We start from the raw sequence: 115,343 nt of genomic DNA, 5'->3' as shown, positions 1-115,343 counted from the left end.
TTGGTTTTCGCTGTCAAGTATTTTGATTTTCGTATCCGGAATTTTATCAACCAGAACACCATCTCTCAAAACACTGATTCGGTGTATAACGTACGTTTCGTTTTCTTCCAAAACAACATCTACAACAGATGCTCTTTCTAGATTTGCAGGTTCATTTAGCGTATATGCCAGACAAGCATATTCACTATTTTCATGATCACTTGTGTAGTATATTTTATCTAAAAAATAGCAATAATCGCGTCCTTCATCTGCTTGTTTTTGAGAGAATTCAGATTCTTTGATATATTCAATAAGTTGCGCGTCGTTAATATTGCCAGCCCAATGTTCTGGCTTTTGAATTTTATAAATTTCTGATTGAAGAGCTTGTTCCATAAGTAAGGCTTTTATTTGAAGTAGGTAAAATCTTTCGTATAAAACAAAAATATAGAATTTTGCAAATATCTAATAGCAGCAAAATCATTATTGAGATAAGTTTGGTTTTCTTACAATAAAGAATTTATTATCTGATTTTATAGAAGTTTAATCTTAGATAATTTAATAAAATTCTGAAAGAATTGAGAAAGTTGTAAAAAGGAATAGAAGTAAAAATGCCAATGATTACTCAAAAGAGATTGCAATTGGCAGAAAAGAAAAGAGATTAAAATGTAGAAGTAAGATATGAAATAAGAATTATTTCAAAACAGTATTTATAAAATCCATAGCGCCAATACCTTTATAAGATGCATACAAGGCTTTGTCAAAAGCTTCTCGTTTTGCTTTTTTGTCCTTCGCTTCAGTTTCAACAATCATCTGATTGAAAATTCTCTCCTGTTCTTCACTATATTTTATGGAAGCCTCCAAAAGATCATTTTTGGATACTAATCCAAAAGAAGAATATATTTTTTTCATAAACTTCTTGTTCAGTTTTTCTAGGTTTGGAATGCTCATATTTAAACCAATTTATATTACGCTATATAAGAGACGTTGTATTTTAACTTATGTTACAGAATTGTAGTGTTAATAACAATCAATTATATATTTCTACTTGTAATTACTTTTTTTAATGTCTTTTTGTTGTAAAATCAACAAGTTAAGCGCTTAATGTGTTATTATGACGCAATGTACTTATTTTTTCAATTTGTTGTTTGTTTTTAAGTAAAAATTGTGATTTAAACACTTGTAATTTGGGCTGATTCAAAAGAATAATTTGGTTTGAATTTCGAAAAAATGTCCCGGTTTTATAAAAATGAATTAAATTGCAGTACCAATCAAAAACTGGAAAGTTGTATTTAATAAAAAACAGATGTTAAAAGACATTATAGAAAATAATCAAAATTACCAACCTGGACTTTCGATAGATTGTGTAATTTTTGGTTTTCATGACAATCAACTTAAGGTTTTATTGATTAAGATTCCGCATCAGAATACTTGGTCATTACCTGGCGGATTTATTCCAATAGATCAGGACATTGATACTGCAGCAGTTACAGTTTTGAATGAAAGAACAGGAGTTGAAGGCGTATTTTTGAGACAATTTGCCACTTTTGGAAAAGTAAAACGCAACGATCAGCACTTTGGAAAAGAAGTTCTGGAATATTTGAAAATCGAAGAAGAAAAAGGAAAATGGTTAATGCAGCGTTTTGTTACCATTGGATATTATGCCTTAGTCGACTTTTTAAAAACAATCCCAAAATCTGCTGATAAAGATCAAGTTATAGAATGGATTGATCACAAAGAAGTGCCTGAACTTATTTTAGATCACAAAGAAATTCTGGATAAAGCATTAGACACCTTGCGAACCGAATTGAATTTAATGCCTGTTGGATACAATTTATTACCCGAAAAATTCACAATTCCGGAGCTTCAAAAATTATATGAAACCATACTAGACAGAAAGTTAGACCGAAGAAATTTTCTTAGAAAAATAACCAATATCGGAATCCTGACGAAACTCGACGAAAAGAAAAGTAATGTCGCACACAAAGCACCAAATTTATATTCGTTTGATAAAGATAAATATGAAGAAGTCCTTAAAAATGGATTAACTCAGGGGTGGTAATTTAGAAACGAGACCTAACAGTCCCGAAACCTCGGGATAAAACCTGTTAGGTCTGACAAACTTATTAAGTCTGAAAAATAAACGTTATGATAACTATTGAAACATTCAGAACTTTAGCATTGTCATTTCCAAATGCAACAGAAGAACCGCATTTTGAGAAAACGTCATTCCGAATCAACAAAAAAATATTCGCGAGTTTTGATGCAAAGAATAATCGGGCAGTTTTGAAATTAAATGAAATTGACCAATCTGTTTTTTCCGCTTCAAGCGAAATGATTTTTTATCCAATACCTAATAAATGGGGAAAACAAGGCTGGACCATTGTTGAACTTTCAAAAGTAAGACCCGAAATGTTTGAAGATGCATTGATACGTTCGTATGAAAATGTTGCACGTAAAAAGAAGTGATTCAAACTCGCTGGGTGTAATTATAAAAAACTATTAAATACATAGAAGCATAGATTTTAGATCAGAAAAAAGATGACTAAAAAGAAACACATTTCTTTCACATAGCTATGTGTATTTTAAATAAGTGAAACGCCTCTTTTAAGTAAACAAAGCTATGTTTCTATGTGTTAAAATATTACACTTAAAGAATTATTTAAATTATTAGAATAATACTTTAAATACCACACAAAATCATGAAAGAAAAAGAAATCGTATCAAAAACATTGTATGATTTATATAATGATTTAGGACTTCCGGTAGATTTAATTCATCAGGATTCGGGATTTACGATTCATAATCTGAAAGATATTCCGTTTGAATTACCATATCAATCGCCGGTTTTTCGACCAAATTATTTTTCTTTTGTTTTTGTGAAAAATGGTTCAGGAGAATATACAATCGATGGAAATACATTTGAAATTCTTCCGGGTTCAATATATTTTACAAACCCAAGTAATTATCGAACTTTTAGATGGAATACAATCGAAGAAATCTATTTAATCACATTTGATGAAACTTTCCTGAAAGAGAATTTGCATCACGATATCTTCAACGAGTTTTCTTTTTTATTGACAGAAACCATTCAGCCCAAAAAAATGGAAATGGAGGCTTTCTCCGAAATGGAGCGGCTGTATCTCCAGATTCATAAAGAATATCATGAAAACTCGATTTACAAATATAGAATCATTGGAAACTTGTTTATTGTAATTCTGCTAAAAATAAAAGAACATTTCTGGACCGATTATGATCCTATATATGAGGGAAACCGAAGCTCTCAAATCGTAAAGACCTTCAAACAAAATATAGAAAACCATTATCGCGATTTAGTAAATCATAAAACTGAAAAAATCTTTCGTGTAAATGATTATGCAGAACTTCAAAGTCTGCATCCTAATTATTTGAGTAATGTCATAAAAACCAAAACCGGAAAAACCATAATGACATGGTTATCCGAAAAAACAATTGCAGAAGCAAAATCACTTCTTCAGAATTCGGAAATGAGTATTAAGGAAATTGCCTTTCTCTTAGGCTTTACCGAATCGGCTCATTTTAGTAATTATTTCAAAAAAAATACCCAAACTACACCTGCAAATTATAAAAAAGAGCATAAAAAAGGCTAATCTTAGAAATTTGCATCTTTTGCTTTAAAACGCGTACTTTTTCAGAAGCATCGCCATCGCACCTTTGTACTATAATTTTTAAACAAAGAAAAAATGGAAACTTTAAACGGAAAAGTAGTATTAGTTACAGGAGCTTCAAGAGGAATTGGAGCCACAATCGCCAATCAAATTTCAGAGGCTGGAGCCAAAGTTATTATCAATTATTCAGGTAGTAAAGAGGCTGCTGACAAAGTAGTTGCCCAAATTATTGCAAAAGGTGGAGAAGCAATCGCAATTCAGGCAGATGTTAGTAAAACTGCTGAGGTTAAAAACTTATTTGATGTTGCAATTGCGCACTTTGGTAAAATCGATGTACTGGTAAACAATGCCGGAATCATGATTACCAAATTAATCAAAGACACCACCGACGAAGATTTTACAAGACAATTTGATATCAATGTAAAAGGAACTTTCAACACGATGCGTGAAGCCGCAACTCGTTTAGAAAACAACGGAAGTATCATTAATTTCTCCACTTCTGTAAACAGAATCATGTTGCCTTCTTACGCAACATATGTAGCTACTAAAGCCGCTGTAGAGCAATTGACAAGAGTGTTTTCTAAAGAAATAGGAAGCAAAGGAATTAACGTAAACTCTGTTTCTCCGGGACCAACAAACACCGAATTATTCACAACCGGAAAACCACAAGAAGTAATCGATCGTTTGGCTTCACTTTCTGCCTTTAATCGTTTGGGAGAACCGGATGATATTGCAAAAGTTGTTGTGTTTTTGGCAAGCGATTCAGCAAAATGGATTACAGCACAAAATATTGGCGTAAACGGTGGAATGGCTTAATAAATGTCAATGTCAATTTCAAAAATCAATGACAATTTCAATGGGAAAATCAATGATAAAAAGTCAATTTCTATTACAATAAAATATCAGAATTGAATTTCAACTAAAAATCTAAAATCTAAAATCTAAAATCTAAAATCTAAAATCTAAAATCTAAAATCTAAAATCTAAAATTAAAAACATTATGAAAAATTTAAAAAATAAAGTAGCTCTTATTACAGGATCAGCAAGAGGATTGGGAAAAGCAATCGCAGAACGTTATGCAGCCTTAGGTGCAGATATTGTTATTAATTATTCAAGAGATAAGGCTTCCGCCGATGAAGTTTTGAGCAATATTCTGGCGATGGGAGTAAAAGCAATCGCCGTAAAAGCCGATATCAGCAAAGTAGCCGATTTAGAATATTTATTTGACGAAGCTAAAAAAGCATTCGGAAAAATAGATATTGTCGTGGCAAATGCCGGAATCGAAATGGTTGAAGTTCCCGTAACGGAATTCACCGAAGAACAATTCGACAAAGTATTTTCGATCAATACTAAAGGAACCTATTTCACTTTGCAACAAGCCGCAAAACATGTTGAAAATAACGGTAGAATTATTTATATCGCTTCAAGTACAACTTCTTTTCCAGTTCCGGGAATGGCGATTTATGGCGGAAGCAAAACAACTCCACGATATTTGGTAGACATTTTGTCTAAAGAAATAGGTCATAAAGGAATCACCGTAAATTCTATTATTCCGTTTGCCGTAGATCATTCCGGAATTTTTGCAGAAGCAAATAGTTATCCTGAATTAAGAAAACAATTATTAGATAGTTGTCCAATGCAGCGTTTGGCAGAAGTTGAAGATGTGGCAAATGTGGCCGAATTTTTTGCCAGCGATTTATCTTCTTTCGTTAACGGTCAGCATTTACTGGTAAATGGAGGAGCAACAAACTAAAAATATAAATCCAAAAGCAGTAAAATGTCGAGATGTTTTGCTGCTTTTCTAAATTTTAAAAATGATACTAAAAATAATACATTCAGGATTATTTCTATTTGTAGTTTGTATGGGAATAAAACAAGGTTACGCTATCATAAATGGCGAAACGGAAATGATGAAAATGTTCGAAGATTTTAGTTTTAATAAAACTGAAATTCTGCTATTTGGAATAATCACTCTGTTGAGCAGTATTTTGATTTTTTATCCAAAGACATTTTTGACGGGAAATATTTTAATGGCGACAACGATTTTGCTTCTAATCTTCTTCCAACTTCACAATCTAAATATAAAAGGAGCATTTATCGAGATACCATTTTTATTGATGAATATCGTTTTGGTATATTGGAAACAGAAACATCCTTTTTCTAAAGTTTTTTTAAATTGACAAACCTAACAGGTTTCTAAAACCTGTTAGGTTTACCCGTGTATTTACTCAACAATAGTTCTAAAAGTCAAATTTACTCTAGGTTTTGATGTTGTTTTTGTTGGTGGTAAGCGATGTAGCCAATGCGTTTGAGTAGTATCTTTCATTACCAATAAACTGCCATGTTCTAAGATTAATGAAACCGTTTCTTTGGTTTCTTTATGTTTAAAAGCAAATTTACGTTCAGCACCAAAACTTACTGAACCAATTGCCCCATTTTTCTTTAAATCCTTTTCGGCATCACTATGCCAAGCCATTCCTTCATCGCCGGAATGATATAAATTGAGTAAACAAGAATTGAATGTTTCCCCTGTTTCTTGTTCAATAACAGCTTTTAATTCGAGTAATTCCTTCGTCCACGGAAGTGCTTTTTTGGTAGTATTTGAGTACGTATATTCAAAACCCGAATCGCCATACCAAGCCACTTTTCGTTTGGTAAGAATTAATTTTCCGAAGATAATTGCTTCATCATTTTTCCATTCAATGGTATTTAAAAGTAACTCCAAATAATGATTGGATTCTTCTCTGGAAAATAATTTGCCATAATAATTTACGGTTCCATCTTTAGGAAGCAAATTGGTTGTTTCGTTTATTTCGGGATTAAATAAGTCCATTTTTCCAATTTTGATATTCGGTTTTCATGCAATGTCCACAAGGTCTGAAACCGTTTTGTCTGGCTTCATTTTCAGATAAAAAGAAAACCCGATTTTCACGTTTCATTCTTTTTCCTGACGAACATTTTAGTGTTCCGTAAATTTTTAATTTTTGGTTTCCACCAAAGCAAATTTCCGCATTTTTAATTTTATTTCGAAGATTTGAATCGGAAATTTCAGTATGATAGATCATAATGTTGTTATGTTTTTTGCCACAGATTACAGGATTAAAATGATTTAAACATGCGCGAAATGATCACATTGAATCATCTTTTTTATCGAATTTCTGTTGTAGAGATGCACAGCAGTGCATCTAACGTTTGGTTGTCAATCTTTGCGGGAGACGCACTGCTGTACGTCTCTACAGATACACGACCCGTTGAAATATTCTTACGACGACGTCTCTGTACCTTTGCAACTTTGTACCTCTGAACCTTAATTTAACGCATCATGAAAAATAATTCCTAATGTATGTCGTTCGCCCGAATGAATTTCACTCACGCCATGTTTCATATTCACGCGGTAATATCCTTTTGTGCCTTTCACGGGTCTGAAATTGGTGGTAAAAATCAATATATCACCTTTTTTAGGTTTTAGGACAATTGCTTTCGATTGCGCTCTTGGCGTTTGTTGTGTAAGAACAAATTCTCCTCCGGTAAAATCTTCATCAGGTTCGTTGAGAAAAATTACTATTTGAATAGGAAAATAAATATCTCCATATAAATCCTGATGCAAAGTATTAAAACCACTTTTACCATATTTTAAAATTAAAACAGTTGCTTTCAATTGATTATTGGCGTGACATTCTTCTAACAGTTTCTCGTGAGTTTCAGGAAAAACAGTATTGATATTTAAAACTTTCATCCAGGAGTTTGCAATTGGCGCCAATTTTGGATAAATAGCAGAACGGATGTTTTGAATTAAATCAGGCAATGGATAATTGAAATATTTGTATTCGCCCAGACCAAAACGATAACGTTCCATAACGACTGTTTTTCGGTATAAACTGGGATTATCATAATCGAATTTTAGATCTTCACATTGTTCGTTATTAAGCACATTTGGAATGATTGCAAATCCATTTTCGTGCATAGATTCAGTAATGCTTTCCCAATTAAGAGAAGCAATTTTTGATTGTATATTTTGCATAAGTTTAAATTTGATGGATTATAATATCTGCGTATTTTTTATTGTAGAGACGCACAGCAGTGCGTCTACGCAAAGATTGTCGTCATAAATTGTAAATGGAAATTTTAGATTATTGGGTTTACCTGCGCGCCTTCCCAGCCAATTATAGCCGTTTTTCGGGTATTTCCCCACATATAACCACCAAAGGTTCCAGTAGATTGAATTACGCGGTGACAAGGAATTAAAAAGGCTACAGGATTGCTGCCAATCGCCGTTCCGACAGCTCGAGATGCATTTGGTTTATGGATTTGATGCGCAATAGAACCATAAGTAGACAATTGCCCCATTGGAATTTTGAGTAACGTTTCCCAAACTTTTAATTGGAAATCAGTTCCTTTTAAATGCAGTTTTATTTCCGATAATTTACTCCAGTCATTTTGGAAAATAAATAAAGCATTTTGCTGTACTAAATCTAGTTTTCTGGAAAATTTTGCATTTGGAAATTTATGTTTTAAATCTTCAAATCCAATTTCTTCGTTTTCGGCGAAAGCCATAAAGCAAATGCCTTTTTGGGTAGAAGCAACAATAATATTCCCAAACGGACTTTCGGCAAAGCTGAAATTAATATCTAAATTTTTTCCGCCATTTTTATATTCGGCAGGAGTCATTCCTTCGATGTTTACAAACAAATCATGAAGACGGCTTGTTCCCGAAAGTCCAGTGTCAAAAGCGGCGTCAAATAATGTCGCCTGATTGTCTTCTTTCAGAATTTTTTTGGCATGTTCTACACTAATATATTGCAAAAATTTCTTCGGACTTGTTCCTGCCCATTCGGTAAACAAACGCTGAAAGTGAAATGGGCTTAAATGCACTTTTTCGGCAACTTCATCAAGATTGGGCTGCGCTCTAAAATTGGCTTTGATATAATCAATCGCTTCTGCAATTCGATTATAATTGATGTTTTCCTGTGTGTTCATTTTTTGTTCAATTTTATAATGCAAATATCGATTGGTTTTTGCGGGTATAAAATCCGAAACTTGCGCTGTTTTTTGTTGTTATTGTTTCAAGTTGTTGCAGAACTTGAAACCTGAAACCTGAAACAATTTATTTAATGCGCCGTAGTTTTAGAAAAAACATTAATAACTACAACACCAATCATAATTAAAGCCAATCCAATAATAGCGGGTAAATCAGGTATTTGTTTGAAGAAAACAGCTCCAATAATAGTAATTAAAACGATTCCGACTCCAGACCAAATCGCATAAGCAATCCCAATAGGAATGGTTCTAATAGCAAAACTCAAAAAGTAGAATGCGGCAAAATAACCCACAATCGTTACAATACTTGGAATTAGTTGCGTAAACTGTTCTGATTTCTTTAATGCCGAAGTTGCGATGATTTCGAATATAATGGCAATTCCTAAAAAGAAGAAGTTTTTCATGTTTTCAGTTTTTACAAAGTTAGGCTTTCTAATAGAAGAAAATCATGATGGTTTTTAAACATGATGAAAGTATTAAGTTATTTTTTTAGGGATTGAATGAGAATCCGACGCTAAAAAATAATCTCACTTTGTCGATATTATTTATCCAGGAAGTATCAAAATGGATCGGACCTAAAATGGATTGGTAAGAGATGGCGGCCCCTCCAGATATTACAAGACTAGTTTCAGTATTATAATCCCAGTTTCCTTTTGGATTAAATGCATGCTTAATATATTCATCAAAAGTTTCAAAACCAACAGTCGCAATATTAAAGTGAGGAGTTAGGTAAAATTTTCCAATAATATTTATTTGAGAGGCAAGTTTTAAACCCAGATATTGTGTGACATTGAGTTCGTCTTCATGTAGACCGGGAAAGGGAAAACGATTACTGCCGGAACTTGGTATAATTCCTCCTAAGAAATACCTTGAAGCATAACCAAATTCTGAAAATGAGATTTGATTGTCTTTAACTTTATCCTGAAAAATAAAATAAGAATCAAATCCCACGATTCCGGTAATTTTCTTTTTTAAGAGTGCTCTCTTTTCAAAACTGAAACCAAATTTTGTATACCCATTAGTTGCGCCAGATACACTTGTTAGAGCGGGGTCGTTAAAAGAGGTATAGACATCAGATAATAATGATCGGGTTACATTTGCTTTTATAATTGTTCCGTTTTCAGCAAAGAAAACTTTATCCATATCATTATACGAATAATGCATGTTTACTTCTATACTGTTTAGAGAGTAATCGTTGATGTTGATTGAGTTAGGATTGTATTCTCTGTCGTATTTTGGTTGTAAATTGGTGTAGTGATAATTTAAACCATAGCCAAAATAGCTTTTTAGTGAATTTAAGTTTCTATTAATCTCATTATTGAATTCAAAAGAATTATAAAGTATGTTATCTGAGGCTTTACCATTAATGTAAATTTCTTGCCTTAAAAAGGCTCCGTAAAGTTCAGATCCCCACCACCAGTCTCTGTTTTTTCCGAAATTTTTCTGAAAATTGATCCTTGCTTTTGGCTGCTCTGCAATATCTATTGTTACAAGAAGTCGTGATGCTTCAGCAAGAACATTTCTGGCGGTATAATTAAAAATGATTCCAACGCCTCTGTAAGTGTCGTAATGTAATGATGTATTGAGTTGGTTTTTGGCGCGTTCATATCCAGTTATCGCAAGTCCTAGTTTGTCGCCATTTTTGATGAAATAGCTTTGCGTGATCTCATCAAAAAGATTGGTACCCATGGCTCTGTTAATACCCGCTATTATATCTTTGGTGCTATATTTTACATTTGTTTTAAGATTTATTCTACCTAATACCAGCGGAAGATTTTCCGGACTGATTCTTTTGTAAACAATAGTGTCAAGAATAAATTCTGTGGGTATTTTTGGCAATTCGTGAGTTCGCTGTTTATATCCTTTTAATTTTTCGGATAATGCGATTAAGGCTGGAAGGTTTTCTTCTGTTGCAATTTTACCATCTTTGTAGATTTCGTCGCTATCTGCAAAATCAGCAGTAGAAAAACGCAAGTTTGGTAGATGATCAACCAAGATCGTGCAGAGTTTTCGGTTTTCAGGATTTTTAATATTACTGGGGAACATACTGGTTTGTGTCAAAATAGTCACAAGATTGTTCAATTTGTCTATGGGTTCCAATCCGCCGCCTACATCACTACCAATAATTATGTCGGCGCCCATTTGTTTGGCAACATCTGTGGGGAAATTATTCATTACACCACCATCAACTAATACTGTTTTTTCATAGGCCATGGGCTTGAAAATAGCAGGCAGCGACATGCTGGCCCTCATGGCATAAGCAAGACTGCCTTTGCTTAGAATAACCTCTTTCCCTTCGGACAAATCGGTGGCCATGGCTCTAAACGGTATTGGCAGGCTATCGAAATCTCTAATATTGTAAACAGGATAAGTTAATTCAGCAAGGAGTTCTCTTAAATTTTGATCATTTAAAAGGGAGCCAACACTGTTTAGTTTTTTATCCTTAACTCCTATTCCAACTAAATATCTCTGAAATTCTCTTTTTTCCTCTACACTAACAGATTTTAACGACTGACCTCCGCCAAGTAATTTATCCCAAATAATATTTTTGGTTAATTTTTCGATACTATCTCCAGAATATCCCATGGCATACAAACCTCCTATGATACTTCCCATACTATTTCCAACAATAAGATCAGGAACGATGTGCAATGAATCTAGTTTTTGCAAAAGTGGGATATGTGCAATTCCTTTTGCTCCGCCGCCGCTTAAGACTAAAACGACTTTGGGTTTCTTTTCCTGAGAAAAAATAATTTGTGGGAGAATTAATAAAAATAAGAAAACGAAGAAATAAGTTGTTTTTTTCAAGCTTGTACTATTTAAGTATATGAGAAATAGATCCTTATTTTAATTATTAAAAGTAAGTAGATATTTATAAACGTGCAATTTTTTGAGAGAAATGTTTTTTTTTGTTGAGGTACAAAAAAACAAAACCTCGCATTTCTACAAGGTTTTGTTTGTAATAATATTTAGTTTTAGTCGTGTCTCGTATATTTAGCGTCGTCTATGGCATTTTCGAGATCTTCAACTTTTTTTGATTCTAATTCTATCTCTTTTTTTGCTTCATTGACTTTTTCCTGAGATTTAGCGATTTGCTTTTTTAATGTTTCAATCTTTTTTTGATGATTGGGATCATTGCTATTTTGTGAGGCATTTTCAAGAGTTTTTAATTGTTCTTGTTCTTTTTTCAGATCATCTTCTTTGTCCCAGGCTTTTCTTGCCATTTTTATTAGTTTTTGTTCTTCTCTTGCTAGTTTTGCTTTTGCCTTTTCTACATGATTTAGAGTAACAATAGGTTTCATTGTTGGTAGTTGAACTAATTGTGGAGCCCTTTCATCTACTCCCATTAAAGTTCCATTTCGTAATTGTGACTGATTAAAGCCTTGTGCATTTGCAAAAAGAGGTATAATTGTTATTATCAATACAATAAATAGGTTTCTCATATTTTGGTTTTGGTTTTCAAAAATATACTTAATATTTAAAAATGGATGCTAAAATATCTGATTAATTTTAAGGGTTTTGAGATGAGATGTAAAAGTGATATGTAAGAGGAAGATGAAATGTTCTTTACGTAGTAAACCCAACAGATATATTGAAACGTTTGCGTGAGGGATAGGAGTCAATGTCATTAAGTTAAGCTTTTTTTAGATAATTAAGACTGAAAAAAAATCGCGCAAAGTCGCAAAGCCGCCAAGTTTACATACATTTTCTTTGCGACTCTGCGACTTTGCGCGAGATTTATTCGGCAATATTCCCTTAACTTAATGGCACGCCCCTGTAATTTTAGATTTTACACTTGATTTTAGATTGAAAAACAAAACCCGACAGATTTTTAAAATCTATCGGGTTTGAAATATGTATTAAAAATCTAAGATCTACAATCTTAAATCTAAAATTTATTTAGTATCTGTAGTACTCTGGTTTGAATGGACCTTCAACTGGAACACCAATATAAGCAGCCTGATCGTCACGTAAAGTTTCCAATTCAACTCCTAATTTAGCAAGGTGCAAAGCAGCAACTTTTTCATCTAAATGTTTAGGTAACATATAAACGTCATTGTTGTAAGCAGCACTGTTTTTCCATAATTCGATTTGAGCAAGAGTTTGGTTTGTAAATGAGTTACTCATTACAAAACTTGGGTGACCTGTAGCACAACCAAGGTTTACCAAACGACCTTCAGCAAGAATGATGATGTCTTTTCCAGCGATAGTATATTTGTCAACTTGAGGTTTGATTTCGATTTTAGATGCACCGTGGTTTTTGTTCAACCAAGCCATATCAATTTCGTTATCAAAGTGTCCAATGTTACAAACAACAGTTTTGTCTTTCATTTGTTCGAAATGAGATCCAAGAACGATATCTTTATTTCCAGTAGTTGTAATGATGATATCAGCATTAGCAACAACAGTATTTAATTTTTTAACTTCATAACCGTCCATTGCAGCTTGTAAAGCACAAATTGGGTCAATTTCAGTAACTGTTACAATAGATCCTGCACCTCTGAAAGAAGCAGCAGTTCCTTTTCCAACATCACCGTATCCACAAACGATAACTCTTTTACCAGCTAACATTAAGTCAGTTGCACGACGTACAGCATCTACAGCAGATTCTTTACAACCGTATTTGTTATCAAATTTAGATTTAGTAACAGAGTCATTAATGTTGATTGCAGGCATTGGTAAAGTTCCGGCTTTTACTCTTTCGTAAAGTCTGTGAACTCCAGTTGTAGTTTCTTCAGACAATCCTTTGATTCCAGGAACCAATTCTGGGAAACGGTCAATAACCATGTTAGTTAAATCTCCACCATCATCAAGAATCATGTTCAATGGTTTTCTGTCTTCACCAAAGAATAAAGTTTGCTCAATACACCAGTCAAATGATTGCTCATCAAGACCTTTCCAAGCGTAAACTTGGATTCCTGCAGCAGCAATAGCAGCAGCAGCCTGATCCTGAGTTGAGAAAATGTTACAAGAAGACCAAGTAACTTCAGCACCAAGAGCGATTAAAGTTTCGATCAAAACTGCAGTCTGAATAGTCATGTGTAAACATCCAGCGATACGAGCACCTGCAAGAGGTTGTTCGTCTTTATATTCAGCACGAAGCGCCATTAAACCTGGCATTTCAGCTTCAGCCAATTCAATTTCTTTTCTTCCCCAAGCCGCTAGAGAGATGTCTTTTACTTTGAAAGCCACAAAAGGCGTAGTTGTAGTACTCATTTATAGTATATTTGTATATTGTAAAATTTTTGCAAATTTACGGAATAGGTTTTTAATTCTGACTACTTTCTATAAGATTTGTGAAATGTTTAATTTCTTAATCTTTTGAACTTTAGCTAAATAATTTAACTTGTAATAAGAGTATAATAAAAATTAGGAGCTATTTACTTCGTCAGTTCGCTGTCGCTCGTGTCCTGCTGTCCACTATATCTTTTATGGTGAACCCCACCACAAAAGGATGCCTCCCGATAGTTCGGGACCATCAGGGCTAGAAAGACCAGACTTTGATATTTAACCATATAAGTGATATAAGTTCATTTAAAAAAGATTTTTAATAATAAACTTAATGGCTAATTGCTTAAATTTACTAATAACATTTACAAACTAAGTTATATTTACTTACATAACTTATATGGTCTAAAATACGCAAACCATAATTTATAATTCATAATTAAAAAAGAATGCCTTTATTTCAAACCATACAATTTAACGAAACTACCAAAATCTTAATTTGGCAAATAACCGAATCTTTAGAGGAGTTATTGAGTAAAGTAGTTTTAAAAGAAAAGACACAACTTCGCCTAAATGGTATGAAGTCACAAATGCATCAGCGTGCTTTTTTGAGCGTTCGTATGTTAATACAGGAAATGGGTTTTACAGATCATGAATTGCATTATGACGAGTTTGGGAAACCCTATTTTGATTGTCATAATTATATTTCTATCACACATTCGCACGATTTTGCTGCTATAATAATCAGCGATGAAACAGTTGGAATCGACATGGAATTGCAACGCGAAAAAATCCTAAGAATCGCCGACAAATTCGTAGATACTGAAAACAGTTATTTATCCCTAAACTCCGGAACAGATAATATTGCCGACTATATCAGGGAACTTACCATAATATGGGGCGCAAAAGAAGCGATCTTTAAAATTAGAAATGAAAAAGGAATCAGTTTTAAAGATCATATTCGTATCGATGCTTTTTCACTAGACCAAAATCAAACCGAAGCCAGTCTTCATTTTAATGACTTGGTAATAGAATTTAATGTGCATTATAAGGAGATGAAATCTGATATTTCAGGGCAGAATTTTACTTTAGTTTATGCTTTTGAGAAATAAAGTTTTTAAAATTCCAATAAATAAATTCCAAATTCCAAACTCGTCGAGTTAGGTAAAACACAATCTTGTCATTTCGACCGAAGGGAGAAATCACACTAGAAACTCCATTCCTAAAATCGCCAATCTTTGTCGAACTGCTTGTGTGATTTCTCCCTTAGGTCGAAATGGACATAAATGAATTTAGATTAAATTTTATAAAGAAGCTTCCGCCATCTTTTGTCGATGTTCAAACATACTCACAAATAAAAAAGTTCCCATTTTTCGGGCTCGACGTTTCAGCGTTTCTACATTTTCATCTTCAAAATGTTCGTCCAAAGTCTGAGCCCAATAGTTAAGCCAAATTCCAAATTCGTTCGAAGTAATTTTGCTTTCAAAATGCGCATCAACTTCATTGTGTACCGCATGCGGATTGCCTTTGTATTTTTTGACGGCAAATAGATTAGTTTCCCAAAAGTCGGTTAGCTTTTCCAGATGAGCATCCCAGTCTTTGATCATTGTATTAAAATAAAAACCAATTTCTTCATCGGCTCTTATTTTAGCATAGAACTGATGTACTAGAAATTCGACATCAGTTCTATTTTTTATTTGCTTTTTCATAGTACAAAACTATTCAGAAATATAAGTAAAACGCTTAATAAAGCACTTAAAATAATAAGATTAAAAACTACTTTATGTTTCATTTGTGCCAAAATTGAAGTGTTGGCAAATACACAAGCTAAAACAATAATTGTCAGTTGTATCATTTGTCCAATAGAAGTTCCATTTGAAAGAATATACATTGCAGCGGCGCCACCTAAACAGCTTTGACCAATTACAGCCATTGCTGCAGAACCCATATAGTTTTTATTGAAATTTTCGAATGTTGTTTGATATAGTGTCATGATATTGAGATTTTTATACTACAAAGGTACATGCACAATACGGCTCCATTTTATGATTAAAATCATAAAACAAGAACTATTTTATCGGTATACTTTCCTGTTTATAATCTTCAAAACACCTTTTTTCTCCAGAGCTTTTATAGTTCTAATCACAGTTTCAACCCGTAAACCGGTTAAATCTCCAATTTGCTGTCTTGTAAAGCTGATGAGGTAACCGTTTTCGTCTTTCTTAAAATTAAAATAAGCAATTCCGTGATCGATTAATTTCAAAACACGATGTTCGGGTTCTTGTGTAGACATTTCGGCTGCCATAACCGATTTATAATACAAACGTTGTGCTAAATTTTCGATGATCTTAATACTAATGGCAGAGTTTTCTTCGAGTAATTTCATAAAGCTGTCTTTAGGCAGCAGTAACACTTCTGAATCTTCTACAGCGATGGCATTAGCAGGATATTTTTGATTTAAGAATAAAGGAGGTTCTCCAAAAGACTGTTCCTTATAAAAGATTCCCTGAATAAATTCGCGGGCATCGTCATTATAATTGCTCATTTTGATCTCACCGTAAACAATTTGGTAATAATGCGTTGGAATATTTCCTTCTTCAAAAACAGTTTCGTTTTTAGCAAAAAACTTCTTCAGAGCACCATATTTTTCCAGTAAATCAATTGCAATCATAATTTTGTTTCTTGGTTATCAAAAGATATAACACAAATATAATTATTCAAAATAGTTCTTCTACACTAAAAAACTTTTACTTTTACGGCGATTATGCAGCAAAAATTACTCAATATCCATCAACAAATTTTAAAGGCTAAAAAAGAAGGGCAAAAATTACTCGCTATACTTTTGGATCCGGATAAAATTGTTTGGGAAAATTTAGATCATTTATTACAGAAGATAAACCAATCTCCTGCAACACATATTTTTGTTGGAGGAAGTATTGTAGAGTCAACAATATTGGAAGATCTGATAGCACAATTAAAACAAAATACCAATTTGCCCGTTGTGATATTCCCTGGAAATCCATCTCAGATTTCACCTGATGCCGATGCTATTTTGTTCTTGTCCTTATTGTCTGGCCGCAATCCTGATTATTTAATAGAATATCAGGTTCAGGCGGCACCAATTCTTAAAAAAACCAATCTCGAAGTGATTTCAACCGGTTATATTTTAATCGAAAGTGGGAATGAAACTGCCGTTGCACGTGTTAGTAAAACAAAGCCGCTTAGTAGGGAAGATTTAGATTTGGCTTTGGCAACTGCACAGGCAGGAGAAATGTTAGGAAATAAATTAATCTATTTAGAGGCTGGAAGCGGAGCAAAGAATGCAGTTCCGTTGGAAATGATACAGTTAATTGCTCAAAATATTAATATTCCTGTTATTGTTGGAGGAGGAATTGTAGATTTGCACGGAATTCAAAAAGCATACAATGCCGGTGCCGATTTAGTAGTTATAGGAACTGCTTTTGAAAACGACAATCATTTTTTTGAATTATAAGAATGCAACCAAAAACAACCAAAACAAAAGACCAAAATGTTTGATTTTTTTCTCGATAGTTACAAAAATGCACCGTTATGGCATATTGCTTTAGAATTTTTAGTTTTTGTTTGCGGAATTTTGAGTGTTTGGTTTGCTAAAAAAGAAAATATTTGGGTGTATCCTACAGGATTAATCGCTACAGTAATTTCAGTATATCTTTTGTATATAGCGGGTTATATAGGTGATATGATTATTAATGGGTATTTCTCTGTTATGAGTATTTATGGCTGGTATGTTTGGGCAAAAGGCGGAACGACAGAGGATAATTTGCCAATTACACGTACGAATCTTAATGAAAAATTAATCGGAATCGGACTGTTTGTAGTGACTGTTTTTGTAGTTTTCGGAATTTATAAATATTTTGATTACGAAATCAAAAACGACAATTATGTAGACATGATTTCGTCAGGAATATTTTTTGCAGGAATGTGGTATATGGCCAAGAAAAAAATCGAAAACTGGACACTTTGGATTATTGGTGATATTATTGTAGTACCTCTTTATGCTTATCGTGGCTTAGGGATGTTGTCACTTCAATATTTAATTTTTACAATTTTGGCTATTTCAGCTTATTTAGAATGGAGAAAGATCTTAGACAGCAAAAAACAGCTATCATAAAAATTGCTTTATTTGGTCCTGAAAGTACAGGAAAAACCACATTAGCAAAACAACTTGCAGAATATTACGAAACTGAATGGGTTCCTGAGTTTGCGCGCGACTACTTGCAGGAAAAATGGGAAGAAAATCAGCATATTTGTGTGGCTGATGATATGTTGCCTATTGCATATGGGCAGGTTGCATTAGAAAACGAAAAACTTACTACGGCAAATAAATATTTGTTTTGTGATACTAATTTAATGGTTACCAAAGTGTTTTCTGAAATGTACTATGGTTTCTGTGATCCGCTTTTAAACGAAGCGGCTTTAGAGCATGAATACGACTTATTTTTTCTGACAGATATTGATGTTCCTTGGGAAAAAGACGACATTAGAGATACTCCTGATGGTAGAGAAAGTGTATTTTCGGTTTTTAAACAAACATTGGTTAATACCAAAAAGCCTTTTATAACACTTTCCGGAGATAAAGAAAGTCGATTGGTAAAAGCTACTGCTATTATCAATGATTTGGCGATTGCAAAACAAGAAGGCATTTCGTCAACAGATTTTGTTCAAATATACAATCACGGAATTTCTATTGATAAGATTTTAAATCAGCTGCAAATTTTTAGAAGCGGAATTCTGAAAAGTAACTTAATTAGTCCTGCGACAATCAATAACGGAATTTTAAGTTTATCAGAAGCTGAATTGGAAGAAAAAGCTACTTTTTTTGATCTGCAAAAAGATAAACTAAGACTAAAAAAGTTTGTTCCGGCTTCGGGTGCTGCAAGCAGAATGTTTAAGTTTTTAAGTTCTTTTTTGAATGATTTTGATATTAAAAAAGAAACTATAAACGCCTATATCAACAGAAAAAAAGACAGTGATTTGTCCATTTTTATTGTTGCAATGGATAAATTTCCTTTTTTTGAAACTATTGATAAAAAGCTCAAAGAAATTTATCCGGATTTTGAAACTTTAGGAAGAGATTATAAAAACTACTACTTTATAAAAACTTTACTGTCTTCGGATTATTTTGATTTTGCAAATAAACCAAAAGCAGTATTGCCCTTTCATCAATATAAAAATCACATTGCAAATCCCATAGAAGAGCATTTGAATGAATGTGCGCATTATGCTACATCAAATCAAGTTTCTAATTTGCATTTTACAGTTTCTGAAGCACATCAGAGTTTGTTTGAGAATGAAGTTGAAATTCTTAAAGGAAAAGTAGAAGAGAAATCGGGAATAAAAATTAGTATTGGATATTCTTATCAAAATAAAAGCACAGATTCTATTTGTGTGGACAGCAAAAATATTCCTATTCGGGATAAAAATGAGCATTTGGTTTTTAGGCCTGGTGGGCACGGCGCATTAATTGAGAATTTAAATGAATTGGATTCAGATATTATTTTTATAAAAAATATCGATAATGTAATTCAGAATCATATTGATAAAATTGCTTTGTACAAAAAAGCATTAGCAGGAGTTTTAATCGAAGTGCAACAAAAGATTTTTAGTTATTTGAACGTTATTGAAAAACAAGAAATAAAAGAAAATAACATAGAAGAGATTATTTCCTTTTTATTGCAAAAGCTAAATATTGAGATGAGTCCTGACTTTAATAAATTTACTTTTGAAAATAAAGTCAATAAAATTAAGGATTTGCTAAATAAGCCAATTCGCGTTTGCGGAATGGTGAAAAATGAAGGAGAACCTGGCGGAGGACCATTTTGGGTAATGAATGATAAAGGATCAATTTCCTTGCAGATTGTAGAAGCTTCACAAGTAGATTTGACAAATAAACAGCAACAGGAAATTCTAGCATCGGCAACTCATTTTAATCCGGTTGATTTAGTTTGTGGAATTAGGAATTATAAGAATCAAAAATTTGATTTATTGCAATTCACAGATCAAAAAGCGGGTTTTATTGTCGAAAAAAGTGTAGACGGTAAAATAGTAAAAAGCTATGAATTACCGGGGTTATGGAACGGTGCAATGGCAAATTGGTTAACTATTTTTATAGCAGTTCCATTAATTACTTTTAATCCGGTAAAAACAGTAAACGATTTATTAAAACCAGCGCATCAGCCACAATAATGGATATAGATAAAATCATTTCAGAGTTAAGTTTTAAAGCTGTCAGAAGTAGCGGTGCAGGTGGACAAAACGTGAATAAAGTTTCCTCAAAAGTGGTTTTGACTTTTGATATAAATACTTCTCAGGCTTTATCTGAAGAAGAAAAATTGCTTTTATTGACAAATATTGCATCACGTTTAACAACCGAAAATAGTCTAATTTTAAATTGTGACGAAGACAGAAGTCAGCTTAAAAATAAAGATATTGTTGTAAAACGTTTTCTGGAAATCATCAAAAAAGGATTGTTTGTTCCTAAAATTCGTAAAGCGACTAAGATTCCAAAATCAGTAATTAAAAAACGAATCAAAGACAAAAAGAATATTTCTGAGATTAAGCAATCTCGCAGGAAACCTAACTTGGATTAAATTCCAAAAAGTCAAACTCCAATTTGAAAAACATAAATTAGAGTTTATTTTTGAAATTCCCATTTTGATTGTTATTGATATTGCCATTTGCAATTTTTAACATTACATTTGCACTGTCTCAAAGGGGTGCTCTAAATAACGAGCTGAGATCATACCCAAAGAACCTGAGCGAGTAATGTCGCTAAGGGAAAAAACGACAAATTTCTAGCGTGCACGCTATATTTTGCCGTGAAACATTTATTAATTTAACAAAAGAATAATTCCCCCTTTTATTTGTAATTTTTTTACAGATGAAAACTATTATTAAAGGTGCTTTTATAGGTACAAAGGTTCAAAGTTACAAAGGTTCAAAGTTGAACCAAAAATCTATTTTCTTTCTTCTATTTTCTTTCTTCTATTCTCTTTCTTCTATTTCGCAAACACAAGATTCAACTAAGGTTAATAAGCTTGATGATGTCTTAGTTTCTGCGGTTCGGGTTACTACAAAAACTCCGGTTTCTTTTAGTAATCTGGATAAAAAAGATATTAAATATCGAAATCTGGGTCAGGATATTCCAATTCTAATGAATTATTTGCCATCAGTTGTAACAACTTCTGATGCAGGGAATGGTTTTGGTTATACCGGAATCAGAGTGCGTGGTAGTGATGCCACGAGAGTTAACGTTACTATAAACGGAATTCCGTATAATGATGCAGAAAGTCAGGGAACATTTTGGGTAAACATGCCTGATTTTGTTTCTTCTGTAGAGAGTTTACAATTGCAGCGCGGTGTTGGAACTTCTACCAATGGTTCTTCTGCTTTTGGTGCAAGTTTGAATATGTTAACAGATAATTATGCTTCTAAGGCAAATGGAGAAATTTCAAGTTCATACGGAAGTTTCAATTCTAACAAAAATACCGTAAAATTTAGCACAGGTTTATTAAACGATCATTTTGAGTTGGCTGGACGTTTATCAACTTTAAAATCTGATGGTTATATAGACAGAGCAAGTTCTGATTTAAAATCATATTTCCTGCAAGGAACTTATGTTGGTAAAACCACTTTGATAAAAGCATTGGTTTTTGGCGGAACGGAGAAAACATACCAATCGTGGAACGGAATTGATACTGAAACTTTAAATAGTGATCGCACCTATAATTCCGCAGGAAAGTATACGGATGAGTCAGGAAATATTCGCTTTTATAATAATGAAACCGATAATTACCAACAAGATCATTATCAATTGCATTGGAATGAATCTTTTTCGGATAAATGGAGCACAAACTTAGCTTTACATTATACAAAAGGAAAAGGATATTACGAAAATTATAAATATAATGAGCCAGTTGCAGGCTATGGACCAATTCAGCCTACCAAAATGGTTGAAAATGATTTAGGTGAACTAGTACCGGGAACTGATTTAATACGTCAAAAATGGTTGGATAATGATTTTTACGGAACAACTTTTTCTGTGAAATATAAAGATGAAAAGTTTGATGCGATCCTTGGCGGAGGCTGGAACAAATATGAAGGTGATCATTATGGAAAAGTAATCTGGGCAAGATTTTCTGCTCAATCAGAATTAGGAGATCATTATTATGATGATTTTTCGACAAAAACAGATGGGAATATTTTCGCGAAAGCAAATTATCAATTCACAGAAAAATTAAGCTTTTATGGAGATTTACAATATCGAAATGTAAAGTATAAAGCCAATAGTGCCGAAACGGGTTTGGTTGATGATAACTTTAATTTCTTTAACCCAAAGGCAGGTTTAAACTACGAAATCAATCAAAAAAGCACACTTTACTTTTCTTATGCCAGAGCGAACCGTGAACCAAATAGAACAGATTACGAAGGCGGAAATGCTAAACCTGAAAAATTAAATGATTTTGAATTAGGGTGGAGATTCAATTCAGAGAAATTTCAATTGACTTCAAACGTGTATTATATGGGATACAAAGATCAATTGATTTTGACGGGAAGATTAGATGATGTTGGGTCGCCAATTCGCGCTAATAGTGAAAAAAGTTACCGTTTAGGATTTGAAGTAGATGCGACCGTAAAGCTTTCGGAGAAATTTATTCTTCGTCCAAACTTCACTTTAAGCAGTAATAAAAATGTTGATTTAGCAGTTGATGGTCAAAATTACGGAACAACAGATATTGCGTATTCTCCGTCGGTTATTGCAGGAAATATTATTGTGTATAGCCCGATTCAAAGTGTACATATCTCGTTATTACAAAAATATGTTGGAGAACAATATATGAATAATATTGAATTGCCGGCAGCAAAACTAGCTGATTATTTTGTAAACGATTTGAACGTTTCGTATGAAATAAAACCTAAATCAATTTTCAAATCCATAATGATTACTGGTTTAGTAAATAATATTCTGGATAAAAAGTATGTTTCAAACGGATATATGTGGGATGTTTATCCATATTATTATCCTCAGGCGGGAATTAATTTTCTTGCCGGATTGACTTTGAAATTCTAAAAGATTTCTTCAAAATAAAAAGCCTGAAAATTTAAAACTTTCAGGCTTTTTTTATTTTAGTTATAAACGTGAATTACAGTTCCTGTAACTTCTACACGATATTGTTTCAAAGGATATTCCTTACCTCCAAGTCCGGTAAATAAACTGTAAGAAGATTTATCGCAGGAACAAACAGCATTAATGCCATCAATTGTCATAGCCACACACCCAGTTATAGGTTGATTTGGGCAAGCTGCATCAAATGCATTATAGCCGCTTCCGGCATTAAAAATAATAATTCCTTTTGCTCCATAATTAGGAATGATAACACCATTGCTTACAAATTTAAGATTTGAATAAGCTGGTAAATTCATATCTACAGACAGATTAACAGAATAATTAGGAATATTTGGGTTTTTATTGCTTTTGTTGTTGTCACTACAAGAGAAGAGCAAAGAAACAAACACGATTATGAGCCAGATTTTTTTCATTATTTTAATAAGAATTAGTGAAACAAAAATAAATTATTTAGGTTTGAAATTTATATGATTAACATATAATTATGTACTATTAAAAATAATAGTATATTTGTAATACAGAATCCCGTCCCGATGGGATTTTTTGTATTTATATAAACGATGAAGTTATGAGTAAAGTATCTTATTATACAGCAGAAGGATTAAAAAAGTTGAAAGATGAGTTGGAGCATTTAAAAAGTGTAATGCGTCCTAAGGCATCTCAAGATATAGCAGAAGCAAGAGACAAAGGTGATTTATCTGAAAACGCCGAGTATGATGCAGCAAAAGAAGCACAAGGTTTGTTAGAAATGAGGATTAATAAAATGGAAGAAGTGTATTCTAATGCAAGATTAATTGATGAATCACAATTAGATGTTTCAAAAGCATTGGTGCTTTCTAACGTGAAAATTAAGAATCAAAGCAACGGAATGGAAATGAAATATACACTTGTTGCTGAAAGTGAAGCAGATCTAAAAACTGGAAAAATCTCAGTAACTTCTCCTATTGGAAAAGGTTTACTTGGGAAATCAGTTGGTGAAGTTGCAGAAATCACAGTTCCAAATGGAGTTTTAAAGTTCGAAATATTAGAAATTACAAGAGACTAAATAGTTTAACCGTCTATTTGTTTAATCGGTTAACCGATTAAACGATTGACCAAATTAACGATTATACAATGAGCATATTTACCAAAATAGTAAACGGAGAAATTCCTTCTTATAAAGTTGCAGAAGACGATAATTATTTGGCTTTTTTAGATGTAAATCCAAATGCTAAAGGACACACACTTTGTATTCCGAAACAAGAAATCGATAAGATTTTTGATATGGATGATGAACTGTATTTAGGGCTAATGAAATTTTCTAAGAAAGTTGCAATTGCTTTAGAGAAAACAGTTCCTTGCAAAAGAGTAGGAATGGCAGTAGTTGGATTAGAAGTTCCTCATGCACACGTACATTTGATTCCATTAAACCATATGGATGAAATGCGTTTTCATAATAAAGTATCGCTTTCTAAAGAAGAATTTGAGGCTTTGGCTAAAAGTATTCAGGCGAATTTATAAAATACAGATAGGTTTTGACTTCGCTCAACCTGACAAAAAAATATTAAAAGTGCAGTAAAGTGATTTACTGCATTTTTTTATTTAGTGAAATCTGAAATGTAGTTCCTTTTCCAATTTCAGAATGTAAAACTTTTATTTTTCCACGATGATATTCTTCAACAATTCTTTTAGTTAAGGAAAGTCCCAATCCCCAACCGCGTTTTTTGGTCGTGAAACCAGGCTCAAAAATGGTTTTGAATTGTTTTTTAGCAATTCCGGTTCCTGAATCTTTTACATTTATTTTTACGTGATGCGCATCTTGTTCAATTTGAAGGTCTAATGTTCCTTTTCCTTTCATGGCATCAATGGCGTTTTTTACTAAATTTTCGATAGTCCAACTGTGTAAGGTTGGGTTTATCATCACAAAAATGGGTTCTTCCGGAGCGCGATAAGAAAAAGCAACCTGCTTAGAAAAACGGGATTGCAAATATTCATACGTATTCATGGTTTCGGCAATAATATCATGTTCTTCTAAAACAGGAACAGATCCAATCTTAGAAAAACGATCCGTGATAGTCTGTAACCGCTCAATATCTTTTTGTATTTCTAATGTTATCGATGGATCAATATCTTCCGTTTTTAAGATTTCAACCCAACCAATTAAAGAAGATAAAGGTGTTCCGATTTGATGTGCAGTTTCCTTTGCCATACCTGCCCAAAGTTTGTTTTGAGTCGCCATTTTAGTGCTTCTGTAGAAGATATAAATCAAAGCTCCAAACAAAAAGATAATCAATAATAAAGCAACAGGATAATATTTGAGTTTATTCAATAATGCCGAATTTCCATAATAAACTTCCTGACGTCTTCCAGGGGCAAAATCAATAATAATAGGCTCATTCTCGCTTTTCAAATTTTTCAGATAAGACATTGATTTTGCATCATCAGCGAGAACTTCGTCAGGAACATTGACAGAACTAATAACCTTATCATACATCGTTAACATCACTGGTACCGAAGTATTATTGTTTAAAATGTCGAGCGGAAGATCTAAGTCGGTGTTTTCATCGGCATTAACTAATGTCTTTTGAGCATTTGCCCAAAGATTCATTTTAAGTCTTTCCTCATTTTTAAAAATTTGAAAAAAAGTATAAGTATTCCAGAGAATCAAAGAAATGATTAAAAAGGAAATCGAAACAATGATCCAACGGGTTGTATTTCTTCTTTCGGAAAAAAGCATAAATTATTTTTTGTGGTATAAATATAACGAAATAAACACATTTAATATTTTACAGAGTCTTTAAAGATTTTTTTGTTTTTATGTCCAAAAGTATTTCATTGGGATAAACGATTTCTCTACTTTTGTAGTTGCCGAAACGAGATTCGGTTAAAAAGAAAAAATATGATTAGCATCGATCCTAAAGAGATATCAACGGCAAAATTGCATGGTTATTTACAGAGTGCTGTCGGGCCAAGACCAATTGCATTTGCTAGTACATTAAGTGCAAAAGGAATCCCGAATTTGTCGCCATTTAGTTTCTTTAATGTGTTCAGTGCCAATCCGCCAATATTGGTTTTTTCGCCGGCACGTCGTGTGCGTGATAATACCGTAAAACATACTTTAATTAATGCCGAAGCGACTCGTGAAGTAGTGATTAATGTGGTAAATTATGATTTGGTACAACAAACATCATTAGCCAGTACTGAATATGGAGAAGGTGTTAACGAATTTATAAAAGCAGGATTAACACAAATTCCGTCAGATATTGTAAAACCATATCGTGTAAAAGAGTCTCCAGTGCAGTTTGAATGCAAAATCACACAGATAATTCCTTTGGGAACAGAAGGAGGGGCAGGGAATTTGATTCTTTGTGAAGTCGTTAAAATGCATATTCATGAAGCTGTTTTAGATGAAAATGGAGCAATCGATCAACATAAGATAGACTTAGTTTCAAGATTAGGAGGTAATTGGTATTCAAGGTCAAATCAAGGACTTTTTGAAGTGCCAAAACCATTGACAACACTAGGGGTTGGTGTAGATGTGATTCCGAATTATATCAAAGAAAGTCCCGTATTTGATGGAAATGATCTTGGAAAATTAGGTAACATAGAAGCCTTGCCTACAACGGAAGAAGTTAGTATATTTGTGAAAGAAAATTTTTCAGTGAAAGGAGTTTTGAGCTCAGACGATCAGGAAAAAATACATTTAGAAGCCAAAAAATATCTGAATAAAGATGATATTTCATCGGCTTGGAAAGTGCTTTTAGCTAAGAAATAAGAAAAGAAACAATAATTAATATAGAAGAAGATGGAAGTTACAGGAAAAGTAAAAGTGGTTAACCCAGAGCAACAAGTTAGTGCTGCATTCAAAAAAAGAGAGTTGGTTGTTACCACAGATGAGCAGTATCCACAGCATATTTTGATCGAATTTACACAAGATAAATGCGATTTATTAAGTAGCTACAAACAAGGAGAGGCAGTAAAAGTTTCTATTAATTTAAGAGGAAGAGAATGGGTTAATCCACAAGGAGAAACCAGATATTTCAATAGTATTCAAGGTTGGAGAATCGAAAGACTGGCACCAGAAGGTCCTGGACAAACACCAGCAATGCCTGCTGCAGAAGCTTTTGCTCCGGCAACTAATGTAAACGATGACGAACCGGACGATTTACCTTTCTAAACGTTTAAAAACCAAAAAATAAATTCCAAATTCCAATTCATGAAATATGCAATTGGAGTTTGGAATTTTTTGTATTAGAAACTCAACGCATTTTATGTCATTTCGACCTAAGGGAGAAATCACACACGAAACTCGTCAAAGAATGTCGACAATTGTTGTAGATCAACTAGTGTGATTTCTCCCTTTGGTCGAAATGACAAGATTGCGAATAATTTGGAATTTGGAATTTTTAAATTTGGAATTTTATTTAAAAGATGTATTACCTATTTGAAGAATTATTTTTCCCTCCCGTTTCAGAAGCCGACGAAGAAGGAATTCTGGCAATTGGCGGTGATTTAAATCCGGAACGATTAAAATTAGCATACAAAAGTGGAATCTTTCCTTGGTTTAATGAAGGAGAACCCATTCTTTGGTGGGCACCAGATCCCAGAATGGTTTTATTCTTGGATGAGTTAATTGTGTCCAAAAGCATGAGAAACATTTTGAATAGAAATCAGTTTAAAGTCACTTTTAATCAAAGTTTCAAAGAAGTGATTTCGAATTGTCAAAAAATTAAACGCGACGGTCAAAACGGAACGTGGATTTCAAATGAAATGATTGATGCGTATTGCAAATTAAATGAAGAAGGAATTGCAAAATCTGTTGAGGTTTGGCAAGATGAGGTTTTAGTCGGTGGTTTGTACGGAATCGATCTAGACCATGTTTTTTGTGGAGAAAGTATGTTTTCGAAAGTGTCAAATGCTTCAAAAGTAGCTTTTATTGCTTTGGTTGAGTATTTAAAGAAAGAAAATTACAAACTTTTAGATTGTCAGGTTTATAATCCACATTTAGAAAGTTTAGGCTGTCGCGAAATTGATCGTAAAGAATTTATGTTTATTTTAGAAAGTAAGAAGTAATGAGCGCAATTTATACTGTAAAGGAAATTTATATTTATCCGATAAAAAGTCTGGCTGGAATTAGTTGTCAGAATGCTTTCGCAGAAGAAATGGGATTCGAGAACGATCGCAGATGGATGCTAATTGATGCAGATAACCTATTTATAACACAAAGAGAGCATCGAATCTTAAGCCAGTTTTATCCGCAAATTTCAGATGGAAAAATCAGCATTACTTTTCAGGATCTTAAACACGAATTTTCTACTGATGAACATATAGATAACCCAATAAAAGTTGCTGTTTGGGATGATCAAAGTGAAGTGGTAGAAGTGAACCAATCTACTTCAAAATGGTTTAGCGAGCGTTTAGGTTTTGAATGTAAACTGGTGAAAATCATTAAAAGTGGAGATCGTAAACATGAAAGTTCAAGATTAAAAGAAACTTTTAATGTAAGTCTTGCCGATGGATATCCGTATTTAATGATTGGAACTAAAAGCCTGGATTTTTTAAATGAAAAATTAAATGAAAAAATCACTATTTTGAGATTTCGTCCAAACATTGTCATCAGCTCACAAAATGCTCATGAAGAAGATGATTTCGATACTTTTAAAATTGGAGAAGTTGATTTTAAAAATATAAAACCCTGCGGAAGATGCATTATGGTCAATAATGATCCTGAAAATGGTAAATTAAAAAAAGAACCTCTCAAAACCTTAAGTACATATCGAGTAGTGAATAATTCTGTTTTATTCGGAACTAATATTGTGAGTTTAAACAACGGAATTATAAGTGTTGGAGATGAAGTTGTATTCTAGAAATTCAATTTTGTAAAGCTCCAATCTATTGTATTAAAGAGAATTAATTCATTTTTTAAGGTAGGTAATTCCAAAATTAATTTTAAGGTTTCGTGCGCCATCATGGTACCAATAATTCCGGGGAGAGTTCCCAAAACGCCATTCACATTGCAATTTGGAACATCTTTTGGGTTTGGCATTTCAGAAAATAAATCGCGTAGATTTTTACTGCCGTTATGATTAAAAACAGCAATTTGACCTTCAAATTTTAAAATGCTTCCATATACCAAAGGTTTCTGTAATGCGACGCAAGTATCATTAACCAAATAACGTGTTTCAAAGTTATCAGAACCATCAACTATAATGTCGTATTGTCGAATAATTTCGGATGCATTTTCAGTTGTCAGTTTCTCATTAATAGCTTCAACTTCAATTAACGGATTTAGTTTTGAAAGGACTTCTTTGGCAACAAGAGATTTCCTTTGACCAATTTCATTTTCAGTATATAAAATCTGGCGATGTAAGTTGTGAATTTCGATAGTATCAAAATCCATAATTGTAATAAAACCTACACCAGCAGTTGAAATATATTGTAAAATCGGACAACCCAAACCTCCGGCGCCAATGACTAAAACCCTTGATTTTTTGAGTTTTTCCTGACCTTCATCGCCAATTTCAGGAAGAATGGTTTGTCTGTTATAACGTAAAAATTCTTTAATAACGCTCATGTTTTAATTTTAGATTGCTGATTTTAGATTTTAGATTGTTGGAATTTGGAATTTAAATTTTGAGATTTTTAACAATAACTTTTGTCCCAGTCTTTCCAAACAGGTTCATAACCGGAATTGGTTATAATTTGTGCTATTTCTTTTGCGGAACGTTCGTCGCTGATTTCGAACTGCTCGAGAGATTGCGGATCAACGACATAACCACCCGGATTTGTTTTTGAACCTGCACTCATACTTGTAACTCCAATTGGAATAATGTTATTTCTGAATTTTTCATTTTCACGAGTCGAAATAGAGATTTCAAGATCTTCATTCCACAAACGATAGGCGCAAATGAGCTGGGTTAAATCTTTATCATCCATAATAAAATTAGGTTCTATAATACCTTCGGCAGGACGTAATCTCGGAAATGAAACAGAATATTTGGTTTGCCAATATTTCTTCTGAAGATAATCCAGATGTAAAGCATTAAAAAAGCTGTCCGTTCGCCAATCTTCTAAACCTAATAAAACGCCTAATCCAATTTTATGAATTCCCGCAGTTCCAATACGGTCAGGAGTTTCCAGTCGGTATTCGAAGTTTGATTTTTTGCCTTTTGTATGGTATTTTTTATAGACTTCCTGATGATAAGTTTCCTGATATACTAAAACAGAATAAACTCCGGCTTCGTGCAAACGTTCATAATCCTCGGTAGAAAGCGGTTGAACTTCGACAGAAATAATCGAAAATTGTTCCCGAATTAAGGCGATTGCATTCAGGAAATAATTGATATTTACCGTATAATTCGCTTCGCCGGTTACCAATAAAACATGATCAAAACCACTGTTTTTTAACGCTTCAACTTCAAGTTTAATTTCGGCATCAGAAAGTGTTTTTCGTTTGATTTTATTGTCTAAACTAAAACCACAATAGGTGCAAATGTTCTGACATTCGTTACTCAAATAAAGCGGCGCATACATTTGTATTGTTTTTCCGAAACGCTTTTTGGTGATTTCATGGCATTGTTGTGCCATTTGCTCTAAATAGTTTTGTGCAACGGGAGAAATTAAAACTAAAAAATCATCGAGATTTCGTTTAGTTTTTGCCAATGAATATTCTACATCCCGGGTTGTAGCTTGGTATATTGTAGATTGGATGATGTCCCAATCGTATTGTTCAAAAACCGATTTAAATGTTTTCATTATATTGTGTTTTGTTTCACGCAGATTTTTACAGATTTAAGCGGATTTAAAATGATTTTATTTTCTATCTAAAATGTCTTAATTTGTAGTGTTTGTTATTGATTTTACATTTTATTAGCGATTCTTTTGATGTCGTTTAGAATATTTAGGGTATTGAAATTGACTAGTAATCCTAGTTTTTTATTTGTGAGTCTTAGATAAGTGTCAAGTTGTTTATAATGTATTGGCGATAAATCTTCAACAGATTTTAATTCAATTATTACTTTATCTTCTACTAAAAGATCTATTCTAAAAGCAGGCTCTAATGTTATCTCTCCGTAAGGAATGGTTACTTCAACTTGTTTTTGAACTTGTAAATCCGCTTTTGTCAGTTCATAAAACAAAGCACTTTCATAAACAGATTCAAATAAACCGGGTCCTAAATTATTATATACTTTAAAAATTGCTCCTCGTACTAGATATGATATTTCATTTTCTGTCATTATTCTTTAATTTAAATTTGATTCAAAATTAAAGAATTTTCTTTCTTTTTTTATCTGTTTTAAAATAGATTTTGCAGGTAAAAAAATCACTTTAAATCCGCTTAAATCTCCAAAAATCTGCGTTAAATAATTTTATTCATAAAGAAATGATGTCAGCGGGCTAGAAGCAACAGCATAATTTTGCTGATTAGCGATTTTAGCTTCGAATGCTTTTCGGCCCGCAATTACAGCTTCCTTAAAAGCTTCTGCCATTAGTTTTGGGTTTCCGGCAACAGCAATTGCAGTGTTGACCAAAACGGCATCGGCACCAATTTCCATTGCTTTTGCAGCATCAGACGGAGAACCAATTCCGGCATCTACAATTACAGGAACATTACTTTGCTCGATAATAATCTCCAGAAAATCGATTGTTTTTAAACCTTTATTACTGCCAATAGGAGAACCCAAAGGCATCACAGCTGTTGTTCCTGCACTCTCTAAATATTTGCACAAAACAGGGTCAGCATGTATATAAGGCAAAACAAAAAAGCCAAGTTTAGCCAGTTCCTCAGTTGCTTTTAAAGTTTCTATAGGATCTGGCATCAGGTATTTTGGATCTGGATGAATTTCTAGTTTTATCCAATTTGTTTCCAGGGCTTCGCGTGCTAATTGAGCTGCAAAAACCGCTTCTTTGGCATTTCTTGCGCCTGAAGTATTAGGTAATAAATTGATATTTGGATGTTTTAAATGTGCTAAAATAGCGTCGGTTTCTGTTTCCAGATCGATACGCTTTAAGGCGACAGTTACCAACTCGCTCTCTGAAGCTAAAATCGCTTCTTCCATTTCAAGGTTGGAACCAAATTTTCCGGTACCTAAAAACAAACGAGATTTGAAGGCTTTATCACCAATATTAAACAATGACGTTTGCATATAATTTTTCGTTGAGTTGTTGAATTAATTTTTCTTTTCGATCACTTTTAGTAATCATTCCGGAGACGGCAATTCCGTGAATTCCGGTTTCCATAAGTGGACAAATATCTTCTATTGTTATTCCGCCAATAGCGTAAACAGGAATTTTGAGATTGTTTTGTCTCATTTGTTTAAGGATATTAAAGTATCCTGATAAACCTAAAATAGGGCTTAACTTTTCTTTGGTTGGGGTGAATCGAAACGGGCCGAGACCAATATAATCACAGCCATTTTTTATATGGTTTTCAATATCTTCAAAGGTATTGGCTGTTCCTCCAATGATTTTTGTGTTTCCCAGAATTGCCCTTGCTTCGGCGATATTCATATCGGTTAAACCCAAATGCACGCCATCGGCAGCAATTTGTTGTGCCAGATAAAGGTTATCGTTCACAATGAAATTGGCGAGATATTCTTCGCATAAAAATTTTACAGCTTCCGCTAAAGCAAAAGTATTTTTAGCGGTTTGGTTTTTAAAACGCATTTGTACCCAATCGCATCCGGCATCTAATGCCTGATGAATGTTATACAATTGTTCTTCGATTGTTTTTCCCTGTGAGATGTATTGCAGTCTATTGTACATAATGATATCCGATTAATGTTGAAGTTGAACTCAGGTATTTTTCTATGTAGGTTTTAGCATTTTTGCAAGCTTCTTTCGGAGTTTGATTAAATGCCAGATTTGCGGCAATTGCTGCTGATAAAACACAGCCGGAACCGTGTTTTTCAAAGCATATTTTTTCGGAGGGCAATAAATCAATGATTTCGTTTTTAAGAAACAGCTGATCCGTACCAATTTTATCTAAATTATGCCCGCCTTTTAATAAAATGGAAGTTGGAATTTCATTTTGTAACCAAAGTTTGTCTGAAATAAAACCCGGAAATAAAACTTCTATTTCATTGTAATTGGGTGTAATCAAATCAATTTTAGATAAGATTTTATTTAAATCCAATTGATCTTCTATAGTCATGAATTCGAATTTTGTAGTCGATTTTAAAACAGGATCCCAAACGATTTGAGTAGTTGGAGATAGTAATTTTATAGTCGAAAGAATTCGGTTCAAATAATGTAGCGAAGGAACAATTCCTATTTTTACCGTTCTGATTTTATAGTTTTGAAATAAGGTTTCAATAGAGCGAATCACAAAACTCAAATTAGTCCATTCAATGTCAAAAAACTCATTTTCGGTCTGAATTGTATTTGCGGTGGTAATTGCAAAACCAGTTACCTGATGCTGCTCAAATGTTTTGATATCAGCCAAAACACCTGCGCCACCAGTTGGATCAAAACCTGCAATTGAAAGTGCTATTGGACGATTTTCTGACATAATTTGAATTGTTTTATTGGGTTTTCGTTATTCCAAATAGTTCCTAAAAGAGCTACATCATCAAAACCATTTTCAAGTGTTTTTGTGATGTTTTCAGAATCAATTCCGCCTAAAGCGATGACTTTTGCTTTGTAATTTGTTCTTGATTTTAATACTTCAAAAATATTTTCTTTTGGATGATAATTTTCCTTAGAGATACTTTTATAAACAGGACTTAGAAAAGCATAATTAAAACAATCTTCCAAAGCATTGAAATCTTCGATGGAATGCGTTGATGTTGATTTATACCCACAAGGTTTTGAAAACCTTGCAGGAGAATCGAGATTGTGTGCTCTTGCTTTTTCAGAAAAGTGTATCCGATTAATTCCAAAATCTTTTGCCAATTGATGATGACTGTGTAAAACCAGATTAGGACGATATTCCAATTTAATCCGATCGATAAATTCCGCTATTTCAATCTCAGAAAAATCAGGTTTCCGAATATGAAGCAAAGACAATCCTTCTTCAAATAAAGAATCAATAATGTTGATTTCATTTGCTATAGCAGAAGGATTTGTAATCACAATCATAATCTTTTCTCTTGATTCTTTCTTCTATTTTCTTTTTAGATATAAATCTCTTTCCCTTGTTCAATAAACTCTTCTGATTTTTCCTGCATACCTTTTTCGGCTGCTGCTACATCGCGAATTTCCTGAGATATTTTCATCGAACAGAATTTTGGTCCGCACATCGAACAGAAATGAGCTACTTTTGCACCATCAGCTGGAAGGGTTTCATCATGAAATTCTCTCGCCGTATCCGGATCTAATGATAAATTAAACTGGTCTTCCCAACGGAATTCAAAACGAGCTTTACTCAATGCATTGTCACGATATTGTGCTCCCGGATGACCTTTGGCTAAATCAGCAGCGTGAGCCGAGATTTTATAAGTGATAACACCATCTTTTACGTCTTTTTTATTAGGTAAGCCAAGATGCTCTTTTGGTGTAACATAACACAACATAGCACAACCGTACCAACCAATCATAGCGGCTCCAATTGCCGATGTAATATGATCGTAACCCGGTGCAATATCAGTTGTTAATGGTCCAAGTGTATAAAAAGGAGCTTCGCTGCAATGTTCTAATTGTTTGTCCATATTTTCTTTAATCATGTGCATTGGCACGTGACCAGGACCTTCGATAAAAACCTGAACATCATGTTTCCAGGCAATTTTAGTCAGTTCGCCTAATGTTTCTAATTCGGCAAATTGAGCAGCATCGTTGGCATCGGCAATAGATCCCGGACGTAAACCATCGCCTAATGAAAATGCTACATCATATTGTTTCATGATTTCGCAGATTTCCTCAAAATGGGTATATAAAAAGTTTTCTTTGTGATGAAACAAACACCATTTTGCCATAATAGAGCCGCCACGAGAAACGATTCCGGTAACGCGGTCAGCGGTTAAATGAATGTAACGCAACAAAACTCCGGCATGAATTGTAAAGTATGAAACACCTTGTTCTGCTTGTTCGATAAGGGTATCACGAAAAACTTCCCAAGTTAAATCTTCGGCGATTCCTTTTACTTTTTCTAAAGCCTGGTAAATAGGAACGGTACCAATTGGAACTGGCGAATTACGAATAATCCATTCTCTGGTTTCGTGAATGTTTTTTCCTGTAGATAAATCCATAATTGTATCAGCTCCCCAACGGCAAGCCCAAACTGCTTTTTCAACCTCTTCTTCAATGCTGGAAGTCACGGCACTATTACCAATATTAGCATTTATTTTTACCAGAAAATTGCGACCCACAATCATAGGTTCGCTTTCAGGATGGTTTATATTGTTTGGAATTATGGCTCTTCCGCAAGCAACTTCGCTGCGAACAAATTCAGGGGTGATTTTGCTTTTTGGCGTGTTGGCTCCAAAACTATGTCCGGCATGCTGGCATTGCATCGCTTTGGTTTGTTCGTTCAAAAGTTCGATACGTTGATTTTCGCGAATGGCGATATATTCCATTTCAGGAGTAATGATTCCTTGTTTTGCGTAGTACAATTGCGTGACGTTTGCACCTTTTTTAGCACGCTTTGGCTGATGTAAATATTCAAAACGCAGGTGATTTAAACTTTCATCTTTCAATCGGGTTTGACCGTAATCAGAAGATATTTCGTTTAGAATTTCAACATCATTTCGATTTAGAATCCAGTTTTCGCGTAAGCGTGGAAGTCCTTTTCGAATGTCGATTTCGATGTTTGGATCAGTATATGCACCTGAAGTGTCGTAAATTGTTACAGGTGGATTTTTCTCAATTCCGCCGTTAGAAAGTTTGGTATCGCTAAGAATCACTTCGCGCATAGCCACTTCTATGGGGTGAATTTCACCTTTTACATATACTTTTTTGGAGTTTGGAAAAGGGGTTCTGGAGATTTTTTCTTCGTTAGTCATAGGAAGTAGTTTAGTGTTGTTGTTTTTTTGTTTCAGGTTTCTGTAGAGATGCACAGCAGTGCGTCTACGACTTGTATGTCAATTGGAATATAGAATTTATCCCGAAGCCTCGGTATTGGAATTTGTTTTTTCTGCTAGGGATAGAAGTGGAAAGCCCGCAAAGGAGGAAACCGTAAAAAATAAGGATTAGGAAAGCGACCAACGGAAGCTTTGCTAAGACTATATTTTTTTTGGTTGACGACTGCGGACTTGAAACGGATAGCCCGTTTAAGCAGCCATATTATCCACCTTGAGTAGCAGAAACAATAAGAATTTCGTCAGTTTCGGATACAAAATGGTGGTTCCAATTGATTTTTGGAACAACGGTATTGTTAATGGCAACGGCAATTCCGTTTTGTTTATTGGGAATTTCGAGATCGAGCAATGATTGAACGCTTAGCGATTCAGCATCGAATTGTTTGATTTGTTGGTTGATTTTTAGTTCCATTCCTTTTGAATTTAGAGATTGTTGAGAGGCACTGCCGTGCATCTCTACTCTAGGAATGGCTACAATTGCGCATAAAAATGCGCGCAGAAGTCATCTTACTTTTCCCTACGCTAGTATGAACTAGATCAGGTTCAGAGGGTAAAATCTCAGCCTACTTTATTAGTAGACACCCCTAAAGTGTGAAGCAAATATAATGTTTTTTTTAAAGTTTTCAGTCTCGGTTCTCAGTTTTCAGTCTTTAACTTAAAATAACAAGCTTTAAAAAACTGAAAACTTTGACTGTGACTCAGACTAAAGACTGCGACTGAAAACTGTTTTACTTGACCCTCGTCCAGCAATCTTCGGCGTGATCGTTGACCATTCCGGTGGCTTGCATGTGCGCGTAAATTACGGTTGAACCAACAAATTTAAATCCTCTTTTTTTTAAATCTTTACTAATTTCATCAGAAAGTGGAGTAGTAGCGGGAACGTCTTTTGATGTTTTCGGATTGTTGATGATGGGTTTTCCATTGGTGAATTTCCAAATATAATCGGAGAAACTTTCAAATTCTTCCTGAATTTTCAGGAATGCCTGAGCATTTGAAACCGCCGATTTTATTTTAAGTTTATTACGGATAATTCCAGTGTCTTGTAATAATTCTTCGATTTTATCTTCAGAATAATTGGCTATTTTTTTATAATCAAAATGATCAAAGGCATTTCTGAAATTCTCTCTTTTGTTTAAGATAGTGATCCAGCTTAAACCTGCCTGAAAAGTCTCCAAAATTAAAAACTCGAATAAAGTCGCGTCGTCGTAAACTGGAACGCCCCATTCTTCGTCATGATATTTTTTGTATAAATCGCTGGCAGTGCACCAGCCACATCGAATAGGTTCTTGTACTGTCATTATTCTTGATCTTTATTTTGTGAATTTGGGTCGTTTTCCAGGTATTTTTTTATCAGATGATGTCCTGCATAAATTAGTGGAGTTAATACAACAGCAACGGTAAGCTTGAATATATATCCAGTTAAACCTGATGAAATAAAGGTGTCAAAATCAATTTTTCCGGGTAACCAAAATGCGATTCCAAGTACAATAAAAGAGTCAAATAATTGTGAAATTACGGTAGATCCGGTCGTTCTAAGCCATATTTTTCTTTCTCCGGTTCGTCTTTTGAAAAACCAAAAGATCCATACATCGATTAATTGCGACGCCATAAAAGCGATTAAGCTACCTACAATAATCCACATACTTTGCCCGAAAACTGCTTGAAATTGCTCGTCATTTACGGGACTTATTCCTTTTGCAGCTGGAATAACGATTGCCATAAATAATATTAAAAATGCATACGCAATTAAACAAGCGGTTATAAAAGAGAGTTTTTTTACTCCCTTTTCTCCAAAATACTCATTGATTAAATCTGTTGTAAGAAATACAATGGGCCACGGCAAAATTCCGATACTCATGACAAATGGTCCAATTTGAATTAATTTTCCTCCAATAAGCTCTGCAACAACAGCGTTGGTTATAAAAATACCTGCTAAAATTACAAAAACGATTTCTTTTCTGGTTTTAAACATATTGATGTAATAAATGACATTTCAAATTTAAACTATTTCTTTATAACTGGAAATGTATAATTATTAATTAAGTCTAGTTAGATACTAGTCTGAAAGTTAAAATTTTCATTCTAATACTGATTTTTAGTTACATTTGGAACCATAACATGTTTAATTTTATATTGAATCAAATTACTAATAATGAAAAAAATAATAACGATTTTTCTCATGGGAACAACTTTATTTGCGGTAAACGCACAAACTAATTCGGATAATCCATTGCTTAAAAAATGGACAGGACCTTACGGAGGAGTTCCTGCTTTTAATGAGTATAAAGTATCGGATTTTAAACCTGCGCTTCAATTTGCAATTCAGGAAAAATTAAATGAGGTTGATGCTATTGTAAACAATCCCAAAGTACCAACTTTTGATAATACCATTGCTGCCATGGAGCGTTCAGGTCAAACGGCATCTCGAATTTATGCCGTTTATGGGATTTACGGTTCGACTTTAAGTACTCCTGAATTTGATGCTGTTGAAACAGAAATGTCTCCTAAATTAGCTGCTTTCAATGACAAAATTTTGCAAAACAAAAAATTGTTCCTGAGAATAGAAACTTTATATAACTCAAAGGAAAGTAAAAAACTTACAAGCGAGCAACAACGATTAATTTGGTTATATTATACTGATTTTGTTCGTGAGGGTGCTAAATTAAATGAAAAAGATAAAGAAAAAGTAGCTAAAATTAATCAGGAATTAGCAAGTCTTTTTACAAAGTTCAGTCAAAATTTATTGGCAGAAGAGCATAATCAATATGTAGCATTAAAAACAGAAAGTGATTTTGATGGTTTGCCAACCGAAGTAAAAAATGCTGCAATTGCTGAGGCAAAAAGCAGAAAGTTGGATGTTTTAGGTTGCGTTGCAAATACTCGTTCTTCTATTGAGCCGTTTTTGACTTTCTCGACTCGCAGAGATTTAAGAGAAAAAGCATTTGATATTTTTGTAAAGCGTGGTGATAATGGAAATGCAAATGATAACAATGCTACACTTGTTTCTATTTTGCAATTGCGTACTCAAAAAGCAAATCTATTAGGTTTTCCTACTTTTGCAGATTGGAGTTTGTCGAACAAAATGGCAAAAGATCCTAAGAAAACTTTAGATTTAATGTTATCAGTTTGGGAGCCTGCGGTAGAAAAGGTACATCAGGATGTTGCCGAAATGCAGAAAATTGTTGATGCTGAAGGTGGGAAATTTAAAATTCAACCTTGGGATTATCGTTATTATGCTGAGAAAGTAAGAAAAGCAAAGTATGATTTGGATCAAAATGAAGTTAAACCCTACTTGCAATTAGAAAACTTACGTGAAGGTATGTTTTGGGTTGCCGGTGAATTATTTAATTTAAGCTTTAAGCAAATTACAACTGTTCCCGTATATCATCCGGATGTACGTGTTTGGGAAGTAAGTAATAAAGTTACAGGTAAAGTTGTTGGGTTGTGGTATTTTGATCCTTATGCGCGTACCGGAAAACGTTCTGGTGCATGGATGAATGCCTATCGCGAGCAGCAAAGAATGGATGGAGATGTTCTTACAATTGTGTCTAATAATTGTAATTTTATAAAAGGAACTGCAAATGAACCGATTTTAATTTCCTGGGAAGATGCAACAACTTTATTCCATGAATTTGGTCATGCACTTCACGGATTGTGTTCTAATGTAACATATCCTAGTTTATCAGGTACAAATGTTGCGAGAGATTACGTAGAATTTCCTTCGCAATTGTTGGAACACTGGTTATCTACTCCCGAAGTATTGAATAAATTTGCTTTGCATTATAAAACAAATCAACCATTGCCGCAAGCATTGGTGGACAGAATTGAAAAAGCAGCTAATTTTGGTGAAGGTTTTTCTACTGTAGAAACTATTTCAAGTTCTTTAATTGACATGAAACTTCACTTAGCAACAACAACTATTGATCCTCATAAATTCGAAAAAGAAACTTTAGATGCGCTTCATATGCCGTCAGAAATTGTGATGCGTCACAGAATTCCTCAATTCGAACATATTTTCTCTGGTGATGGATATGCTGCCGGATATTACAGTTATTTATGGGCAGATGTTATTAATGCAGATGCTTGGGAAGCTTTTACTGAAGGAAAAGGACCGTATGATAAAGAAGTTGCTAAACGTCTTTACGATGATATTTTTAGTGTAGGAAACACTATTGATCAGGAGAAAGCTTATGAAAATTTTAGAGGAAGAGCTCCGAAATCTGATGCTTTAATGCGTGCGAGAAATTTTCCTATAATAGATAAAAAATAGTAAAATTAGATTTTTATTGAAATCCCTGGATAATGTAATTATTCGGGGATTTTTTTTATTTTAATTTGGAATTTGAGTAGTCGCCAGCTTTAGTTCAATGTCATTAAGTTAAGGGAATATTGCCGAATAAATCTCGCGCAAAGTCGCAGAGTCGCAAAGAAAATGTATGTAAACTTGGCGGCTTTGCGACTTTGCGCGATTTTTTTTCCAGTCTTAATTATCTAAAAAAAGCTTAACTTAATGACATTGTGCTTTAGCTGGAGATATTTAAAATAGGAATTATAAGGCTTTAGCCAAATCACGCATTTTTGGCTAAAGCCATTCAAACTGATTTATATAAACTCCAGCTAAAGCTGGAGCCTATTCAAAAAATGCCCGGATTTTTACAAGAGATCTATTCGATACAGTATTCGAAAATCTTGTTAGATTATTGGATAGAAACTTTTGTGAAGTACTCTTTTTCTGATTAGCTTTAAATTATAAACTCTTGATTAATCTTATGAATCAAGAAATTATTAAACAAAAAAAAGCCCGAATAAATTAATATTCGGGCTTTTTATATTGAAATAATAATATATTAACCTAAAGTAACTCTTTTGAAACCTGTAATTTCAACGTTGAATCCTTTAACGTAATCGCTTACTTTTTTACTGTCATCTTTGATAAAGTTTTGATCTAATAAAGCTTTCTCTTGATCTAAAGTAGTATTGTCAGAGATGAAACGTTGAACTTTTCCTGGAATAATTTTATCCCAAATTTGTTCTGGTTTACCTTCAGCTTTTAATTCAGCTTTAGCATCTTCTTCGGCTTGTTTTATAACTTCTTCAGTTAATTGAGAGAAAGAGATATATTTAGGAACATTTTTTAAAGTTTTTCCTAAACGTTTTGCTTCTTCATTTTCTTTTTCGATTATAGCAATACGAGCAGCAAGCTCAGAAGCAACGAAAGCAGGATCAAAATCTTTGTAAGATAATGTATCAGCTCCCATAGAAGCAACTTGCATAGAGATGTCTTTAGTTAAAACGTCACCATTAGCAATTGGTGCAGAAATTGAAGTTAATGCAGCAATTTTGTTAACGTGAACATAAGATCCAACGAAAGCGCCTTCTAAGATTTCAAAACCACCGATTTCGATTTTTTCACCGATAACACCAGTTTGCTCGATTAATTTTTCAGCAACAGTAATTCCGTTGAAATCTGAAGCTAAAAATTCTTCTTTAGAAGAGAAGTTAATAGCTCTTTCTACTAATTCTTTAGCTAAAGTTACGAAAGCCTCATTTTTACCTACGAAATCTGTTTCGCAGTTTAAAGTGATAATAGCTCCTTTAGTTTTGTCAGCATTAACAAAAGAAACAGCAGCACCTTCAGAAGACTCACGGTCAGAACGGTTAGCAGCAACTTTTTGTCCTTTTTCTCTAAGGTTTTGTATCGCTTTATCGAAATCTCCATCAGCTTCAACTAAAGCTTTTTTACAGTCCATCATTCCGGCACCTGTAGTTTGTCTTAATTTATTTACGTCTGCAGCAGTAATTGTTGCCATAATATTTTGAATTTTAATGTTAAAAGTAAAAATTCCATCTTCTAAATCCCAGACTCCAATTTTATTAAATTATCAACATAAAGTTTTTAATTTTGTATTTGGAATTTGGAATTTAAAATTTGGAATTTAAATTTGATTTATTCTTCAGTTGCAGCAGGAGCAGCAGCTTCAACAGCTGGTGCAGCAGGAGCAGCTTCTACAGCAGCAGGAGCCGCAGCTTCTTCTGTTGTAGCTTCAGTTTCTTTGTCAGAACCTCTGTCAGAAAGACCGTCGATTACAGCAGCAGTAACTAAAGATAAAATTTTGTCAATTGATTTAGAAGCATCATCATTTGCAGGAATAACGTAATCAACCTCTCTTGGGTCAGAATTCGTATCAACCATTGCGAAAACTGGAATGTTTAATTTTTGTGCTTCTTTTATTGCGATATGTTCAGCTTTGATATCTACTACGAACAATGCAGCTGGTAGTCTAGACATGTCAGCGATTGAACCTAAGTTTTTCTCTAATTTAGCACGTAGACGATCAACTTGCAAACGCTCTTTTTTAGATAACGTCATGAAAGTACCATCTTTCTTCATTTTATCAATAGAAGACATTTTTTTAACTGCCTTTCTGATAGTTACAAAGTTAGTTAGCATTCCACCAGGCCATCTTTCAGTGATGTAAGGCATGTTTGCAGCTTTTGCTTTTTCAGCAACGATGTCTTTTGCTTGTTTTTTGGTAGCTACGAATAAGATTTTTCTACCTGATGCAGCGATTTTTTTCAAAGCTTCGTTAGCTTCTTCAATTTTTGCTGCAGTTTTATATAGATTGATAATGTGAATACCATTACGCTCCATATAAATGTAAGGGGCCATGTTTGGATCCCATTTTCTAGTCATGTGTCCAAAGTGAACACCTGCTTCTAGTAAGTCTTTAACTTCTATTTTGTTTGCCATTTTTGTACTAGTTTACGTTCTGTTGATTAGCAATGTATAAATGGCGGTTTCCCAGGCTTTATACATTTAGATGCTAAACTATTTCCTACCTCGATAGGAGAGCAACAACAACTGTGTTTTTTAATTTCAATAAATTGATAATGTCTTGTACCATATGCACAAGACAGGTAATATTAACGTTTAGAGAATTGGAATCTCTTACGAGCTTTCTTCTGGCCGAATTTCTTACGTTCAACCATTCTTGGATCTCTTGTTAATAAACCTTCTGGTTTAAGGATAGCTCTGTTTTCAGCATTTACTTCACACATAACGCGTGCTAATGCCATTCTTACAGCTTCTGCCTGACCAGTTGAACCACCTCCGTAAACGTTTACTTTTACATCAAAGTTGTTTACATTTTCTGTCATAGACATTGGTTGTAAAACTTTGTATTGTAAAGTTGCAGTTGGAAAGTAAGTTGCGAATTCTTTTTTGTTTACAGTGATTTTTCCTGTTCCTTCAGAAACATATACACGTGCAACAGCGGTTTTTCTTCTACCGATTTTGTGAATAACTCCCATTACTTAAGATCGTTTAGGTTAACAGTTCTAGGTTTTTGAGCTCCTTGTTTGTGCTCAGACCCTACAACAACATTTAGATTTCTAAAAAGTTCAGCTCCTAATTTGTTTTTAGGTAACATTCCTTTTACAGCTTTTTCTACTAGTAATGCAGGGTTTTTAGATTGCAATACTTTAGCAGTTAAAGTTCTTTGTCCTCCTGGGTAACCTGTATGACGTACGTAAACTTTGTCATCCATTTTTCTACCTGTAAGGTTAATTTTTTCTGAGTTGATAACAATTACGTTATCTCCACAGTCAACGTGTGGTGTGTAACTAGGCTTGTACTTACCTCTTAAGATCATTGCAACCTTTGAAGCAAGACGTCCTAAGTTATGACCTTCAGCGTCAACAACAATCCACTCTTTAGTTACAGTGGCTTTGCTAGCTGAAACTGTTTTGTAGCTTAATGCGTCCATAATATTATTTTAATTAAACATTCCATCCCCAATAAAGGGGATGCAAAAGTACAATTAATTATTTTAAAACCAAATACCTGAAAAGAATATTTTATCTGCTGAAAATCAGGGCATCAGTTTTATATTTAAAACAATAAAAAAAAACCACCTTCACAATAACGCGAAGGTGGTTCAATATTTAGAATTTTTTGTACTAAACAATAAATAAATTTGCAATATCTACAACTTGTTGGGTTGTAAGTGGCTCATCATAAGCTTCTGATCCTGCAGCGGCGCCAAATGCGGTTGCTGTATTGAATCCTGCCTGCATTGTTAATCCTTCGCCATTATAAACCGCTTGCGTGGCTGATGGCATTCCTGCTCCTCTTTCGTCGTTAGAAATCCATCCTTTTAATCCGCGCAGTCTTCTTACTTCTGAAGCATGACGTGCTTCTACAGAGTGAATTTGTAATGCGGCAGTTAATAAGTCCGGTGCCGAAATTAAATTTGCAGCCTGACCTTTATAAGCTCTTACGCCTGTATCTTCAAACGCTTGTGCCAATGCCAGAAAGGTTGGGTAATCTCCAAAAGGATCAAAAGCACCTCCAACAGTAAAATCAAAGGTAGGTTTTGTAACAAAATTGGCGCTCATTGTTCCTCCTAATCCCGCAATTAAAAATTTAACGTGATCAGATTCATGTGCCGCTATTTGTTGAAAAACTTTTAAATCTCGTCCTCCATTTTCTGATGCAGGAATTACTCCGGAATCTAATGCCATTGCATAAAATTCGTTTTCAAGGTATTCTAAAGTTAAGGCAAATTGCAAAGCTCCAATGGGAGTTGCCGGTGTTGCAGTAATATCTTTTGCTAATGCTTTATTGGCGAAAGCGGATAATCCAAAAGGAATTGATGCCATTGCCAGTGTTTTTCCAATATTTCCAAACTGATTAAAACTGTCTCTTCTTGAACCAGTGCTTCTCATTAAGCTATCATCAGTAAATGTTTCTATAAATTTTAAAATATTCATAATTTCTAAGTTTTAGCTAGTTAGGATTAAGGTAAGTATTTGGCAGTAAATTTTGTAGTAATGAAACCTCCGGCAATAGGTAGAATTTTAGAAGGATCTTTGGCAGCATCCAAACCTGTAGAAGTGCTTATGATATCATCACCTGCAAAATCGCTTGAATTTGGATTGATTAAACTTCTTATTGCTGAAGCGTGTCTTGCTTCAACCGAAACAATTTTTCCGGCTAATAAAAGATAGTCAGGGCTTTTAATCAATTTTCCAGCTCCGTTATAAGCGGCAACTCCGGTATCTTCCAACGCTTTTGCTGTTGCAAGAACCTCACTACGACTATTAAAATTCATAGAACCATAATTAAATGCTAAAGAAGGCAATAATTGAGTACTTGGGTTAGGAAGCGCTCCCGACAATGCAGCTTTGAAAAAATCTCTGTGAATTACTTCGTGGTGATACAAGTCGGTTAGCACTTGTCGTTCGATATCATTAAAAGTTGTATTGAAGTTTGATGCATTTACAACTTTAGTATAAAAATCAGCTTCTAATTGTTCTAAAGCGTAAGCGTAAGTAAGGACTCCAAAATCTCCGGATCCCAAATCAAACACGCCATTTCTAATCCCGGGCAATGAAGTATCTTCCATCGGAGAATCATTGTCATCATTATTGCTGCAGCCAGCGATAACCAAACCTGCACTAACTAGTGTTAATCCGCTGAGCTTAAGAAAGCTCCTTCTGTTATTCAATGAAGGGTCTACTTCATGAATTTTAACTTCGTTTTTCATAATCAAGGTCTTTTATAAGGTTAATAACATATATTAAGGTATTAACGAGATTTTAAGAGATGCGGTTTTGGAAAATCGCACTTTTTTAATTTTATTTTAAAAAGATCCTGTGAATTCAAATACTGGTAGGGGATTTTTGTTTTATTTTAGGTAATTCTACTATATTTGTATTAATTACATAAAATTATTTTTAAATGAAAGCTAAAGCAACTCTAAAACAAATTGCGAAAGAACTTGGTGTTTCTGTTTCGACTGTTTCTAAGGCGTTAAATGACAGCCCTGAAATTAGTGAGCAAACGAAGGTGAAGATTAAGGAGTATGCCAAACTCAAAAATTATAAGCCTAACGTTATTGGTTTGAATCTGAAGAATCGTAAAACCAAAACGATAGGAGTAATTATACCTAATATATTAAACTCCTTTTTTGCAAAGGTTTTTAGTGGTATCGAAAAAGTAGCCGATAAAAAAGGATATAATGTAATTACATGTATTTCGAACGAATCCTTAGAGAAAGAAATTCATACACTTGAAATGTTAAGCAACGGGACAATTGATGGATTTATTCTTTCGGTCTCAGAAGAAGCTCAGAAATTACAAGACTACAGCCATTTTTCTGCTATTATTAATGATGGAACTCCAATTGTAATGTTTGACCGAATTGCTGATGAAGTAGAATGTGACAAGGTTGTGGTTGATGATTTTGATTCGGCTTTAAATTCTACACAGCATTTAATTGACTTAGGATGTGTAAATATCGCTCTAATTTCTTCTGTAGATAATTTAAGTGTTGGAAAATTAAGAGCTGATGGATATTTGAAAGCTTTAAAAGACAACAATATTCCGGTAAACGAAAAAATCATTCTTCGTACTGATTCTGAAGATGATATGAAAGCCAAGATAGATGCTATTTTTGATAATAAAATTGATGCAATCTTTGCTTTGGATGAAAATGATTCAGTTGCTGCTTTACGAATTAGTTTGAAAAAAGGATTCAGAGTTCCAGAAGATATTTCGATAATTGGTTTTGCCGATGGAATTTTGGCTTCAAGACGTTTGTCTCCAAGTTTGACAACTGTAAGTCAACATGGAATTGAAATTGGAGAAGTTGCTGCTAAAAGATTAATCGAACGTTTAGAAGAAAAAGAAGGTGAAACGACAGATTATGAAACAATCGTCATCAAAACAAAATTGAAAGAACGAGAATCAACAAGAAAAAAATAAGCATAAAAAATAATACATAAAAAAAAACCATCAGATGAAACTGATGGTTTTTTTATTCAATTCTCCTGAATAAATTTGATTAAGTAAACAAAAAGAATAACAACAATAAGTTTAATTCTAAAGGTTCTCTGTTGCTTTGCTTTTAGAATGTAGCCGTCTTTTTTTAATTCCCAAGTAAATAATAATTCAAATAAAGTTTTTTTAGGTTTTAAAAGAAAATCTGAAAGCTGATAGCTTTTATTTACCTTTCTTAATATTTCCTCTTCTTCTTTTTTATTTGCTAATTGGATCGCTTTATCTATTTCTGAAGTATCAACATTTCTATTTGATAATTCATATTTGGCAAGATAAAGTGCATCGCGATTCCATTTCTTTGGAGAACCAACTATATTTAGTAATTCTTCCGTAGTTCTGGTTTTTATAGGAGGTTTAAAATTGTCTGCCATTCTGGTTTTCTATTAATAGAATCTAAAAATCTAAAATCAACAATCTGAAATCTAAAATTATTAATGCGCCGCTAACCAATCTTTACCAATACCAATTTCTACATCTAAAGGAACGCTCATTATAAAAGCATTTTCCATTTCGTGTTTGATCATTGGTTGAATTTTTTCGAGTTCATCGTTGTGAACATCAAACACAAGCTCATCATGAACCTGAAGCAGCATTCTTGATTTCCAGTTTTCTTCTTTTAGTTTTTTATGAATGTTGATCATCGCGATTTTAATCACATCGGCAGCACTTCCCTGAATTGGTGCGTTCACGGCATTTCGTTCGGCGGCGCTTCTAACCACAGCATTTGCCGAGTTAATGTCTTTTAAATATCGGCGACGGCCTAAAATCGTTTGTACATATCCTTTTTCGCGGGCAAATTGAATTTGTTCATTGATATAAGATCTTAATCTTGGGTATGTTTTGTAATACGCTTCAATTAAGGCAGCACTTTCGCTACGAGATAAAGAGGTTTGACTGCTTAAGCCAAAAGCAGAAACTCCGTAGATAATTCCAAAGTTTACGGTTTTTGCATTGCTTCTTTGTTCGCGTGAAACTTCATCCAAAGGCACATAAAAAACTTTTGAAGCTGTAGCTTTGTGAATATCTTCTCCGTTTTTGAAAGCGGCAATCATATTTTCTTCTCCGCTTAAAGCGGCAATAATTCTTAATTCTATTTGAGAGTAATCGGCAGAGATTAAAGTATGGTTTTCATCGCGTGCCACAAAAGCTTTACGAATCTGACGACCTCTTTCAGTACGAATTGGGATATTTTGCAGGTTAGGATTATTAGAACTTAGACGACCGGTTGCGGCAACCGTTTGCATATAATCGGTATGAACGCGCAACGTTTTCTTGTCTACTTGTTCCGGCAAAGCCAGGATATACGTGCTTTGCAATTTCACCATTTGACGCCAATCCAGAATTTCTTTTACGATTGGATTGTCATTGGCTAAATAAGTCAAAACTTCCTCGCCAGTCGCATATTGACCAGTTTTAGTTTTCTTTTGCTTTGCTCCGCCAATTTTCATTTTATCAAACAAAATATCTCCTAATTGTTTCGGCGAAGCCAAATTAAATTTTTCGCCTGCACTTTCGTATATTTTTTGTTCCAAAGATTTAATCTCTACATCCATTTCGGTAGACATTGCTTTTAGAAAGTCAACGTCAAGACGAATTCCTTCTGTTTCCATGGCGGCTAAAACGCTTACTAATGGAATTTCGATTTCATCAAATAACTTTTTAGTTTCTGTTTTATCTAATTCTGTTGTAAAGATTTCTTTCAATTGAAAAGTTACATCAGCATCTTCTGCGGCATATTCCTTGACATCTTCAAGAGCTACGTCACGCATTGTAATTTGATTTTTTCCTTTTTTTCCAATTAATGCTTCAATTGATTTTGGAGCATATTTCAAATAAGTTTCTGATAAAATATCCATATTGTGACGCATATCCGGATTGATCAGATAATGCGCAATCATGGTGTCAAAAAGTTTTCCTTTTACGATTACACCATAATTAGAAAGGATTTTTAAATCATATTTTAGATTCTGCCCAATTTTTTCGATGTTTTCATTCTCAAAAAACGGTCTGAATTTTTCAATTAAAGTCTGAGCTTCTTCCTGACTTTCCGGAAACGGAACATAAAAGCCTTTTCCTTTTTCGTATGAGAAAGCAATTCCTACCAATTCAGCATGCAAAGCATCCAAACCAGTAGTTTCGGTATCAAAACAAACAGAAGTTTGGTTTTGTAAATTTTGCAATAGCAATTTTATTCCTAAATCACCTTGGATAAGCTGGTAGGAATGAGGTGTGTTTTCTAAAGTATTGTAAAAAGAAGTTCTTGGTGTTTCTGCATCTTCTTCTGTAGAACCACCTCCAAAAAGATCAAATTGATCTTCATTCTTGGGTTGTGGTTTTTTATATAATTTAGGGTCAGAAGCCGGAGCAGAAGCTGCTAATTCATTACCACCGCCAACTTTAAACAAGTTGTCAAATTGTTCCGCCATTCTTCTGAATTCTAATTCCTGAAAAATAGCATCTGTTTTTTCGATATCAGGACGTGTTAACTCATAATCGTTTTCATTAAAAGTTACCGGACAATCTAATATTATAGTAGCTAATGTTTTAGATAATAATCCTTTTTCTTTATTGGCTTCAATATTCTCTTTCATTTTTCCTTTCAGCTTGTCGGTATTTGCCAGAAGGTTTTCCATCGTGCCAAATTCTTTCAGAAGTTTTTTTGCGGTTACTTCACCAACACCCGGAAGCCCGGGGATATTATCGGCAGCGTCACCCATCATTCCAAGAAAATCGATTACTTGTTCAGGGCGATCAATTTCGAACTTTGCCAGAACTTCAGGAACTCCCCAAATTTCAATTCCGTTACCCATACGAGCCGGTTTGTACATAAAGATATTCTCAGAAACCAATTGTGCAAAATCCTTATCAGGAGTTACCATAAAAACTTTGTAGTTTTCTTTTTCGGCTTGTTTTGCAATTGTTCCTATTAAATCGTCGGCTTCAAAACCTGCTACTTCTATAATTGGAATATGCATTGCTTTTAATAATTCGCATATATAAGGAACAGCAATTTTGATCGCTTCTGGTGTCACATCACGGTTTGCCTTGTATTCCGGGAATAAATCGTTACGCAACTGACTTCCGCCTTTATCAAAAGCTACAGCCAAATGATCTGGTTTTTCACGTTTAATAACATCCAAAAGCGAATTCATGAAACCCATGATTGCTGATGTATCCATTCCTTTAGAGTTAATTCGCGGATTTTTTATGAAGGCATAATAACCACGAAAAATTAAAGCGTAAGCATCGAGAAGAAAAAGACGTTTTTGAGTTGACATAAAAAAAAATATTAGTCCGTAAAAATAAACAATTGGGTTTTAAAAACGATTCGGTTCTTAAAAATAAACACAAATTTAAAATAAGAATGTTTTTCTACCATATTATGTAGAGATGCACAGCAGTGCATCTATGGTTTAGATGGATTTTTTCCATATAAGTTATATAAGTTCATTTAAGTAAAGGCGCATAGCAATGCGTCTATGTTTGTGCGGTTACATCTGGTTTGTTTTATGTAAACACCATATTACACGTATTTTAATATGAACTTATATAACTTATATGGTAAAAAAACTCCCAATAGTTAATGTCAAGTTAAATTATTTATGTTCAGAGGTTTCTTCATTTTGTCTTCATATTACAGGGGTAAATTTGATCTGTAAAATAAAAGGTATTAATATAAAAATTAGAAATCATGAGAAATTTTTTGATGTTACTAGTAGCCGTTTTAGGAACAAGTGTAATGGTTAGTGCATTTCCTGCAAAAGGAACAAAACCGACTCCTGCAAAAGAAGTTAAAGCAACAAAAGAACCTAAAAAGAAATCTGATAAAAAAGCAAAATCAGAAAAAAAAGCAGCTCCAAAAGCAGAAGCTACTAAAGCAAAAAAATAAAAAAAAGAACAAAAGAGCATAAAAAAAATAAAAAGTAATTAATTTAAATTTAAAAGTTATGAAAAATCTAGTTATGTTACTCGTGGCAGTTTTAGGAACAAGTGCAATGGTTAGCGCACAAACTACACCAACTCAGGCAGCGCCTGCAAAAGAGGTTAAAGCTACCAAATCTCACAAACACCATGCTGATAAAAAAGCAAAATCAGAGAAAACTGAAGCTCCAAAAGCAGATGCAACTAAAATGAAATAATAAAAATTGTTTTTGTTTTGTTTTCAAAGCATTGTGAAGGAGACAAAACAGAAGTAATGATTATGGAGAATGCGGTTGAGGAAAAGCTGGTAAAGAAATTTATCAGCTTTTTTTGATTCGTTAATTTTTTAATAATGCGTAACAGGGCTTTTTATAATTACTTAAATTTAGTTGCGCTTAAATGCTATTTTTATGAATATTTTGATTGTTGAAGATAATAAGGAACTTGCTGTAGAGGTTTACGATTTTTTGTGCAACGTGGGTTATGTTTGCAAAATAGCACATAATTGTGCCGATGCACTTGAGGAAATCAATAGCAATGATTATGATGCAATGCTATTGGATCTTGGTTTGCCTGACGGAGATGGTTTTGAGGTTTTGCAAACAGTCCGAAAAACCAAATCAAAAATAGCGGTAATTGTCCTGACAGCTCGTGGAGAATTAGACGACAGAATAAACGGTTTGCATTTGGGTGCTGATGATTATTTGACAAAACCGTTTGCACTGACAGAACTAAGTGCGCGATTGTTTGCCGTGATTCGCAGGATTCATGGTTTTACTTTGAATAGTTTGAGCATTCACGGATTTTTGCTGCAACTTCAGGATTATAAAGTGAGTTATGATGAAATCCCGATAAATTTGACCAAGAAAGAGTTTGATATTTTCCAATATTTAGTTTTGAATAAAAACAGGGTTATTACAAGATTACAGTTAACAGAACATATTTGGGGAGACATTCTCGAAGTAAATTCGGATTCTAATTTTATAGATGTTCATGTTCGAAATCTTCGAAAAAAATTAGATAAACACAGGGCAATTGACTGGTTTGAAACTGTGCGAAATGTTGGATATCGTATTAATGAGTAAATAAATAACTGTGAAAATAAAACACCAATTAGCCATTTTTAACGCATTGACCCGATTGTTGGTTATTTTGATTTTGTGGTTAATGCTGCCTATTTTGGTAGAAAATGTGGTTTATAGACACATCAATAATGGTTTGCTGGAAAAGAAACACAAGTTTATTGAGCACTTGAATAAAAGCGAAATTGATGATTTTATCGAAAATTCGGATGATTCTACAGAAACCTATTCTCAGTTTTCTACACTTCACAGTGAGTTTTTAGTACTTTCAAGATCTCCAATAAAAGCCAATCAGAAAAAAGCAGTCTTTAGCAATGAGTTTAGGATTATAGAAGGCGAAGAAAGTGAATATAGAATTCTGCAATATCATTTTACCTATGAAAAACAGGGATATCAACTCGAAATAGGAAGCAGTCTTAGCGAAATAAATGATCTTACCTTTATTATTCGGTTTTTTATAATAATTGTTTTTGTGGTCATTCTGTTGATTACTTTTTTGGCAGATACTTTTTATATTGAATTTCTGCTGAAACCTTTTTATAAAATTATAGACACAAAAATAAGGCGTGTAAATGAGCCCGAATCTTTTGATCATACTCCAATAAAAGCGAGATCGAGAGATTTTAGGGAACTTGATTTTGTTTTAAACCAAATGATGGATCGTATTGCGGAACTTTTTAAAAAAGAAAAACAATTTATTTCTAATGTTTCGCATGAACTTCTTACGCCAATTGCATTGCTTAAAAGTAAGTTTGAGAATTTACTACAGAATGATTCTTTAGATGATAATGCATTTGATAAAATTGCAGGATCTCTCAGAACATTAGATATGCTGAAAAAAATTATCAATAACTTACTGTTGATTTCCAGAATAGAAAATAATCAATATGAGGCAAACGAGGTTATTAATTTTCATGAAATCATTACGGATCTGCAGGAAGATCTTCAAGATCGTATTGAGGATCGCGAAATTCAGTTTCTGAATAAAATGCAGCATGATTATATCTTTACAGGAAACAAAACGCTAATCCATATCCTGATTTATAATTTGGTAACCAATGCCATAAAATACAATAAGCCAAAAGGCAGCATTGTAGTCGAAGATGGTTTTCTGGAACATCGTTATTTTATTTCGATTACCGATTTAGGAATTGGAATGAATGCTTCTCAGATAGAAAACATATTTAATAGATTTGCCAGAATCAGTTCAGATCAGGATGGGCAGGGTTTAGGACTTGCTATTGCAGAGAGTATTGCATCTTTTCATCATATCGAAATCAAAGTTACTTCGCAAATAAATGAAGGAACTACCTTTATGTTATTGCTTCCGGAAATGACAAAACACAATTAAAAGTTAATTTTTTCGGGTTGGTTCAATCTTCATTTAATCTTCATTTAGTGATTATATCTTTGAGGTATAATAAATGAAATAATAACAATCATAAAATCTTCAAATCATGAAAAAATTAGTAATGTTAGCAGTAGCTGTTTTAGGAACAACTGCAATGGTAAGCGCTCAAACAACTCCAGCTCAAACAACTCCGGCAAAAGAAGCTAAAGCTCCTAAAAAAGACAAAAAAGCTGATAAAAAAGCTAAAAAAGCAGAAGCTGCGAAACCAGAAGCTGCAAAAGCTCAAAAATAAAACAACATTGGTTTACAATGTAAACCTGTTGTGGATTATTAAAGGTTTTGAAAAATTTGGTAGAGAAAAAGCTGGTGGAGAAATCTATCAGCTTTTTACATTTATTAGAGTTAAAATTTTGATAATAAAAAGCTATAAAATTTTCATTATTTGTTACTTTGCTTAAAACTATAACTAATGATAATTCGTTTTGTACTTCTCTGTGCTCTTTTTTTGTTTATTGAGTTCTATTCTTACCAGGCCTTTCGTACTGTAATCAAATTAAGATGGGTTTTGGTTAGCTATCAAATTATAAGTTTACTGCTTTTAATTTTTATCATATACTCTTTCACGCAATTCGATCGTTCTATTGGACAAACCAAACAAACCATGTTTACAATGGGTTTGATGTTATTGGTTTATGTTCCAAAAATTGTTTTGACACTTATTATGTTTGGTGAAGATATTTTTAGAATAGGAGCAAGTCTTTTGAATTATTTCATGTATAATGCTACCAGAAAAGAAATGATGCCGGACAGACGAAAGTTTGTCAGCCAGATTGCTTTAGGTTTGGCAGCTGTTCCTTTTTTATCTTTGATTTATGGAATATTTGAAGGGAAATATAATTTTAAAGTAATAAAACAAACCGTTTTCTTTCCTGATTTACCGGATGCTTTCGACGGTTTTAGAATTACTCAGATTTCAGACGTTCACAGCGGAAGTTTTGATAATCCGGAAAAGATAAATTATGCCATTGATCTGATTAATGAACAAGAAGCGGATATGATTTTGTTTACAGGAGATATTGTAAATACTCACGCAAAAGAAATGCATCCCTGGTTAGAAACTTTTAAGAGAATAAAAGATTATAAGTATGGAAAATTCTCCGTTTTAGGAAATCATGATTATGGTGAATATGTTACGTGGCCTTCTGAAAAAGAGAAAGATGAAAATTTCAAAGAGATAAAAAGCCTTTACGGTCAGATTGGGTTTGATCTTTTATTAAACGAACATACCTATATCCAAAAAGGCGATGATAAAATTGCATTAATTGGAGTAGAGAATTGGGGGCAAAACTTTAAAAAGGCAGGAGATTTAAATAAAGCTTCTCAGAATGTGCATCAGGACGATTTTAAAGTACTAATGAGTCACGATCCAAGTCATTGGGAATATGAGATTAAGAATCATCCTAAAAACTTTCATTTAACATTGTCAGGTCATACGCATGGTATGCAATTTGGGATTGAAATTCCGGGATATTTTAAATGGAGTCTGGCACAATATATCTATAAACAATGGGCAGGATTATACGAAAATGCAGGACGATATGTTTATGTAAACAGAGGTTTTGGTTTTCATGCCTATCCGGGTAGAGTAGGTATTATGCCTGAAATAACCGTGATTGAACTAAAAAAAGGGAACAATGTGGCTTAATTCGTTAAAAATGCTACATTTGTATATAATTATCTCTTTTTAACAGAATAAAAAAGAATTAAATTTTTGGTTTTATGTCAAAATTTGGAGAACTTATAAATGCTCAAGTTCCAGTGTTAATTGATTTTTACACGGATTGGAACGAATCATCTGTATCGATGCATCCTGTTATTAAGGATGTTGCAGCTGCGCTTGGCGATAAAGCCAAGGTGATTAAAATTGATGTGGATAAAAATCAGGAATTAGCAGAAGCCCTGCGTATCAAAGGACTTCCTACTTTGATGATTTACAAAGAAGGGCAAATGATCTGGAGGCAATCAGGAGAACTTGATGCGAATACGATTATTGGAATTGTCCAGGAGCAATTTAGCTTATAGAATACTACTTTCAGATTTGATATTATTTAGTGAATAATATCAAATTTATATCCATTTTCTTTTAAAAAATGTAAGGTTTTAGGTAGTGCAAATTTTAGATTTTGCGATGCTTTTATACTGTCATGAAATACAATGACGCTTCCCGATTTAACATTTTTGGTAACGTTTTCAAGGCATTTTTCAGGAGTAATACTTTGGTCAAAATCAGCACTTAAAACATCCCACATAATTATTTTGTAGCCTAGATTTCTCAATATTTTAGATTGCGCTTTTTTTATCTTCCCGTAAGGGGGACGAAATATTAGATTGCACGTTTTTTCTTCTTCAAGAACTGCTGCGCAATTTTTTACATTCTCAATGTAGTCATTGTTATTGCTTTTCCAGCCATTAACGTGATTCATAGTATGATTGCCGATAGAATGTCCATCAGTTATTAATTTCTCGAATAAAGATAAGTTGGCTTTAATGTTTTTTCCGATACAGAAAAAAGTAGCTTTTGCATCAAACTTTTTTAATTCAGACAAAACCCACTCTGTAACTTCTGGAGTTGGACCATCATCAAACGTGAGATATATTTTCTTTTCTTTGTTTGGGATGTCCCAACAATATTTAGAAAACACCCTTTTTATGAATGAATTTGTTTTTACCCAATAAAAGCTCATTTGGAAGAATTTAGTGATATGTAAATTTAAAAAATGCAGCGCTATTTATCAAACAGTGCTGCATTTTTTTAATTGCTATATTTTTCGTATATTATTCTTTTTCACGGCCAAAACGTTCAAAAACGTTTACATAAGTATTAAAAGTTACTTTCTGTTTCTCGTAGAATGCTTTGTCGTTATTTTTCTTCATAACCTCCAATAAACTTCTGTAGCGTTCGATATCAGTAATAATATCCATTGCCAAATCCGTTTGATCGCCTGGAGTCAGAGTTGCATAATAGTTTAGGTTCTCTCTGTATTTTTGAACTAATTGATTAAGTAAATCATGTGCTTTTGCTGTTTCACCAACTTTATAATATCCGTTAGTAAAAGGTTCAACAAGAGAATAATATCCAAATTTATCCAACGGCATTTTTGTTATTGCTAAATTGATAACATTCTTAGCTTTATCAATTTTACCTTCCGCAATAAGTTGATCCATTAAACGTGATAAATTTGTACGGTATGTGATACTGTTTCTTCTTGTTTCAGGATCGTGATAAATATTACCATTACTATTACCCCAGTCCCATTTCATTACAATGTTGTACATTTTATCGGCATCAATTTGCCCCATATCCATAGGTCCGCCATCTTTTGATGGAACATTTTTAATAGGAACCAATTTGTAAACCATTCCGTCTAACTGTAAATAGTTTTTTAACCAAAGATAATCTTCATCATCAAAAGCTCCACCACTAAAGTAAATTGGTCTTTTCCAATTGTTGTTAGCAAGGATATCCAACATCATTAAGCGGTTTTTGTACAACGCATTTCCTTTGATGTCAATATCGATATAAGGAACGATAGAATCGTTATATTTTGGATCTACAACTTTGTTTTTAATGATTGTGTTTTTGTCAATGTTAACTCTTATCTTATTAGTTGGATAAAAATGGATTGTTTGTCCGTTTTGTAATCCAACAGTAGACTTAGGGTTTTTGATGAAAGACATTAAATCTTTAATGTCCCAACGAGTTTCTACTTTTTGAATATAAGCTACATAATCCAGTTTATCTCCTACGTATTCATCATGAGTAAATGATATAGGCAATGCTTCAGATTCATATGATTTTGCTTTCATCTGATCAATATACCAATCCGTCATAAATAAGCTTGTATTTACGATTTTTACATCAGTTCTGATCTTTTCAATTTCTTGTGCGTACCAAAGAGGGAATGTGTCATTGTCTCCAATGGTAAACAAAATAGCATCTTTGTCACACGAATTCAAATATGCTTTTGCCATTGCAACAGCAGTATAACGCTCTGATCTGTCATGATCATCCCAGTTTTGAGATGCCATTAAAATTGGAGCTGCTAATAAGCTTACTGCAATAATAGCTGGTCCTGCAATTTTAGGAGCGATATATTTTTGCAAGCTTTCGTAGAGCGAATAGACTCCAAAACCTATCCATATGGCAAACACATAGAAGGATCCTACAAGTGCATAATCTCTTTCACGAGGTTCAAACGGTCGCTCATTCAGATAAATTTTTAATGCAATTCCGGTAAATAAGAATAACGCCAGAAGGACATAAAAACTTTTAAGGTCTTTATTTGCATGGTACATTATCCCAATTAAGCCTAAGATAAAGGGCAGGAAAAAGTAAACATTACGTCCTTTGTTGTTTAAAACATCAGAAGGTAAATTGTCCTGAGAACCAAGATGAACTGAATCAAGCGCTTTAATTCCGCTAATCCAGTTTCCGTCCAGATTATCATATTTTCCCTGAACATCGTTTTGACGTCCCACAAAATTCCACATCAAATATCTCCAGTACATGTATCCAAATTGATATTCGAACATAAAACTGAAATTGTCTGTAGCTGTTGGTTTTTCTATGATTAAATATTCACCGTAGCTTTTTAAGAATTTAACATAGCCTTCGTTGTCAATTTGTTTTTGAGAAAAAGCCTTTCTGAATTCAGAAACTGTTTTGTCAACTTCATTACGTAATTGCGCAGTAGCTTTATTGTATTCTTCTTCACTTAATTGACTTGCGTCAATTCCGTATTTTCCTAAATCATCATCATAATTATGATTTGGATCTATTTTGAAATTAGGAGGATTTGTGAAGCTAATGTAATTTTGAATGTGCCCGGTTTCAGTACTCCACATTCTTGGCAGAATCGTTTTTTGATTGTCATCACTGTTCTGATCCGCATTTTTATAATTGTTGGTAATAATATATTTACCAGTTTTATAATCTCTTTCGTAGTTAGGTTTTTTGTCCGAATAAGGATTTTTGGCATCCAGACCTGCAAAAACTTCCGTGTATTGAGGCCCGTAAAACAATGGGTTTACACCATATTGTTCCCGATTGTAATAGGCTAAAACCTCGGTTGCATCTGATGGTTTATTTTCGTTGATTACTGTATTTGCATTCGCACGAACCGGCAACATCATCCACGTTGAGAATCCAATAAAAATAAATAAGATACAAAGAATAATAGTGTTGTAAAAAATCAGTCCTTTTTGTTTGGTAAGTTTTAATCCAAAGTAGAAGAAAGCAATAAATAATAGCGCCACAAAAATGGTTCCCGAATTAAAAGGTAATCCCATACTGTTTACCATGAAAATTTCGGTTTTTCCAAACAATGCCATCGTTAATGGTAATAGTAGTATGAAAATAAATAACAAAATCCCAACTACTACAAGATTGGCTATAATGAAATTCTTAATTGTAACTTTTTCATAATGCTTAAAATAGTATAGAAAACCTATTGAAGGAATGGTCAATAAAGCCATAAAGTGAACTCCAAATGAAAGACCAACAACAAGCGAAATAAGCAACAGCCATTTATTTCCTTTTGGTTTGTCCATATCTTGTTCCCAACGTAATCCAAGCCAAAAAAGCAATGCAATTAATAAAGATGCCATTGCATACACTTCGGCTTCAACAGCATTGAACCAAAAACTGTCAGAGAAAGTAAAAGCCAATGCTCCAACAAAAGAAGCTCCTAATATAGCAATTGAATTGTTTTGATCTATTTCAGCAAAACGAGCAACGATTTTTTTCAGAATCATTGAAGAAGACCAAAACATAAATAAAATAGTGAATGCACTTGAAAAAACAGACATCATATTTACCATCACAGCAATATGTTGGTTGTCTATAGCAAACATAGCAAAAAATGCGCCCATCATTTGAAACAGTGGTGCTCCCGGAGGGTGACCAACTTCTAATTTAGCCGCTGTAGCAATGTATTCGCCACAGTCCCAAAAGCTCATGGTAGGTTCAACAGTTAGTGTATAAGTAATTAAAGCGATTGCAAATGCAAACCAACCAATAATTGTATTCCATTTATTGAAATTGAATTGTGCCATATTTAGGTGTTAAAATTTTGTATGTTTTCTATCCTACAAAGAAAATGTTTTTTTGTTTAAAGAAACGACCATTAACATAAAATTCTACAAAAGTATTTGAATGAAGTAATACGTTGTTTGTGAAATACTTGTGTGGGAATTGCGAATTTTAAAGATAAAAAAATCAAAAAAAATGATTTTTTTTCTTCAAAAAGTTTGCACAAACTAAAAAAAGCTTTAAATTTGCACTCGCTTAACAGCAACGCTGGTCTATGGTGTAATGGTAACACAACTGTTTTTGGTGCAGTCTTTCAAGGTTCGAGTCCTTGTAGACCAACATAAAAGCCTCTCAATCGAGAGGCTTTTTTTTATGCAATAAATTTAAGGATTTTCGTCGAATCAAAAAAAATTCATAGAGCAATAAAAAAAAGAGGAAGTTGTATTTGTGGTTACGATGAGATTGTATATTTGTTTGAAGATTGTATTTGTGTTTCAGTGCGTGATTATTTAGGGAAAAATAAAAATAAATAAAATAAATGGGAAATAGAATTTTACTAGTTGGGATGATGTGTTTGTTTTTGGTGTTTAATGGTTGTAATTCTGATTCAGATCTTGAAAAAGAGCCTTCAAAAGAGCCTGTAAAAGAGATAAAAACAGAAGTTGAAGCCGATTATGTCTTGAATGAGGAGATTGATGATTTTGTTATAAACAATGATAATACTATTTTTAAAGTAGGAGAGTGGCGTGGCGAAGGGAAAGACTCTGTGGCTTTTATGAAGGTTGATTTATTAGGAAATGTAAAGCCTCTTAAGATGTTGAATATTATAGGGTTTTATCAGAGTCAATTAATGTTGACAAATGAAGGAAATGTTTTTTTGATTGCGCCTATTCATGATGTTGATTACGACAAAATGTTTCTGTTTAAGGATAATTTTTCAAAGTTGGAACCTTTTTATACAATGGCTCCACTTAGTTCTCCAGGTCCTTCTCCATTTTTTGATAGAAGTAGGTTGTGGGTCTTTACTGCTGTTAATGATAAAACATGTTTTGTTTTTGATTCTAATGAAAGAACTATAAAGCGCGTGTTTTTGGAATCAAAATCAGAGACTTTTGTAGCTGGTTCTGGAAAAAATGTGATAAAAGATGGAATAGGTCAGGATGCTGGTTTTGGCGATGTGAATGAAATGATTTCTCAAGATGGAACTTTTTATATAGTTGATAAATGGCGTGTTAATGAGAATTTTTTGAGTTATAATATTAGAAAAATGGAATTTGTGAACAATGCATGGAAGGTAGTTACCTTGATTTCTAGTTCAACAGATGATTATAGGAGTGTTTCTTTTGATTCAAAGGGAGATTTGTACGTTTTGATTGGAGGTAAGGGGATTTACAAACTAAATCTTCAAAATAATGCGTTAACTCTTTTTAAGGGCGGAAAAATAAAAATAAAGTCAGGGAATGATCATTCGGTAATTGATTTGGGTTCTTTTGCGGAGATAAAAATTAAAGACAAAGACTTGTATTTGAGAGCTGAGACTTCTTTTGTGAAAATTTCTGATTTTCAGTCAAAGTTTAATTCTTTAAGCAATTAGTTGGCTTGATGAATAAGTGGTGATGTGATTGAAAGAGTGGTGGTTAATTCAGTGACTTCTTTTTTGTTTTTAATCTTTTTTTGATTTGGATTTTTTTGTAAAAAGGTTTTGTTGTATGAGATGATATAAAAAATTTGCATATACTAAAAAAAGTTTTAAATTTGCACTCGCTTAACAGCACTGCTGGTCTATGGTGTAATGGTAACACAACTGTTTTTGGTGCAGTCTTTCAAGGTTCGAGTCCTTGTAGACCAACAAAAAAAGCCTCTCAATCGAGAGGCTTTTTTTATGCAATAAAGTTTCGTGTTGCTATATTTTGTTTTTTAAAGTTTTTTTATTTCGCGAATAAAGAAGAAGGAACCACGCCAAATTTCTTTTTGAATGAAAATGAAAAATGAGATAAATCTTCAAAACCAACGCCGATATAAACTTCTGATGGCGGGTTTCCCTGACTAATCAAATAATAAGCTTCCTGAAGTCTTTTGTTTAATAACCACTTTCCGGGTGTTTGTTGAAATACTTTCTGAAAATCCCTTTTGAATGTCGCCAGGCTTCTGCCGGTGAGATAAGCAAAGCGGTTTAGGTGTACATTAAAATGAAAATTCTTGTTCATAAAAGCTTCCAGATCCATTTTTCCTGGTTCGGTAAAATCAAATAAGATGTCTTTTAATTCGGGGTTTGCTTTAAGTAAGAGATGAATGGCTTCTTTTATTTTTAAATTAAAAAGCGTTTGATTGTCTTCTTGTTCGACTTCAAGATAGGATATAAGTGATTCCATGAAAGATTTATAAAGCGGGTTTGGTGCTAGTATAATCATGGCTTCTGAATCTGTTCTTTTGTCAATTTTGAAATCATATTCTTTGCTTATTTCGCGCAGAATTTCCTGATCCAGAAAAAGAGATATGGTTTTGAATTCTCCTCCGTCAGGTGGTATTTTGGTGAATTTTGCAAGATGATTTCTTTTGCTAAAGCGAAAATCTCCCGCTTTTGTATGATAAGTGTTTTTACTGTCTGAGGCTGTCATTTCGCCTGAAATCTGATAGCTAAATACATGTTCGGGTATAAAATGCTCGCCTTCACGACTGCGTGCGTAATAGCAGGAGTAAAGTATTTTTGGTTTTGTATTTGTTTTTGCGCTCATAATTGTAAAGTTACAAAAAGATCCGGAAAATCTTTTCGTATTAAAGATGTCCGGATCTTTGGAAATTATTTTTTATTGAATTAATGCTCTTGGTTCGAGATAGGCTTCGAGTCCTAAAACGCCAAATTCTCTGCCTATTCCTGACTGTTTGAATCCGCCAAAAGGCGCCATCGGATCATGTCCGATTCCGTTTATTTGTACTCGCCCTGCATTGATTTGCGAAGCTACTTTGTTGGCTCTTTTTGCATCCGAAGAACTTACGTAGGCTTGTAGTCCGTATGTGGTGTCGTTTGCTATTTCGATCGCTTCTTCTTCGGTTTTATAGGTAATGATCGATAAAACGGGACCAAATATTTCTTCTCTGGCAATACGCATTTGGTTGTTTACGTTGATGAAAACGGTAGGTTTTACAAAATTTCCGTTTTCTAATCCTTCGGGTTTTCCTAAGCCTCCAATTAGAACTTCGGCACCTTCATTTATTCCTATTTGAATATAATCCTGAACGCGGGCATATTGTTTAGTGCTTACCATTGGTCCAACTGCTGTAGTTTCGTTTTTTGGATCGCCAACAATTGTGTTTGAAACTATTTCTTTTATCAGGAGTTTGACTTCTTCGAGTTTAGTTTCTGGAATTAATAATCTTGTTCCGGCAATGCACGCTTGTCCATTGTTCATATAGGCGGCGCTCATTGCTAGTGGGATTGCTTTTGAAAGATCGGCATCATCCAAAATAATATTTGGAGATTTTCCTCCAAGTTCCAGCGTGACACGTTTCATGGTGTTGATGGCTTCTTTTGCAATGATTTTTCCAACGGTGGTCGATCCGGTAAAAGAAATTTTAGCAATATCAGGATTTCGACTTATTTCGGCTCCAACAACATCACCAAGTCCGTTTACAATATTATAAACGCCTTTTGGTAAACCTGCTTCGTGAAGGCATTCTGCGATTAATTGTGTTTGTTGTGCGCTCATTTCGCTTGGTTTTATAACCGTTGTGCATCCTGCGACAATTGCTGTTGACAGTTTGCTGCAGATAAAACCGTTGCTGGAATTCCATGGGATAATGATGCCAACTACTCCAAGAGGTGTCATTTGAACTTCTGATTCTCCCATTTTTTTGGTGAAATCATAGGTGTTTAATAAGTTGATTGCAGAGTCAAAGCCTTTTAACATGTATTCATAGCTTATGGTTGCAAACTGGCGTGTTCCGCCGTATTCTTCAATCATGATATCAATAAAATCGGTTTTTCTTTTCTCGATTGCCGTTTTTATGTTTTGCAGATATTGAACTCTTTCTGCGATTGTGGTTTTGGAGAAAGTTTTAAAAGCATTTTTAGCTGCAATTATTGCATTTTGAGTGTCTTCTGTGTTTCCTAAGCGAACTCTTCCTAGTTTTTCGTTTGTTGTTGGACTTATAAGGTCAAAATATTCTTGTCCTAGCGGAGTAACAAATTCTCCATTGATATAGATTTTGTCTATTGTTTTCATGTTGTATTATGTTATGAATTTTATTTGACAAATTTCTATATAAATCACGTCTTCTGCTTTGTTGAAAAGCTCAATTGTGCTTTGTTGTAAAGCTCGCGTGTTTTTCTTTAAACTCATTAAACTGATTGAATTTCATAAAAAAAAAGCCCTCAAATGAAGACTTTTTATGGGATTAAACAAGGTTAATTTTGGTTTTATATTTTACTTAAATTTTAAAAGTAACCACGGGTTTTACAGTGTGATTTACTAAACCTTCGCTAATACTTCCGTTAAAAAAGTGAGCGAAACCAGTTCTTCCGTGTGTACACATTCCAATAATATCTGCATTTATGCTGTTGGCAAAATTGATAATTCCTTTTTCGATATTGGTGTCATTATAGATTTGAGTGGTGTAATTGGTGAGATTGAATTCAGATATAAAATCGCTCATCGCTTTTTGGATAACGTGAGTTGGTTTAAAGCTATTTGGAGTACAGATTGTGACTAAATGAATTTTTGATTCGAAGAATTTAGTGAAGTTTAAAAGTTTTTCGAATGGTTTTTTGGTTTCTTCAGAAAAATCAGAAGCAAAAACGATATTCCCAACTTTGAAGTCTGTAATGTCTTTTTTGATTACTAAAACCGGAATATCAGAATTCCGTACTACTTTTTCGGTATTGGAGCCTATTAAAAGTTCTTCAATTCCGGATGACCCGTGTGAGCCCATTACGATTAAGTCAATTTCGTAATCGTTGCTTACCTGCGTAATTCCATGAATTGGTTTGTCCATTTTTACGATTTCAGTCACTTGTATTCCGTCAAGATAAGGTTTTGATGAAATTTCGTCCAGCATTTCGTTTGCCTTTTTCATAAAAAGCATGGTTTCCGGAATGCTTGCTCCGCCCATAATTGCATCGTTCATTTGATGGGGTAATTCAAGCATGTGCAAAATGATAATTTCGGAATCGTTTTTTTTGGCGATTTTGGCGGCAACTTTCAAAGCGTCTTCTGCATGTTCTGAGAAGTCGGTAGGTACTAGAATTCGTTTCATGATATTTAGAGATTAAATAGTGAAAATTCCGTTATTTTAATGCTTCCATAAAGATAAGAAATATTTTTAGAGCAATGTATTTATTTTGATTTATAAAAAAAACACTATATTTGCACCGTTATTTATTAAAATCTAAATAATGAGGGGACTAAGTGTCCCCTCTTTTTATAAAATTATGACATTTAAAGAAAAAGTAAACGGATTAATTACAGAAGCTCTTCTGGAAAAACCATCAATCTTTTTGATTGATCTGGCTATTTCCGACTCTTTTAAAATTAGTGTTGGCTTAGACGGGGATAATGGAGTGGCGCTGCAGGATTGTATTGATGTTAGTCGTGCAATCGAGAATAATCTGGATCGTGAAGAACAGGATTTTTCGCTTGAAGTAGCATCGGTTGGAGTAGGATCGCCATTGAAATTGACAAGACAATACATCAAAAATATTGGTAGAATGTTGATTGTTACTACAAAAACTGAAAAAATTGAGGCAGAATTAGTGGAAGCTAACGATGTTTTTATAATTTTGTCATGGAAAGCAAGAGAACCGAAAAAAGTAGGAAAAGGAAAAGAAACAGTTCAAAAAGAGCAACAAATACCTTATACAGAAATTAAAGAGGCAATTGTTACAGTAACATTTTAATTAAAGAATTCGCATGGAAAATTTAGCATTAATCGATTCATTCTCAGAGTTTAAAGATAATAAACTTATTGATCGTGTAACGCTTATGGCAATTTTAGAGGACGTGTTTAGAAATGCATTGAAGAAAAAATACGGTTCTGATGATAACTTCGATATTATTATAAATCCCGATAAAGGAGATATGGAGATATGGAGAAGAAGAGTAATTGTTGCTGACGAAGATCTTGATTTTGAAAATGAAGAAATTACTTTGACTGAAGCAAGAATGATCGAAGCGGATTTTGAAATTGGTGAAGAAGTTTCTGAAGAAGTTAAATTGATTGATTTAGGACGAAGAGCTATTTTAGCTTTACGCCAAAACTTAATATCTAAAATTCACGAACACGATAATACAAATCTTTACAAACAATTTAAAGATATTATCGGTGATATTTATACTGCCGAAGTGCACCACGTTCGTCCAAGAGTTGTTATTTTAGTAGATGACGAAGGAAACGAGATTGTACTTCCGAAAGAAAAACAAATTCCGTCTGACTTTTTCCGTAAAGGAGATAACGTACGTGGAATCATTGAAAGCGTTGAATTAAAAGGAAACAAACCTCAAATTATCATGTCTAGAACTTCTGAGAAGTTTTTAGAGAAATTGTTTGAGCAAGAAATTCCGGAAGTTTTTGACGGATTAATTACAGTTAAAAATGTAGTTCGTATTCCTGGTGAAAAAGCAAAAGTAGCGGTAGATTCTTATGATGATAGAATTGATCCTGTTGGAGCTTGTGTTGGTATGAAAGGATCTCGTATTCACGGAATTGTTCGTGAGTTAGGAAACGAAAATATCGACGTAATCAATTATACAAGCAATATTCAATTGTTTATTACAAGAGCATTAAGCCCTGCAAAAGTTTCTTCAATCAAAATTGACGAAGAAAACAAAAGAGCTGAAGTATTCTTGAAATTAGAAGAAGTATCTAAAGCAATTGGAAGAGGAGGTCACAATATTAAATTAGCAGGTCAGTTAACAGGTTATGAACTGGATGTTATCAGAGAAGGTGATGTTGCTACTGGTGAAGATGATGACGTTGAATTAACTGAGTTTTCAGATGAAATCGAAGGCTGGGTTATCGAAGAATTTGCAAAAATTGGTTTAGATACAGCTAGAAGTATCTTAAAGCAAGAAGTAGAAGATTTAGTAAGAAGAACAGATTTAGAAGAGGAAACAATTCTTGATGTTATGAAAATACTAAAAGAAGAGTTTGATAGCTAGTTATCTGCTCTAACAACACAACGAAAAAGGTAATAATAAAAAGGTTATATGTCTGAAGAGAGAGTAATAAGAATAAACAAGGTTTTAAGGGAATTAAATATTTCGTTAGAAAGAGCTGTTGATTATCTAAAAGATAAGGGAATTGCTATTGATGCAAATCCAAATGCGAAAATTTCTGATAGCGAATTTAATATCCTACAAAGCCAATTTGCGGGCGATAAGGGGAACAAAGAAGCTTCTAAAGAAGTGGGTGAAGAGAAAAGAAAAGAAAAAGAAGCTTTGCGTGTAGAACGCGAAAAAGAAATTGAAGACAAACGCAGACAAGACGAGGAACGCCAAAAACAACAAGAAGTTATAAAAGCGAGAGCTGTTGTAACTGGCCCTGTTCAGGTTGGTAAAATTGATTTAAATCCGAAGAAACCTGCTGCTGTTTCTACTCCTGCTGCTGAAGAACCAGCTAAGGTTGAAGAGCCAAAAGTAGTTGTTGCTCCAACTCAACCAGAAAAACCTGTTCAAAAAGAAATTGTACAGCCAGAGCCAGCAGTGGTTCCTGTAGTTTCTGAAGAGAAAAAGGTAGAAAAACCTATTATTACCGAGAAAAAAGAAGTAAAAGAAGTGAAAGCTGAAACAGCTCCGAAAGTGGCGCAAGAACCTGTTGTTTCAACAGATCCTGCAACAGCTGAGGAAACAATCACTACTCAATATCAAAAATTATCTGGAACTACTCTTACAGGTCAAACAATTGATTTATCTCAATTTAATAAGCCTAAGAAGAAAAAAGAAGATCCAAAGATAACCCCTAATAAACCGGGAGCTCCAGGTGCAAATAACAATAACGCCAATAAAAATAAGCGTAAAAGAATTGCCCCTAAACCAGGAGCGCCAGGAGCACCAAAACCTGCTTCAAGTCATGCGCCGGGAACTCCAAACCCGAACAAAATTACACCAAATACCGGTGGTGGAGGTTTTAATGCTAACAGAAGTGCAAGACCAGGTTTTGTAAAAGGAAACCGTCCTGCTATTGTAGCAAAAGTAGAGCCTACTGAAGAGGAAGTAAAAAACCAAATTAGAGAAACTCTTGAAAAACTTCAGGGTAAAGGTGGAAAATCAAAAGCTGCTAAATACAGAAGAGATAAAAGAGATACACACCGTCAAAAATCTGATGAAGAGCAAAGAGCTATCGACGAAGGAAGTAAAACTATTAAAGTTACTGAGTTTGTTACTGTAGGTGAAATTGCCATCATGATGGATGTGCCGATTACTAAAGTAATTGGAACGTGTATGTCACTTGGTATCATGGTAACCATGAACCAACGTTTGGATGCTGAAACATTAACTATCGTAGCTGATGAATTTGGTTATGAAGTTGAGTTTATTACAGTTGATATCGAAGAGGCAATCGAGGTTGTTGCAGATAGAGAAGAAGACTTAGTAGTTAGAGCACCAATTGTTACTGTAATGGGTCACGTCGATCACGGTAAAACATCTTTACTGGATTACATCCGTAAAGAAAATGTTATCGCTGGTGAGTCTGGAGGTATTACACAGCACATTGGAGCATATGGAGTAACTTTAGATAATGGTCAAAAAATTGCATTTTTAGATACACCGGGTCACGAGGCGTTTACCGCGATGCGTGCACGTGGAGCTCAAGTTACCGATATTGCTATTATTGTAGTTGCGGCGGATGATGATATCATGCCACAAACAAAAGAAGCAATTTCTCATGCACAAGCTGCGGGAGTACCAATTATATTTGCAATCAATAAAATTGATAAACCAAATGCGAATGTTGAGAAAATCAAAGAGCGTTTGGCTGGTATGAATTTACTTGTTGAAGATTGGGGTGGAAAAATTCAGTCACATGATATTTCTGCAAAAGTTGGAACAGGAGTAAAAGAATTATTAGAAAAAGTATTATTAGAGGCTGAGATTTTAGATTTAAAATCGAATCCAAATAAAGCGGCTCAGGGAACTGTAGTTGAGGCTTTCTTAGATAAAGGAAAAGGATATGTTTCTACAATTTTAGTGCAACACGGAACTTTGAAAATTGGAGATTACATGTTGGCTGGTAAACATCATGGTAAGATTAAAGCGATGCATGATGAAAGAGGGCATATTGTTCTTGAAGCAGGTCCTTCTACTCCGGTATCCGTTTTAGGTCTTGATGGTGCGGCAACTGCAGGTGATAAGTTCAATGTATTTGAAGATGAAAAAGAAGCAAAACAAATTGCATCAAAACGTTCTCAATTAATGCGTGAGCAATCTGTACGTACACAACGTCATATTACACTTGACGAAATTGGTCGTCGTATTGCACTTGGTCAGTTTAAAGAATTGAACGTAATCCTTAAAGGAGACGTTGATGGATCTGTTGAAGCATTATCAGATTCGTTCTCTAAACTTTCTACAGAAGAAATTCAGATTAATATTATCCATAAAGGTGTTGGAGCAATTACTGAAACTGACGTTATGTTGGCTTCTGCTTCTGATGCAATCATTATCGGATTTAACGTTCGTCCTGCTGGAAATGCGAGACAACTTGCAGATAAAGAAGAAATCGATATCCGTTACTATTCTATTATCTACGCAGCTATCGATGACTTGAAAGATGCGATGGAAGGAATGTTAGCTCCTGAGATGAAAGAAGAAATTTTAGGAACTGCTGAAATCCGTGAGATTTTCAAAATTTCTAAAGTAGGTTCTATTGCAGGATGTATGGTTATGGATGGTAAAATCATGAGAAGTTCTAAGATCAGAGTTATTAGAGATGGAGTAGTAGTGCATACAGGAGAACTTGTTGCCTTGAAACGTTTCAAAGATGATGTGAAAGAAGTTTCTAAAGGTTACGATTGTGGTATTCAAATTAAAGGTTACAACGACATTGAAGAAAGAGATGTTATTGAGGCGTACCATGAAGTTGCTATCAAGAAAAAATTGAAATAAAATTGAAATATTTTTCAAATATAAAATCCCGAGAAATCGGGATTTTTTTTGTTTAATATGTTTCGAATTTTGTAAAAGAAATTTATTTGTCGACTAATTTTTTTAAGAGAATAACGTGATTTTTGTCGTCCATGTGTTTCAATTTATAATTTGAAACAAAAACATAAGATATTTATTATGTTTTATAATGCTGTTATTGATTTCTTTGTAGTGTTTTTATTTTAATTAAATTTTGCTAACAAAGTTTTTTTATGAGGTTGAAAATATTTCATATTATTAACGCACTTGTAAATAAAGGATTCAAGTCAAAAAGTACTTTACGGACATTTACAAATGTTGAGCAGCTTAGAGAAATAATGCCCGATTTGTTACAGGGTTATTTGAAGGAAGAGGAAATGCCAAATAGTTTGATGTTGTTAGAACCACCTCCGGAGCACACATCAAAAGCTTTTGAATTTGATTTAGAATATGCTGAAAAAGTTATAAAGTCTAAAGATAAGATTCGTTTTATACAAGCTGCCACTGATGCAGATTTATCGTTTCCGGCAGCAGTTAAATCTTTTGAGTCTACTTTAGGGATTGAGATTAGTGAAACAAAAACACCTAAACTTTATTTATTAATGCGCAGAGTAATGACGGATGCAGGATTGTCTACTTATGCCGCTAAGAATTATTATAATCGTGAGCGGCCATTTGTAGTTACGAAAACAAAAACTTGTACTCCGGAGCAAGAAGAGGTGTTGCGTAAAGTTGGTTCTTTTCCGTCGGGGCATGCTGCTGTTGGTTGGGCTTGGGCATTGGTTTTTACCGAAATTTTCCCTTATAACGAGCGCATGATCTTAAGACGCGGATATGATTTTGGTGAAAGTCGTATTGTTTGTAATGCACATTGGCATAGTGACGTAGAAAAGGGAAGGGTGATGGGTAGAGCTACTGTAGATCGTCTTCGTGATAATTTAGTTTTTCAGGAAGATTTGGCAATAGCCAAGCAGGAAGTGCTTAAGATTTTAAGTGAAGCTGATAACCGGGAAAACAACAACTAGTACTTTGTTTTGTTTTCCAAAATATAATTCGAAGGAGTCTTACCCAAATTCTTTTTGAACATAAAAATAAATGCACTGGTTGTTTCGTATCCTAAATCAAAGGCTATTTGTTTTATGGATTGTTTTTCTCCTAATCTTTTGATAGCCTCCAATAGTTTTAATCTAATCCTCCAATCGCTAAAACTCATTCCCAATTCTTTAATAAAAAGTCTTGATAAAGTTCTGCTGCTCATACAGGATAAATCAGCGAAATACTCTACGGTTTCTTTATTGGCAACATCATTAGTTAAGAGATTAATAATGCTTTTAAGTTTTATGTGATTGCTTGTAGGTAAGAAAGTAGAGCTTGGATGTATCAGACTTAATTCATCCAGAAATACATCCATGATTCTTTTCTGTATGTCAGTTATATTTTGATGATCCTCAAAAGAAATAATTTTAAACATTAACTGTTTTAGAAATATCGAAATGTCAAAAGAAAAACTAGTAGTCGGAAGATTATTAGTGTATGATGGATCGATAAAAACACTATGCAGGTTTACATCCTTCTGAAAAGATACCTGATGTTCAATATCGCCTGGAATCCATAGCCCCTGTAGTGGATTCACAACCCAAATTTGATTTTCTACAACAACATTCATAACGCCGCTCGTTGCATAAAGAAGTTGGGCCCGCGGATGTGAGTGCAAAGAGCAAACTGCATCTGTGATTGTTTCGGTATATCCCACAACAGGCAGAGATGGATTTACTTGATATCCAAGGTCAACAATTAGATTTGTCTGATTATCGTTATTCATTGTCCAAATGTAGTAATTCTGACACTAAAAATTAATGGCATCTTTGTAAAAAAGTAAATACTTAAGATTTTATTAGTATTTTAAATTAAAACAATACCATATGACAAATGTTAGAACACAACCCGAAACGGTTCAAAAAACGATCTATTCCATACTTTTTATAATTAGTTTTTCTCATTTTATAAATGATTTATTGCAAGCAGTAATACCTTCTGTTTATCCATTGTTCAAAGAAAAATTCGATTTAAGTTTTGCTCAAATCGGTATGATTACGTTTACGTATCAACTTACAGCTTCTATTTTACAGCCGTTTGTTGGTATGTATACAGATAAAAAATCTAAACCGTATTCATTAATTGTAGGAATGGGTTTTACATTGTTAGGGTTGTTTTTTGTTTCGATAGCTTCCAGTTTTACTTATTTATTGATCGCGGTCAGTTTGATCGGGATTGGTTCTTCTATTTTTCATCCGGAATCATCAAGAGTAGCGCATTTAGCTTCGGGCGGAAAAAGGGGATTGGCACAATCTATTTTTCAACTTGGTGGAAATGCCGGTAGCGCTGTAGGACCATTATTAGCTGCTATAATTGTGGTTCCTTATGGGCAATTCTATATAATTTGGTTTTGTCTTATTGCTTTGATTGGTATTTTTGTTTTATATAAAATAGCAATTTGGTATAGTGCTCATTTAGAGCTAAAACGACAAAATAAAGAAATGCCATATGAAATTTTTACTCATCAGTTGTCAAAAAAAAGAGTGGTGTTTTCGTTGATAATCTTATTAGTTTTAATTTTTTCAAAGTATTTTTATTTAGCAAGTATTACGAGTTATTATACTTTTTTCCTAATCGACAAGTTTAATGTTTCGATTCAGGAATCTCAAATTTACTTATTTGCTTTTTTGGGTGCAGTTGCTGCAGGTACATTATTAGGAGGGGCATTGGGAGATAAATTTGGAAGAAAATATGTGATATGGATTTCTATTTTGGGAGTTGCGCCTTTTACTCTTTTGTTGCCATATGTTTCATTATTTTGGGTTGGTATTTTATCCGTAATAATAGGATTAATAATTTCATCAGCATTTTCAGCTATTTTAGTTTACGCCACAGAATTATTACCAGGTAAAGTTGGTTTAGTAGCTGGATTATTTTTTGGGTTTGCTTTTGGAATGGGAGGATTGGGATCAGCTATTTTAGGTAAGCTTGCAGATTTAACCAGTATAGCTTATGTGTTTAAAGTTTGTGCTTTTTTGCCTTTAATTGGAGTTATAACTGGATTTTTACCTAATATAGAGAGTGAAAAAAGGTAGCTTTATTTGGATTTTAATAGCTAATACAATTTTTTAATTTTGATAAAAAAAAAGCATCAGTCTCGTGGCTGATGCTTTTTTTGTTTTAAGTCATTTTTTGGGAAAATTCTATTTGCTTGGTTTAATCAAAAATACACTTTTGTATCTTTTTTTGATTTCGGCTAAATTTCTTTCTGCTTCTATTCTGGTTTTAAAATTTCCAACGAGTACTTTGTAGTTAGGGGTATTGAAAATTATTGTACCGTCAATATCGCTGTTTTCTCTTTTAAAATCAGCTAGTGCTTTTTTTGCTTCCTCACTTTTTCCGCTGAAGATTTGAATTTTGTAAGTGTCGTTTGTGTTTATTGACGTGTTAATTTTGCGTTTGTCGTTGAGTAATTGCTCAAATTTAGGGTCTTGATTTAGTGTTAAATTTTGGTCTTGAGCATGAATGTTATATGCTAAAGTGAACATTGTTAGTGTTAAGAAAACTCTTTTTGAGTAGGTTAAAATTCTCATAATGTGATGATTTTTATGCAAAAGTAGTATTTAAAGTTTGTATGGAAAATTTTAATATTATTTAGAATTAGTATAAATTGATATTTAAGAGTATTTTAAGGTTTTGAGAATAGTTCATAAGTCGTATTTTTGTGCAAGTTTTAAAAGAAGGTATTAGTTTTTTGTTGATTTACTACAGAAAAAATCATACCAAAAATTAGTAGATAATTATTATACTATATGAAAAAGGTGGGTAACCATAATTCGATCTCCAGAAAATTACTGCTTAGCTTATCGCTAACGCTGATTTTCTCCCTAACTTCATTTGCTCAAGATGCTGCTGCTGCTCCGGCGGCGCCTGCTGCTGCCGCTCCGGCTGCAACTTCAGGTGGTGATCCAGTAAAAGGGAAAGAACTTTTTAATGCAAATTGCGCTGCATGTCACAAATTAGATGCTAAGTCAACAGGTCCTGCTTTAAGAGGAGTTGCTGGCAGGCACGAAATGGCTTGGATCTACAAATGGGTTCATAATAGCTCTGAAGTTATTAAGTCCGGTGATGCTGTTGCAGTAAAACTTTTTGAAGAAAACAATAAGTCAGTAATGACTGCTTTTCCTCAATTGTCGACAGGTGATATTGATAATATTATCGCTTATACTTCTCAAGAAAAGCCTGTTGCTGCTACTGCTGGTCCTGGAACTGTTCCTCCTGGGGAAAAAGTTGAAGGCGGCGGAATTTCTAATACTATCATTTTAGGTGCTCTTGCTCTTGTTATGGGTATTTTAGTTGTCATGTTGTTTATGGTAAACAAAGTGTTGACTAAAGTTGCTAGTAATAATGGTATTGTAGTTGCTCCCAGAGAAGCTAGAACTCCAATCTGGAAAGCTTTTGCTAAAAACCAATTCTTGGTTTTAGTTTCTTCTATATTCTTGCTTTTGGCAAGTGGTTATTTTGTTTATGCTTTCTTAATGCAAGTAGGTGTGGATCAAAATTATGAGCCAATTCAGCCAATTCACTACTCTCATAAAATTCACGCAGGAGATAACGAGATCAATTGTAAATATTGTCACTCAGCTGCTCGTGTGAGTAAAAATGCAGGTATTCCTTCTTTGAATGTTTGTATGAACTGTCATAAAAACATTTCTGAAGTTGCTGAATCTACTGGTACTCCTGAGTACAGTAAGGCTTATTATGACGGTGAGATTCAAAAATTATATACGGCAGTTGGATGGGATAAAGCAAAACAAGCTTATACCGGAAAAACGCAGCCTGTGAAATGGGTTCGTATTCATAATCTTCCTGATTTTGTTTACTTCAACCACTCTCAACACGTTACTGTTGCTGGGGTTGAATGTCAAACTTGTCACGGTCCAGTGCAAGAATTTGAAATCATGAAGCAATATTCTAAATTAACAATGGGATGGTGTATTGATTGCCATAGAAAAACTGATGTTAAGATGGAAGGAAATGCATATTATGATAAAATTCATGCTGAACTTTCTAAAAAATACGGTGTAGACAAATTGACTGCAGCGCAAATGGGAGGTTTAGAATGCGGTAAATGCCACTATTAATCGAATTATTAAGATTTTAATATTTATATACAATGTCATCAAACAAAAAATACTGGAAAAGTGTTGAGGAACTAGAAAATAGTTCTATTGTTGAGGCGCTTAGAAATAACGAATTTGTTGAAGAAATTCCTACAGAAGAATTCTTAGGAAATGCAGATGCTTTAGCTCAATCTGGAACTTCACGTCGTGACTTTTTAAAGTACGTAGGATTTAGTACTGCAGCGGTTACACTTGCTGCTTGCGAAGGTCCTGTTCACAAGTCTATCCCATATGTGTTACAACCGGAACAAATCATTCCTGGTGTTGCGGATTATTACGCAACTACTGTTTTTGATGGTTTTGATTTTGCTAACTTATTAGTGAAAACTCGTGAAGGTCGTCCAATTAAAATTGATAACAATACTATTTCTGGAGCTAAGTTTTCAGCCAATGCTAGAATTCATGCGTCTATCTTATCATTATATGATAGCATGCGTTTGAAAGAGCCTAAATTGGATGGAAAAAATAGTAGCTGGTCTGCTGTAGATTTGAAACTAAAGTCAAGTCTTGCTGATGCAAAAGCAAAAGGCGGGCAAGTGGTATTGTTGACAAATACTTTAGCAAGTCCATCTACTGAGAAATTAATAGGGGAGTTTATTGCTAAAAATCCAAATGCAAAACACGTTGTTTACGACGCTGTTTCTTCTTCTGATGCATTAGATGCATTTGAGACCGTTTACGGAGAAAGAGCTCTTGTTGATTACGATTTTTCAAAAGCTTCTTTAATTGTTTCTGTTGGAGCTGATTTCTTAGGAGATTGGCAAGGTGGCGGATACGATGCTGGATATGCTCAGGGACGTATTCCTCAAAACGGAAAAATGTCTCGTCACTTTCAGTTTGAATCAAATATGACATTGTCTGGAGCTGCTGCTGATAAGCGTGTTCCAATGACACCATCAGATCAAAAACAAGCGTTAGTTTTAGTTTATAATATTATTGCAGGTGCTTCTGTTCCGGTTTCTTTAGATGCCAAATTTAAAACAGAAGTTACTAAAGCTGCTCAACAGTTAAAAGCTGCTGGTTCAAAAGGAGTTTTAGTATCTGGAATTGATGATAAAAATGCTCAGTTATTAGTTTTAGCTATCAATCAGGTATTGGCTAGTGAAGCTTTTAATACGGCTGGTACAAGACAAATTAGAAAAGGATCTAATGCGATTGTATCACAATTAATAAAAGATATGAATGCTGGTAGTGTTCATACTTTAATCATGAGTGGTATTAATCCGGTTTACACATTAGCTGATTCAGCTTCTTTTGTATCTGGATTGAAAAAAGTAAAAACTTCAGTTGCTTTCTCTTTAAAAGAAGATGAAACAGCTTCAGTTACTACAATTGCTGCTCCAGTGCCTCATTACTTAGAAGCTTGGGGAGATGTTATGATTACAAAAGGAACTTATAGTTTAACTCAACCGACTATTCGTCCTATATTCAATACAAAACAATTTCAAGACGTTTTATTATCATTAAATGGTGTTGCCGGAAGTTTCTACGATTATCTTAAAGCTAGTTCAGCAGGGATTATTGCAGGTTCTTCTTGGAATAAAGTTTTACATGATGGTATTTTTGTACTTGGTTCTACAGTATTATCTGGTGGTTCTGTTGATTATGCTGCTGCTGCAAATGCGGTTTCAAAATCAAAAGCTGCTGCTGGTGAATTTGAATTAGTATTATATACTAAAACAGGTTTGGGTGACGGACAACAGGCAAACAACCCTTGGTTGCAGGAATTTCCGGATCCAATCACAAGAGTATCTTGGGATAACTATGTTACTGTTTCGAATGCAGATGCTAAAAAATTAGGCCTGACAAATGAAATTGTTGCTAACGGAGGTTTAAACGGAAGTTATGCTACAATTACTACTGCTGATGGAGTGAAACTAGAAAATGTACCGGTAATTGTTCAGCCAGGACAAGCGATTGGGACACTAGGTTTAGCTGTTGGTTATGGTCGTAAAGCTGCTTTGAAAGAAGAAATGGTTGTAGGCTTAAATGCTTACGCTTTTTATAAAAATTTCAATAGTGTTCAGTCTGTTTCTTTTGCGAAAGCAAATGGAGTACATGAGTTTGCTTGTGTTCAGGGACAAAAAACATTAATGGGTAGAGGAGATATTATTAAAGAAACTACTCTTGAAATTTTCAATACTAGAGATGCTGAATTTTGGAACGAACAACCAATGGTGTCTTTAGATCACGAAGAAGTAAAAGCTACAACAGTTGATTTATGGGAATCGTTTGATCGTTCTACAGGACATCACTTTAACCTTTCAATTGATTTAAATGCTTGTACTGGATGTGGTGCTTGTGTTATTGCTTGTCATGCAGAGAACAATGTTCCTGTTGTAGGTAAGGCAGAAGTGAGAAGAAGTCGTGATATGCACTGGTTGCGTATTGACAGATACTATTCTTCTGAAAGCACTTTTGCAGGTGATAACGAAAGAAAAGAAAATATTGCTGGTTTGTCTAGTTCATTATCTACATTTAATGAAATGGAAAAACCCGGAGATAACCCACAAGTTTCTTTCCAACCAGTAATGTGTCAACACTGTAATCACGCACCATGTGAGACAGTTTGTCCAGTTGCTGCAACATCTCATGGTCGTGAAGGTCAAAACCACATGGCTTACAACAGATGTGTTGGAACTCGTTACTGTGCAAACAACTGTCCATATAAAGTGCGTCGTTTTAACTGGTTCTTGTATAACAAAAACAGTGAATTCGATTACCACATGAATGACGATTTAGGACGTATGGTATTAAATCCAGACGTAAATGTTCGTTCTCGTGGGGTTATGGAAAAATGTTCAATGTGTATTCAAATGACACAAGCTACTAAATTAAAAGCTAAAAACGAAGGTCGCCCAGTTGCTGATGGCGAATTTCAAACAGCTTGTTCTAACGCTTGTTCTTCTGGAGCAATGATATTTGGTGATGTTAATGATACTGAAAGTAAAGTTGCTAAATTAGCTGCTGATGAAAGATCATATCACTTATTAGAGCATGTAGGAACAAAACCTAATGTGGTTTACCATGTTAAAGTTAGAAATACTTAGAAATAAATTATTAATTAAGAAACATATAAAGGATTATGTCGTCTCACTACGAAGCACCCATTAGAAAACCTTTAGTTATAGGTGATAAATCTTATCACGATGTAACTGTAGATGTAGCTGCACCTGTTGAGGGGCCTGCAAACAAACAATGGTGGATTGTATTTTCAATCGCATTAATAGCCTTCCTTTGGGGGTTAGGTTGTATAATTTACACCGTATCTACCGGTATCGGAACATGGGGATTAAATAAAACAGTTGGTTGGGCTTGGGATATCACGAACTTCGTTTGGTGGGTTGGTATTGGTCACGCCGGAACATTAATTTCTGCGGTATTATTACTTTTCCGTCAACGTTGGAGAATGGCTATTAACCGTTCTGCAGAAGCTATGACTATCTTTTCAGTAGTTCAAGCAGGTTTATTTCCAATTATTCACATGGGACGTCCATGGTTAGCATACTGGGTTTTACCTATTCCAAATCAATTTGGATCTTTATGGGTAAACTTTAACTCACCATTGCTTTGGGATGTGTTCGCAATTTCAACGTATCTTTCGGTATCATTAGTTTTCTGGTGGACTGGTTTATTGCCTGACTTTGCAATGCTGCGTGATAGAGCGGTAACTCCTTTTACAAAAAGAGTTTATTCTATCCTAAGTTTTGGATGGAGCGGTAGAGCCAAAGATTGGCAACGTTTTGAAGAAGTATCATTAGTATTAGCTGGTTTAGCTACTCCTCTTGTACTTTCTGTACACACGATTGTATCGATGGACTTTGCTACTTCTGTAATTCCGGGATGGCATACAACAATTTTCCCTCCATACTTCGTTGCTGGAGCGGTATTCTCAGGATTTGCGATGGTAAACACATTGTTGATCGTTATGAGAAAAGTTTCTAATCTTGAAGCTTACATTACAGTACAGCATATCGAATTAATGAACATTGTAATCATGATTACAGGTTCTATTGTTGGTGTAGCTTATATTACTGAGTTATTTGTAGCTTGGTATTCAGGAGTAGAATACGAACAATATGCTTTCTTAAACAGAGCTACCGGACCTTACTGGTGGGCGTATTGGTCAATGATGACTTGTAACGTTTTCTCTCCACAATTTATGTGGTTCAAGAAATTAAGAACAAGTATCCTGTTCTCATTTATTATTTCGATTGTTGTAAACATCGGAATGTGGTTCGAAAGATTCGTAATTATTGTTACTTCTTTACATAGAGATTACCTTCCATCTTCTTGGACAATGTTCTCACCAACATTTGTTGATATTGGAATTTTCATTGGAACAATTGGTTTCTTCTTCGTATTGTTTTTATTATACTCTAGAACATTCCCTGTAATTGCTCAGGCAGAGGTTAAAACAATTTTGAAAGGAACAGGAGATAATTACATTAGAGAAAGAGCAAATAAAGATTCACATCATGAGTAATAAAGTAATATACGCCATTTATAATGACGATGATATTTTGATGGATGCAGTAAAGAAAACCAGAGCTGCTCATCATCATATTGAAGAAGTTTTTACTCCATTCCCAGTTCACGGATTGGATAAAGCTATGGGTTTAGCGCCAACAAGATTAGCAATTTGTGCATTTTTATATGGATGTGTTGGTATTTCTGTTGCAACTACCATGATGAGTTATATCATGATTCATGATTGGCCACAAGATATTGGTGGAAAACCAAGTTTCAGTTTCATTCAGAATATGCCTGCATTTGTGCCGATTATGTTTGAAATGACAGTATTTTTTGCTGCTCACTTAATGGTTATTACTTTTTATATGAGAAGTAGATTATGGCCATTCAAAGAAGCTGAAAATCCTGATGTAAGAACAACAGATGACCATTTTTTAATGGAAGTTGCTGTAAATGATAACGAAGCAGAACTAGTTTCTTTTTTCGAAAGTACAGGAGCTGTTGAAGTTAAAGTAATTGAAAAGAATTAATTGTAGCTATGAAAAGGATATATAAAATAACACTTTTAGTTGGTATAACTATTTTAGTTTCATCTTGCCACAATAATTCGGCACCAAACTATCAGTATTTCCCTAATATGTATGAGTCTGTAGGTTATGAAACCTATTCAGAAGCAAAAATATTTAAAGGAGGAAAAGAAGGACAGCTTCCTGTGGCAGGAACTATCAATAGAGGTTTTGAGCCTTATGAATATGAAAATTCAACTGCTGGTTATGAATTGGCTAAAGCTAATTTAAAATCACCTTTGGATTCTATCGAAAGAAATTCCGGAAAAGGAAAAGAACTTTTCGAAATTTACTGTATCAGTTGTCATGGTGCAGCTGGAAACGGTAAAGGTAAATTGGTTGAAAGAGAAAAATTTCTTGGAGTACCTAGCTATAAAGACAGAGAAATCACAGAAGGAAGTATCTTTCATGTTGAGACTTATGGTTTAAATGCAATGGGTTCACATGCAAATCAATTAAGTGCCCACGAACGTTGGTTAGTTGCTGACTATGTTCTAAAACTAAAAAGCCAATTATAATTGTTGAACAAACTGATCGTAATAGATATGTATACATTTTCAAGTAAATTAAAAACTTTTTCTATCATCCTAATGGCCCTTGGTATATTAGGAATTGGATATGGTTTTTTAACTGCTCCTAAAGATATTCAAGAAGTTGAGAAAATTCTAGCTGCAGATGCACATGGATCTCATGGTGCTGCACATGAAGCTACAGCAGAAACTTCACATCAAGAAGCTGGACATCACGAAGCTTCTGAAGCCTCAGATGAATCTCACAATGGTGGTGAACACGCAAAAGTTAATGCTGTTGATGAGCATAAAGAACATTTAACTCATGTATTGCACCAATTGCAAAATAAGCCTTGGTCTGCTTTATATGTTGCTTGTATTTTCTTCTTGCTGCTTTCTATGGGAACTTTAGCATTTTATGCCATTCAACAAGTTGCTCAAGCAGGTTGGTCTCCGGTTTTATTTAGAGTAATGCAGGGAATCACAGCTTATTTGCCCGTTGGTTCTATTATTTTCTTTATTATTTTAATTCTTTGTGGATTACACTTTAATCATATATTTGTGTGGTTAGGTGAGGGAGTAACGGATCCAAATAGTGCAAACTACGATAAAATGATTGCTGGTAAAGCAGGTTACTTAAACTTTCCTTTCTGGATTGTTAGAGCTGCTTTCTTTTTAATAGGATGGAATTTATACCGTTACTATTCAAGAAAAAACTGTTTAGCTCAAGATGATGCCAATGATGATCTATATTACAAAAAGAACTTTAAGTTAACTGCTGGTTTCTTAGTATTCTTTATTGTATCTGAATCTATTATGTCTTGGGATTGGATTATGTCAATCGACCCACACTGGTTCAGTACTTTATTTGGATGGTATGTATTTGCTTCTTTCTTTGTAAGTGGTATTACTGCAATCGCATTAGTTACTGTGTATTTAAAATCAAAAGGATATTTAGAGTATGTAAATACAAGCCACATTCACGATTTAGCTAAATTTATGTTTGGTATCAGTGTTTTCTGGACTTATTTATGGTTCTCACAATTCATGTTGATTTGGTATGCTAATATTCCGGAAGAAGTAACTTATTTCATAACAAGAATTCAATTATATAACTTACCATTTTTTGGTGCTGTAGTTATGAACTTCGTATTCCCATTATTAATATTAATCAATACAGACTTTAAACGTCTTAGCTGGGTTATTGTGATGGCTGGTGTTGTTATCTTACTAGGTCACTATGTAGATTTCTTTAATATGATTATGCCTGGTACAGTTGGAGATAAATGGTTTATTGGAGTTCCTGAAATTGCATCTATTCTTTTCTTCTTAGGATTGTTTATTTTTGTAGTATTTACTGCATTAACTAAAGCTCCTCTGTTAGCAAAAAGAAATCCTTTCATTGAAGAAAGTAAACATTTTCATTATTAATATTTAAAGAAATAAACAGATGACAAGTTTGTTGGTAATTGTAGTTTTAGTTTTATTAGCAGTTGCATTATGGCAATTGACCAAGATATTTGATCTTACTCAAGTGGGATCTTCTTCGGACGATTCTCAAGTTGCATCAGATAATGATAATAATATTCAGGGATATGTGATGTTTGGCTTTTTAGCTTTCATCTACATATTTACGATTTACGGTTTACTAAAATGGGGTAATTTAGCACTTCATACTCCTGCTTCTGAGCATGGAATTTTAGTAGATAGTTTGATGAATATTACTTGGGTTTTGATTTTTGTAGTTCAATTTATTACACAAGGATTATTATACTGGTTTTCTTTTAAAAATAGAGGACATAAAGATAGAAAAGCGTTATTTTTTGCTGATAGCAATAAATTAGAAGCGCTTTGGAGTATTATTCCATCTGTAGTTTTAGCTTGTTTGATTCTTTATGGATTATATGCTTGGAACAACATTATGTTTATTGATAAAGATGAAGATGTAATTGAAATTGAATTATATGCTCAACAATTTAAATGGACTGCAAGATATGCCGGACAAGACAATGTCTTAGGAAAAGCTAACGTACGTTTAATTGAAGGTATCAATACTTTAGGAGTTGACATGTCAGATCCTAATGCTCAGGATGATATTGTAGTTTCTGAATTACATATTCCAAAAGGTAAAAAGATACATTTCAAAATGCGTTCTCAAGACGTATTACACTCAGCTTATATGCCTCACTTTAGAGCGCAGATGAACTGTGTTCCCGGAATGGTTACGGAATTTGCTTTTATTCCAACTTATACAACTTCTGAATATAGAGATTTACCTTTTATGATTGAGAAAGTTGCAAACATCAACAAACTTAGAGCTGAAAAAAGCATTGAGTTAGTTGCAAAAGGTGGTACAGCTTTAGATCCTTATACATTTGATTATTTATTATTATGTAATAAAATTTGTGGAGCTTCTCACTACAACATGCAAATGAAAGTGGTTGTTGATACTCCGGAAGATTATAAAAAATGGTTAAGCGAAAAAACTACTTTAGCTCAGGATATTAAAGCGGCTGAAGCTGCTAAAAAACCAGCTGAAGCAGAAGGAGCAAAAGCTACTACAGATAGTACTGCTAAAGATACTGTAAAAGCGGTTATTGATACCGTAAAAGCAGTTGTAGCTAAAGTTACTATGAAATAATATTTATTAAGAAAATTTAAAGTACACATATATGTCAGCAGAAGCGCACGATCACGATCACGGACACGATCACGAGCACGAACATCATCATAAAGACACGTTCATTACTAAATATATCTTTAGTATTGATCACAAAATGATTGCTAAGCAATACTTACTTACCGGTATTATTATGGGAGTTATTGGTATTGCAATGTCCTTGCTTTTCAGAATGCAATTAGCATGGCCAGAAGAGTCTTTCAAGATCTTTAATGTTTTATTAGGAGATAAATTTGCGCCTGATGGTGTAATGGCAAATGATATTTATTTGGCTTTAGTAACAATTCACGGTACCATCATGGTATTCTTTGTACTGACAGCCGGTTTAAGTGGAACGTTTAGTAACTTACTTATTCCGCTTCAAATTGGAGCAAGAGATATGGCTTCTGGTTTTATGAATATGATTTCATACTGGTTGTTTTTCTTATCTGCTGTAATCATGTTAAGTTCATTGTTCGTTGAAGCTGGACCAGCTTCTGCAGGTTGGACAATTTACCCGCCATTAAGTGCTTTACCACAAGCGATTCCAGGTTCTGGAACAGGTATGACTTTATGGTTAGTTTCAATGGCTATCTTTATCGCATCTTCTTTAATGGGATCTTTAAATTACATCGTAACTGTTATTAACTTAAGAACTAAAGGAATGTCTATGACTAGACTTCCTCTTACAATCTGGACATTTTTCGTAACAGCTATCATTGGTGTTATTTCATTCCCTGTATTGTTATCTGCTGCTTTATTATTGATTTTTGATAGAAGTTTTGGTACTTCATTCTTCTTATCTGATATCTATATTGCAGGAGAGGTTTTACATTACCAAGGTGGTTCTCCAGTATTGTTCGAACACTTATTCTGGTTCTTAGGACACCCTGAGGTTTATATTGTAATCTTACCAGCGATGGGTCTTGTTTCTGAAATTATGGCTACGAATTCTCGTAAACCAATCTTTGGATACAGAGCGATGATTATGTCAGTTCTTGCAATTGCATTTTTATCGACAATTGTTTGGGGTCACCACATGTTTATTTCAGGTATGAATCCTTTCTTAGGATCTGTATTTACCTTTACCACTTTATTGATTGCAATTCCATCTGCTGTAAAAGCGTTCAACTGGATTACAACTTTATGGAAAGGTAACCTACAATTTAACCCTGCAATGTTATTCTCTATCGGAATGGTTTCTACTTTCATCACTGGAGGTTTAACGGGAATCATCTTAGGAGATAGTACTTTAGATATTAACGTTCACGATACTTACTTCGTAATTGCTCACTTTCACTTAGTAATGGGTATCTCTGCACTTTACGGAATGTTCGCTGGTATCTACCACTGGTTCCCTAAAATGTACGGAAGAATGTTAAACAAAAACTTAGGTTATATTCACTTTTGGGTAACAGCGGTTTGTGCTTATGGAGTATTCTTTCCAATGCACTTTATTGGATTAGCTGGTTTACCAAGACGTTATTATACAAACACAAACTTTCCATTATTTGATGATTTACAAAATGTGAATGTTTTAATTACAACATTTGCTCTTGTAGGAGGAGCTTTCCAATTGGTATTCTTGTACAACTTCTTTAGTAGTATTTTCTACGGTAAGAAAGCGATTCAAAATCCATGGAGATCTACAACATTAGAATGGACAACTCCGGTAGAACATATTCACGGTAACTGGCCAGGTGAAATTCCTCACGTATACCGTTGGCCGTATGACTATAGTAACCCAAATCACGATGTAGATTTTGTACCGCAAAATGTACCGATGAAAGAAGGTGAAGAAGTTTTACACCACTAAAAATATTTTAAAAAGACCATCTCAAAGATGGTCTTTTTTGTTTTAGGATAAAACCTAATTAAGAAATTCCAATATTTTAAATTCCAAATTCCATGAATGTTTCGTATTTATTGGAATTTGGAATTTTTCTATTTGGGATTAGAAATATTGGAATTTGCTCGCGAAGCTTCGGGATTTTATTTGGAATTTAAGTATTTTACAAACTGATTACTTTGTCTATCTTTGTAAAATGAATGAGAACCTAGATCCCACTACAAATGGGTACAACCCAGAAGAATTAGATCTTGAAAAAAAATTACGTCCGCTGTCATTTGATGATTTTGCGGGACAAGATCAAGTTTTAGAGAACTTAAAAGTTTTTGTTGCTGCTGCCAATCAACGCGGTGAAGCTCTTGATCATACACTTTTTCATGGACCTCCCGGATTAGGAAAAACTACATTGGCTAATATTTTGGCTAACGAACTTGAAGTTGGAATCAAAATTACTTCTGGTCCTGTTTTAGACAAACCTGGAGATTTGGCTGGTTTATTGACCAATCTTGACGAAAGAGATGTTTTGTTTATTGATGAGATTCATCGTTTGAGTCCAATTGTCGAAGAGTATTTATATTCGGCGATGGAAGATTTTAAAATTGATATTATGATTGAGTCCGGACCAAATGCCAGAACAGTACAAATCAATTTAAATCCTTTTACTTTAATTGGGGCAACAACGCGTTCCGGTTTATTAACGGCGCCAATGCGTGCACGTTTCGGAATCTCTTCACGACTACAATATTATACAACGGAACTTTTGACCACTATTGTCGAAAGAAGTTCTTCTATACTTAAAATGCCAATTTCATTGGATGCCGCTATCGAAATAGCCGGTCGTAGCCGTGGGACACCTCGTATTGCTAATGCATTGTTGCGACGAGTACGTGATTTTGCGCAAATAAAAGGAAACGGAACTATCGACTTGGAAATTGCTCGATATGCATTAAAAGCACTTCATGTGGATGCACATGGACTGGATGAGATGGATAATAAAATTTTGTTGACCATTATCAATAAATTCAAAGGTGGACCTGTTGGGCTTTCAACTTTGGCGACAGCCGTATCTGAAAGCAGCGAAACTATTGAAGAAGTTTATGAGCCATTTTTGATTCAGGAAGGGTTTATCATGAGAACTCCAAGAGGAAGAGAAGTTACTGATAAAGCGTATAAACATTTAGGAAAAATAAATACCAACATTCAAGGCGGATTATTTTAAAGATATTCTATGAAACATTTTGTTTTATTTTTACTGTTTAGTTGTCTAAGTTCTTTCGGTCAAACCAAGAATTTTCCGCATCTTGCTTATGGAAAATATCCTCAACAGACTTTAGATTTGTATATTCCTGACGGTGATTTAAAGAATTTATCTGTTGTTATACTTCTTCATGGAGGAGCATGGTCAATGGGGGGACTTGAATATACGAGCAAACATGCTCAAGACCTTTGCAATAGAGGACTCATTGTTGCCAATGTTGATTATCGTTATGTTAGTGATAAGATCTCTGCCAAGGATTTATTAGCAGATGTAGAAGCTGCTGTTGCTTATGTTTCCAGTGCTTCTGGTAAATACGGTTATGCTAAAACAGGATATCATATTGTTGGAATTAGCGCGGGAGCGCATTTGGCATTATTATATGGGTATACCAAAAAAGACATGAAGTCTATAACGGCACTTTGTGCACCTTCAAGATTAGATTCTGTTGAAATATTAGAATTTCTTAAAAAGAATGGGCTTTTGGATGTTATTGAAAAATTGGCTGGAGCCAAATTTAATGCAAATGGAACTAATCCTTCATTTGTTGCAATAAGCCCTTTTAATAATATCTCGAATACACCAACATTGTTAATACACGGCGATGCAGATCCGTTGGTGAATGTCAGCCAGTCTCAAAACCTTTACGCGGAATTAAAAAGCAAAAGCGTAGAGACGAAACTGATAATTAGAGATGGTAAAGGACATGATGTAGGAATGAATTCTCCTGATACTGAAGTTCAGAATATAAACGATATCACGGACTGGATTACAGAGCATAATAAGTAAGTTTAAATATTTAAGAAAAAATAAACACCAACGTTCAGGGCGGATGGTTTAATGCTATCAAAATGTCTGAAAACAGAAAATATAATTACCCGTGCAGGCTCTCAATATTGAGATTCTTTCTGGATGCTGAAAAAGTACGTAAAAATCCGATTCCATTTCATAAAAGGTATTTCGATAAATTTGGAGACTCTTTTTCTCTTAAAATAGGTCGTTCCAAGCATATAATCTTATCACGGGATAACGAAATTGCACAGTATATTTTACAGAAGAACCAGAAGAATTATCATAAATCGAGATTTCAGTCTGTTTATCTTTCAAAATATTTAGGGAAAGGACTTTTGACGGTTGATGGAGATTTTTGGTTGAAACAAAGAAGACTTATTCAGCCCGCGTTTCATAAGCAAAAAATGAATCAATTGGTTGAGAACATGAATGCGACTATTGCTTCTGAGTTAGATGGTTTAGTTGAAGAAAAATCAATTGATCTTTTTCCTGTAATGAGCCAATTAGCATTTAATGTTGTAGCCAGATCATTATTTCAGCTTTCAATTTCTGATGAAAAACTAAATCGTATAAAATTTATTATTGAAGAAGTTCAGAATTTTTTAATCAAGGAGATTCGGCTTCCGCATAAGGCGTGGTGGTTTTCTGTAAGCGGACAGGTTAAACAACATCTTGAACTGGCTGAGGAAAATAATAGAATTATAAAAGAAATTATTGAGGATAGAGTTGCTTCAAAAGAAGAAGTGAATGATTTGCTTCATATGCTTTTGGAAACCCGTTATGAAGATACGGGAGAAGGAATGTCCGTTAAACAATTAATAGATGAAATAAAAGTTCTGTTTATTGCCGGACATGAGACAACAGCCAATGCATTGACTTTTACGCTTCATCTTTTGGGAAGAAATCCGGAAATACAAGAAAAAGTATTTAAAGAGATTACTGAAATTGAATTACAAACAAATGATATTGTTGAACAGCTTCAAAAAATGTCTTATACAAATGCCGTTTTAAATGAAGCTATGCGTTTGTATCCTCCTGCTTGGATTACAGATAGGCAGAATGTAGAAGATGATACACTTGTTGATTATCATATAAAAAAAGGAACTTTAATAGGCGTTTCTTTTTATGAACTACATCGAAATTCTAAATATTGGGATAACCCAGAGGTGTTTGATCCAGAGCGATTTCTTGGAGAGCAAAAGAAGCAATCCATGCAATATTTTTATCCTTTTGGCGCAGGTCCAAGAATGTGCATTGGATCGGGATTTGCTATTTATGAAATGTGTTTGACCATTTCTCAAATTGTAAAAAAATACGTGATTAAATCCAACAATGACACTGCTGCGTTTAATCCTTTAATAACATTAAAACCAGTTGGTATAGAAGTTTCATTTTCAAAGAGATGACAATTAATGCAAAAGAGACATATTCGAAACTTATAAAATCTGAAGCAAAACGGCTTGGTTTTCTTTCTTGTGGAATATCCAAAGCCGGATTTCTGGAAGAAGAAGCTCCGCGTCTTGAAAAATGGCTAAACAATAATCATCACGGTCAAATGGCCTATATGGAGAATTATTTTGATAAACGTTTAGATCCTACTTTATTGGTTGATGATGCCAAAAGTGTTGTATCACTATTGCTAAATTATTATCCGGAAGAAACGCAAAGTCAGGAAAGTTTTAAGATTTCGAAATATGCTTATGGTCAGGATTATCATTTTGTAATCAAAGAAAAACTAAAAGAATTTTTACATTCCATTCAGGAAAATATCGGTGATGTTTCCGGTCGTGCTTTTGTTGATTCTGCACCTGTTTTAGACAGGGCTTGGGCAGCTAAAAGCGGTTTAGGATGGATTGGTAAAAGCGGCAACTTATTGACTCAAAAAGTAGGTTCTTTTTACTTTATTGCGGAACTTATTTTGGATCTGGAACTAGAATATGATAACGCTACAACAGATCATTGCGGGTCTTGTACCGCTTGTATAGATGCCTGCCCAACTCAGGCAATTGTGGCTCCATATGTGGTTGATGGAAGCAAATGTATCTCTTATTACACCATAGAGCTTAAGGAAAATATTCCTTATGACATGAAAGGAAAATTTGACGAGTGGATGTTTGGCTGTGACACTTGTCAGGACGTTTGCCCTTGGAATCGGTTCTCAAAACCTCATTCAGAACCTTTATTTAATCCAAATCCCGAATTACTTTCTTTTTCTAAAAAAGATTGGATCGAAATCACAGAAGAAACTTTCCGTGCAGTTTTTAAAAACTCTCCTGTTAAAAGAACCAAATTTGATGGTTTAAAACGCAATATTTCCTTTTTGGAATAAATTAAAAAAAAGTTAATTTGTAAACTTCTTTTTTCTTGTCTTTATTTATGTAAATAGCTCATTTTAAAATATTTACAATTTAAGATTTGTGTTTTATTATTTTAAGTATTTGATAGTCAGTATGTTGTGATTAAATGCTAATTTTAAAAACGCAATCGCTTAATAATCAGCACGTTTGTAGTATTTTTAAGAATTTTTTGTTTAAATTTGTGTTAAACATCCCCTCTGTTTTACAATCATTCCTTTGTTTTTAATTCAAAAATTTATATTTATGAAATTAAATTACTCTGATAGATTACGTAAAGGATTAAATAAAACACTTCTCTTTTTTTTGTTTGCATTTCCAGTTTATACTTTTTCACAAAACTGTACCATAAATGCAAATGCTGATAATTCAATATGTCCGGGAGGAGATTTAGGTTTGCCGCCAGATCAGTTTTATTTGTTAGGAACTTCAAACACAACTCCGGGCTCTAACTTTTTGCAAAACCCAATTTGGACTCAAATATCCGGGCCAGCTGTTCAGATAGTAGATCCAAATCTATTGCAGTCACTGGTAAAAGGAGTGATTCCGGGAAATACTTATATTTTTAGATTAACAGCCCAATGCGGGGATGGCGCAACAGTTTCTGATGATGTTAAGATGACAGTGTTGCCGATTACAATGGCAAAAGCAGGTCCTGATAAAACATATTGTCAAGGCTCTTATGCTTTAAGCGGGAACGCAGTTGGAGCATCAGAAACCGGAACCTGGACGGTTATAGGAAATAATAATGCAGGAGTTAATATTAGCAGCCCGGTTTCACCAAATAGTGCTATTACAGTTTCTGGTACTAGTTCAGGTTCAACAACACTTAGATGGACTATAACAAATTCAGTTTCAAATTGTACTTCATCTGACGAAGTGGTTATTTCGAGTTTGGGAGGAAAAATGCCCGTTACGGCAGGTTCGGATATTACACTTTCAAACTGTTATTCAGCGACTCAGGGTGTAAAACTTAACGGAAGTTTTGGTGGAAATACTCCAGGGCAGCAACAAGGAACATGGACTGTTGTTAATGGACCTAATATTCTAACTTTTGTTAATGTAAATGATAATAATACCAATGTAAGTGGTTTAGTTCAGGGTACCTATACTTTTAAATGGACCGTCGCCGGTACTTGTGCAAATGGAATGGATGAAGTTACAGTAATCGTTCCTCCTCCCACAGCAGATGTAACAAATGTTGCAGATGGTAAGGTGTATTTTTGTGATGGCAGAACATCAACAGTCTTAAAAGGTACAACGCCATTATATGTAAATGAAACAGTGCAATGGACACAAACAGGCGGACCATCAGCTGTAATTCAGAATCCTACTTCGCCCTCTACAACAATTTCAGGAATGAATACGCTCGGAACTTATACCTTTTTATATACTTTAACGAATGGTACAACAAATTGTGTCAGAACAGGTACACATACAGTTACTCTGGAAGAAAGCATGTCTATATCAGGAGGAGGGAATCAACAATTAGGATGTGGAGTAGTTTCGGCTACAATTCCAGTTACTTCGGGTGGAAATGGTCAGTTGAAATGGCAAATTATTGACGGTCCGGTTAACCCTTTTTATCCCTCTTATCCAACCAGTCCTGTTAATTTTTCCGGAAGTAGTTTAACAATAAATAATCTAATCGTATCAGGAGGTTATTTTGTTCGAATAATTAAAGCTCCAACTGCTGATAGCCAATGTGAAACGGTTTCTGATATTATTTTAATAACAATTTCGGCCCAGCCGGTAAATTCGAATGCAGGAACAACTCAAATTTTGCCATGTAATTCTACATCTGCAACATTGGCGGGGAATATACCAACTCGAGGTAAGGGAAAATGGTCACAGGTTTCAGGTCCTTCGACAGTAACTTTTACGGATGTTAATCAGGCGACAACAGGTGTTTCTCCATTAGTAAATGGTAGATATAAATTTAGATGGACTATTTCCGGAGGTGCGGCCTGTAATGATACACAAGGTATCTCAGATGTTGTGGTTTCAAATGTAACACCTACAATTTCTCAGGCAGGAAATGATCAATCGGTTTGTTTTGGGACTCCGGTTCAATTGCACGGAAATATGACGATAAACAGTGAAACTGGAACCTGGACAGTTTCTCCAAATGCAGGCATAACTTTTAGTAACATAAATGATCCTAACGCTGAAGCTTTTGGTTTAGCCCAAAATACAACTTACACTTTTACCTGGACTGTTGCTAATGGATGTGGAAACTCTTCTGACACAGTTAATGTTACAACAAATAATACACAAGGGGCTACAGCAGATGCAGGAACAGATCAATGTCTTCCTACAGGTACAACATCTATAACATTAGCAGCAGATGATCCGTCTCCCGGAAATGGTTTATGGGTGCAGACAAGTGGAGCAATTGGAATAATAACAAATCCTGCACAATTTAATACTACGGTAACCGGATTAAGCGATGGTAATTTTGAGTTTAAATGGACAGTCAGTAATATAGGATGTACAGATGCCGAAGATAGAGTTGCTATAACTATTGCGCCAACTATAACCATTGCTCAGGCAGGTAGCGATCAAAGTTTGTGTACCAATGTCGCTGCCGTTACCGGAAATACTCCTGCGGTTGGCGAAACGGGTCTTTGGGAATTTGTCAGTGGAGGTGATGGTCCTATTATTACAAATCCAACAAGTCCGACAACAACAATTACGAATTTAACTCCAGGTAATTGGGTATATAAATGGACAATTTCAAGAGGAATTTGTGCGGCGAGTTCAGATTCCGTTCAATTAAATATTGATGGACCGCCTTCTGCGGCAATCGCAGGACCTGATCAGGTATTATGTAATCAAACGAGTACAACACTCGCTGCTACAACTCCAGCAGTAGGACGAGGTCTTTGGACATTATTTACAGGACCAAATTCGCCGGTATTTTCAAATCCTGCATCTGCAACTTCTACCTTGTCAGGACTTACAACAGGTGTGTATACTTTAGAATGGGCAACTTTCAATGGAGTAAATTGTCCGGACAGTAGTGACCAAATGACTATAAAAATAACTGAAGTAGCTGCGGCAGGTTCAGATTTTTCGACTTGTTTAGAGGGACCTCTTTATCTAAAAGGAAATGATGGAAGTACCGGAACCTGGAGTTATGTATCAGGAGGAAGCGGAGCTCCAACAATCACAGCAACAGGAAATAATACTGCATCAGTAACCGGATTGATACCAAGTGTATATGTTTTTAGATACACCATTGCAGCAGATGGATCTTGTCCTCTAAGTTCTGACGATATTCAGGTAACAGTAAATGGTCAAATAACAACACCGCCAAATGCCGGACCGGATCAGGTTTTTTGTAATGCCGGTCCTGTACAAATTATACTGGCAGCTTCACCACTCAATGTTGGAACAACAGGAAAATGGACTATACTGGCTGGACCTCCGGGAGGATCTTTTGCTAATGATACAAATCCCAATACAATATTTACAAACCCTGCTTACGGAATTTACGTTTTTAATTGGACAGTTAGTGCAGGAAGTTGCAGTCAATCCGATCAAGTCAGGATTGAAAATGCTCAGCCGCCTTCACCAGCACTTGCAGGAGGAGATAAAGTCATTTGCGGATCAGTTACAGATCTTACAGCGATACCTCCGTTAGCAGGAGTAGGAAAATGGGCTCAGGTATCGGGACCTACTGTGGCAGTTTTTAGTTCTCAAATTTCGCCAACTACAACTGTTTCTAATTTAACGCAAACTGGAGGTGTATATGTTTTTAGCTGGACGGTTAGCAACGGAACAATATGTACGCCTACAACAGATAATGTTCAAATTACGGTTACAGCAGATTTAACAGTTCCTAAGGCTGGACCTGATCAAACAATTTGTCAATCCGGTACAGCAACTTTGGCAGCAAATGCAATTACTGCGGGAACAGGAAAATGGACAAGGGTAAGCGGACCAGCGGCGGGATCTTTTTCTAATGATACGAGTCCAACTTCCATATTTACACCAAATGGAGCAGGAACTTATGTTTTGCGTTGGACAGCAGTAAATCTTAGTTGTACGGCTTTTGATGATATGACATTAGTTGTCGATCCTTTGCCATCAAACTCAAATGCGGGAACATCAATTACTATATGCGAATTTCAAACATTGACTTTGACAGCAAATACACCAGCGGTAGGAACTGGATTGTGGACACAAGTTTCAGGTCCGTCAACTGTGGTTTTTCAAACTCCAACTTCGCCAACAACAGCTGTCTTTGGTGCACAGTCGGGAATTTATGTATTTAGGTGGGCAATTTCAAACGGATCCTGTCCGTCAAGTTCAAGCAATGTTACAGTAACTATAAATGCATTGCCTCCATTGGCAGATGCAGGAGTAGATCAAACAATTTGTAATACAACAACGACAACTTTAAACGGAAATAACCCATCTGCAGGAACAGGGCTCTGGACATTTGTTTCGAATGTCGGAAGTACAGCATTGATAACAAATCCAAATGCTTTTAATACAACAGTAACGAATCTCTCAGTAGGAACTACAAGGTTAAAATGGACTATTACAAGCGGTTCTTGTACTCCTTATTCTGATGAAGTAAATATCGAAAGAGCATCAGATTTAACCACTTCGCCATTAGCAAATAATAGTATAATTTGTCAAGGCGGAACACTAACTTTAAGCACAACCCCAACAGGAAGCGTTGCACCTTATACGTATCAATGGCAAACATCTCCTAATGGAGTTTCAGGCTGGACAAATGTTTCGGGACAAACAAGTGCGTCTTATACTACTAGTGGTTCTTTGACAAATGGAGATTATTATTATAGAGTAAATGTTTTAAGTACATGCACTCAGGTTACCAGTAATGTTGCCAGACTAACAATAATTGCAGATCCTGTAATAACAACTCAGCCTACAGGAAACACTATTTGTTCAGGAGCTACACATACTATGAGTGTGGCTGCAACAACTACAAATAGTGGTGCGGGTATTATTATCTATCAATGGCAAAGTTCGGCTAATGGCACTTCTGGCTGGACAAATGTATTAGGAGGCACAGGAGCAAATACAAATACTTATACAACTGCAGCATTAAACTCCAGTCTTTATTTTAGAGCTCAAATTACACAATCCGGAAGCGGATGTGAAACTTTTTCGAATACGGCACCGGTGAATGTTACTACAATTACGGCACAGCCTACGGCTCCTGCTGCTATTTGTATTGGTGGAATTGTGAATATTAGCCTATCAGCTTCGTTAAACGGAGGAACAGGAACGTTAAGTTATCAATGGCAGAGCAATTCAGGTTCAGGTTTTGTGGATGAAACAAATCCGACGGCAACAACGGCTAATTTTACATCTGATGCTTTAAATAGTACCACACAATTTAGATGTTTGGTTACCTCATCAGCTACAAATTGTACTTTGACTTCAAATGCTGTTACGGCAACAGTGGTTTCGGATCCTGCAATATCTGCACAGCCAACTGGCGGAATTGTCTGTTCAGGCGGAGCACTTACTTTGACTGTTACAGCTACAGGCGGAACACCGGGTTTAAATTATCAATGGTACAGCAGTTCAGATAATGTAAGTTTTGCATTAATATCAGGAGCTACTTCAAATACTTATAATACACCGGCACTAACAGCAGATACTTATTATAGAGTAGATGTTTCGGCAACCGGAAATGGATGTGGTCTTGTAGCTTCAAATAGTGTATTAGCAGATGTAATTCCGGATCCGATTGTTACACAACAACCTGTTGGAAATACAATCTGCACAGGCGGAACCCATAGAATGACAGTAGTGGCTTCAGGAAATTCTACAGGCGGACCTTTGGTTTATCAATGGCAAAGATCTACAAACGGAACAACAGGTTGGGTAAATACAACCGGAGGAAGCGGCGCAACGACTGCATCTTATACAACAGGAGCATTGACTTCTAATTTTTTCTATAGAGTTAGAATCAGACAATCAGCCAATGGTTGTGAAGTATATTCAAATGCAGTATCGGTATATGTTGTTACAATTACCGCCCAGCCAGTAGCGCCAATACCTATTTGTGAAGGAGGAACAATAAATGTTAGTGTAACTGCTTCATTAAACGGAGGGGCAGGAACACTTAGTTATCAATGGCAAAGTAATTCAGGTTTAGGTTTTGTTAATGAATCGAATGCAAGTGCAACAACGGCTAATTTTACATCAGACGCAATAAATACAACTACACAATTTAGATGTTTGGTAACTTCTTCGACTACAAATTGCGTCTTAACATCAAATGCAATTACCGTAAATGTAGTTCCGGATCCAACAATTACAGTTCAGCCAACCGGAGGTGTAATTTGTTCAGGAGGAAATGATACACTGTCAGTAACAGCTACAAATGGTACACCTGGTTTAGCATATCAATGGTATAGTAGTTTAAATAATACAACATTTACAATAATTGGCGGTGCTACGTCAGCCACTTATACTACTCCGGCTCTGACTCAGACCACTTATTACAGAGTTGATATTTCGGCCAGCGGAAATGGCTGTACTACGATTACTTCCAATGTAGCGATGATAACCGTTTTCTCTGCTATCAATATTGTTACGCAGCCACCATTAAAAAGTAATATCTGCAGTGGTTCAAACACAACTTTAAATGTTGTAGCTGCTGGTGGTTCAGGTAATTATAATTACCAATGGAAAAGTTCTACTGTTTTAGCAGGACCTTATAATAATATTGCCGGCGCAACCTCAGCCTCTTATACAACTCCGAATCTAACAGAAACTACGTATTATCAAGTTGTAGTTTCGGACCCAACGCAAGGCTGTATTCCGGTTACATCAAGTATTTCGACAGTTATTATTCCAAGTATAATAACACAACCTGCTACTCCGCCTATAGTTTGTATTGGAGGAACAGTGTTGTTATCTGCATTAGCTTCGGCAAATAACGGATCTGCATCTTTCGATTATCAGTGGCAAAGCTCCTCTGATGGCACTAGCGGCTGGGTAAATGTAACTGGCGGTACAGGAGCGACAAACCCTAATTATACCTCAGGACCTTTATTAGTAACTGCTTATTATCGTTGTGTAATTACATCATCAAATCCAACTTGTACACTAATTACTGATGGAGTAAAAGCAACGGTTATTCCAGATCCAACAATTACGGTACAGCCAGTTGGAGGAAATATTTGTGAAAGTGGTACATTTACGATGACATCAGGAGCAGCAAATGGTTCCGGAAACTTTACTTATCAGTGGCAAAAATCTTTAAATGGCACTACAGGTTGGGCAAACGTAACAGACGGTTTCGGTGCTAATACAACTACTTATACGACAGGAACTTTAACCGCAGATATTTTCTTTAGATTACACGTAACAGATTCCGGTATTGGTTGTGGTACTATAGATTCTGCCCCTGCTAAAATAGATGTGTTTGAATCTCCATTAATAAGTACAGAACCAGCAGATGGAGAAGTTTGTATCAATCAACCCCATACTTTTACAATAGTAGCTTCGGGTAATATTCCTTCGAGTTCTCTATTGTATCAATGGCAAACAGCTCTTGTTTTGGCGGGACCGTATTCAAATGTAACTAATGGATCAGGAGGCACAACTGCTTCTTATACTACACCAGTTTATGCGATAACAGGAAATAGATACTTTAGAGTTTTGATATCTCAGTCTCAATCTGGTTGTCAGAGCATTTCGAATCATGTTACATTAAATGTTTTTGATAAACCTCTTGTTCCAATAGGGCAAGTAACAGAACAGCCATCATGTGATATTGCTACCGGAACAATTGCTATTTCAACTCCGGATCTGGGAACAGGATATGAGTATAGTAAAGACGGAAGTACTTTTCAGGCAAGTAATATTTTTAGTGCGTTACCTTCCGGGTCAGTGCAAATCTATGTAAGACGAATAGGTTTAAATACTTGTACTTCTTTACCGGCAAGTTTTACCATTTTTAATAGAATATGTGCAGTTCCTGAAACTTTTACTGCAATTTCAGGAGGTACAGGAGGAAATACAGGAACGCATACTATCTTAGATTCTGATTTGTTGAATGGAATTGCAGTAAACCCTGCTGATGTAACGCTAACCATAAATTCTATCTCAAATTTTTTAACTTTTGATTCCACTACCAATACAATATCTGTTGCACCTGGAACACCGGCGGACAACTACACACTAACGTATACAATTTGTGAAAACGCAAATCCTGCAAATTGTTCCACAACAACAGAAGTAATAAGTGTAACAACATCAGGAATCGATGCTGTAATCGATATTGTTCCTATGTTACTGAATGGATCCAATGAACATTTAGCGGTTATAAATGCATTAACAAATGATAAACTTGGCACTCTACCGGCAACAATTTCAAATGTTCAAATTTCTATTGTTCATCCTGCGGTACCTATTGACCCAACGATTTTATCAGTTCCGGTTTTGAATATTGCAACTGGAGATGTAGATGTGCCAGCAGGGACAGTAAGCGGTCTTTATGAAATTCAATACATGATTTGTGAAATAGCAATTCCTTCTAATTGCGACGTGGCTAGAATTATTGTTCCGGTAGGAAGTGCTTTAATCGATGCTGACGATGATGTAGCGGAGAATATTAATGGATATTTGGGACAAATGAATGTTGTAAATGCATTTGTAAACGATAGTTTAAACGGAGCACCAATTACGGCAGCAAATCTTGATAAAATAACAGTTACTCAAAACACTGCAGCTACGCCTTTGTATGCAGGTGCCAATGTACCGGTTTTTAGTACAGCAACAGGAAACGTAAGTGTACCCGAAGGAACTCCGGCAGATACTTATTATGTTACCTATACGATTTGCGAAAAGCTAAATCCAACAAATTGCGCGGATGCCAGTATAGCAATAGTGGTAGATCCGGCTCCAATATTTGCAAATGATGATGTTGTAGATAATGTAAATGGCTATGATGGAGCTGTTGAGGCTATTAATGCCTTTACAAATACGGCGGGAGCAGACACCTTCAATGGAGAGATTATAAATATAAATTTAGCGGGTCTCCTAACAGCTTCTGTCAAAACGCCGGCAACGCCTAAAATTCCGGGAGCACCAGTTCCAATCCTTCTTGTATCATCAGGTCGGCTTACAGTTCCGCCGGGAACGCCTGCAGGACAATATCAAATTGAATATGAAATCTGCGAAAACCTTAATCCGGGACATTGTGATGATGCAATTATAACAATTAATGTAATTGGACCAATTATACAAGCTAATGACGATACTGTTTTAAATGTAAACGGATATGCTGGTGCAAACAATGTAATAAATGCATATGATAATGATTTGTTGAATGGCGGAATGCTTAATCTGCCCACTATTACTACAACAATCACAAGTTTTCCTTCGGCTATAAATGGAGGTCCAATTCCAACATTTGATACCGCCACAGGTTTCGTGAGTGTTCCCGCAGGAACACCAGCAGGAGAATATAAGTTTGTTTATAAGATTTGTGAAAACCTTAATCCAACCAATTGTAATGATGCTGTAATTACGATTACAGTCGCTTCGGCACAAATAGATGCACTTAATGATGCTAATTTTTCTCCAATAAACGGATTTATAGGTGATGCAAATGCTTTAAATGCCTTAGACAATGATACATTAAACGGTTCTGGAGTAGTACTCTCAGAAATTACAATTAGTGTTGTTATACCTGCTACACCAATCAATGGGGGATCAATTCCAGTATTAGATCCATCAACAGGAATTGTAAGTGTACCAGCAGGAACTTCGGCAGGAGTTTATTTTATTGGCTATGAATTAAACGAAAAACTAAACCTGTCAAATAATGATTTTGCAGTTATAATAGTTGAAGTTTCGGCTCCGGTTATTATCGCTAATGATGATACAGTTGCAAATATTAACGGATATGTAACAACTATCAATGCGATCGATGTTTTATTAAACGATACCCTTAACGGAGCAACAACTGACATTTCAAAAGTTAATATTACTGTTGAAAATGCTGCAACACCAATAAATGGAGGCTCAATTCCGGTATTAGAACCATTGACAGGATTTGTAAGTGTTCCGGCAGGAACGACCGCAGGAGATTACGAAATTAGATATCAGATTTGCGAGAAACTAAATCCAACAAACTGCAATGAAGCAACAGTATTTATCAACGTAATAAGTGCACCAATTGATGCTGTTGATGATATAGCAAGTAATATTAATGGTTTTGCAGGAGCTGTAAATGTGGTGAATGCTTTTACAAATGATGCCTTAAACGGAGTTGCTGTTATTCCTTCTCAGGTAACAATCAGCAATATTGTTCCGGCAATCCCAATTAACGGTGGAGCAATTCCTGTATTAGATCCTTTGACAGGAAATGTAAATGTACCTCCAGGAACTTCGGCAGGAATGTACACAATTGAATATCGCCTGAGCGAAAACTTAAATACGACCAATTTTGACACCGCCACTATAACAATTGATGTTGTAGCTCCGGGTATTATTGCAAATAATGATTCTACAAGTACAATTAACGGATATATTGGCGCTGCTACTGTTATAAATGCAATTACAAATGACAGATTAAATGGAGCAGATATTCTATTAACTGCGATTAATATTACTTCATTAACAACAACCAATCCTGTAGATTATGTTTCAGGAAATCCAGTTCCGATATTAAGTATTGTGACAGGAAATGTTGATGTACCTGCTGGAACTTCGGCAGGGATTTATGTAATCCATTATAGAATTTGCGAAAAATTAAATCCGTTAAATTGCAGTGAAGCAGATATTACTGTAAACGTTTCAGCAACAAATATTAATGCAGATAATGATTTTGCGAATAATATTCATGGTTTTGTTGGAGCCAACAATGTAGTTAATGCCTTAACAAATGATGACCTTAATGGAGCTGCGGCATCAATACTTCAGGTTAATATTCATTATTTGGGAATAACAGTTCCAGTAACTTCAACAAACGGAATTGTTCCTATTCTGAATGAACTAACAGGAAATGTTGACGTTCCGGCGAAAACTTCGGCAGGAACATATGTTATTCGATATGAAATCTGTGAGAAACTGAATCCGGCAAACTGTAGTCAGGCAGATATTATACTCGTAGTAGAAAAACCAACAATTGTTGCCGAAGATGATGTGATTTCCAATATCAATGGTTATAGAGGAGCACCGGAAGTTTTAAATGCTTTTACAGATAATGATAAGTATGATGGAGTGCTTTTAGCAGATGTGAGTTTAGTATTGCAAACAATATTGTCGCCTGCAACTCCTATCAACGGAGGATTGGTTCCATTTTTAGTTCCATCAACAGGATTGGTAACTATTCCGGCACGTACACCGGCTGGAATTTATCAAATAAGATATTTATTATGTGATAAGTTGAATCCAACAAATTGCGACGATGCCGTTATTACAATTGTGGTAGTAGCTCCTCCAATTATTGCAAATGACGATGAGGCAGATAACATTAACGGTTACGCAGGAGCCAATAATGTAATAAATGCTTATGATAACGATACGATAGATGGGCTGCCAATAAACGTCTTGGATTTTACAGGCGAATTAATTTCTCCGGCAAGTTCGATAAACGGTGCGCCCGTACCAATATTAAACATTCTTACCGGAAACGTAGATGTTCCGGCTGGAACCCATGCAGGGGAATATTTCATTGTGTACAAAATTTGTGGTAAATTAAACCCAACAAATTGCGATGAGGCAGTTATCCGAATTAGAGTTATTGCCACACCAATCGATGCTGTAGATGATAATTCCAGCGGAATTAATGGATTTATTGGAACAACAAACGCGATAAATGCCTTAGATAATGATACCTTAAACGGAGTTGCTGTAATTCCGTCAGAAGTAGTAATTACGAATGTAATTCCTGCAACAGCAATAAATTCAGGATTGGTACCTATTTTGGATCCTGCAACCGGTATAGTTAGTGTTCCGGCAGGAACACCAGCAGGAACGTATAAGATTACCTATACACTTCGAGAGCAAACTACATTAGCAAACAATGATGTAGCAGATATAACCATTGTGGTTGATGCTCCAATAATTGAAGCCAATGATGACACTTTGGTAAATATCAATGGTTATGTAGCTACCAATAATGCTATCGATGTTTTATCAAATGATACGCTCAACGGAACAATAACAAGTCTAAACAAAGTTGAAATTACGGTAGACATTCCAGCAACACCAATCAACGGAGGACCAGTTCCATCATTGGAACCATTAACCGGAATGGTGAGTATTTTGGCGGGTACACCGGCAGGAACTTATGAAATTAAGTATCATATTTGCGAAAAATTAAATCCAACTAATTGTAATGATGCAACAGTATTTATTACCATAAAAGGACCATCAATTGATGCAGTCGACGATGATCTTTCGTCTACTCCGATTAATGGATTTATTGGAACAACAAATGCGGTAAATGTTCTGGATAATGATACCTTAAACGGAGTTGCTGTAATTCCGTCAGAAGTAATAATTACCAATGTAATTCCTGCAACACCAATAAATTCAGGATTAGTGCCGGTTCTGAATGCATCAACAGGAATCGTTAGTGTTCCGGTGGGAACAACTGCAGGGAATTATGAAATTAAGTATGCTATTTGTGAAAAATTAAATCTGAGTAATTGTAATGATGCAACAGTATTTATTACTGTAATTGGATCACCAATAGATGCAGTCGACGATGACCTTTCGTCTACCCCGATTAATGGATTTATTGGAACAACAAATGCGGTAAATGTTCTGGATAATGATACCTTAAACGGAGTTGCTGTAATTCCGTCAGAAGTAATAATTACCAATGTAATTCCTGCAACACCAATAAATTCAGGTTTAATACCGGTTTTAGATGCGGCAACAGGAATTGTCAGTGTTCCGGCAGGAACAAGTGCAGGAACATATACCATTATTTATACATTAAGGGAAGGATCGACTTTAGTAAACAATGACACAGCTGTAATCACTATTGTGGTTCAGGCTCCCGTAATAGTAGCTAATGATGATACTTTATTAAATGTAAACGGTTATGTAGCTACCAATAATGCTATCGATGTTTTATCAAATGATACGCTCAACGGAACAATAACAAGTCTAAACAAAGTTGAAATTACGGTAGACATTCCAGCAACACCAATCAACGGAGGGCCAGTTCCATCATTGGAACCATTAACCGGAATGGTGAGTATCCTTGCGGGAACTCCGGCAGGAACTTATGAGATTAAGTATCATATTTGCGAAAGAATAAATCCAACCAATTGTAATGATGCAATAGTATTTATTACCGTAACAGGATCATCAATTGATGCAGTCGACGATGATCTTTCGTCTACCCCGATTAATGGATTTATTGGAACAACAAATGCGGTAAATGTTCTGGATAATGATACCTTAAACGGAGTTGCTGTAATTCCGTCAGAAGTAATAATTACCAATGTAATTTCTGCAACACCAATAAATTCAGGATTGGTGCCGGTTCTGGATGCATTAACAGGAATCGTTAGCGTTCCGGTGGGAACAACTGCAGGAAATTATGAAATTAAGTATGCTATTTGTGAAAAATTAAATCTGAGTAATTGTAATGATGCAACAGTATTTATTACTGTAATTGGATCACCAATTGATGCTGTAGATGATAATGCCAGCGGAATTAATGGATTTATTGGAACAACAAATGCGGTAAATGTTCTGGATAATGATACCTTAAACGGAGTTGCTGTAATTCCGTCAGAAGTAATAATTACCAACGTAATTCCTGCAACAGCAATAAATTCTGGTTTAATACCGGCTTTAGATGCGGCAACAGGAATTGTCAGCGTTCCGGCAGGAACAAGTGCAGGAACATATACCATTATTTATACATTAAGGGAAGGATCGACCTTAGTAAACAATGACACAGCTGTAATCACTATTGTGGTTCAGGCTCCCGTAATAGTAGCTAATGATGATACTTTATTAAATGTAAACGGTTATGTAGCTACCAATAATGCTATCGATGTTTTAACAAATGATACGCTTAACGGAGCTATAACAAATTTAAGCAAAGTTGAAATTACGGTGGATACACCAGCAACACCAATCAAAGGAGGACCGGTTCCATCATTGGAACCATTAACCGGAATGGTGAGTATTCTGGCAGGTACGCCGGCAGGAACTTATGAGATTAAATATCATATTTGCGAAAGACTAAATCCAACCAATTGTAATGATGCAACAGTATTTATTACTATAACAGGACCATCAATTTTGGCAGTTAATGATTCCGTGAGTAATATAAATGGATATGTAGGAGCAACAAATGTGATAAATGCTATTTCTAATGATTTATTAAATGGAGTTGCTGCTCAAATATCTCAAATTAATATTACTTCAATAAGTATTACAAATCCGGTAGATTATGTTTCAGGAAATCCAGTTCCGCTATTAAATACAGCAACAGGAAGTGTTGATGTTCCACCGGGAACTTCAGCAGGAACATACACCATTCATTATGGAATCTGCGAAAAATTAAACGCAACAAACTGTAGTGAAGCAGCTATTGTAATTGAGGTCAATGCCGCTACAATTATAGCCAATGATGATGTTGAGGTAGATATTAATGGTTATGTAGGAACACCAAAAGCTTTAAATATTATAGACAATGATACCTTCAACGATTCTTCGATAGTGGGTAAAAAAGTAAAAGTAACAGCCATAAATATAAGTCAAATTACAATTACGGTTTTAAGTCCTGCAAGTTCAATAAGCGGAAATCCAAATGTACCTGTTTTAGATCCGGCAACCGGAATTGTAAGTGTACCGGCAGGAACTCCTGCGGGATTATACAAGATTCGATATCGAATTGCAGAAAATTTAAATACAGCAAATTTTGACGAAGCAACAGTCTTTATAACAGTGACAGCAGCTACAATTCAGGCAAATACGGATTCGGTTTTAAACATTAACGGTTTCCAAGGTCAAGCCAATGTTGTAAATGCAATTACAAACGACAATCTAAATGGAGTTGCGGCACAATTGTCACAAATTAGCATTGGAATAATAACACCGGCAACTTCAATCAACGGAGGTTCCGTTCCAACATTAGATATCCTTACGGGAAGTGTAAGTGTTGCGTCTGGCACGCCAAGCGGAACTTATACAATAAGATACGAAATTTGCGAAAATTTGAATCCTACAAATTGCAGTCAGGCAGATATTATCGTGACCGTTATTTCGGGACCAATTATAGCAAATGATGATACCATTGGAGGAATTAATGGCCTAGACGGAGCTAATAATGTGATCAACGTATTAACTAATGATCTTTTAGATAATGCAGCCCCAACACTAGCACAAGTCAAAATAAATGTGATTTCGCCGGCAGATGTAATCAATTCAGCAGCCATTCCTGTTCTAGATATAAATACAGGATCAGTAAGCATTCCTGCAGGAACTTCATCAGGAATCTACACAATTGTCTACCAAATTTGTGAGAACCTAAATGCTGTAAATTGTGATCAGGCAGTTATCAAGATTACAGTTTTACAACCCTCTGTGACATTAGTAAAACAAGGCGTTTTCTCTGATACAAATGGTGATGGATTTGCACAACCGGGAGAATTAATTCGTTACTCATTCTCTGTTACAAATACAGGAACCATAGATTTGAATAACGTGACCATTACAGATCCAAAGGCTACTATCACAGGAGCACCAATTGCAACATTAGCGGTAGGTCAGGTAAATGTAGTAAGTTTTACAGGAACCTATGTTTTAACTCAGGCAGATATTAATTTAGGATATGTCAAAAATCAGGCTTTGGTTACAGCTCAGCCTTTAGGCGGAACAGCAATTCACGATTTATCAGATAGTAATGATCCTACTTTGACAGGTCCTAACGATCCTACGATTACTCCTGTGGATCAATTTAAACAATTGACCTTAATAAAAGGCGGACAATTAACTGGAACTGGTGGAGTGGGCTCCATCATTAATTACAGTTTTGTAGTAAAAAATACAGGTAATGTCATATTGAATAATATTGAAATTGCCGATCCGTTATTAAGTAATAATGCTATTGCCGTTACTCCAAATACACTCGTACCCGGAGAAACAGGTACAGCGACAGCATCTTATACGGTAACAATTCTGGATGCTCTAACTGGAGCAGTAGTAAATACAGCCGTTGTTGTTGGAGATACACCAGCCGGAAAACAGGTTACAGCAGTATCTGATAGTGATGACCCGACACTTCTAAATGATGATGATCCTACCGTTGTCGATTTAGGTGTAGTTCCATCAATTGCAATAATAAAAACAGCAACATTCAATGATGAAAACAAAAATGGATATGCAGAAATAGGAGAAACCATAACCTATCATTTTGCGATAACAAATACCGGAAATATTCCGTTGGTAAACATTATAGTCAAAGATCCTAAACCAGGAATAGTGATTACAGGAGACCCAATTATTCTAAGTGCAGGCGAGACCAATACGGATAACTTTGCTGGTATCTACACTTTAACCGGAGAGGATATTGCTGTAGGAAGTGTCAAAAATCAAGCAACAGTTCAGGCAGTTGATCCAAAAGAACAAGTAATAACCGATAAATCTGATGATAATTCAATTTTAGAAGATGATCCAACAATACTTCCATTAAACGCTTGTAAAATTGCGGTTTATAATGCAGTCTCTCCTAACGGAGATGGTATAAACGATGTTTTCAAAATTGATGGAATCAAATGTTATCACGATGCCTATGTAGAAATTTATGACCGTTGGGGAGTTTTGGTTTACGATGCTTATGGGTATGATAATGAGACCGTTGTGTTTAGAGGGGTTTCTGAAGGAAGAGCAACTGTTAAACAAAAAGATGGACTGCCGGACGGAACTTATTTTTATGTAATAACTTATAAAACATACCTAAATGAGCCAATGAGCTTAACGGGATATTTATATATCTCTGAATAATGTAAAATATTGTTAATCAGTAAGTAGAAAAAGGGAGTGTAATTTTGTTACACTCCCTTTTTTTGTAGGGTATTATGGGGTTTTTATTGGTATATTATATAAAAGCTAATTTATTGATAAAAAATTAAGAATTTTCTGCTGTTTTATTATCAAATAGTTAATTTTTTTCAAGGTTGAGGTTAAGTTTTATCGTTAAAAGGTGTATTTCAACGTTTTTCCATGCAGTTTATCGACGAATGTAGTTAATAATGAGGTGTTTGTATATTTTCGCTCCGCCAAAAACTACTAAATCTAACCTAAAAGACAAATTTGTGTCTTGAACCTATTTAACTATGGTCCAAACATTACAATTTCTGTATGAAAATCTTGAAAAAACTTTTTTGAGATTTTTGACATCCATTCCTTTTATTTTATCGTATCTGATTTTGTTGAATGGCCTATTTGGTTATTCGACATCTGTAGTTTCTATTTCCCAAATCCCAGCTGTCTATGCGTAACTTTACTTTTAACCAACCTAAATTTTTTAGGCTAACTTTTATTATTGCATTTTTACTACTGATATCTCACCATGCTTCGGCACAGTTTTATACAAAACACTATATCGCGCCGGCACCCTGGCAGTATTTTAGTAAAGCAAATGAAATTGTTATTGCAACAAACTCAACAGCGACAGTAAATATAACATTGTCTAAGAGTGATGGTACTTTAGAAACAAATTTAACGGCTACAAAAGGAACTCCCGCTGTTTACAGATTTAAACTTAATGCAAGCACTCTTCCTTTGAATGCTTTAAATACAGTGCTTAACGCAGCAGGTTTAATTGTCACAAGTTCTGAACCTACATCTATAAATTTACGAAATGTTGCTTCAGATGATTACATTAACGGAGAAAATAATGATGCAAATATTAAAGGAAATGCTGCACTAACAAGTTTTGGTGATGCAGGAGTTGGAGTGCGTTTTAGAGTAGGGTATTATAGAAACGGTTCATTGGGGAGTTTTGGAAGCTTTGGTGAACAATTTCCTATTTACAGCATTATGTCTACTGCCAATAATACCTCTGTAAAGATAAATAATGTTGTTAAAGCTACATTAAACGCAGGACAAAGTTATTTATTTAAAGCTCCAATGGGAACTTTAGTAGAATCTTCAAATCCTTGTGTAATGAACACATCTGCAGCGATAGATGTGCCTGGTGGTTGTGGGGATGGTGCTTTCAATCAGATTCCTCCTGAAGCAGTTTTAGGAACAGAGTATTTTATTGAAAGAGGAACTGGAAATAGTACTGCAGAGCAAACGACAGTAATAGCTACAAAAGATAACACAGCTGTAACGATAACCGGATATACAGCTGCAGGGATATTAGCATCAACAAATACGGTTACTTTAGCCTTAGCAGGAGATTTTTATACTTTTGTAAATGGTAGTGGCGGTACAAGTTTTACTGCATCACGTGTGGTTGCTGACAAGAAAGTGGTGGTATATTCCGGAACGGCACAAAATTGTGAAGTTGATGTTTCGACAATTGCTCCAGTATCAGAATGTGGAGGGTCTAATTTTATAGAAACAGCAAAGTTTAGAAACTACCAATTAGGGACATTAGATTATTTTGGATATATACTTTTAAGAAGTGCTACAGAAGTTGTTTATGTAAACGGAATTAATATTGAAACTAGAAGCGGTGTTGCACCACGTTATCAAATAGGAGCAACGGGCTGGTATATCATAAACTTTAAAAATACTCAAATTGGAGGTCCTGATTTTCTTTCTATTTCAAGTGCTGCCAAACTAACCGTTTCGATAGTACAGCAAGATGGAGGTTTCTCGATGGCTGGATTTTTCTCTAATTTTGCTGCTCAGCCCGAAGATCCAACTTTAACCTATATTTCAGGAGGAGGTTGTACTAATAATAAAGCAGAACTAACAACTCCTGCTGGTTTTGCACCATACCAATGGTTCTTTAACGGAGCAGCAATTGCCGGAGCTAATTCGCCAACTTATACCGCTACAAAAACAGGTTCGTATTCTGTCTCTTCAACTTTAGCGTGTGGGGCTCAAACGCAATCAAAACCTGTGACAGTTACCTTATGTACAGATTTGGGAATTACAAAAACAGTTGATAATACAACTCCATGTATAGGATCGAATGTAGAATTTACGATAAAAGTAAGCAATTTAGGAGGTAATAATGTTTCAGGGATTTCAGTAAATGATTTACTTCCTGTGGGATATACTTATGTAAGTTCAACTCCGTCAGTTGGAAGTTATGATTCTGCAACAGGAGTTTGGAGTATTGGCGACGTAGATGCAGGAGCAGTATTAACATTAAAAGTTACTGCTACCGTAAATCCATCCGGCAATTATACAAATACTGCATCATTACCCGCTTCCATAGATACGAATACAGCAAACAATTCAGCGAGTGCGGCAGTAAATCCGAAGTTACCATATTTAGCTGTAACGAATCCTGCAACTGTCTGTGTACCGTTTACGGTTGATCTGACAGCTGCGGCAGTTACCGCCGGAAGTACAGGAAATTTGGCGCTTTCGTACTGGACAAATTCTTTGGCAACAATATCTTATACAACACCAACTACTGCAGTTGCAGGAACATATTATATAAAAGCAACTTCGCCTGAAGGGTGCGTTTTTATAAAACCAGTCGTAGTAACAAATAATCCGCAGCCAACGACACCAGAAATTTATGTGAGTAAAAATTTGGCTTCATGTACAACTGCCGGAAACACAAATTTAAGGTCAACGGATAATGCAGCTACATATAATGGAAGTACTTATTTATGGTCAACAGGAGAAACTACCCGAACTATTACAATTAACAATGAAGGAACTTATTCTCTTAAAATAATAAGTAGCTCAGGTTGTGCCAGTAATAGTTCTGCATCAATAACAGTAACCTTTGCCCCAGCGCCACCATCGGCTTCTGCTCAGGCATTCTGTTCTTCTGAGAATAAAAAAGTTAATGATCTGTCTCCATCAGGATCCGCTATAAAATGGTATGATACCAATACCTCAACATCGCCTTTAGCAGGAACTACGGCATTGACTTCTAAAACGTATTATGTAAGCCAGACATCATCAAATGGCTGTGAAAGTACAAGAACCGCAGTAGTGGTAACTGTAAATAGCACATCATCCGCACCAACGGCTTCACCTCAGTCATTTTGTTCTGCTGATAATAAAAAAATAGGAGATTTATCTCCATCAGGATCCACTATAAAATGGTATGATACGAATAGTTCAACATCGCCTTTAGCGATAACTACGGCATTAACTTCCAAAACATATTATGTAACTCAGACCGCAAACAGTTGTGGTGAGAGTGCAAGAACAGCAGTAGCAGTAACCATAAATACAATACCATCAGCACCAACAACTTTACCTCAGACGTTTTGTGTTAATGATTCTAAAAAAGTTAATGATTTATCCCCATCAGGAGCAGGCATCAAATGGTACAGTGCCAATACAGGCGGAACACTTTATGATGGAAGTGAAACATTATCTACCAAAAGTTATTATGTTAGCCAAAGCAATAATTGCGGTGAGAGTTCCAGAGTTTTTGTAGCAGTTACAGTAAATACTACAACCGCACCAACGTCTTCGTCTCAGGTATTTTGTGCTATTGATAATAAAAAGGTAAATGATTTATCTCCGTCAGGAGCAGGAATCAAATGGTATAATGCCAGTACAGGAGGCTCACTTTATGCCGGAACTGAAACTTTGGCAACCGGAACTTATTATGTATCCCAAACTACAAACAGTTGCGAAAGTTCAAGAACTTCAGTATCGGTAACAGTAAATAATACAACTGCACCAACAGCTTCATCTCAGACATTTTGTTCTTCTGATAATAAAAAAGTAAATGATTTATCTCCATCAGGGACAGGTATCAAATGGTACAATGCCAGCTCAGGCGGAACACTTTTAACTGGTACGGAAACTTTATCTTCAGCAAATTATTATGTATCTCAAACGCTAAACAGTTGTGAAAGTACACGAACATTAGTATCAGTTACAGTAAACCCTACACCGGCTGCACCATCGATTGATACGGGAGGTTCAACAACATTTTGCCCGGGCGGAAGCGTAGTTTTAACTTCTAGCGGAGGAAGCAGTTATTTGTGGTCGACAGGGGAAACAACTCAATCCATCACAGTATCTACCTCAGGAAGTTATACTGTAAAAGTTGCAAATGCTACAGGATGTCAAAGTCCAGCTTCTGTTGCAACATTGGTAACCGTCAATCCTACACCAACTGCGCCAAGTGCTGGTGCTCAGACTTTCTGTTTGGTGGAAAATAAAAAGATAAGTGATTTATCCCCATCAGGAGCAGGTTTCATATGGTACAACGCCAATACAGGAGGTACACTTTATGTCGGAAATGAAACTTTGGCAGCAGGTACTTATTATGTAAGCCAAACTACAAATGGTTGCGAGAGTCCAAGAACTTCGGTATCGGTAACACTAACGCCAAAACCATCAGATATAGTAACAAATAAAACCATCTGTTCAGGTGAAAGTTACATTTGGTCAGCCAACAGTACCGTTTACAATAGCAACCAAACAGGATTAAAAATCATAAACGACGGTTGTACTGCAGATCAGGTTTTGAATTTGACTGTTACGCCAAAACCAGCAGATGTTGTAACAAACAAAACCATCTGTTCAGGCGAAAGTTATACATGGTCAGCGAACGGTAACGCTTATACGACCAATCAATCAGCATTCAAAATTGTAAACAACGGCTGTACTGCAGATCAGATTTTGAATTTGACCGTAACACCAAAACCTGCAGATGTTGTAACAAACAAAACAATATGTTCGGGCGAAAGTTATACTTGGGCAGCCAACAGTACCGCCTACAATAGCAATCAAACAGGATTAAAAATCGTAAACAACGGTTGTACGGCAGATCAAATTTTGAATTTGACTGTTACACCAAAACCATCGGATATAGTAACAAACAAAACGATCTGTTCAGGTCAAAGTTATACTTGGGCAGCAAACAGCACCGCCTACAATAGCAATCAATCAGCATTAAAAATAGTGAATGACGGCTGTACCGCAGATCAGATTTTGAATTTGACCGTTACACCAAAACCATCGGATATAGTAACAAATAAAAACATCTGTTCAGGTGAAAGTTATACTTGGGCAGCGAACGGTACAGTTTACACTACTAATCAATCGGCATTAAAAATCATAAACGACGGTTGTACTGCAGATCAGATTTTGAATCTTACTGTAACACCAAAACCTGCAGATGTTGTAACAAATAAAACAATCTGTTCAGGTGAAAGTTATACATGGTCAGCGAACGGTAACGCTTATACGATCAATCAATCAGCATTCAAAATTGTAAACAACGGCTGTACTGCAGATCAGGTTTTGAATTTGACTGTTACACCAAAACCTGCGGATGTTATTACAAATAAAACGATCTGTTCAGGCGAAAGTTATACATGGGCAGCCAACAGCACCGTTTATACGACCAATCAATCAGCATTAAAAATCGTAAACGATGGTTGTACGGCAGATCAGATTTTGAATTTGACTGTTACGCCAAAACCATCGGATATAGTAACAAATAAAAACATCTGTTCAGGTGAAAGTTATACATGGGCAGCGAACGGTACAGTTTATACGACCAATCAATCGGCTTTAAAAATCGTTAATGACGGTTGTACTGCAGATCAGGTTTTGAATCTTTCGGTAACTCCGAAACCATCGGATATAGTAACAAACAAAACAATATGTTCGGGAGAAACGTACACTTGGTCAGCCAACAGCACCGTTTATACGGCCAATCAACCAGCTTTAAAAATCGTAAACGACGGTTGTACCGCAGATCAGATTTTGAATTTGACCGTTACACCAAAACCTGCGGATGTTATCACAAATAAAACGATCTGTTCAGGCGAAAGTTATACTTGGGCAGTGAATAGTACCGCCTACAATAGCAATCAAACAGGATTAAAAATTGTAAACAACGGCTGTACTGCAGATCAGATTTTGAATTTGACCGTTACACCAAAACCATCGGATATAGTAACAAATAAAAACATCTGTTCAGGTGAAAGTTATACATGGGCAGCGAGCGGTACAGTTTATACGACCAATCAATCGGCTTTAAAAATCGTTAATGACGGTTGTACGGCAGATCAGATTTTGAATTTGACTGTTACACCAAAACCTGCGGATGTTATCACAAATAAAACGATCTGTTCAGGCGAAAGTTATACATGGTCAGCAAATAGCACCGCCTACAATAGCAATCAAACAGGATTAAAAATCGTAAACAACGGCTGTACTGCGGATCAGGTTTTGAATTTGACTGTTACACCAAAACCTGCGGATGTTATCACAAATAAAACGATCTGTTCAGGCGAAAGTTATACATGGTCAGCAAACAGCACCGCCTACAATAGCAATCAAACAGGATTAAAAATCGTAAACAACGGCTGTACTGCAGATCAGATTTTGAATTTGACTGTTACGCCAAAACCTTCTGATATTGTAACAAACAAAACAATATGTTCAGGCGAAAGTTACACTTGGTCAGCCAACAGTACCGTTTACAATAGCAACCAAACAGGATTAAAAATCGTCAATGACGGTTGTACGGCAGATGAAGTTTTGAATTTGACCGTTACACCAAAACCATCGGATATAGTAACAAATAAAACAATCTGTTCAGGCGAAACGTACACTTGGTCAGCCAACAGCACCGTTTATACGACCAATCAATCAGCATTAAAAATCGTAAACGATGGTTGTACTGCAGATCAGATTTTGAATTTGACTGTTACGCCAAAACCATCGGATGTTGTAACGAACAAAACGATCTGTTCAGGAGAAACATATACTTGGTCTGCCAACGCAATTGATTATACAACCAATCAAAACGGATTTAGAATTCAGCATGACGGCTGTACAGCAGATGAAGTTTTGAATTTGGCTGTAACACCAAAACCTGCAGATATTGTAACAAATAAAACGATCTGTTCGGGTGAAACGTACACTTGGTCAGCCAACAGTACAGTTTACAACACCAATCAAACGGCATTAAAAATCGTAAACGATGGTTGTACAGCAGATGAAGTATTGAATTTGACTGTAACGCCAAAACCTGCAGATATCGTAACAAACAAAACTATCTGTTCAGGAGAAACATATACATGGTCAGCCAATGCAATTGATTATATAACTAATCAAAACGGTTTTAGAATTCAGCATGATGGCTGTACAGCAGATGAAGTTTTGAACCTTATCGTAACACCAAAACCTGCAGATGTTGTAACAAATAAAACGATCTGTTCGGGTGAAACGTACACTTGGTCAGTCAACAGTACAGTTTATAACACCAATCAAACGGCATTAAAAATCGTAAACGATGGTTGTACAGCAGATGAAGTATTGAATTTGACTGTAACACCAAAACCTGCAGATATCGTAACAAACAAAACTATCTGTTCAGGAGAAACATATACATGGTCTGCCAACGCAATTGATTATACAACTAATCAAAACGGTTTTAGAATTCAGCATGACGGCTGTACAGCAGATGAAGTTTTGAATTTGACGGTAACGCCAAAACCTGCAGATGTTGTAACAAACAAAACAATTTGTTCAGGAGAAAGTTATACTTGGGCAGCAAATAGCACGGTTTACAACACGAACCAATCAGCATTAAAAATCGTAAATGATGGTTGTACGGCAGATCAGATTTTGAATTTGACCGTTACGCCAAAACCTGCGGATATTGTAGCAAACAAAACTATTTGTTCAGGTGAAACATATACATGGTCAGCGAACAGCACCGTTTACAATACCAATCAAACAGGATTAAAAATTGTAAACGACGGTTGCACGGCAGATCAGATTTTGAATTTGACGGTAACTCCAAAACCTTCTGATGTTGTAACAAACAAAACCATTTGTTCAGGTGAAAGTTATACTTGGGCAGCAAATAGCACGGTTTACAACACGAACCAATCAGCATTAAAAATCGTAAATGATGGTTGTACGGCAGATCAGATTTTGAATCTGACTGTAACGCCAAAACCGACAGATATCGTAACGAACAAAACGATCTGTTCAGGAGAAACATATACTTGGTCTGCTAACGGAAGTGATTATACGACCAATCAAAATGGTTTTAGAATTCAACATGATGGATGTACAGCAGATGAAGTATTGAATTTGACTGTAACACCAAAACCATCAGATATTGTAACGAACAAAACTATCTGTTCAGGAGAAACTTATACTTGGGCTGCAAATGCTACAGTTTACAATAGCAACCAAACAGCTTTAAAAATCGTAAATGACGGTTGTACAGCAGATGAAGTATTGAATTTGACCGTTACACCAAAACCTGTAGATGTTGTAACTAACAAAACGATCTGTTCAGGCGAAAGTTATACATGGTCAGCAAACAGCACCGTTTATACGACGAATCACTCAGCTTTAAAAATCATCAATGACGGTTGTACTGCAGATCAGATTTTGAATCTTTCGGTAACCCCGAAACCATCGGATATAGTAACAAATAAAACCATCTGTTCAGGAGAAACATATACTTGGTCCGCTAACGGAACTGATTATACGACCAATCAATCAGCTTTAAAAATCGTAAACGACGGTTGTACTGCAGATCAGGTTTTGAATCTTTCGGTAACCCCGAAACCATCGGATATAGTAACAAATAAAACCATCTGTTCAGGAGAAACATATACTTGGTCCGCTAACGGAACTGATTATACGACCAATCAATCAGCTTTAAAAATCGTAAACGATGGTTGTACTGCAGATCAGATTTTGAATCTTTTGGTAACTCCGAAACCATCGGATATAGTAACAAATAAAACCATCTGTTCAGGTGAAAGTTACACTTGGTCAGCGAACGGTACCGTTTATACGACCAATCAATCAGCTTTAAAAATCGTAAACGACGGTTGTACGGCAGATCAGATTTTGAATCTTTCGGTAACCCCGAAACCATCGGATATAGTAACAAATAAAACCATCTGTTCAGGAGAAACATATACTTGGTCCGCTAACGGAACTGATTATACGACCAATCAATCAGCTTTAAAAATCGTAAACGACGGTTGTACTGCAGATCAGGTTTTGAATCTTTCGGTAACCCCGAAACCATCGGATATAGTAACAAATAAAACCATCTGTTCAGGAGAAACATATACTTGG

Annotated in this window: 87 protein-coding genes, 2 tRNA genes, 1 pseudogene and 1 riboswitch (1 of these 91 running past the window's edge); of the genes and pseudogenes, 49 read left to right on the top strand and 41 right to left on the bottom strand. The window is 34.9% G+C overall.

Annotated features, from left to right (window positions below; all coding sequences use genetic code 11):
- Positions 1-372 carry the beginning of a DUF3857 domain-containing protein gene (locus EAH81_RS13480; protein WP_140507894.1) on the bottom strand. It extends 1,650 nt beyond the left edge of the window, so 372 of the gene's 2,022 nt are visible here — the first part of the coding sequence; its start codon is at positions 370-372; its stop codon lies off the left edge, out of view.
- 297 nt (positions 373-669) lie between these two features.
- Positions 670-888, bottom strand: coding sequence for a hypothetical protein (locus EAH81_RS13475; protein WP_241676561.1), 219 nt, complete (start codon positions 886-888; stop codon positions 670-672).
- 394 nt (positions 889-1,282) lie between these two features.
- Between EAH81_RS13475 and EAH81_RS13470 the strand changes: the two genes are divergently transcribed.
- The 6 genes from EAH81_RS13470 (at position 1,283) to EAH81_RS13445 (ending at position 5,803) form a co-directional block, all read left to right on the top strand.
- On the top strand, positions 1,283-2,038 hold the full coding sequence (locus EAH81_RS13470; RefSeq protein ID WP_140507890.1) for an NUDIX hydrolase: 756 nt from the start codon (positions 1,283-1,285) through the stop codon (positions 2,036-2,038).
- Between the two features lie 86 nt (positions 2,039-2,124).
- Complete coding sequence (locus EAH81_RS13465) at positions 2,125-2,445, top strand: MmcQ/YjbR family DNA-binding protein (protein ID WP_140507887.1); 321 nt, start codon at positions 2,125-2,127, stop codon at positions 2,443-2,445.
- Between the two features lie 233 nt (positions 2,446-2,678).
- Positions 2,679-3,605 (top strand): helix-turn-helix domain-containing protein, encoded by a 927-nt coding sequence (locus tag EAH81_RS13460; RefSeq protein WP_140507885.1) that lies wholly within the window; start codon positions 2,679-2,681, stop codon positions 3,603-3,605.
- Between the two features lie 93 nt (positions 3,606-3,698).
- Positions 3,699-4,439 carry an SDR family oxidoreductase gene (locus EAH81_RS13455; protein WP_140507883.1) on the top strand — a complete coding sequence of 247 codons (741 nt, stop codon included), beginning with the start codon at positions 3,699-3,701 and terminating at the stop codon, positions 4,437-4,439.
- 184 nt (positions 4,440-4,623) lie between these two features.
- Positions 4,624-5,376 (top strand): SDR family oxidoreductase, encoded by a 753-nt coding sequence (locus tag EAH81_RS13450; protein ID WP_140507880.1) that lies wholly within the window; start codon positions 4,624-4,626, stop codon positions 5,374-5,376.
- Between the two features lie 61 nt (positions 5,377-5,437).
- Positions 5,438-5,803 carry a hypothetical protein gene (locus EAH81_RS13445; protein ID WP_140507878.1) on the top strand — a complete coding sequence of 122 codons (366 nt, stop codon included), beginning with the start codon at positions 5,438-5,440 and terminating at the stop codon, positions 5,801-5,803.
- A gap of 44 nt (positions 5,804-5,847) precedes the next feature.
- Here EAH81_RS13445 and EAH81_RS13440 read toward each other — a convergent pair whose 3' ends face one another.
- From EAH81_RS13440 to ahcY, 8 genes are all read right to left on the bottom strand, one after another.
- Positions 5,848-6,456 carry an alpha-ketoglutarate-dependent dioxygenase AlkB family protein gene (locus tag EAH81_RS13440; RefSeq protein ID WP_140507876.1) on the bottom strand — a complete coding sequence of 203 codons (609 nt, stop codon included), beginning with the start codon at positions 6,454-6,456 and terminating at the stop codon, positions 5,848-5,850.
- Complete coding sequence (locus EAH81_RS13435; RefSeq protein WP_140507874.1) at positions 6,443-6,688, bottom strand: Ada metal-binding domain-containing protein; 246 nt, start codon at positions 6,686-6,688, stop codon at positions 6,443-6,445. The genes EAH81_RS13440 and EAH81_RS13435 overlap by 14 nt, the downstream gene beginning before the upstream one ends.
- Positions 6,689-6,930: 242 nt before the next feature.
- The gene (locus EAH81_RS13430) at positions 6,931-7,644 is read right to left on the bottom strand and encodes a 2OG-Fe(II) oxygenase (protein ID WP_140507871.1); all 714 of its coding nucleotides are present in this window, start codon (positions 7,642-7,644) and stop codon (positions 6,931-6,933) included.
- 104 nt (positions 7,645-7,748) lie between these two features.
- Positions 7,749-8,600, bottom strand: coding sequence for a methylated-DNA--[protein]-cysteine S-methyltransferase (locus EAH81_RS13425; protein ID WP_140507869.1), 852 nt, complete (start codon positions 8,598-8,600; stop codon positions 7,749-7,751).
- Between the two features lie 131 nt (positions 8,601-8,731).
- Positions 8,732-9,064: a DMT family transporter gene (locus EAH81_RS13420; RefSeq protein ID WP_140507866.1), complete on the bottom strand. Its 333-nt coding sequence runs from the start codon at positions 9,062-9,064 to the stop codon at positions 8,732-8,734.
- Between the two features lie 85 nt (positions 9,065-9,149).
- Positions 9,150-11,468: a patatin-like phospholipase family protein gene (locus EAH81_RS13415; protein WP_140507864.1), complete on the bottom strand. Its 2,319-nt coding sequence runs from the start codon at positions 11,466-11,468 to the stop codon at positions 9,150-9,152.
- A 167-nt stretch (positions 11,469-11,635) separates the two neighbouring features.
- A complete protein-coding gene (locus EAH81_RS13410; RefSeq protein WP_140507862.1) occupies positions 11,636-12,103 on the bottom strand; it encodes a hypothetical protein in 468 nt (155 codons plus the stop codon).
- 457 nt (positions 12,104-12,560) lie between these two features.
- Positions 12,561-13,877, bottom strand: a complete 1,317-nt coding sequence (ahcY, locus tag EAH81_RS13405) for an adenosylhomocysteinase (protein ID WP_140507860.1) — start codon at positions 13,875-13,877, stop codon at positions 12,561-12,563.
- A gap of 461 nt (positions 13,878-14,338) precedes the next feature.
- On the opposite strand from ahcY, the gene EAH81_RS13400 reads away from it, so the two are divergent.
- On the top strand, positions 14,339-15,001 hold the full coding sequence (locus EAH81_RS13400; protein WP_140507858.1) for a 4'-phosphopantetheinyl transferase family protein: 663 nt from the start codon (positions 14,339-14,341) through the stop codon (positions 14,999-15,001).
- Between the two features lie 192 nt (positions 15,002-15,193).
- Here EAH81_RS13400 and EAH81_RS13395 read toward each other — a convergent pair whose 3' ends face one another.
- The 3 genes from EAH81_RS13395 to EAH81_RS13385 all read right to left on the bottom strand — a co-directional run bounded on the left by EAH81_RS13395 (position 15,194) and on the right by EAH81_RS13385 (position 16,560).
- Complete coding sequence (locus EAH81_RS13395) at positions 15,194-15,598, bottom strand: group III truncated hemoglobin (protein ID WP_140507856.1); 405 nt, start codon at positions 15,596-15,598, stop codon at positions 15,194-15,196.
- Positions 15,595-15,882: a hypothetical protein gene (locus EAH81_RS13390; protein WP_140507853.1), complete on the bottom strand. Its 288-nt coding sequence runs from the start codon at positions 15,880-15,882 to the stop codon at positions 15,595-15,597. The genes EAH81_RS13395 and EAH81_RS13390 overlap by 4 nt, the downstream gene beginning before the upstream one ends.
- A gap of 81 nt (positions 15,883-15,963) precedes the next feature.
- Complete coding sequence (locus tag EAH81_RS13385) at positions 15,964-16,560, bottom strand: Crp/Fnr family transcriptional regulator (protein WP_140507851.1); 597 nt, start codon at positions 16,558-16,560, stop codon at positions 15,964-15,966.
- Positions 16,561-16,653: 93 nt separating this feature from the next.
- Here EAH81_RS13385 and EAH81_RS13380 point away from each other — a divergent pair, with 93 nt between their 5' ends.
- From EAH81_RS13380 to EAH81_RS13360, 5 genes are all read left to right on the top strand, one after another.
- On the top strand, positions 16,654-17,382 hold the full coding sequence (locus EAH81_RS13380; RefSeq protein WP_140507849.1) for a geranylgeranylglyceryl/heptaprenylglyceryl phosphate synthase: 729 nt from the start codon (positions 16,654-16,656) through the stop codon (positions 17,380-17,382).
- A gap of 36 nt (positions 17,383-17,418) precedes the next feature.
- Positions 17,419-18,042, top strand: a complete 624-nt coding sequence (gene pnuC / locus EAH81_RS13375; protein ID WP_140507847.1) for a nicotinamide riboside transporter PnuC — start codon at positions 17,419-17,421, stop codon at positions 18,040-18,042.
- Positions 18,003-20,117, top strand: a complete 2,115-nt coding sequence (locus tag EAH81_RS13370; protein WP_140507844.1) for a DUF4301 family protein — start codon at positions 18,003-18,005, stop codon at positions 20,115-20,117. Before pnuC ends, EAH81_RS13370 begins: the two co-directional genes overlap by 40 nt.
- Positions 20,117-20,521, top strand: coding sequence for an alternative ribosome rescue aminoacyl-tRNA hydrolase ArfB (gene arfB, locus EAH81_RS13365; protein WP_140507842.1), 405 nt, complete (start codon positions 20,117-20,119; stop codon positions 20,519-20,521). The genes EAH81_RS13370 and arfB overlap by 1 nt, the downstream gene beginning before the upstream one ends.
- A 290-nt stretch (positions 20,522-20,811) precedes the next feature.
- Positions 20,812-23,001: a TonB-dependent receptor gene (locus EAH81_RS13360; RefSeq protein WP_140507839.1), complete on the top strand. Its 2,190-nt coding sequence runs from the start codon at positions 20,812-20,814 to the stop codon at positions 22,999-23,001.
- Between the two features lie 56 nt (positions 23,002-23,057).
- Here EAH81_RS13360 and EAH81_RS13355 read toward each other — a convergent pair whose 3' ends face one another.
- Positions 23,058-23,471 carry a Rieske (2Fe-2S) protein gene (locus EAH81_RS13355; RefSeq protein WP_140507837.1) on the bottom strand — a complete coding sequence of 138 codons (414 nt, stop codon included), beginning with the start codon at positions 23,469-23,471 and terminating at the stop codon, positions 23,058-23,060.
- 155 nt (positions 23,472-23,626) lie between these two features.
- Between EAH81_RS13355 and greA the strand changes: the two genes are divergently transcribed.
- Complete coding sequence (gene greA / locus EAH81_RS13350) at positions 23,627-24,103, top strand: transcription elongation factor GreA (protein WP_140507835.1); 477 nt, start codon at positions 23,627-23,629, stop codon at positions 24,101-24,103.
- 68 nt (positions 24,104-24,171) lie between these two features.
- Positions 24,172-24,558 (top strand): HIT family protein, encoded by a 387-nt coding sequence (locus tag EAH81_RS13345; RefSeq protein ID WP_140507833.1) that lies wholly within the window; start codon positions 24,172-24,174, stop codon positions 24,556-24,558.
- A 64-nt stretch (positions 24,559-24,622) separates the two neighbouring features.
- Here the strand turns inward: EAH81_RS13345 and EAH81_RS13340 are convergent, their stop codons facing one another.
- Positions 24,623-25,774 (bottom strand): sensor histidine kinase, encoded by a 1,152-nt coding sequence (locus EAH81_RS13340; RefSeq protein WP_140507831.1) that lies wholly within the window; start codon positions 25,772-25,774, stop codon positions 24,623-24,625.
- 162 nt (positions 25,775-25,936) lie between these two features.
- Here EAH81_RS13340 and EAH81_RS13335 point away from each other — a divergent pair, with 162 nt between their 5' ends.
- The 4 genes from EAH81_RS13335 to EAH81_RS13320 all read left to right on the top strand — a co-directional run bounded on the left by EAH81_RS13335 (position 25,937) and on the right by EAH81_RS13320 (position 28,904).
- Entirely contained in the window at positions 25,937-26,812 is an 876-nt protein-coding gene (locus EAH81_RS13335; RefSeq protein ID WP_140507829.1) for a flavin reductase family protein, read from the top strand.
- Between the two features lie 30 nt (positions 26,813-26,842).
- Positions 26,843-27,214 (top strand): DUF3127 domain-containing protein, encoded by a 372-nt coding sequence (locus EAH81_RS13330; protein WP_140507826.1) that lies wholly within the window; start codon positions 26,843-26,845, stop codon positions 27,212-27,214.
- A gap of 254 nt (positions 27,215-27,468) precedes the next feature.
- Positions 27,469-28,110 carry a leucyl/phenylalanyl-tRNA--protein transferase gene (aat, locus tag EAH81_RS13325; protein ID WP_140507824.1) on the top strand — a complete coding sequence of 214 codons (642 nt, stop codon included), beginning with the start codon at positions 27,469-27,471 and terminating at the stop codon, positions 28,108-28,110.
- Positions 28,110-28,904 carry an MOSC domain-containing protein gene (locus tag EAH81_RS13320; protein WP_140507821.1) on the top strand — a complete coding sequence of 265 codons (795 nt, stop codon included), beginning with the start codon at positions 28,110-28,112 and terminating at the stop codon, positions 28,902-28,904. The genes aat and EAH81_RS13320 overlap by 1 nt, the downstream gene beginning before the upstream one ends.
- On the opposite strand, the gene EAH81_RS13315 is transcribed toward EAH81_RS13320, so the two are convergent.
- The 11 genes from EAH81_RS13315 to EAH81_RS13265 all read right to left on the bottom strand — a co-directional run bounded on the left by EAH81_RS13315 (position 28,901) and on the right by EAH81_RS13265 (position 38,022).
- Positions 28,901-29,611: a HesA/MoeB/ThiF family protein gene (locus tag EAH81_RS13315; RefSeq protein WP_140507819.1), complete on the bottom strand. Its 711-nt coding sequence runs from the start codon at positions 29,609-29,611 to the stop codon at positions 28,901-28,903. The two genes, EAH81_RS13320 and EAH81_RS13315, sit on opposite strands and share 4 nt — an antisense overlap.
- 68 nt (positions 29,612-29,679) lie before the next feature.
- Positions 29,680-30,792, bottom strand: a complete 1,113-nt coding sequence (gene thiH, locus EAH81_RS13310) for a 2-iminoacetate synthase ThiH (RefSeq protein ID WP_140507817.1) — start codon at positions 30,790-30,792, stop codon at positions 29,680-29,682.
- A 104-nt stretch (positions 30,793-30,896) separates the two neighbouring features.
- Positions 30,897-31,274: a GxxExxY protein gene (locus tag EAH81_RS13305; RefSeq protein WP_140507815.1), complete on the bottom strand. Its 378-nt coding sequence runs from the start codon at positions 31,272-31,274 to the stop codon at positions 30,897-30,899.
- A 132-nt stretch (positions 31,275-31,406) separates the two neighbouring features.
- Positions 31,407-32,183: a thiazole synthase gene (locus EAH81_RS13300; protein WP_140507813.1), complete on the bottom strand. Its 777-nt coding sequence runs from the start codon at positions 32,181-32,183 to the stop codon at positions 31,407-31,409.
- Entirely contained in the window at positions 32,164-32,802 is a 639-nt protein-coding gene (locus tag EAH81_RS13295) for a thiamine phosphate synthase (protein ID WP_140507810.1), read from the bottom strand. Before EAH81_RS13295 ends, EAH81_RS13300 begins: the two co-directional genes overlap by 20 nt.
- Positions 32,792-33,547, bottom strand: a complete 756-nt coding sequence (locus EAH81_RS13290) for a hydroxymethylpyrimidine/phosphomethylpyrimidine kinase (RefSeq protein ID WP_140507808.1) — start codon at positions 33,545-33,547, stop codon at positions 32,792-32,794. Before EAH81_RS13290 ends, EAH81_RS13295 begins: the two co-directional genes overlap by 11 nt.
- Entirely contained in the window at positions 33,526-34,116 is a 591-nt protein-coding gene (locus EAH81_RS13285) for a thiamine phosphate synthase (protein ID WP_140507806.1), read from the bottom strand. The genes EAH81_RS13290 and EAH81_RS13285 overlap by 22 nt, the downstream gene beginning before the upstream one ends.
- Before the next feature lie 35 nt (positions 34,117-34,151).
- A complete protein-coding gene (gene thiC, locus EAH81_RS13280; RefSeq protein ID WP_140507804.1) occupies positions 34,152-35,975 on the bottom strand; it encodes a phosphomethylpyrimidine synthase ThiC in 1,824 nt (607 codons plus the stop codon).
- A gap of 280 nt (positions 35,976-36,255) precedes the next feature.
- Positions 36,256-36,462: a sulfur carrier protein ThiS gene (thiS, locus tag EAH81_RS13275; protein ID WP_140507801.1), complete on the bottom strand. Its 207-nt coding sequence runs from the start codon at positions 36,460-36,462 to the stop codon at positions 36,256-36,258.
- A gap of 85 nt (positions 36,463-36,547) precedes the next feature.
- Positions 36,548-36,646, bottom strand: a riboswitch (TPP riboswitch).
- Between the two features lie 132 nt (positions 36,647-36,778).
- Positions 36,779-37,348: a DNA-3-methyladenine glycosylase I gene (locus EAH81_RS13270; RefSeq protein ID WP_140507799.1), complete on the bottom strand. Its 570-nt coding sequence runs from the start codon at positions 37,346-37,348 to the stop codon at positions 36,779-36,781.
- On the bottom strand, positions 37,348-38,022 hold the full coding sequence (locus tag EAH81_RS13265; protein WP_140507796.1) for a queuosine precursor transporter: 675 nt from the start codon (positions 38,020-38,022) through the stop codon (positions 37,348-37,350). The genes EAH81_RS13270 and EAH81_RS13265 overlap by 1 nt, the downstream gene beginning before the upstream one ends.
- A 180-nt stretch (positions 38,023-38,202) precedes the next feature.
- On the opposite strand from EAH81_RS13265, the gene EAH81_RS13260 reads away from it, so the two are divergent.
- Positions 38,203-40,320, top strand: coding sequence for a M3 family metallopeptidase (locus EAH81_RS13260; RefSeq protein ID WP_140507794.1), 2,118 nt, complete (start codon positions 38,203-38,205; stop codon positions 40,318-40,320).
- A 577-nt stretch (positions 40,321-40,897) separates the two neighbouring features.
- Here EAH81_RS13260 and tsf read toward each other — a convergent pair.
- The 6 genes from tsf to EAH81_RS13230 all read right to left on the bottom strand — a co-directional run bounded on the left by tsf (position 40,898) and on the right by EAH81_RS13230 (position 45,598).
- Positions 40,898-41,860 carry a translation elongation factor Ts gene (gene tsf / locus EAH81_RS13255; RefSeq protein WP_140507792.1) on the bottom strand — a complete coding sequence of 321 codons (963 nt, stop codon included), beginning with the start codon at positions 41,858-41,860 and terminating at the stop codon, positions 40,898-40,900.
- 137 nt (positions 41,861-41,997) lie between these two features.
- Positions 41,998-42,801: a 30S ribosomal protein S2 gene (gene rpsB / locus EAH81_RS13250; protein ID WP_140507788.1), complete on the bottom strand. Its 804-nt coding sequence runs from the start codon at positions 42,799-42,801 to the stop codon at positions 41,998-42,000.
- 173 nt (positions 42,802-42,974) lie between these two features.
- A complete protein-coding gene (rpsI, locus tag EAH81_RS13245) occupies positions 42,975-43,361 on the bottom strand; it encodes a 30S ribosomal protein S9 (protein ID WP_007808909.1) in 387 nt (128 codons plus the stop codon).
- On the bottom strand, positions 43,361-43,816 hold the full coding sequence (gene rplM / locus EAH81_RS13240; protein ID WP_140507786.1) for a 50S ribosomal protein L13: 456 nt from the start codon (positions 43,814-43,816) through the stop codon (positions 43,361-43,363). The genes rpsI and rplM overlap by 1 nt, the downstream gene beginning before the upstream one ends.
- A gap of 193 nt (positions 43,817-44,009) precedes the next feature.
- Positions 44,010-44,822, bottom strand: coding sequence for a ferritin-like domain-containing protein (locus tag EAH81_RS13235; RefSeq protein ID WP_140507784.1), 813 nt, complete (start codon positions 44,820-44,822; stop codon positions 44,010-44,012).
- Between the two features lie 26 nt (positions 44,823-44,848).
- A complete protein-coding gene (locus EAH81_RS13230) occupies positions 44,849-45,598 on the bottom strand; it encodes a ferritin-like domain-containing protein (protein WP_140507782.1) in 750 nt (249 codons plus the stop codon).
- Between the two features lie 194 nt (positions 45,599-45,792).
- On the opposite strand from EAH81_RS13230, the gene EAH81_RS13225 reads away from it, so the two are divergent.
- Positions 45,793-46,818 (top strand): LacI family DNA-binding transcriptional regulator, encoded by a 1,026-nt coding sequence (locus EAH81_RS13225; protein ID WP_140507780.1) that lies wholly within the window; start codon positions 45,793-45,795, stop codon positions 46,816-46,818.
- A 56-nt stretch (positions 46,819-46,874) separates the two neighbouring features.
- Here EAH81_RS13225 and EAH81_RS13220 read toward each other — a convergent pair whose 3' ends face one another.
- Positions 46,875-47,264, bottom strand: coding sequence for a hypothetical protein (locus tag EAH81_RS13220; protein WP_140507777.1), 390 nt, complete (start codon positions 47,262-47,264; stop codon positions 46,875-46,877).
- A 60-nt stretch (positions 47,265-47,324) separates the two neighbouring features.
- A complete protein-coding gene (gene polA / locus EAH81_RS13215; protein ID WP_140507775.1) occupies positions 47,325-50,171 on the bottom strand; it encodes a DNA polymerase I in 2,847 nt (948 codons plus the stop codon).
- Between the two features lie 413 nt (positions 50,172-50,584).
- Here polA and EAH81_RS13210 point away from each other — a divergent pair, with 413 nt between their 5' ends.
- The 7 genes from EAH81_RS13210 (at position 50,585) to EAH81_RS13180 (ending at position 55,329) form a co-directional block, all read left to right on the top strand.
- Positions 50,585-50,782, top strand: coding sequence for a hypothetical protein (locus EAH81_RS13210; RefSeq protein WP_140507772.1), 198 nt, complete (start codon positions 50,585-50,587; stop codon positions 50,780-50,782).
- A gap of 58 nt (positions 50,783-50,840) precedes the next feature.
- A complete protein-coding gene (locus EAH81_RS13205) occupies positions 50,841-51,032 on the top strand; it encodes a hypothetical protein (protein WP_140507769.1) in 192 nt (63 codons plus the stop codon).
- 192 nt (positions 51,033-51,224) lie between these two features.
- Positions 51,225-51,899: a response regulator transcription factor gene (locus EAH81_RS13200; protein ID WP_140507766.1), complete on the top strand. Its 675-nt coding sequence runs from the start codon at positions 51,225-51,227 to the stop codon at positions 51,897-51,899.
- A gap of 10 nt (positions 51,900-51,909) precedes the next feature.
- Positions 51,910-53,247: a sensor histidine kinase gene (locus EAH81_RS13195; RefSeq protein ID WP_241676560.1), complete on the top strand. Its 1,338-nt coding sequence runs from the start codon at positions 51,910-51,912 to the stop codon at positions 53,245-53,247.
- 106 nt (positions 53,248-53,353) lie between these two features.
- Positions 53,354-53,539 carry a hypothetical protein gene (locus EAH81_RS13190; protein WP_089353114.1) on the top strand — a complete coding sequence of 62 codons (186 nt, stop codon included), beginning with the start codon at positions 53,354-53,356 and terminating at the stop codon, positions 53,537-53,539.
- Between the two features lie 177 nt (positions 53,540-53,716).
- Positions 53,717-54,952 carry a metallophosphoesterase gene (locus EAH81_RS13185; RefSeq protein WP_140507763.1) on the top strand — a complete coding sequence of 412 codons (1,236 nt, stop codon included), beginning with the start codon at positions 53,717-53,719 and terminating at the stop codon, positions 54,950-54,952.
- Between the two features lie 74 nt (positions 54,953-55,026).
- Positions 55,027-55,329: a thioredoxin family protein gene (locus EAH81_RS13180; protein ID WP_007803883.1), complete on the top strand. Its 303-nt coding sequence runs from the start codon at positions 55,027-55,029 to the stop codon at positions 55,327-55,329.
- A gap of 26 nt (positions 55,330-55,355) precedes the next feature.
- On the opposite strand, the gene EAH81_RS13175 is transcribed toward EAH81_RS13180, so the two are convergent.
- Together EAH81_RS13175 and EAH81_RS13170 are read right to left on the bottom strand one after the other, a co-directional pair.
- Positions 55,356-55,991 carry a polysaccharide deacetylase family protein gene (locus tag EAH81_RS13175; RefSeq protein ID WP_140507761.1) on the bottom strand — a complete coding sequence of 212 codons (636 nt, stop codon included), beginning with the start codon at positions 55,989-55,991 and terminating at the stop codon, positions 55,356-55,358.
- Positions 55,992-56,082: 91 nt separating this feature from the next.
- Positions 56,083-59,361, bottom strand: coding sequence for a DUF2723 domain-containing protein (locus EAH81_RS13170; protein WP_140507759.1), 3,279 nt, complete (start codon positions 59,359-59,361; stop codon positions 56,083-56,085).
- A 245-nt stretch (positions 59,362-59,606) separates the two neighbouring features.
- On the opposite strand from EAH81_RS13170, the gene EAH81_RS13165 reads away from it, so the two are divergent.
- From EAH81_RS13165 to EAH81_RS13155, 3 genes are all read left to right on the top strand, one after another.
- Positions 59,607-59,677 (top strand) — tRNA-Gln (locus tag EAH81_RS13165).
- 199 nt (positions 59,678-59,876) lie between these two features.
- On the top strand, positions 59,877-60,932 hold the full coding sequence (locus EAH81_RS13160) for a hypothetical protein (RefSeq protein ID WP_140507757.1): 1,056 nt from the start codon (positions 59,877-59,879) through the stop codon (positions 60,930-60,932).
- 184 nt (positions 60,933-61,116) lie between these two features.
- Positions 61,117-61,187 (top strand) — tRNA-Gln (locus EAH81_RS13155).
- A 79-nt stretch (positions 61,188-61,266) separates the two neighbouring features.
- On the opposite strand, the gene EAH81_RS13150 is transcribed toward EAH81_RS13155, so the two are convergent.
- The 3 genes from EAH81_RS13150 to EAH81_RS13140 all read right to left on the bottom strand — a co-directional run bounded on the left by EAH81_RS13150 (position 61,267) and on the right by EAH81_RS13140 (position 64,591).
- Positions 61,267-62,073, bottom strand: coding sequence for a helix-turn-helix domain-containing protein (locus EAH81_RS13150; RefSeq protein WP_140507755.1), 807 nt, complete (start codon positions 62,071-62,073; stop codon positions 61,267-61,269).
- Between the two features lie 72 nt (positions 62,074-62,145).
- A complete protein-coding gene (locus tag EAH81_RS13145) occupies positions 62,146-63,561 on the bottom strand; it encodes an aldehyde dehydrogenase family protein (protein ID WP_140507752.1) in 1,416 nt (471 codons plus the stop codon).
- Positions 63,562-63,766: 205 nt separating this feature from the next.
- Positions 63,767-64,591, bottom strand: a complete 825-nt coding sequence (locus EAH81_RS13140; protein WP_140507750.1) for a universal stress protein — start codon at positions 64,589-64,591, stop codon at positions 63,767-63,769.
- 175 nt (positions 64,592-64,766) lie between these two features.
- On the opposite strand from EAH81_RS13140, the gene rimP reads away from it, so the two are divergent.
- The 4 genes from rimP (at position 64,767) to EAH81_RS13120 (ending at position 70,481) form a co-directional block, all read left to right on the top strand.
- Positions 64,767-65,231, top strand: a complete 465-nt coding sequence (gene rimP / locus EAH81_RS13135) for a ribosome assembly cofactor RimP (protein ID WP_194150822.1) — start codon at positions 64,767-64,769, stop codon at positions 65,229-65,231.
- Between the two features lie 13 nt (positions 65,232-65,244).
- A complete protein-coding gene (gene nusA / locus EAH81_RS13130; RefSeq protein ID WP_133507374.1) occupies positions 65,245-66,492 on the top strand; it encodes a transcription termination factor NusA in 1,248 nt (415 codons plus the stop codon).
- A gap of 48 nt (positions 66,493-66,540) precedes the next feature.
- A complete protein-coding gene (infB, locus tag EAH81_RS13125) occupies positions 66,541-69,438 on the top strand; it encodes a translation initiation factor IF-2 (protein WP_140507746.1) in 2,898 nt (965 codons plus the stop codon).
- A 251-nt stretch (positions 69,439-69,689) separates the two neighbouring features.
- Positions 69,690-70,481 (top strand): acid phosphatase, encoded by a 792-nt coding sequence (locus EAH81_RS13120; RefSeq protein WP_140507744.1) that lies wholly within the window; start codon positions 69,690-69,692, stop codon positions 70,479-70,481.
- Here EAH81_RS13120 and EAH81_RS13115 read toward each other — a convergent pair.
- Positions 70,478-71,278, bottom strand: coding sequence for an AraC family transcriptional regulator (locus tag EAH81_RS13115; RefSeq protein WP_140507742.1), 801 nt, complete (start codon positions 71,276-71,278; stop codon positions 70,478-70,480). The two genes, EAH81_RS13120 and EAH81_RS13115, sit on opposite strands and share 4 nt — an antisense overlap.
- A 100-nt stretch (positions 71,279-71,378) precedes the next feature.
- Here EAH81_RS13115 and EAH81_RS13110 point away from each other — a divergent pair, with 100 nt between their 5' ends.
- Positions 71,379-72,587 carry an MFS transporter gene (locus EAH81_RS13110; protein WP_140507740.1) on the top strand — a complete coding sequence of 403 codons (1,209 nt, stop codon included), beginning with the start codon at positions 71,379-71,381 and terminating at the stop codon, positions 72,585-72,587.
- 108 nt (positions 72,588-72,695) lie between these two features.
- On the opposite strand, the gene EAH81_RS13105 is transcribed toward EAH81_RS13110, so the two are convergent.
- On the bottom strand, positions 72,696-73,085 hold the full coding sequence (locus tag EAH81_RS13105; RefSeq protein ID WP_140508221.1) for an SPOR domain-containing protein: 390 nt from the start codon (positions 73,083-73,085) through the stop codon (positions 72,696-72,698).
- 219 nt (positions 73,086-73,304) lie between these two features.
- Here EAH81_RS13105 and EAH81_RS13100 point away from each other — a divergent pair, with 219 nt between their 5' ends.
- The 14 genes and pseudogenes from EAH81_RS13100 to EAH81_RS13035 form a co-directional block, all read left to right on the top strand.
- Positions 73,305-74,636: a c-type cytochrome gene (locus tag EAH81_RS13100; protein ID WP_140507738.1), complete on the top strand. Its 1,332-nt coding sequence runs from the start codon at positions 73,305-73,307 to the stop codon at positions 74,634-74,636.
- Positions 74,637-74,668: 32 nt separating this feature from the next.
- On the top strand, positions 74,669-77,725 hold the full coding sequence (locus tag EAH81_RS13095; protein WP_140507735.1) for a TAT-variant-translocated molybdopterin oxidoreductase: 3,057 nt from the start codon (positions 74,669-74,671) through the stop codon (positions 77,723-77,725).
- 35 nt (positions 77,726-77,760) lie between these two features.
- Positions 77,761-79,161 carry an NrfD/PsrC family molybdoenzyme membrane anchor subunit gene (gene nrfD / locus EAH81_RS13090; protein WP_140507733.1) on the top strand — a complete coding sequence of 467 codons (1,401 nt, stop codon included), beginning with the start codon at positions 77,761-77,763 and terminating at the stop codon, positions 79,159-79,161.
- Entirely contained in the window at positions 79,154-79,678 is a 525-nt protein-coding gene (locus tag EAH81_RS13085) for a DUF3341 domain-containing protein (RefSeq protein WP_140507731.1), read from the top strand. Before nrfD ends, EAH81_RS13085 begins: the two co-directional genes overlap by 8 nt.
- A gap of 8 nt (positions 79,679-79,686) precedes the next feature.
- Positions 79,687-80,232, top strand: a complete 546-nt coding sequence (locus EAH81_RS13080; protein WP_140507728.1) for a c-type cytochrome — start codon at positions 79,687-79,689, stop codon at positions 80,230-80,232.
- 27 nt (positions 80,233-80,259) lie between these two features.
- Positions 80,260-81,654 (top strand): quinol:cytochrome C oxidoreductase, encoded by a 1,395-nt coding sequence (locus tag EAH81_RS13075; protein WP_140507726.1) that lies wholly within the window; start codon positions 80,260-80,262, stop codon positions 81,652-81,654.
- A gap of 19 nt (positions 81,655-81,673) precedes the next feature.
- Positions 81,674-82,864, top strand: coding sequence for a cytochrome c oxidase subunit II (locus tag EAH81_RS13070; RefSeq protein ID WP_140507723.1), 1,191 nt, complete (start codon positions 81,674-81,676; stop codon positions 82,862-82,864).
- 31 nt (positions 82,865-82,895) lie between these two features.
- Positions 82,896-84,698: a cbb3-type cytochrome c oxidase subunit I gene (locus EAH81_RS13065; protein WP_140507721.1), complete on the top strand. Its 1,803-nt coding sequence runs from the start codon at positions 82,896-82,898 to the stop codon at positions 84,696-84,698.
- Between the two features lie 229 nt (positions 84,699-84,927).
- Positions 84,928-85,950: a Holliday junction branch migration DNA helicase RuvB gene (gene ruvB / locus EAH81_RS13060; RefSeq protein ID WP_140507719.1), complete on the top strand. Its 1,023-nt coding sequence runs from the start codon at positions 84,928-84,930 to the stop codon at positions 85,948-85,950.
- Positions 85,951-85,959: 9 nt separating this feature from the next.
- Positions 85,960-86,775 carry an alpha/beta hydrolase gene (locus tag EAH81_RS13055; protein WP_140507717.1) on the top strand — a complete coding sequence of 272 codons (816 nt, stop codon included), beginning with the start codon at positions 85,960-85,962 and terminating at the stop codon, positions 86,773-86,775.
- Positions 86,776-86,837: 62 nt separating this feature from the next.
- Entirely contained in the window at positions 86,838-88,184 is a 1,347-nt protein-coding gene (locus EAH81_RS13050; RefSeq protein WP_140507715.1) for a cytochrome P450, read from the top strand.
- Positions 88,181-89,107 (top strand): tRNA epoxyqueuosine(34) reductase QueG, encoded by a 927-nt coding sequence (gene queG / locus EAH81_RS13045; protein ID WP_140507713.1) that lies wholly within the window; start codon positions 88,181-88,183, stop codon positions 89,105-89,107. Before EAH81_RS13050 ends, queG begins: the two co-directional genes overlap by 4 nt.
- A gap of 271 nt (positions 89,108-89,378) precedes the next feature.
- Positions 89,379-106,115, top strand: coding sequence for a gliding motility-associated C-terminal domain-containing protein (locus EAH81_RS13040; protein ID WP_140507711.1), 16,737 nt, complete (start codon positions 89,379-89,381; stop codon positions 106,113-106,115).
- Positions 106,116-106,604: 489 nt separating this feature from the next.
- Positions 106,605-115,343, top strand: a pseudogene (locus tag EAH81_RS13035) (DUF11 domain-containing protein); the annotation flags it as partial.

Source organism: Flavobacterium pectinovorum, assembly GCF_006438875.1.
Taxonomy (GTDB): Bacteria; Bacteroidota; Bacteroidia; order Flavobacteriales; family Flavobacteriaceae; genus Flavobacterium; species Flavobacterium pectinovorum_A.
This window is presented reverse-complemented; position numbering and strand designations above follow the sequence as displayed.

What these genes read in the sequence shown, in the direction of transcription:
- EAH81_RS13475 (WP_241676561.1), bottom strand. Translation starts at nt 888, where the DNA reads ATGAAAAAAATATATTCTTCTTTTGGATTAGTATCCAAAAATGATCTT.
- EAH81_RS13470 (WP_140507890.1), top strand. Translation starts at nt 1,283, where the DNA reads ATGTTAAAAGACATTATAGAAAATAATCAAAATTACCAACCTGGACTT.
- EAH81_RS13465 (WP_140507887.1), top strand. Translation starts at nt 2,125, where the DNA reads ATGATAACTATTGAAACATTCAGAACTTTAGCATTGTCATTTCCAAAT.
- EAH81_RS13460 (WP_140507885.1), top strand. Translation starts at nt 2,679, where the DNA reads ATGAAAGAAAAAGAAATCGTATCAAAAACATTGTATGATTTATATAAT.
- EAH81_RS13455 (WP_140507883.1), top strand. Translation starts at nt 3,699, where the DNA reads ATGGAAACTTTAAACGGAAAAGTAGTATTAGTTACAGGAGCTTCAAGA.
- EAH81_RS13450 (WP_140507880.1), top strand. Translation starts at nt 4,624, where the DNA reads ATGAAAAATTTAAAAAATAAAGTAGCTCTTATTACAGGATCAGCAAGA.
- EAH81_RS13445 (WP_140507878.1), top strand. Translation starts at nt 5,438, where the DNA reads ATGATACTAAAAATAATACATTCAGGATTATTTCTATTTGTAGTTTGT.
- EAH81_RS13440 (WP_140507876.1), bottom strand. Translation starts at nt 6,456, where the DNA reads ATGGACTTATTTAATCCCGAAATAAACGAAACAACCAATTTGCTTCCT.
- EAH81_RS13435 (WP_140507874.1), bottom strand. Translation starts at nt 6,688, where the DNA reads ATGATCTATCATACTGAAATTTCCGATTCAAATCTTCGAAATAAAATT.
- EAH81_RS13430 (WP_140507871.1), bottom strand. Translation starts at nt 7,644, where the DNA reads ATGCAAAATATACAATCAAAAATTGCTTCTCTTAATTGGGAAAGCATT.
- EAH81_RS13425 (WP_140507869.1), bottom strand. Translation starts at nt 8,600, where the DNA reads ATGAACACACAGGAAAACATCAATTATAATCGAATTGCAGAAGCGATT.
- EAH81_RS13420 (WP_140507866.1), bottom strand. Translation starts at nt 9,064, where the DNA reads ATGAAAAACTTCTTCTTTTTAGGAATTGCCATTATATTCGAAATCATC.
- EAH81_RS13410 (WP_140507862.1), bottom strand. Translation starts at nt 12,103, where the DNA reads ATGAGAAACCTATTTATTGTATTGATAATAACAATTATACCTCTTTTT.
- ahcY (WP_140507860.1), bottom strand. Translation starts at nt 13,877, where the DNA reads ATGAGTACTACAACTACGCCTTTTGTGGCTTTCAAAGTAAAAGACATC.
- EAH81_RS13400 (WP_140507858.1), top strand. Translation starts at nt 14,339, where the DNA reads ATGCCTTTATTTCAAACCATACAATTTAACGAAACTACCAAAATCTTA.
- EAH81_RS13395 (WP_140507856.1), bottom strand. Translation starts at nt 15,598, where the DNA reads ATGAAAAAGCAAATAAAAAATAGAACTGATGTCGAATTTCTAGTACAT.
- EAH81_RS13390 (WP_140507853.1), bottom strand. Translation starts at nt 15,882, where the DNA reads ATGACACTATATCAAACAACATTCGAAAATTTCAATAAAAACTATATG.
- EAH81_RS13385 (WP_140507851.1), bottom strand. Translation starts at nt 16,560, where the DNA reads ATGATTGCAATTGATTTACTGGAAAAATATGGTGCTCTGAAGAAGTTT.
- EAH81_RS13380 (WP_140507849.1), top strand. Translation starts at nt 16,654, where the DNA reads ATGCAGCAAAAATTACTCAATATCCATCAACAAATTTTAAAGGCTAAA.
- pnuC (WP_140507847.1), top strand. Translation starts at nt 17,419, where the DNA reads ATGTTTGATTTTTTTCTCGATAGTTACAAAAATGCACCGTTATGGCAT.
- EAH81_RS13370 (WP_140507844.1), top strand. Translation starts at nt 18,003, where the DNA reads ATGGAGAAAGATCTTAGACAGCAAAAAACAGCTATCATAAAAATTGCT.
- arfB (WP_140507842.1), top strand. Translation starts at nt 20,117, where the DNA reads ATGGATATAGATAAAATCATTTCAGAGTTAAGTTTTAAAGCTGTCAGA.
- EAH81_RS13360 (WP_140507839.1), top strand. Translation starts at nt 20,812, where the DNA reads ATGAAAACTATTATTAAAGGTGCTTTTATAGGTACAAAGGTTCAAAGT.
- EAH81_RS13355 (WP_140507837.1), bottom strand. Translation starts at nt 23,471, where the DNA reads ATGAAAAAAATCTGGCTCATAATCGTGTTTGTTTCTTTGCTCTTCTCT.
- greA (WP_140507835.1), top strand. Translation starts at nt 23,627, where the DNA reads ATGAGTAAAGTATCTTATTATACAGCAGAAGGATTAAAAAAGTTGAAA.
- EAH81_RS13345 (WP_140507833.1), top strand. Translation starts at nt 24,172, where the DNA reads ATGAGCATATTTACCAAAATAGTAAACGGAGAAATTCCTTCTTATAAA.
- EAH81_RS13340 (WP_140507831.1), bottom strand. Translation starts at nt 25,774, where the DNA reads ATGCTTTTTTCCGAAAGAAGAAATACAACCCGTTGGATCATTGTTTCG.
- EAH81_RS13335 (WP_140507829.1), top strand. Translation starts at nt 25,937, where the DNA reads ATGATTAGCATCGATCCTAAAGAGATATCAACGGCAAAATTGCATGGT.
- EAH81_RS13330 (WP_140507826.1), top strand. Translation starts at nt 26,843, where the DNA reads ATGGAAGTTACAGGAAAAGTAAAAGTGGTTAACCCAGAGCAACAAGTT.
- aat (WP_140507824.1), top strand. Translation starts at nt 27,469, where the DNA reads ATGTATTACCTATTTGAAGAATTATTTTTCCCTCCCGTTTCAGAAGCC.
- EAH81_RS13320 (WP_140507821.1), top strand. Translation starts at nt 28,110, where the DNA reads ATGAGCGCAATTTATACTGTAAAGGAAATTTATATTTATCCGATAAAA.
- EAH81_RS13315 (WP_140507819.1), bottom strand. Translation starts at nt 29,611, where the DNA reads ATGAGCGTTATTAAAGAATTTTTACGTTATAACAGACAAACCATTCTT.
- thiH (WP_140507817.1), bottom strand. Translation starts at nt 30,792, where the DNA reads ATGAAAACATTTAAATCGGTTTTTGAACAATACGATTGGGACATCATC.
- EAH81_RS13305 (WP_140507815.1), bottom strand. Translation starts at nt 31,274, where the DNA reads ATGACAGAAAATGAAATATCATATCTAGTACGAGGAGCAATTTTTAAA.
- EAH81_RS13300 (WP_140507813.1), bottom strand. Translation starts at nt 32,183, where the DNA reads ATGCAAACGTCATTGTTTAATATTGGTGATAAAGCCTTCAAATCTCGT.
- EAH81_RS13295 (WP_140507810.1), bottom strand. Translation starts at nt 32,802, where the DNA reads ATGTACAATAGACTGCAATACATCTCACAGGGAAAAACAATCGAAGAA.
- EAH81_RS13290 (WP_140507808.1), bottom strand. Translation starts at nt 33,547, where the DNA reads ATGTCAGAAAATCGTCCAATAGCACTTTCAATTGCAGGTTTTGATCCA.
- EAH81_RS13285 (WP_140507806.1), bottom strand. Translation starts at nt 34,116, where the DNA reads ATGATTGTGATTACAAATCCTTCTGCTATAGCAAATGAAATCAACATT.
- thiC (WP_140507804.1), bottom strand. Translation starts at nt 35,975, where the DNA reads ATGACTAACGAAGAAAAAATCTCCAGAACCCCTTTTCCAAACTCCAAA.
- thiS (WP_140507801.1), bottom strand. Translation starts at nt 36,462, where the DNA reads ATGGAACTAAAAATCAACCAACAAATCAAACAATTCGATGCTGAATCG.
- EAH81_RS13270 (WP_140507799.1), bottom strand. Translation starts at nt 37,348, where the DNA reads ATGACAGTACAAGAACCTATTCGATGTGGCTGGTGCACTGCCAGCGAT.
- EAH81_RS13265 (WP_140507796.1), bottom strand. Translation starts at nt 38,022, where the DNA reads ATGTTTAAAACCAGAAAAGAAATCGTTTTTGTAATTTTAGCAGGTATT.
- EAH81_RS13260 (WP_140507794.1), top strand. Translation starts at nt 38,203, where the DNA reads ATGAAAAAAATAATAACGATTTTTCTCATGGGAACAACTTTATTTGCG.
- tsf (WP_140507792.1), bottom strand. Translation starts at nt 41,860, where the DNA reads ATGGCAACAATTACTGCTGCAGACGTAAATAAATTAAGACAAACTACA.
- rpsB (WP_140507788.1), bottom strand. Translation starts at nt 42,801, where the DNA reads ATGGCAAACAAAATAGAAGTTAAAGACTTACTAGAAGCAGGTGTTCAC.
- rpsI (WP_007808909.1), bottom strand. Translation starts at nt 43,361, where the DNA reads ATGGGAGTTATTCACAAAATCGGTAGAAGAAAAACCGCTGTTGCACGT.
- rplM (WP_140507786.1), bottom strand. Translation starts at nt 43,816, where the DNA reads ATGGACGCATTAAGCTACAAAACAGTTTCAGCTAGCAAAGCCACTGTA.
- EAH81_RS13235 (WP_140507784.1), bottom strand. Translation starts at nt 44,822, where the DNA reads ATGAATATTTTAAAATTTATAGAAACATTTACTGATGATAGCTTAATG.
- EAH81_RS13230 (WP_140507782.1), bottom strand. Translation starts at nt 45,598, where the DNA reads ATGAAAAACGAAGTTAAAATTCATGAAGTAGACCCTTCATTGAATAAC.
- EAH81_RS13225 (WP_140507780.1), top strand. Translation starts at nt 45,793, where the DNA reads ATGAAAGCTAAAGCAACTCTAAAACAAATTGCGAAAGAACTTGGTGTT.
- EAH81_RS13220 (WP_140507777.1), bottom strand. Translation starts at nt 47,264, where the DNA reads ATGGCAGACAATTTTAAACCTCCTATAAAAACCAGAACTACGGAAGAA.
- polA (WP_140507775.1), bottom strand. Translation starts at nt 50,171, where the DNA reads ATGTCAACTCAAAAACGTCTTTTTCTTCTCGATGCTTACGCTTTAATT.
- EAH81_RS13210 (WP_140507772.1), top strand. Translation starts at nt 50,585, where the DNA reads ATGAGAAATTTTTTGATGTTACTAGTAGCCGTTTTAGGAACAAGTGTA.
- EAH81_RS13205 (WP_140507769.1), top strand. Translation starts at nt 50,841, where the DNA reads ATGAAAAATCTAGTTATGTTACTCGTGGCAGTTTTAGGAACAAGTGCA.
- EAH81_RS13200 (WP_140507766.1), top strand. Translation starts at nt 51,225, where the DNA reads ATGAATATTTTGATTGTTGAAGATAATAAGGAACTTGCTGTAGAGGTT.
- EAH81_RS13190 (WP_089353114.1), top strand. Translation starts at nt 53,354, where the DNA reads ATGAAAAAATTAGTAATGTTAGCAGTAGCTGTTTTAGGAACAACTGCA.
- EAH81_RS13185 (WP_140507763.1), top strand. Translation starts at nt 53,717, where the DNA reads ATGATAATTCGTTTTGTACTTCTCTGTGCTCTTTTTTTGTTTATTGAG.
- EAH81_RS13180 (WP_007803883.1), top strand. Translation starts at nt 55,027, where the DNA reads ATGTCAAAATTTGGAGAACTTATAAATGCTCAAGTTCCAGTGTTAATT.
- EAH81_RS13175 (WP_140507761.1), bottom strand. Translation starts at nt 55,991, where the DNA reads ATGAGCTTTTATTGGGTAAAAACAAATTCATTCATAAAAAGGGTGTTT.
- EAH81_RS13170 (WP_140507759.1), bottom strand. Translation starts at nt 59,361, where the DNA reads ATGGCACAATTCAATTTCAATAAATGGAATACAATTATTGGTTGGTTT.
- EAH81_RS13160 (WP_140507757.1), top strand. Translation starts at nt 59,877, where the DNA reads ATGGGAAATAGAATTTTACTAGTTGGGATGATGTGTTTGTTTTTGGTG.
- EAH81_RS13150 (WP_140507755.1), bottom strand. Translation starts at nt 62,073, where the DNA reads ATGAGCGCAAAAACAAATACAAAACCAAAAATACTTTACTCCTGCTAT.
- EAH81_RS13145 (WP_140507752.1), bottom strand. Translation starts at nt 63,561, where the DNA reads ATGAAAACAATAGACAAAATCTATATCAATGGAGAATTTGTTACTCCG.
- EAH81_RS13140 (WP_140507750.1), bottom strand. Translation starts at nt 64,591, where the DNA reads ATGAAACGAATTCTAGTACCTACCGACTTCTCAGAACATGCAGAAGAC.
- rimP (WP_194150822.1), top strand. Translation starts at nt 64,767, where the DNA reads ATGACATTTAAAGAAAAAGTAAACGGATTAATTACAGAAGCTCTTCTG.
- nusA (WP_133507374.1), top strand. Translation starts at nt 65,245, where the DNA reads ATGGAAAATTTAGCATTAATCGATTCATTCTCAGAGTTTAAAGATAAT.
- infB (WP_140507746.1), top strand. Translation starts at nt 66,541, where the DNA reads ATGTCTGAAGAGAGAGTAATAAGAATAAACAAGGTTTTAAGGGAATTA.
- EAH81_RS13120 (WP_140507744.1), top strand. Translation starts at nt 69,690, where the DNA reads ATGAGGTTGAAAATATTTCATATTATTAACGCACTTGTAAATAAAGGA.
- EAH81_RS13115 (WP_140507742.1), bottom strand. Translation starts at nt 71,278, where the DNA reads ATGAATAACGATAATCAGACAAATCTAATTGTTGACCTTGGATATCAA.
- EAH81_RS13110 (WP_140507740.1), top strand. Translation starts at nt 71,379, where the DNA reads ATGACAAATGTTAGAACACAACCCGAAACGGTTCAAAAAACGATCTAT.
- EAH81_RS13105 (WP_140508221.1), bottom strand. Translation starts at nt 73,085, where the DNA reads ATGAGAATTTTAACCTACTCAAAAAGAGTTTTCTTAACACTAACAATG.
- EAH81_RS13100 (WP_140507738.1), top strand. Translation starts at nt 73,305, where the DNA reads ATGAAAAAGGTGGGTAACCATAATTCGATCTCCAGAAAATTACTGCTT.
- EAH81_RS13095 (WP_140507735.1), top strand. Translation starts at nt 74,669, where the DNA reads ATGTCATCAAACAAAAAATACTGGAAAAGTGTTGAGGAACTAGAAAAT.
- nrfD (WP_140507733.1), top strand. Translation starts at nt 77,761, where the DNA reads ATGTCGTCTCACTACGAAGCACCCATTAGAAAACCTTTAGTTATAGGT.
- EAH81_RS13085 (WP_140507731.1), top strand. Translation starts at nt 79,154, where the DNA reads ATGAGTAATAAAGTAATATACGCCATTTATAATGACGATGATATTTTG.
- EAH81_RS13080 (WP_140507728.1), top strand. Translation starts at nt 79,687, where the DNA reads ATGAAAAGGATATATAAAATAACACTTTTAGTTGGTATAACTATTTTA.
- EAH81_RS13075 (WP_140507726.1), top strand. Translation starts at nt 80,260, where the DNA reads ATGTATACATTTTCAAGTAAATTAAAAACTTTTTCTATCATCCTAATG.
- EAH81_RS13070 (WP_140507723.1), top strand. Translation starts at nt 81,674, where the DNA reads ATGACAAGTTTGTTGGTAATTGTAGTTTTAGTTTTATTAGCAGTTGCA.
- EAH81_RS13065 (WP_140507721.1), top strand. Translation starts at nt 82,896, where the DNA reads ATGTCAGCAGAAGCGCACGATCACGATCACGGACACGATCACGAGCAC.
- ruvB (WP_140507719.1), top strand. Translation starts at nt 84,928, where the DNA reads ATGAATGAGAACCTAGATCCCACTACAAATGGGTACAACCCAGAAGAA.
- EAH81_RS13055 (WP_140507717.1), top strand. Translation starts at nt 85,960, where the DNA reads ATGAAACATTTTGTTTTATTTTTACTGTTTAGTTGTCTAAGTTCTTTC.
- EAH81_RS13050 (WP_140507715.1), top strand. Translation starts at nt 86,838, where the DNA reads ATGTCTGAAAACAGAAAATATAATTACCCGTGCAGGCTCTCAATATTG.
- queG (WP_140507713.1), top strand. Translation starts at nt 88,181, where the DNA reads ATGACAATTAATGCAAAAGAGACATATTCGAAACTTATAAAATCTGAA.
- EAH81_RS13040 (WP_140507711.1), top strand. Translation starts at nt 89,379, where the DNA reads ATGAAATTAAATTACTCTGATAGATTACGTAAAGGATTAAATAAAACA.